This is a genomic window from Parahaemophilus parainfluenzae (genome assembly GCF_001053575.1).
GTDB classification, from domain to species: domain Bacteria; phylum Pseudomonadota; class Gammaproteobacteria; order Enterobacterales; family Pasteurellaceae; genus Haemophilus_D; species Haemophilus_D parainfluenzae_S.
The window spans coordinates 57,672-152,993 of the sequence record NZ_JVSL01000032.1; the positions used below are offsets into that span (position 1 = coordinate 57,672).

A 95,322-nucleotide genomic window follows, 5' to 3' on the forward strand; every position below is an offset into this window, starting at 1 on the left:
TCAGAGTGTCAGCGAAGGGCAAACTTCATCTTTGTTTATTCGGCGAAGAAGGCATTGAATTACGTGATTTATTGCAATCCCATGAACAGCAAGATATTTTGCAAGCACGTATTTTTTCTGCATTGCAAGGTAAGCGTGAACATCATTATTTGCATATCGGTGATAGTGGCGTAAGAAATCATTTAGCCTCTATCGGTGGCTAAAAGAAAATAAGTGACTTTTACTGTTCACTTATTTTGCTTTTGTCACACATGTAAAACATTCAATATTTTAACCGCACTTTATTTTATTATGACTACATTTACGCATATCAATTCTCAAGGCGAAGCCAATATGGTGGATGTTTCTGCAAAAGCAGAGACCGTTCGTGAAGCTCGTGCTGAAGCCATTGTGACCATGTCAAAAGAAACCTTTGCTATGATCGTGGAAGGTAAACATCACAAAGGCGATGTATTTGCTACTGCTCGTATTGCAGGGATTCAAGCGGCAAAACGTACTTGGGAACTTATCCCGCTTTGCCATCCCTTATTACTTTCTAAAGTGGAAGTGAATTTAGAACCGTTACTTGAAACAAACCAAGTTCGTATTCAATCTCTTTGCAAATTAACCGGAAAAACCGGCGTAGAAATGGAAGCATTAACGGCAGCAAGTGTGGCAGCTTTAACTATTTACGATATGTGTAAAGCCGTACAAAAAGACATGGTGATTGAATATGTTCGCCTGTTAGAAAAGAGCGGTGGAAAATCAGGCCATTTTATTGCGGAGGAAAAATAAGGTGTTAAATGTTTTATTTTTTGCTCAAACTCGTGAATTAATTGGCGTCGATTCTATTCAGCTTGAAGGCGATTTTGCGACAGCGGAAGCGGTGCGTGAACATCTTGCTCAAAAAGGTGATAGATGGGCGTTAGCGTTAGAAAAAGGGAAGCTTTTAGTCGCTATCAATCAAACCTTGATGCCATTAGAAAGTGCGGTCAAAAATGGGGATGAAATTGCATTTTTCCCACCTGTAACAGGGGGCTAAATGACGGATATTCAAATTTCAGTACAAGAACAACCTTTTGATCAAAATGTTGTTTACCAATGGCTTTCTGAGCAACATTCAGTTGGCGCAACGGTTATTTTCGTGGGTAAAGTTCGCGATCTTAATTTAGGTGATGAAGTGTCCAGCTTATACTTAGAACATTATCCCGCCATGACAGAAAAAGCCTTACGTGAAATTGTAGAACAGGCGAAAGCCCGTTGGGATATTCAGCGAGTATCTGTAATTCATCGTGTGGGACTTTTACATACTGGCGATGAAATTGTTTTGGTTGGAATTAGTTCTGCTCACCGAGGTGATGCCTACCACGCTAATGAATTTATTATGGACTTCTTAAAATCTAAAGCCCCGTTCTGGAAAAAAGAACAAACCAATCAAGGTGAACGTTGGATTGAAGCAAGAGAAAGCGATAAAGAAGCGTTAAATAAGTGGTAATTCAATATAAAAAATGGTCATTTTTATGGCCTTTTTTTACTTTTATCAGCAGAATAAGTATATAATTATATATATGTTTTAAGTTATTAATTTATCTTTAATTTATCTTTAATTTATCTTTACATTACATTTAACTTCTCCATAAAAAACTATTCTTTGTTAACTTTTTGTAAAATCTTGTAAATTATCTGTTAATTGCTGACTATGTATTATACTTATTCGGAATCAAGATTTTGTTTGTCTTGATTAGTTATTTTTAGATTATAGGAAACTTTAATATGAATCATGTTTTTAAAATTATTTGGAATAAAGTAAATCAATGCTGGGTTGCTGTTTCAGAACTAAGCAAATCTGTGGGTAAATCATCTCAAACAGACAAACGTAAAGCATTAAATGTAATCATTGGCGCTGCAGTTTTAGCAGGTGCAACTACAAGCGCGATGGCTGAAACCAATGTGGTATCAAATGATCAAGGAAATATTGTTGGTGGTATTGGTGCGACAGCGCTTGCAGGAACCGGTACAACAGGGAATTCTGTTGTTTTAGGTAATAAAGCTAAATCTGAAACAACTGAGAGCGTAGTAATTGGTGGTAATACTACAAATACAGGACGTTGGTCAGTAACTTTGGGTGATAAAGCTGATGGTAATTCTCAATACGGCGTGACGATTGGTGATCGTGCATCAACAGGTAAAGGCGGAAACGCAATTGCTATCGGTTTAATGGCAAAAACCTCAAATGAGAAAGCCGGTGGAAATAGCCAAACTGCTGTAGGGGCGGCATCTTATGCTGATGGTGAAGCAGCTTCAGCCTTTGGTGCAAATGCAAATGCAACTGGCTCAACTGCGACTGCTATTGGTAGAGCAGCGAAAGCTCTCGCACAAAGTGCATCAGCATTGGGAGATAGTGCATCAGCTTCAGCATGGGGTGCAACTGCATTAGGCACTGGAGCATCTGCTAGAGCGAATAACTCTATTGCAGTGGGCTCAGCAGCAGTAACCGAAGGACAAGAATCCACTGCGCTAGGTCGCCGCTCTTATGCTGGTGCTCAAAGTGCCACAGCTTTAGGTACTTTAGCAAATGCAAGTGCAGTCGTTTCGACCGCTGTAGGTAATGGGGCTAAAGCGAGTGCTTTAGGAGCTTCATCATTAGGTAACGGTGCAGATGCTAGCGGTAGAGGTTCAATGGCTTTAGGTTATGCATCTAAAGCTTCAGGTGTGGATGCATTGTCATCTGGCTCTAATGCTAATGCTTCATCAATGAATGCCGTTGCGGTTGGTAAAGATAGTAATTCTTCTGCTGTTAATGCTATTGCTCTTGGTACATCTAGTAACGTCTCTGCGGTTAGTGCTGTTGTGATTGGTACTCAAGCAAAAGGTACGCATGAAAACTCTGTGACATTAGGTTCTTATTCAAGTAGTGCAGCCAATGATTTTAATCAGACAGCAAAAGCTTTATCTTATTTTGGTGATAAGAGCAGCGTGACAGTTAAGTACAATGGTACTTCTTCAACTCAAAAAGGTGCAGTATCTGTTGGTGATGGAAAACTTGTTCGCCAGATCCAAAATGTGGGTGCGGGTCGAATTACTGCTGAATCAAACGATGCCGTAAATGGTAGCCAGTTGTATCAAGCGTATTACAATGCAGGCTTTAATATTCAAAACAATGATACTGACACATCACGTATTAATACCAATGGCAAAGTAAATTTTGTGAATGGTAAAAATACAGAAGTGGTTGTTGAAGATGGTGAAAATGCTGCTAATATTACAGTGAATTTAAAAGATGATATTAATGTTAAGAGTGTTAAAGCTAATAATATTACCGTAGGACCTGTTACTATTAATGATAAAGATGGTATTAATGCAGGAAATACAAAAATCACGAATGTATCAAATGGTACAATTTCAGCAGATAGTAAAGAAGCTGTGAATGGTAGCCAATTATATGCAGCGAAGAACGAGCTTAATACCAATATTACTAAAGCCGCAGCGTCAGCTAAAACAGAAGTAAAAGCTGGAACGAATGTAGAGGTTACTTCTGAAACTGGTGCGAATAATCAAACTATTTACACCGTTAATGCAAAAGACACTTCAGCATCAGTTGAAGCAGGTTCTGATGCAATTACTGTAACAGTAGGTGGAGAAACAACTAAAAAAGATGGTCTTTCTGTTACCACAGTAACCAATTACAAAGTGGATCTTTCACAAAAAACTAAAGATGAAATCAAAAATGCATCAGGTCGTGGATTTAACGTGACTGCAAGTGCATCTGAAGGTACTGTTGTAAATGAAGTGACAGAAGAAACGGTTCAATCTACAGCAACCAAAATGGATAAGTTAACACTTGATGCGGGTAAAAATATTAAATTAACCCATAAAAAAGGCAAAGTGTTAAGTGTTGCAGTATCTGACACACCGACATTTAAAAATGTGACAACAACGGGTGATCTTAACGTTGGCGGTACTGTCCATGCACACGGTGGCTTAGATGTTCATAATAATCGTATTGTGAATGTGGCCGATCCTAAAGACCCAACTGATGCAGTAAATAAACGTTATGTTGATAATGCAGTGAAAAACATTAATAACAACATCAATCGTTTAGACAACAAAATTGATCACGTTGATCGTCGTTTACGTGCAGGTATTGCAGGTGCGACAGCGATTTCTTTCTTACAACGTCCAAATGAAGCAGGTAAAAGCTTAGTTTCTGTTGGTGTTGGTGGTTATCGCAATGAAAATGCATTAGCGGTTGGTTATGGTCGAAATTCTGATAACAACAAAATTTCGATTAAAGTTGGTGCAAGTATCAATACCCGCAGTGATGTAAACTGGGGCGGAAGCGTAGGTTACCAATGGTAATTGTTTGATAAAAAGGCAGAGTAAAATCTGCCTTTTCTTTTGATATGTTGAGATAAAAAAGAGAGGTCAAATTTAACCGCACTTTCTATTTTTATTGATTAAAGCACTTTAACGATGCTTTCACATAAATAATGAATATTATCTTCAGTGATACCAGCCACATTGATACGACCAGAACGAACAGCGTAAATCGCAAATTCATCTTTTAAGCGAGCAACTTGTTCAGGCGATAAGCCGCTGAAAGAGAACATACCGTTTTGTTCCATGATAAAGCTGAAATCTTGTTCTGCACCGTATTCTTTTAATAACTGAACGAATAAATGACGCATTTTTTTGATACGCTCACGCATTTCAGTTAATTCATTTTCCCATTCTTGACGAAGTTTCGGGTCATTTAACACCGTTGCTACGGTCGCCCCGCCGTGAGATGCAGGGTTAGAGTAGATGGTACGAATAATTGATTTCACCTGTGTTAAGGCAGTTGAAGCAATTTCTGCATTTTCAGCTACAAGGGTAAAGGCACCGACACGCTCATTGTATAAACCAAAGTTTTTTGAGAATGAACTCGCCACTAATAATTCTTTATGATTTGCAGCAAAAGCACGTAAACCATAAGCATCTTGGTCTAAGCCATTGGCTAAACCTTGATAAGCAAAGTCAAAGAGTGGTAACCAGCCATTTTTTGCTGAAAGCGCAGCTAATTCTTGCCATTGTTCAGGGGTTGGGTCAATACCGGTTGGGTTGTGGCAGCAACCGTGTAACAGCACCACATCGCCTTCGCTTGCTTGACTTAAATCTTCAAGTAAATGTTCCCAGTCAAGGGCTTTGCGTTCAGCATCATAATAACGATATTCACGAATCGTCATGCCCACCGCATTGAAAATGGCATTGTGGTTTGGCCATGTAGGCGTGCTAATCCACACATTTTGAGCTTTGGTTTGGCGTTTGATGAACTCCGCAGCAATACGTAATGCACCTGTACCGCCTAAACTTTGTACCGTTCTTGCACGATTCGCTTTAATGACTTCTGAATCTTTACCGAAAAGGAGTTCTTTTGTGCGTTCGTTATAATCGGCAATACCATCGATAGTCAGATAGTTTTTCGTTTTTTCGTTATCAAATAAGCGTTTTTCGGCTTCTTTTACTGCACGCATAATCGGTGTTGTACCTTGTGCATCTTTATAAACGCCAATACCTAAATTGATTTTATTTTCACGGGTTTCAGATTTGAATGCTTCGCCTAAGCCTAAGATAGGATCGGCCGGAGCCGCTTTGATATGTTCAAACATAGCTTTTCCTTATGTATGTGTTGTGAGATGAGTAATTTTATACTTCAGTCGATGGATTTTATCAAGAAGAACCTAATAAAAATCAACCGCACTTTGATGTTTTTAGATATTCATCAAAAAGTGCGGTTGTTTTTTCGATTATTTTAATTTATCAATCGCCCAATTTAAACCGGATTGATAGTCTTCAGGGAGTTCATGGCGAAGTTTTTCGAGCTGTTGAATAATGATCGTTTTATCAGGATGCGTAATATTGATATGACCTAATTTTCTACCTGGACGAACTTCCTTACCATACCAATGTAACTGAGAGAAAGGGGTGTTCAACCATTGTGGATTATGTTTTGTACCAATCAAGTTGACCATGACACTTGGTGCAATGGGTTGTAATGACGGTGTAGGTAAATCTAATAAAGCACGTAGATGCAATTCAAATTGACTAATGGCACAACCTAGTTGGGTCCAATGTCCACTGTTATGCACACGAGGGGCAAGTTCATTAATTAATAATTTATCTCCCACCACAAAGCATTCCATTGCCATCACACCCACATATTCAAGCTTATCCATAATTTTTCCGAGCATAGATTCAGCCTGAAGTTGTTGGCTTTGTTGTTGAGGGAATGAAATATCTGTCACACTGTAACGTAAAATGCCATTTTGCTGTAGGTTATGTGTCACTGGGTAGAAGCGTTTTTCACCGTTTTTAAATCTTGCACCTACAATAGAGACTTCATAATCAAAAGGAATGAATTTTTCTGCGATAACTTCACCGAATAAATCGTCCGTAATATCATGTTGATTATTTTCAGTGATAATCCATTGGCCGCGACCGTCATAACCACCGGTACGACGTTTTACCACGACTTTTTCGCCTACGTTTTTAAATACTTCAGGCCATTGCGTTTTATCTTTTAATAAACACCATGGCGAGGTAGAGAGATTGAGTTCATCCAGTAAAGACTTTTGGGTAAAACGATCAGCCAATAAGCCAAAAATATTCTGATTAACGAAATTTTTATGATGACCTAATAATTCGGTCAAAGGTGTTTTTTCCCAACGTTCAATTTCTGCAGTAATAATGGCATCTTTAGGTAAATCAAATACAGGTGCATTAAACTCAAGCGGTTGAACATGAATGTCTAATGGTGCACCGGCGTAACGTAACATTCTGCCAAGTTGACCATTACCGAGTACATAAACAGTAGGATATAGGGTAGAGTTTTGCATAAAATTTCTCATCAAATCTAGCTAAAAAAACAACCGCACTTTGAAAAGTGCGGTCAAATTTTAAGGTATTTTATATACGTGGATCAGGATTATCCAATACCATATTGGTTTGATTTTCGCGGAATACTTGTAGGCGAGCGAATAACGCATTATCCCAACCTGCAAGAATTTGTGCAGCGAGTAATCCTGCATTCGCTGCACCAGCAGGGCCAATTGCTAAGGTACCGACAGGAATGCCTTTAGGCATTTGCACGATAGAATAGAGGCTATCAACACCGCTTAAGATAGAACTTTTAACAGGTACCCCAAGTACTGGCACAAGCGTTTTGGCCGCAATCATACCAGGTAAATGTGCTGCACCACCTGCACCTGCAATAATCACTTTGTAACCATTTTTTTGTGCATTTTCGGCAAATTCAAACAGTTTGTCGGGGGTTCGATGTGCGGAAACGACTTCAACATGATATGCCACATTGAGTTCATCTAAAATTTGAGTTGCTTCTTGCATGGTTGCCCAATCGCTTTTTGAGCCCATAACAATAGCAATTTGTGCGGTATTTGACATATTTTTAAAAAATTATCTGATAAAAAACGATGCGTAGAATAGCACATTTACTCACTTTTAAGCAAACGTTTGCTATGCGGTAAAGACTGAAAATTCCATTGCAAGTTTTGTCATAAAATTTTATCCTAATAGGAGTTTTTTTCTTAGAAATAGAGCAGATTATGTTAGCTAAAGCGAAATATAGAAAAGATTACAAACAACCTGATTTTACAGTTACGGATATTTTCCTTGATTTTCAATTAGATCCTAACCATACCGTTGTCACTGCAAAAACAACCTTCCAACGTTTAAACGACGAAGCAACACACCTACGATTAGATGGTCATGGTTTCCAATTTGCTTCCATTAAATTCAATGGCGAAGATTTCAAACATTATCATCAAGACAATGAAAGCTTAACATTAGATTTAACCAATCAAACTGCAGGCAATTTTGAACTTGAAATTGTGACAAATCTTGAGCCAGCACAAAACACTTCTTTACAAGGGCTTTATCAATCTGGCGAGGGCATTTGTACACAATGTGAAGCAGAAGGTTTCCGTCAAATCACCTATATGCTTGACCGTCCAGATGTATTGGCGCGCTATACAACCAAAATTACTGCAGATAAGACTAAATATCCTTACTTGCTTTCTAATGGTAACCGCATTGCAAGTGGTGAGTTAGAGGATGGTCGTCATTGGGTTGAATGGAATGACCCATTTCCGAAACCAAGCTATTTATTCGCTTTAGTGGCTGGTGATTTTGATTTATTACAAGATACCTTTACGACAAAAAGTGGTCGTGAAGTAGCTTTAGAGCTTTATGTTGACCGTGGCAATCTTGATCGTGCTTCTTGGGCTATGGAAAGTCTGAAAAAAGCGATGAAATGGGATGAAGACCGTTTCAATTTAGAATACGACTTAGATATTTACATGATTGTTGCCGTGGATTTCTTCAATATGGGTGCCATGGAAAATAAAGGGTTGAATATTTTTAACTCCAAATTTGTGTTGGCAAATCCACAAACCGCAACCGATGATGATTATCTCGCCATTGAAAGCGTGATTGCACACGAATATTTCCATAACTGGACAGGAAACCGTGTAACTTGCCGTGATTGGTTCCAATTAAGTTTGAAAGAAGGTTTAACAGTTTTCCGTGATCAAGAATTTTCATCTGATACGGGCTCTCGTGCCGTTAATCGCATTAATAACGTGAAATTCTTACGTACGGTACAATTTGCCGAAGATGCAAGCCCAATGTCACACCCAATTCGCCCTGAAAAAGTCATTGAAATGAATAACTTCTATACCGTGACCGTATATGAAAAAGGGGCAGAAGTGATTCGTATGTTGCACACCTTATTAGGTGAACAAGGTTTCCAAAAAGGGATGCAACTTTATATTGCAGAAAATGACGGTAAAGCGGCAACCTGTGAAGATTTTGTTTCCGCAATGGAACGTGCGAATGATGTTGATTTAGCACAATTCCGCCGTTGGTATAGCCAATCAGGTACGCCAGAACTATTGATTAGCGATGCTTATGATGAACAAACTCATACTTATCGTTTAACCGTTTCGCAATCTACGCCGCCAACTGCGGACCAAATGGAAAAAGTAAACTTACATATTCCATTGAAGATTGCACTTTATGATGCCAAAGGCACCAAACAAATGTTACAGCATAACGGTGAGTTGCTAAGCGATGTGCTAAATGTGACAGAAAAAGACCAAGTGTTTGAGTTCCATGGTATTTATGGTCGCCCAATTCCTGCGTTATTATGTGATTTCTCTGCACCGGTGAAACTCGATTATGATTACACCACAGAGCAGTTATTAGGTTTACTTAAATTTGCGGATAACCAATTTGCTCGTTGGGATGCGGCACAAATGCTGTTTACTCAAGAATTGCGTCGTAACGTGGCTCATTTCCAACAAGGTGAAGCCTTTGACATTTCACCTGATGTTTTAACCGTACTTGCACATGTATTGGAAAATTACGAACAGGATATCGAATTAGCTACATTAATTCTAACCTTGCCAAAAGACATTGAGTTTGCAGAAAGCTTTAAAACGATTGATCCAGATGGCATTGCAGCCGCAAGAGAATTTATGTTGGTGCAAATTGCAGAATACTTGAAAGAAGATTTATTGCGTATTTACACCCATATTCGTCTTGAAGATTATCGAGTAACACAAGAAGATATTGCCTTACGAGCAATGCGTAATCTGTGTTTAAGTTATTTGGCTTACACTAATCTTGGCAACAATATCGTTCAAAAACATTACAATAATGCCAATAATATGACTGATACGTTGGCTGCATTAAATATGGCTACTAAAGCGGCATTACCTTGTCGTGATGCCTTGTTAGCAGATTTTGAACAAAAATGGCAATATGACGGCTTAGTCATGGATAAATGGTTTGCTTTACAAGCAACTCGCCCTGATGAAAATGTATTGGAAATTGTACAAGTACTAATGGATCATCCAAGTTTTAACTTCAACAATCCAAACCGTTTACGTTCATTAGTGGGTAGCTTTGCAAATCACAACTTAAAAGCATTCCATCATATTAGTGGTTCTGGCTATCGTTTCTTAACAGATGTTTTAATTCGTTTAAATGAAACAAATCCACAAGTGGCTGCGCGTTTAATTGAGCCATTAATTCGTTTCTCTCGTTTTGATGCTCAACGCCAAACCTTAATGAAACGCGCTTTAGAACGATTAAGTGCTGTTGAAGATCTTTCAAAAGATTTATTTGAGAAGATTGAAAAAGCCTTGCAATAAAACAAAAAGTGCGGTTAATTTTGACCGCACTTTCCATTTACAGTGAACTATCCTGAGAGATAAACGAGTATGTATTCTTTGATCCGTAAAGCCATCTTTTCCCTTGATCCTGAAACTGCCCATGATTTAGTGATTAAATCATTGCATTTAGCGGGTAAATCGCCTTTTCAATTTTTATTGAAGCAACTTTTGGCCTGTCCACAAGGTACGCCTAAGCAAGTGATGGGCATTACCTTTAAAAATCCTATTGGGTTAGCAGCGGGGGCAGATAAAAATGCCGAAGCCATTGATGGATTTGGTGCGATGGGATTTGGTTTTATTGAAGTCGGTACAGTTACGCCTTTAGCGCAAGAGGGAAATGCGAAACCTCGTCAATTCCGTTTAGTGGAAGGGGAAGGGATTATTAACCGTAATGGATTCAATAATTATGGCATTGATTATGCGATTGAGAATGTTAAAAAGGCAAAATTTGATGGCGTAGTTGGGATTAATATTGGCAAAAATAAAGTCACACCGCTTGAAAAGGGGAAAGATGATTACTTATTTTGCTTAAATAAAGCCTATAACTATGCGGATTATATTACGGTAAATATTTCATCACCGAACACTCCGGATTTACGCCAATTACAGTATGGTGATTACTTTGATGATTTATTGCAAAGTATAAAACAGCGTCAAAAAGTATTAGCTGAGCAATATAACAAATATGTACCGATTGCAGTAAAAATCGCACCTGATTTATCCGAGAGCGAACTCGTTCAAATTGCAGATACGTTACTTCGTCATCAAATGGATGGGGTAATTGCGACTAACACGACCATTTCACGCGACAACGTCACAGGTTTGAAAAATGCGGAACAACAAGGCGGCTTAAGTGGAAAACCGTTACAGCAGAAAAGTACAGAAATTATTCGAAGATTGCATCAAGAACTGAAAGGGCAAATCCCGATTATTGGGAGTGGTGGTATTGATGGTGTACAAAATGCACAAGAGAAAATTGAAGCGGGAGCAGAATTGTTACAAGTTTATTCGGGCTTGATTTATCACGGTCCAAGCTTAGTTAAAGGCTTGGTTCAGGCGATTAAGTAAGAGAGAAATAATATGAAAACATTATTTCTAGCCTCTTATTTTGCAGGCGTAGAAAATCTTTTCAGACAATTTTTAAAACAGCATTTTTTATTACATAAAGTGCTATTTATTCCTACTGCTGGTAATGTTGAAAGCTATGTTGAATACATCAATGAGGCAAAAGATATTTTTCATAAATTAGGTTTTGAAGTCGATGTTTTGGATATCGCCCAAGAAACAGAAGAGATCATTAAAGAGAAATTAAATTATACGCCGAGCCTTTATGTTTCCGGTGGTAATACTTTTTATCTATTACAAGAGTTGAAAAGAAAGCATTTATTACCACATATAAAAAAACGAATTGATGAGGGTATGCTTTACCTTGGTGAATCTGCCGGTGCTATTATTACCGCCAGTGACATCGAGTATAATCAAATTATGGATGACAAAAATATAGCTATCGATTTGACCAATTATTCAGCTTTAAATTTAGTCGATTTTGCAATTGTTCCACATTATGGTGAGTTTCCTTTTGAAGAGAGTTCAAAGAAAACTGTTCAGATCTATCAACCCAAATTGAATTTACTCCCTTTAACAAATAGCCAAGCTGTAATTGTTGATGAAGATAATTACACTATTCAAACTAATTTATAGGAAAGCCGATGATCAAATATGATTTACATTGCCACAGTACAGCTTCAGATGGTGTTTTAACGCCTACGGAGCTTGTGCAACGAGCTCATGAGCAAGGTGTCAATGTGCTTGCTTTATGTGATCATGACACCGTGATGGGCATTGATGAAGCCAAACTCGAAGCAGATAAATTAGGTATTGAGCTAATCAATGGCGTGGAAATTTCAACGAATTGGGAAGGCCGTGGCATCCATATTGTCGGATTAAATTTTGATAAAACGCATCCCAAAATGACCGCACTTTTAGCTGAACAAAAATCATTGAGAGAAAAAAGAGCGGTTGAAATTGGCCATAAATTAGAAAAAGCAGGCGTCCCCAATGCCTATGAAGGCGCAAAAGCGTTAGCAAACGGGGAAGTAACTCGTGCGCATTATGCGCGTTATTTGGTACAAATTGGAAAGGTTTCAAATGATGGGCAAGCCTTTAAGCGTTATCTAGGCAGTGGAAAATCGTGTTTTGTCAAAGCTGAATGGGTAGATATTCCAACAGCAATTGATACGATTCATGCAGCAGGCGGTGTCGCAGTCATTGCCCATCCTATGCGTTATAACATGACAGGAAAATGGATTCGTCGACTAATTATTAATTTCAAACAATGGGGCGGTGATGGCATGGAAGTCGCGGATAGTGGTCAAACTAAAGATCAACGTCAATATCTTGCGCGTTTAGCCAATGAATATGACTTAGCCGCCTCTTTAGGCTCGGATTTTCATTTTCCTTGTGGATGGATTGAATTAGGAAAGAATTTGTTTTTACCTGAAGAGGTTAAACCAATTTGGACATTATTTGAATAATAAAGGGCGATCAATCCGCCCTTGTTTTTTATATTTGACTGTTCTCACACAAACCGAGGCTCGCTAGAAATTCAATAAATGCACGAACTTTTGCAGGTAAATGACGACGGTTTGGGTAAACCACATAAATATCTAAAGGTTTTTGTTTATATTCAGACAAAATTTCAACTAACTCACCAGAAGCAAGCGCATCTTTGACAAAGAAGCTAGGTGAATTACTGATGCCCAATCCCGCTTTTGTCATTTCTAACAATGCCATACCATTATTGGAAACCACTTTAGATTGAATTTTATAACGCTGAATTTGATTTGTTTTTGTTGATTGCCAATGCACTTGATTTAATGATGATTTATAAAGTAAACCTTGGTGATATTCTAAATCATCAGGTGTAAGCGGGATACCGCGAGCCTCTAAATAACTTGGAGAAGCAACAAAATGCATAGGGGAGCTACTAATTTTACGTGCAACAAGTGAGCTGTCTTGCATATAGCCGATACGTAATGCTAAGTCATAGCCCTCAGCAACGAGATCAACACGTTTGTCTTCAAATTCAATTTCTACGTGTAAATTAGGATGAAGTTCAATAAATTTAGGCAAGTTAGGCGAGATATAAAGCAAGCCAAAATCACGCGGCACGGAGATTAATAAATTACCTTGTAAGCTTGTTGCCATATTACTAATGCTAGAATCAGCCTCGCTTAAATCTAATAAAATAGCTTGGCAACGTTGATAATAAAGCATACCGGCTTCGGTTGGCACAATTTTTCGTGTTGTACGTTGTAATAATCGTGTTTTTAAATGTTCTTCTAATTGTGAAACTAGTTTACTCGCCATCGCCACAGAAATATTCTGTTGGTTTGCGGCTTGTGTAAAACTTTGCGTTTCGATTACTTTACAGAAAACCGAAATTGCATTGAGTTTATCCATTTATAAATCCTTTTTGAAAAAAAGCTTGATTTTATCGGCGTAAGTTTGCAGTATATCGCCAATTTTACAGAATTCTAGTTATATTTTAGGTAAGCAAATGAGCAAATCTTTAGTGATTGTGGAGTCGCCGGCCAAAGCGAAAACCATCAATAAATATTTAGGTAGCCAGTATGTGGTGAAATCCAGCGTAGGGCATATTTGTGATTTGCCTACAGCAGGGAGTAGCACAGGCGAGAAAGCTAAACCAGTTTCCACTAAAGGATTAAGTGCGGAAGAAAAAAACAAAATTAAAGCAGAAAAAGACCGTGCGGCCTTAGTGAAACGTATGGGAATTGACCCTTATCACGATTGGAAAGCCAATTATCAAATTCTACCAGGCAAAGAAAAAGTGGTAGCCGAATTAAAATCCCTTGCTAAAAAATCCGATCATATTTATCTCGCAACCGACTTGGATAGAGAAGGAGAGGCTATCGCGTGGCATTTACGCGAAGTGATCGGCGGTGATGATAGTCGTTTTAGTCGCGTTGTATTTAATGAGATTACGAAGAAAGCGATAGAAAAAGCATTCCAGCATCCTGCTCACATTAATATGGACCAGGTTAATGCTCAGCAAACCCGTCGTTTCTTAGACCGCGTGGTAGGCTTTATGGTGTCGCCATTATTATGGAAGAAAGTGGCGCGCGGTTTATCTGCAGGGCGAGTACAATCTGTTGCCGTGAAATTGGTGGTAGAGCGTGAACGTGAAATCAAAGCATTCCAACCGGAAGAGTTTTGGGAAATTGAAGCGCTAACCCAAACGAGCAAGAAAGAAGACTTGCGTTTGGATGTGGTGCAATATAAAGGCAAGAAATTTGAGCCGAAAAATGAAAAAGAAGCACAAACTGCGGTCGATTTCTTAAATAAATCACATTACGTTGTCACAGATTTAGAAACAAAACCAACAGGTTCTAAACCAAGAGCACCATTTATTACTTCAACCTTACAACAAACTGCAAGTACGCGTTTAGGTTTTGGGGTGAAGAAAACCATGATGTTGGCACAACGTTTATACGAAGCTGGTTACATCACTTATATGCGTACTGACTCTACTAACTTGAGCCAAGATGCATTAAATATGGCTCGCTCTTATATTGAAAGTCATTTTGGCAAAGATTATTTGCCCGCTAAACCGAATTTCTACTCGAGCAAAGAAAATGCACAAGAAGCGCACGAAGCGATTCGTCCTTCTGATGTAAAAACGCTCGCAGATCATTTAAGTGGTATGGATAAAGATGCCGTGCGCTTGTATGATTTAATCTGGCGTCAATTTGTAGCCTGCCAAATGCCAGCAGCACAATATGACAGTACAACGGTTACCGTAATGGCTGGCGATTATGAATTGAAAGCCAAAGGCCGTATTTTACGTTTTGATGGTTGGACAAAAGTCTTGCCACAATTAGGCAAGAATCCAGAAGACCAAATTTTACCGGCTGTGAGTTTAAACGAAACATTAGCTCTAAAAACGGTTTCGCCAAGCCAACACTTTACCAAACCGCCAGCTCGTTTTACCGAAGCAGCCTTGGTTAAAGAATTGGAGAAACGTGGTATTGGTCGTCCTTCGACTTATGCGGCAATTATTTCGACTATTCAAGAACGTGGTTATGTGCGCATTGAAAATCGCCGTTTCTATGCAGAGAAAATGGGCGAAATCGTTACTGATCGCTTAAATCAATCTTTTACTGATTTGATGAGCTACGATTTCACTGCCAACATGGAAAACGTACTAGACCAAATTGCGTCCGGTGAGAAAAATTGGAAGGCTGAGTTAAATCAATTCTTCAAAGATTTTTCTACTCAACTTTCTACGGCTGAATTAGATGAGCTAGAAGGTGGAATGAAGCCGAATAGCCTTGTACTCACCGATATTGATTGTCCAACTTGTAGCCGAAAAATGGCCATTCGTACAGCAAGTACTGGGGTATTCTTAGGTTGTTCTGGTTATGCTTTACCACCGAAAGAGCGTTGTAAAACAACGATTAATCTCATTCCTGAAGCAGAGTTACTCAATGTATTGGATGAGGCCTCTGAAACCAAAGCCTTAATGGATCGTAAACGTTGCCCGATATGCGGCACGGCGATGGACAGCTACATTATTGACCCTCATCGTAAATTGCATATTTGTGGTAATAATCCAAATTGTAATGGTTATTTGATTGAACAAGGCCAATTCAAAATTAAAGGTTATGACGGTCCGATTGTAGAATGCGACAAGTGTGGTGCGGATATGCACTTGAAACTTGGTCGTTTTGGGAAATATATGGGCTGTACCAACTGTGATAACACCCGTAAGATTTTGAAAAACGGCGAGGTTGCGCCACCAAAAGAAGAGCCGGTTCATTTCCCTGAATTGAAATGTGAAAAATCTGATGCGTATTTTGTATTGCGTGATGGTGCAAGTGGTGTGTTTATGTCAGCCCATAACTTCCCGAAATCACGTGAAACACGACCGGCAAAAGTGGCGGAATTAGCGCTTTATCGTGATCGTTTACCAGAAAAATTACGTTATTTAGCCGATGCGCCACAAAAAGACCCTGAGGGCAATGAAGCGATCATCCGTTTCAGCCGTAAAGAAAAACATCAATATGTGACATCTGAAAAGAATGGCAAAGCCACAAAATGGATTGTGGATTATATTGATGGGAAATGGGTGGAACGGAAAAAGTAGGATGAACGTCACGGTTTATTGCGGTGCGAGTTTAGGTAATGATTCTGCCTATCAGGCTGCCGCAGAAAAATTAGGAAAATGGATTGCAGATGGCCAACATACTTTAGTTTATGGTGGCGGAAAATTGGGATTAATGGGCGTGGTTGCAGATACTGTACTTGCTCATCAAGGCAAGGTAATTGGTATTATTCCTCAATTTTTACAAGACAGAGAAGTTGCACATCCTAATTTGACCAAGACCGTGGTTGTTGAAAGCATGTCTGAGCGAAAAAATAAAATGGTTGAGCTTAGCGATGCTTATATTGCTTTACCTGGCGGGCCAGGCACTTTAGAAGAGATTGCTGAAGTGATTTCTTGGGCGAGAATAGGGAAAAATAATAATCCTTGTATTCTATTTAATGAAAAGGGGTATTTCGATTCATTAAAGTCCTTTTTTAGCCATATGGTGAAAGAAGGCTTTTTTACTCAAGGTGATTTTGAGAAAATTTTATTCTCGAATGATCTTCAAGAAATAGAAAGCTTTATTGAACATTATAAACCTCCAGCATTAAGAACATATTAAAAAAGTGCGGTTAAATTTGACCGCACTTTTTTTATGATTAATGGTGATGATGTTCTGGTTTTGGGGGCAGTTTAGCACGCGCTTTACCAACAGGTAGAATTAACGTTGCGTAATTTGCCGATTGTTGACACACCTTTTGATCTTCAAATGGTTCTTTATGAATCACTTTAAGTTTCCAAACACCTTCAATTAATGGGATAAAGTTAACTTTACCTTCACTGTCTGTTTTACCTGAAAACGCTTGTGGTTCACGGTGAGAGGTTGCCGCTTCCATATCTTTCACAACAAAGGTATCAGACGTTGCGATAATCGTTTCACCCGCAAGCGGTTGGTCTTTATAGAAAATTTGAAGAGGGAAAGCTTCGCCCGCTTTAATTGTTTTTGGATCTTTGAGTGGCACAATTTCAAGTGGTAAACCGATGCGTGTCATCGCCATATCCGCATTCAACGGTTTCTTACCAACAACGGTAAAGGCTTTACCAAACATTTGAGTTTGTTCGCAATAGAATGCATTTGGTGTGCCTTGTAAGTTATCCATTTTCCAACCTTCATTATTTTGTGACCAGAAAGTTGGTTTATAAGTTGCCGTTACCCAATATGAACCGTCTTTTAACGTTTTTTCTGATTGATATTGGTAGTTTTCACCTTTTTGTACTAATGTTTGCATTTCACCATTTTGATTGATGAGTTCCATCGGGGGAAAAATAGCAAGACGTTTTTCAGGAATTTTTTCAACGTAAGGGTAGTCACCATAAGCTAAATCAGCTTTTAAAACAGAATTGGAAGCAACTAGTGCCGGTGTTGCAACCCAAACTTCATGAGCTTGTGCGAGCGCAGAGAAACCAAGTAGTGCTGCAATTAATGTTTTTTTCATTGTCTTTCCTTTTTAATCAATAAATCAATTTATAGAAAGTCTTCGATAGGGCGGACGAGTATAACGAAAAAGAAATGATGAGACGAATGGAAAAAGTTGATTTTGTGAGGAACTTCACATTTTTTTAACAAAAAAGTGCGGTCATTAAAATGATTGTTTTTTTGGACCGCACTTAATTTTAAATTAAAGGCTAAATTGGCTTATTTTTTAGAAGGTTTAATAGCTAATAGGTTACAGCTTAATTTACTAATCACATGTTCCGCTGTATTACCTAATAACGCTGCAGATAAACCCGTTCTTCCCACTGTACCTAAAATCACTAATTCAGCTTCAATTTCTTTCGCCACTTCAGGAATCACTTCTTCAGGGAAACCTTCGCGTACGTGGGTATGATCTTCATCAATACCAAATTTTTGACGTAAGGCTTTCATATTGATGAGATGTTGGCCACGAATGCCATTTTCATAACCTGAGGTATTAAATTCAGGTAAATCAATCGCCATATTAATTGGCGCAACAGGGTAGGCCGCCACTAAATGTACGTTACCACGATTTAAGTTCTCCGCTAAACTCATCCCTGTAGAAACTAACTCTTGGTTGAATTCATCTTGATATTCTTGTTCACCCGATACATTCACTGCGATTAAAATGCGGCGTTGATGTTTCCAGTCACCATCACGCACCATTAATACTGGAATTGGACATTTACGTAGTAATTGCCAATCTACTGGTGTGAAAATCAATGAAGTAAAACTTTCTTCATCTTTAGTGTATTTTACCACGAGGTCGTATTGATTCTTTTCAACCTCTTCACGAATTGCATCCGCTTCATTGCTGCTCCATACAATGTGAGATTCAAATTCAATTTCCGGATCGGCATATTTATCTAAATAAAATTGCACAGCTTGACGTTGTTGTTCAACGGCTGTTTCATGCATTTGGCTACGTTCTTCCGAAGAAAGAAGTGCAGACATTTCATAAGATAAGTCATAGACACTCAACAAGGTGGTGATTTTTACTTTTGTTTCATTTTGTTGTTCTTTAACAAGACGAACGGCACGAGCGAGCGCATATTGTTTTTCGTTATCAGGGTTAAGTACAACAAGAATATTATTAAATTTCATAAAGCCTCCAAGATATGAGATATCAATAGGATAGAAAAGATTTTAAGTGATGACAAGAACCTATTATAAAAAAAGTGATTTTGTACAAGTTTTTTATCTCAAATACTAAAAAAGCGTGAAAACTCACGCTTTTTATCTATTCCACTAACTGGATTTTGGTTTTATGTACACCAGTTAAATCAATCAAGGCATTAATATCATTAATGGTAATATATTTACCTTGAACAGAGAGTACACCTAATTTTTGGAAACGACCAAGCAGACGACTGATCGTCTCAACTGTTAGGCCGAGGTAATTACCAATATCGCTGCGAGTCATGGTTAAACGGAATTCTTTTGCAGAGAAACCACGAGCAGAATAGCGTTTAGATAGGTTATGGATAAATGCGGCTAAACGTTCTTCAGCATTCATTTTAGACAGTAATAAAATCATTTCTTGATCGCTTTTGATTTCACTACTCATTAAACGCATAATTTGTTGACGAAGCTTAGGCATTTTGCCGGATAGGTCATCTAAGATATCAAAGGGAATTTCACATACCATTGCCGTTTCCAATGCTTGTGCAAAACTCGGATGTTGCATATTCGTGATCGCATCGAAACCGACTAAATCGCCTGGTAAGTGGAAAGAGGTAATTTGTTCTTCACCGGCTTCGCTAATGGTATAAGTTTTAATGGTACCGGAACGAATCGCATAAATAGAATTGAGCGTGTCGCCCGCTTTAAAAAGGACTTGAGATTTTTGTATAGGCTTTTTACGCTCGATGATGTTATCAAGCTGATCGAGCTCATGTTCGTTCAATGTGAAAGGAATACAAAGTTGACTAATGCTGCAATCCTGGCAGTGAATCGCACAACCACCAGATTGAACTCTGCGCCCTGATTTGGTTTCTGAAACGAAATTCTTCATTAGTTCCTCAAATCGATAAATATAGTGTAAAATTGATCTAACGCAATTATTCTACCACTAAATAGTCAATTTAAGAAGTTATCTACGAGTAAATAGGTATGGCAGCAGAAAAATTAACCAAAAAACGTTTAATACAAATTATTATCATGTTGATTATTTTGGTCAGTGCATTTGTTTGGCGATATATATTGCAATAAGTGTGGTCAAATTTTTCATTATTTTAGAGTATAAAAAAGAGCCACGATTTTGTGGCTCTTTGTTTTAAAGTTTAAGTCAGATTACCATTCGTAACCGACACCTGCACCCACAGTAAATTGACCGCGAGTATCTGCAGCACCGTTTACGTTGGTTGACCAATGACCGTTATCAGAGTTACGAGATGCTTTAATTGCAATTGCACTTTCACCGCGGTGATGAGCAACCCCAGTTGACACCATGCTCTTGCCATCTTTACGTGCAGATGGAGCAGAAGCGATTGCAGCAACACCAGCAATACCAGCACGAGTTTTGCGATCAACTTTGTTCACTTTATTATCAACATAACGTTTGTTTGCTGCATCAGTTGGGGCTTTTGGATCCGCAACGTTAGTGATGTTTTTATCACCTGCATTAATGCCATTCTGATTGATTTGAACGCTTGAATTATTGACAGTGTAAGAATCCGCTTTGATGTCTTTTGCTGTGCTAACAGTATAAGTTTTCACTTGGTTAGCATCATCATAAGCTTCTTGTACATTAATATTGTCACCCGCTTTTACTTTTACGTCAGACGTACGCACACGAATATTATCAATACGCGCTTTGTTTTTGCCTACTTGGTCTGCAACCATATAGAGTTGAGAACCGTTGATAGCGTCGGTAGAAGTAGCAGAAATTTCACCTGCACCTACGTTAATAATTTGGCGTGTATGTGGCGTAATGGTTACTGTACGGCCTGGGGTTGAGTGATCTGGCGGCGTGTAAGTTTCAGTTTTGTCTGAACCAACAGAAACAACAGCCACAGGCGTGTTGCCTGCAAAACCACTATATGTAATACCGTTAACTGTTGCAGTCGTTTCTTGTGTTGCTGAACGTGTAATTGTGCCAGAGCCTAAAGCAACAGAGTTATCATCTTTTGCATAAGAGTCTTTGGATAAGGCTACACTTTTTTCGCCTTTAGCATTAGCTGAATCGCCTAGTGCAGTAGACCATTTACCTGTAGATGTTGCTGAGGCACCAATAGCAACAGCTGAATCACCTGTGACGGTTGAATCGTTACCAATCGCTACAGCTGAATCGCCAGAAGCAACAGAACCTGTACCTACAGCTAATGAACTTTCTCCCTCAGCTTTTGCTTTTGAACCAAAGGCATTGGCATTTTGTTTTGATGCTTTAGCTGATTCCCCAATAGCTACTGTTTCAGCTGCTTCAGATTTAGCACTTGTACCAATTGCAATTAAATTTGCAGGTTTATTAGAATTTGCTGCTGCAGGATTTGTGACTTGTGCTTTAGCTCCTGTACCAATTGCAAGTGTATTTATGCCATCAGCAGTAGATTGAGTACCAATAGCTGTAGAGTTTTCACCATTTACATTATTGTTATTACCTAGAGCTAGAACTTCTTTTCCTAAAACGACATTATTTAAACCAAATACGCTTGCTTTACTTGTGTTTTTATCTACAACAACATCTTTTTCTGGTGTACCTGTTACACGTTGAGCACCAACTTTATTGTGAGCACCAAATCCAAGAGAATGATCGGCATAAACTTTGTTATCATCACCAACACTTTGGGTAAAATGACCATATGCATCATTCCCATCACCAATCGCATTTGCTTGTTCACCTTTCACCACATTTTGATTACCGATGGCAGAACTTGAACCTTGGCTTTCTTCAGCTTCAGCAGCTGGAATAGAATAGATTTGGTTTTGCTGACCAATAGCTGTATGTCCAGGACCTTTAACGTTAGTCGCTTCTATTGTTTTGTTTGCATTAACAGCGTCTTGTGTCGTGATATTCAGAATGTTTCCATCAGCAGCATTCGCTACAGCAACATTCACCCCCATAATTAATGCCGTGATAGCATTAAATTTAAAATTTTTCATAATGTCCTCGCTTGAGTTTCTTCTTTAATTACATAAATGTGATAAAGAATTTCATTAGAGTAGTGTAAATATACATAAATACTATAATAGGACGCATTGAAGAATGGATTAACTATATGATTTGTAATGTCTTATTAGAGATTGCAAATGTCATTTTCTCTATTCAGTAAACGATTGCGTACCCAGACAACGATTATAGATAGGTTTTTTTGTATAGAAAAGTAAATGAGTATGGTTATTTTGTAAAGGATTGTAAATTTTGTTTGAATATTGTTCGATTATTAGAAAATATATTTCCTTATTTTAGTTAAGGATATTTTAAATTTAAAAAGTGCGGTCAATTTGCAAGAAGATTTTCAAGATTGACAAAAAATCCTGTATAATCTCAAAAATTTTTTGTTCAATTTTAAGCTTTTGTAACCGAATGATCGAAACCTCACAAACTATTCCTGAACTCGTCTCATGGGCGAAAGAGCGGGAATTTTCGTTAAATCTGCCGACAGAGCGCTTGGTGTTTTTGCTGGCAATCGCCATCTATAACAACGAACGTTTGGACGGTGAGATGCTAGAAGCCGATTTAGTGGATATTTTCCGCCATACAGCCAATGCTTTTGACCAATCAACGGATGCGATTGCCACCCGTGCCAATAATGCTATCAATGAATTGGTGAAACAGCGTTTTCTTAACCGTTTCAGCAGTGAATTTACTGAAGGCCTTTCCATTTATCGTCTCACCCCACTAGGTGTTGGCGTATCAGATTATTATATTCGTCAGCGTGAATTTTCTGCATTGCGTCTTTCTGTACAGCTCTCTATTGTGGCTGATGAAATTCAGCGTGCATCCGATGCTGCAGAAGAAGGTGCAGCAAAAGGGGAGAATGAGCACTTTTGGCGTCGTAATGTATTTGCACCATTAAAATACTCAGTAGCAGAGATTTTCGATAGTATTGATTTATCACAACGTGTGATGGATGAAAATCAGCAAAGTATTAAAGAAGAAATTGCGAATTTACTTACCAAAGATTGGCAGGCAGCAATTTCTAGTTGTGAACGTTTATTAGATGAAACTTCAGGCAATTTACGTGAGTTACAAGACACCTTAAATGCAGCAGGTGATAAATTACAGGCACAATTATTACGTATTCAAGATTGTGTAATTGGCCATGATGAGCTGTATTTTATTGAACAATTAATCACCGATTTACAATCCAAACTTGACCGCATTATTAGCTGGGGGCAACAAGCCATCGATTTATGGATTGGTTATGACCGTCACGTGCATAAATTTATCCGTACCGCCATTGATATGGATAAAAACCGCGTATTCTCACAACGTTTACGTAACTCTATTCACAGTTATTTCGATCATCCTTGGTTCTTGTGGACTGCTCAAGCGGAACGTTTGGTCGATCTGCGTGATGAAGAAATGGTATTACGTGAAGATGATGCATTGGGTGAATTACCTGAAGAGTTGCAATATGAATCTTTAGCTGATCTACATGATCAAATCGTCGAACATATGCAAGGCTTATTAATTCAATACCGTGAAAATAATCGTCCAATTGATTTAAGTTTAGTCTTAAAAGAACAATTAGAGGCTTATCCGCTTTCACGTCATTTCGATGTGGCACGTATTATTGTGGATCAAGCTGTGCGTTTAGGTATGGCAAATGATGATTTAGCCGGTATTTATCCGCAATGGCAGGAAATTAACGATTACGGCGCAGAAGTACAAGCGCATGTGATTGATAAATATTAATTTCGTGGCTTATCCAAAAACGAATTCATAAAATGAGAAATTAACCATGACAGATATTCAAGATGTAATTTCCCCGAAATTGGCAAATGCCATTGCTAACCCTATTTTCCCGACAGTGGACAGCTTATTACGTTCAGGTCGCCATATCAGTACCGACCAATTGGATAATCATGCTTTTTTGATGGATTTCCAAAATGAATTGGACGGCTTTTATCGTCGTTACAATGTGGAATTGATTCGTGCTCCAGAAGGCTTTTTCTATTTACGTCCGAAAGCCACGACTTTAATTGCCCGTTCAGTGCTTTCTGAATTAGAAATGTTGGTTGGGAAAGTGCTTTGTTATTTGTATCTAAGCCCAGAACGTTTGGCACAGCAAGGTATCTTCAGTACGCAAGAAGTCTATGACGAATTACTCAACTTAGCGGACGAAGGTAAATTATTAAAAGCCGTCAATCAACGTTCCAGTGGCTCGGATTTGGATAAACAAAAATTAGCTGAAAAAGTGCGTGCAGCGATCGGTCGTTTACGCCGTTTAGGCATGATTCATACCGTGGGTGAACAACACAGCGGTAAATTTACTATTTCTGAATCAGTTTTCCGTTTTGGAGCTGAAGTACGTTCCGGTGATGATCCACTAGAAGCGCAAGCACGTTTAATTCGAGATGGGGAAGCTGCAACACCGCAATCTCTCGAATTGGAAAAACAAGCAAAAGCGGCAAGTCATGCTGATGATATCGATGATGAAGAAAGTGCGGTCGAAATTGATGAAGAATTTGATGATGCAGGAGAACAAGAATAATGTCTGATGTATTAGAACTTGAAAACGAAATCTATCAAGACGAACCTGAGCAATCAACCGAACAGGTTGAAGAAGAATTTATTGCTCCTGTATTAAACCAACATAATGGGGTAGAACGTGGTAAATTCCGTTCACTAACCTTAATTAACTGGAATGGTTTCTTTGCACGTACCTTTGATTTAGATGAATTGGTGACCACACTTTCCGGTGGTAACGGTGCCGGTAAATCAACAACCATGGCAGGTTTTGTCACAGCATTAATTCCAGACTTAACCTTATTGCATTTCCGTAATACCACAGAAGCAGGCTCTACAGGCGGTTCGCGTGATAAAGGGTTACACGGTAAATTGCGTCCAGGTGTGTGTTATGCGGTATTAGATACCATCAATTCTCGTCACCAACGAATTCTCGTGGGGGTGCGTCTGCAACAAATTGCTGGTCGTGATAAGAAAGTGGATTTAAAAACGTTCTCAATTCAAGGTGTAGAATTATCCTTAAATCCGACCGCACTTTTCACTGAAACAGTCGGTGAACGTCAAGCGCGCGTACTCAATTTAAATGAATTAAAAGACAAAATTGAAAATCTTGGTGCGCAATTTAAACAATATCATTCCATCACCGATTATCACGGCATGATGTTTGATTTAGGTATTATTCCAAAACGCTTACGTAGTGCCTCAGACCGTAGCAAATTCTATAAATTAATTGAAGCTTCTTTATACGGTGGTATTTCTAGCGCTATTACCCGTTCTTTACGTGATTACCTATTGCCAGAAAACCTTGGTGTGCGTAAAGCATTCCAAGATATGGAAAGTGCATTACGCGAAAATCGTATGACCCTTGAGGCAATTAAAGTTACGCAATCTGATCGTGATTTATTTAAACATTTAATCACCGAAACCACTAATTATGTGGCATCAGATTATATGCGTAATGCCAATGAACGTCGTGGCAATATTGAAGCGGCTTTAGGTTTCCGTCGTGATTGGTATAAAGCAAAAGCAGAGCAAGAGTTATCACAACATCGCTTAATTGACTTAAGCCGTGAAGCAGCTGAATTAGCAGAAAATGAACGCACTTTAGAGGTTGATCACCAAAGTGCGGCTGATCATCTGAACTTGGTATTAAATGCATTACGTCATCAAGAAAAAGTATCGCGTTATCAAGAAGATGTGGCTGAGCTTACAGAAAAATTAGAAGAACAAAAAATGGTTGTGGAAACCGCAACCGAACAGCTTGAAGAAAGCCAAGCACAATTTGAGCAAACTGAACTTGAAATAGACCAAGTACGTGCACAACTTGCGGATTATCAACAAGCATTAGATGCACAACAAACCCGTGCATTGCAATATCAACAAGCGATTGCCGCACTTGAAAAAGCGAAAACCTTATGTGGTTTAGCGGATTTAAGCGTGAAAAATGCGGAAGATTATCAAGCGGAATTTGCAGCCCATGCAGAAAGTCTAACCGAGCAAGTGCTTGAGTTAGAGCATAAGATGTCAATTTCTGAAGCAGCTAAATCTCAATTTGATAAAGCCTATCAGTTGGTGTGTAAAATTGCTGGAGATATGCCACGTTCAAGTGCTTGGGAAAGCGCTAAAGAATTATTGCGTGAATATCCAACACAAAAAATTCAGGCACAACAAACACCTCAATTACGTGCAAAATTACATGAGTTAGAGCAGCGTTATGCTCAACAACAAAGTGCGGTTAAATTATTGGCTGATTTTAATCAGCGCGCTGATTTATCTTTAGAAACCGCTGATGAACTCGAAGCATACCACGCTGAACAAGAAGAACTCATTGAAAGTTTGAATGAAGAACTTTCAGAGCAAGTGGAAAACCGTTCAACCTTACGTCAAAAACGTGAAAGTTTAACAGCACTTTACGAAGAAAATGCTCGTAAAGCACCAGCTTGGTTAACTGCTCAAGCCGCTTTAGAACGTTTACAAGAGCAAAGTGGTGAAACCTTCGAGCATAGCCAAGATGTGATGCATTTTATGCAATCACAATTGGTGAAGGAACGTGAACTGACTATTCAACGTGACAATTTAGAAAAACAGCGTCAACAATTAGATGAGCAAATTTCTCGTTTAAGCCAACCAGATGGTTCAGAAGATGCCCGTCTGAACGTGCTTGCAGAACGTTTTGGTGGGGTATTGCTTTCTGAATTATATGATGATGTACCAATTGAAGATGCACCTTATTTCTCGGCACTTTATGGTCCTGCCCGTCATGCTATTGTTGTGCGTGATCTCAACACGGTACGCGAACAATTAGCTAATTTAGAAGATTGTCCAGACGATTTATATTTAATCGAAGGTGACCCAAATGCCTTTGATGACAGCGTACTTTCAGCTCAAGAGCTTGAAATGGGTGTTGTGGTGCAAGTGTCTGATCGTGAATTGCGTTATTCAAAATTCCCGCAAATTCCATTATTCGGCCGTGCTGCACGTGAAAAACATTTAGAAGAATTACAAGCTAAACGTGATGAGATTGCGGAAGAATATGCACAAATTGCCTTTGATGTACAAAAATGTCAACGTTTACACGAACACTTTAGTCAATTTGTTGGCTTACATCTAGCGCTTGCGTTCCAACCAAACCCAGAAGAGGTGATGGCGGAAATCAATCAAGAACGCAATGAAATTGATCGTGAGCTCAATCAATTCTCAAGCACAGAACAACAAATTCGCATTAAATTGGATAGTGCTAAAGAAAAAATGCAATTGTTGAATAAGTTAATGCCGCAGCTTAACTTACTTGCTGATGAAGAATTACTTGATCGCATTGAAGAATGTCGTGAACAATTAGACATTGCTGAGCAAGATGAAAGCTTTATTCGTCAACATGGCGTTGCATTGTCACAATTAGAGCCGATTGCAAATACTTTACAAAGCGATCCAGAAAACTATGAACGCTTAAAAGCTGATTTAACCCAAGCGGTTGAACGTCAAAAACAAGTACAACAACGTGTATTTGCTTTAGCGGATGTAGTGCAACGTAAGAACCACTTCAGTTATGAAGATGCGGGTCAAGCGGAAACCTCAGAGCTTAATGAGCAACTTCGTCAACGTTTGGAACAATTGCAGTCACAACGTGATGCTCAACGTGAACAATTACGTCAAAAACAAAGCCAATTTGCACAATACAATCAAGTATTTATTCAATTGCAAAGTTCTTACGACAGTAAAAATCAATTGTTGAAAGAATTAATTGCTGAGATTAGTGAATTGGGCGTACGTGCTGATGAAGGAGCAGAGGAACGTGCAAGAAATTGCCGTGATGAGTTGTATCAACAACTTTCAACTATCCGTCAACGTCGTTCTTATGTCGAAAAACAATTAACACTCATTGAAAGTGAAGCGGATAACTTAAATAAACGTATTCGTAAAGCAGAACGTGATTATAAAACTCAACGTGAATTGGTTGTAGCTGCGAAAGTCAGCTGGTGTGTGGTTCTGCGTTTATCTCGCAATTCTGATGTGGAAAAACGACTCAATCGCCGTGAGTTAGCTTATTTATCTGCTGATGAATTACGTTCAATGTCGGATAAAGCCTTAGGTGCGTTACGTACTGCGGTGGCTGATAATGAATATCTCCGCGATGCATTGCGTATTTCTGAAGACAGCGGTAAACCGGAAAACAAAGTTCGCTTCTTCATTGCGGTATATCAACATCTTCGTGAACGTATTCGTCAGGATATTATTAAAACGGATGATCCGATTGATGCAATTGAGCAAATGGAAATTGAGCTTAATCGCTTAACAGAAGAATTGACTGGCCGTGAGAAAAAATTGGCGATCAGTTCTGAAAGTGTGGCGAATATTATGCGTAAAACCATTCAACGTGAGCAAAACCGTATTCGTATGTTGAACCAAGGTCTACAAAACATTGCCTTCGGTCAGGTAAAATCGGTACGTTTAGTGGTCAATATTCGCGATACACATGCGATGTTACTTGATGCGCTATCAGGTAAACAGGAAGAATATCAAGATTTATTCAGTGATAATCGTATTACCTTCTCTGAAGCCATTGCGAAACTTTATCAACGCATTAACCCGCATATTGATATGGGACAACGCACAGCACAAACTATCGGTGAGGAATTATTGGATTACCGTAATTATCTCGAGCTAGAAGTTGAAGTATTCCGTGGTGCGGATGGCTGGTTACGTGCTGAAAGTGGCGCATTATCGACAGGTGAAGCGATCGGTACGGGTATGTCCATCCTATTAATGGTTGTACAAAGCTGGGAAGAGGAAGGCCGCCGTATTCGCGGTAAAGACATCGTGCCATGTCGTTTACTATTCTTGGATGAAGCTGCGCGTTTGGATGGTAAATCCATTTCCACCTTGTTCGAACTTTGCGAACGTTTAGATATGCAATTACTCATTGCTGCGCCAGAGAATATCAGCCCTGAAAAAGGGACAACCTATAAACTGGTGCGTAAAATTGCCGGCAACCAAGAACAAGTTCATGTGGTTGGTTTGCGTGGCTTTGGCGCAACAGAGTAGTTTTTTAAAGCGGTCAAAGCAATTGGCCGCTTTTTTCATGGTTATTTTTATGAGAATTTAGGACGAATTATGCACAACCTTATTTTTGCCATTCTATGTAGTGTTGCCGTATCAGTATTACTCAAAGTTGCTCGCAAGAAAAATATTATTATTGAACAAGCAATTGCGTTTAACTATATTGTCGCCATTTCATTAAGCTATTTCTTGCTCAAACCTGATTTTAAAGGATTAGAATTTACCGAATATTTAGCACAAAGTGATAGCACACCTATTTTCCTGGCATTAGGTATTTTATTACCAACCGTATTTATTATTATGTCTAAAGCGGTTGAATTCGCTGGCATCGTACGTTCAGATGCAGCACAACGCTTATCGCTATTTCTACCGATTGTTGCGTCTTTTATTATCTTCCATGAAACATTAAGTCAGCCCAAAATCGTTGGCATTATTTTAGCATTCATTGGTTTATTCTGTATCTTGAATAAATCGAATGAACAAAGTGCGGTCACTTTTAAAGGTATTTTAGGCTTAATCGGTGTTTGGTTTGGCTATGGCACCATTGATATTTTATTTAAACAAGTGGCAAAAAGCGGGGGAGCATTCCCAACTACATTATTCATCACTTTCTCATTAGCCGCTTGTGTCATGTTCCTGTATTTATTCCTAAAACGCACTCAATGGACTGTGCCAAGCTTTATTGGTGGAATCATTTTAGGTGTATTGAATTTCTTCAATATCCTGTTTTACATTAAAGCGCACCAAAGTTTCGGACAAAATCCAACCTTAGTTTTTGCGGGAATGAACATTGGTGTTATTTGTTTAGGCACCATCACCGGCGCATTTTTCTTTAAAGAAAAAATCAGCCAAATAAACTGGTTTGGCGTATTTATCAGTCTTTCAGCAATTTTCTGTTTATATTATTTAGATAAAATTTTGGCTTAATTATGGCAAACGATTTTAGTTTTTTTATCTACGATTACGAAAGTTTTGGTATCAATCCGGCAAGTGATCGTCCAGCTCAATTTGCTGGTATTCGTACCGATGCAGATTTTAATATTATTGGTGAGCCTATTATGTTGTATTGCAAGCAAACCAATGATTATTTACCCGCCCCGGAAGCCGTAATGGTCACAGGAATCACGCCACAAGAATGTAATGAAAAGGGGATTCCTGAACCTGAATTTGCCGCAAAAATTCTAGCTGAGTTTTCACAACCGAATACTTGTGTGATGGGTTATAACAACATTCGTTATGACGATGAAATGACTCGTTATACCTTTTACCGCAATTTTATTGATCCCTATGAATATAGCTGGAAAAATGGCAATTCTCGTTGGGATTTACTGGATTTGGTCCGAGCTTGCTATGCACTACGTCCAGAAGGGATAAATTGGGCTTATGACGATGATGGTATGCCAAGCTTTCGCTTAGAAAAACTAACCAAAGCAAATGGTATTGAGCATGAAAATGCTCATGATGCGATGGCGGATGTATATGCAACCATTGCCATGGCTAAATTAATCAAAGAAAAGCAGCCTAAATTATTTCAATTCTTCTTTGAGCATAGAGGTAAAAAGGAAATTGAGAAACTGATCGACACCGCGGAAATGACACCATTAGTGCATGTTTCAGGTATGCTAGGGAATTATCGCGGCAATTGTGCTTGGGTAGCACCATTAGCATGGCATCCAACTAATCAAAATGCCGTAATCGTCTGTGATTTATCAGGTAATATTGATAATTTACTCAGTAAAAGTGCGGTTGATTTGCGACAAGATTTATATACCAAGAAAAGTGAGCTAGAAGAAAGGGGAGTTTCATCAGTCCCATTGAAATTGGTTCATATTAATAAATGCCCAATTTTGGCGCCTGCAAAAACATTGCTGCCGGAAAATGCGGCTCGTTTAGGGATAGATAGACAACATTGCTTAGATAATTTAGCAAAATTGCGTCAATCCTTAGATATACGCGAGAAAGTTATTGAAATCTTCTCAGAAGAGCGCGAATTTGAGCCGAGTGATAATGTAGAAACTGAGCTTTATAACGGTTTCTTTAGCAATGCGGATAAAAACAATATGGCTATTTTACGCGATTTACCGCCTGAAAAATTAGCTGAGCATGGTTTAGCATTTGAAGATAAACGAATTCCTGAATTATTATTCCATTATCGTGCAAGACATTTCTACAAAACTCTAAATCGTGCAGAACAAATCAAATGGCAAAAATATCGCCAACGTAAATTAGAACAAAGTGCGGTTAAATTTGAAGAAAGTTTACAACGGTTAGCAGAGGAATATTCGGATAATCCAACCAAACTGAATTTACTACAACAGGTTTATGAATACGGTGCAAAACTGTTATCTTAACCTTATACATATCGTGACATAGTCACACAAATGCCAATCATCAAAAACGTAAATCTTAATCCCTGAGATTTACGTTTTTCTTTTTTAAATCTAATGATATTCACCTCATAAAATAACGCAGAATTCACGTAGCGTTGCCATTATTTTGACACATATAAAGCTCTTTATTTTATCCTTACATAACAACTTTAGAGTGTATAAATCATTATTTAATCTTGTTACAAGGTATTACCAATCCAGATTTCACATTGCTTGAGCAGTATTCGTGACCTGTGCATAACTTTGTGATTTTATTAATACGTAGCTTTCACTAACCTTGTAATTGATTTCGTATAATGTATATTATGTTAAATTAAATATATGAGTATGTCACAAATCAAAACGGATAACTATCCTACTTTTATGCACTGGTTAAAATAAGGTGATTTTGGGTTATGGATATAAAAGAAATAAATAAGATATCTTTGAAATGGAATAATTAGAATTAGTCTGAAATTTTGAGATAACGCTACGTAAATTTTGAATACAATTACGTACATCAATTCACCAGATTTCATCATTCTTGATCTGATAATGAGAATTCATTTTACGAAAACCATATAAATGAGAATAATTAACATTGATTTTTATTTTATTATTAGTGAGTTATAAAAAATATTTTAAAAAAATACTTGATTATTCTCATTTGTGAGATTAGAATGCACACCGATGACAAGTTAAGCAGTCTTGTTTTTATTTTTAATCTCTACTTAATAAGGAAAGGAGTTGGTTTATGCTTAATAAAGCAATCGCAGATAAGTTAAATGAACAAATCAATTTAGAGTTCTACTCTTCTAATGTTTATTTACAAATGAGTTCTTGGTGTAGCAAGCACGGTTACGAAGGTGCTGCAGCATTCTTACTTCGTCATGCTGATGAAGAATTAGAACATATGCAAAAATTATTCAAATATGTGAGTGAAACAAGTGGTATGCCACTTTTAGGTAAAATTGATGCACCTAAAAATGACTACAAATCACTTAAGGAAGTGTTTGAAACCACACTTGAACACGAAAAATTCATTACTTCTAAAATTAATGAATTAGTTGAAGTGACTTTTGCAAACAAAGACTATTCTACTTTTAACTTCTTACAATGGTACGTTGCAGAACAACACGAAGAAGAAAAATTATTCAATAGCATTATTGATAAATTTAACTTGGTGGGTGAAGACGGTCGTTCGCTTTACTTTATCGATCGTGATTTAGCAACATTATAATTTTAAAAGGAGAATACAAAATGTTATCATCAAACGTAATCAAATTATTAAATGATCAAATGAACCTTGAGTTCTACTCTTCAAACCTTTACTTACAAATGAGCGCATGGTGCGAACAAAATGGTTTTGAAGGTGCAGCTAAATTCTTATCAGCTCACGCTGCAGAAGAAATGCAACACATGCGTAAATTATTCACTTATTTAAATGAAACTGGTGCATTAGCGGTAATCACTGCAATTGAAGCGCCTGCGCATGAGTACAAATCATTAAAAGAAATCATTGAATTAACTTATGAACACGAAAAATTGATCACAAGTAAAATCAATGAATTAGTGGGTAAAACTTTTGAAGAAAAAGACTACTCTGCGTTCAATTTCTTACAATGGTATGTTGCAGAACAACACGAAGAAGAGAAATTATTCAGCGGTATTTTAGACAAATTAAATCTTCTTGGCGAAGATGGCAAAGGCTTATTCTTAATTGATAAAGATTTAGGTAACCTTGCAGGTCAAACCGCTTAATTATATAATCATAAAGCTTAGTAGAAATACTAAGCTTTTATTTTACCTATAATTTGTGACAACGTATCAAATTATTTTAAACTTACCTTTCATCTTTGAATACAAGTTGATGAAATTTAAAACAACCACACGTTTTTAATGAAATTTTACTTGCAACGAAGTAAGATAAACGTATAATTCAGAACAACCCAAATGCCTGGGTGGCGAAATTGGTAGACGCAGCGGATTCAAAATCCGCCGGTGAATAACCGTGTCGGTTCGAGTCCGACCCTAGGCACCACAGAATTTATAAGCTCTGAAGTTGATTCAGGGCTTTTTTATTAGCTATAAGTTAATCAATATGACAGAACAAAACCAAGATAAAAAACAGACTTATAATTTCAATAAATTGCAAAAACGTCTTCGCCGTAATGTTGGCAATGCAATTGCTGATTTTGGCATGATTGAAGATGGTGATAAAGTGATGGTTTGTCTTTCTGGTGGTAAAGACAGCTATACGCTTCTCGATATTTTGTTGAATTTACAACAAAGTGCACCAATTAAATTTGATATCGTTGCCGTCAATTTAGACCAAAAACAGCCTGGTTTTCCTGAGCATGTTTTACCTGAATATCTGCAAAGTATCGGTGTGGATTATAAAATCGTTGAAGAAAATACTTACGGCATCGTAAAAGAGAAAATCCCAGAAGGTAAAACAACGTGTTCTCTCTGCTCTCGCCTACGCCGTGGTATTTTATACCGTACAGCAACAGAACTTGGTGCAACAAAAATTGCACTTGGACACCATCGCGATGATATGCTGGCTACCCTGTTCCTGAATATGTTCTACGGTGGAAAATTAAAATCGATGCCTCCGAAATTAATTTCAGATGACGGTAAACAAATTGTGATTCGTCCATTGGCTTATTGTAAAGAAAAAGATATTGAAAAATATGCTGTAGCGAAAGAATTCCCAATTATCCCTTGTAATTTATGTGGTTCTCAACCTAATTTACAACGTCAAGTAGTGAAAGAAATGCTGAATACTTGGGACCGTCAATATCCCGGACGCTTAGAAACCATGTTTAGTGCGATGCAAAACATTACGTTGTCACACTTATGTGACCCAAAACTCTTCGATTTCAAAGGTATTAAGCACGGTCAAGCACTTGATGGTATTGAAGGAGATACCGCATTTGATGAAGAACGTATCGAACCAATGAAATTTGATGATGAAGATACGTCTGACTATTCCGATAATGAAATGATCAGCTTTAAAGAAGTGAATTAATATGATTACCGTACAAGGAAAACAAATCGAAACCGATGCCTCTGGCTATTTACTTAATATTGCCGATTGGAATGAAGAGGTGGCAAAACACATCGCTCAGTTAGAAGATGTAGAGTTGACCGACGCTCACTGGGAAGTGATTTATTTTGTGCGTGATTTCTATCAAGAATATAACACTTCCCCTGCGATTCGGATGCTAGTAAAAGCGATGTCAGAAAAGTTAGGTGAAGATAAAGGTAATAGCCGCTATTTGCAACGACTCTTCCCTGACGGACCAGCTAAACAAGCAACGAAACTGGCTGGCCTACCAAAACCAGCTAAATGCTTATAGAATAATGTAACCGCGCGATAAAGTGCGGTTATTTTTTTACTCAAATTTCGCTATATACAAAAAAAATACAATCACTATATACTTATAAAAATAACGAAATTTAAGTATATGAACAAATCCATCCTTACCTTTCCCCTTTTACTTTGCCTACTTATTGGACTCATTTTATGCTCGCTCTCTTGGGGGCGCTTTGCGATTCCACTTGAGAATGTTGTACAAAGTTTTATTGGTAATAATGTCAATAATGTGCAAAACAACATCATTTTTAATCTACGTTTACCACGTATACTCGCCGCAATTTTGGTCGGTGCCTCCCTGGCTATTGCCGGTGTGGTATATCAAGGTATTTTTCGCAATCCATTGGTTTCACCGGATATTTTAGGCGTGTCTAATGGTGCTTGTGTCGGTGCTGCATTGGCGATTTTAATCGGTTCGGGGATGCTAGGCATTCAAGCCTTTGCCTTTGTCGGTGGTTTGATTGCCGTCTTGCTCACCATGAATTTACCGCGTCTAATTCAGCGCGACTCCACCATTGTTTTAGTGCTTTCTGGCATTATTTTTCGGGCTTTATGATGGCGACATTAGGCCTATTGAAATATCTTGCTAATCCTGAAACTCAGCTGGCTGATATCGTTTACTGGCAATTAGGTAGCCTAACCAAATCTAACTACGACAACTTGCTTATCCTTTCTCCTATCATTTTGCTCACTACCCTTGGCTTATTTCTAATGCGTTGGCGTATCAATGTGCTTTCATTAGGTGATCGTGAGGCTAAATTAATCGGAGCCAATATCCGATTAGAACGAGGTTTAATGGTCGTTTTTGCTACGTTGCTGACTGCTTCATCGGTTTGCTTAAGCGGGACAATTGGTTGGCTTGGTTTAGTGATTCCGCATTTAGCGCGGCTTTTCATTGGTGATAACAATGTCAAAAGTTTACCGCTAGCCGGACTTATCGGTGCGATTTTCTTGCTCGTTATCGACACACTCGCCCGCAATTTATACATTCAAGAAATTCCACTAGGCATTCTCACCGGTTTTATCGGTGCGCCATTCTTTGCTTGGGTTCTGATTAAACAAAAGGTAGTGGACTAATGCTGAAAATTGACAATCTTTATTATTGGCATAATGTTGAACATTCGCTACTCAATGGTATTGATCTAACCTTACAAAAAGGCGAATTGCTGACTATTCTTGGGGCAAATGGGCGTGGTAAATCAACGTTATTAAACTGTATCGCGGGGCTTTTGAAACCAAAGAGCGGTCAGATTTTGCTGGATAATTGCAAATTAAGCGAAATGAGCAGTAAGCAAATTGCTCAGAAAATTGCTTATGTCTCGCAACACAGCCCACAAACCTATCAATATCGCGTGCGTGATTATGTAGTACTCGGTCGTGCTGCACATCTAGGTGTTTTTGATAAGCCAAGTGAAGCTGATTTTGCATTAGTTGACGAAGCCTTAAAGAAACTCGGCATTAGCCATTTTGCTGACCGAATTTATATGCAAATGAGTGGCGGCGAAAAGCAGTTGGTCAATCTTGCGCGTATTTTGGTGCAACAGCCTCAACTGATTTTGTTTGATGAACCCACTTCGGCATTAGATTACGGTAATGTGTTTAAAACCTTAAGCCTAATAAAAGAGCTCTCACTACAAGGCTTTACCATTATCATGACAACACATAATCCCGATCATCCTATATTGTTACATAGCGCACTGCCCCACAGCCGAGTAAGCATCTTAAACGAGCATGGCAAGTTACAAACAGGTTTGACACCGGAAATCATTACCGAAGCCAACTTGAAAGCACTTTATCAAACAGATTTGCGTCTGGTCGATGTGCCTGCACTACAACGACAAATCTGTGCGATTACCCATTTATAAACCCACTATAGGACATTCATATGTTGAAACACTCTCTGAAAAAAGGCCTAATTGCCCTCTCCCTAGCAGCTTGTTTTGCTCTACCTTTGCAAGCAAAAATCGTAACTGATGTAGAAGGAAACAAAATCGAATTACCCGACAACGTTCAACGCGTCGCTGATCTTTGGCATGCCAATAACCAAATCGTCTTGTTATTAGGCGGTGCCAATAAACTGGTCGGCACGACCACATCTATCGCTGCCAATCCTTGGTATAGCGAAGTATATCCAAATATCAAAAACGTACCGGTATTAACCAACGGTGAAACCATTCAAACGGAAGAACTGTTAAGTCATAAACCAGATGCAGTATTGCTCTCGAAAAAATCCATGCTAACTGAAGTGGAACAAGCGGGCTTAAAAGGCGTGCGTGTGAGTTTCCAAGATTTTGATGGTTTGAAGAAAACCGTGCGTATTACCGCCGATGTTTTAGGTGATAAAGCCCCTGAAATCGCAGAAAGCTATATCAAAGAATTAGAAGACAATATTCAATTTGTGGAAGATCGTCTTAAAGGTCTCAAAGATGAACAACGCCCAACGGTGTTACATATCACTAAAGGCTCTGATTTGTTGATGATTGATGGTGGAAAATCCATGATCGGCGAATGGATTAAATTAGCAGGCAGTAAAAGCGTGTTACCCGATGAAGCCAATATGGTGACCGTCACCGTAGAAAGCATTATTCAAGCGAATCCAGATGTCATTATTATCGGCAGCAGCGGAAATAAAGCACAAGAAGCAATCGAAAAAATTAAAGCTGACCCAGCATGGCAATCAATAAGTGCGGTCAAAAATAATCGTATTTATGCCAACCCAACCGGCACGTTCCCATGGGATCGCTATAGCGCAGAAGAAGCTTTACAAATTCTTTGGGCGGCTCAGCTCTTCCATCCTGAACAATTTAAAGATTTAAACATGGTAGAGAAAACACAAGCTTTCTATAAAAAATATTATGGTTATGCTTTAAGCAAAGAAAATGCTGAGCAAATATTAAAAGGCCAATCCCCTATTAAGTAGTATTTTCAACTTATATATTTACCTATATAATACTTACTCTTTTTAACTCAAACATAAGGAAATGCTAAATGAAAATTAGTGCAAGAAACCAACTTAAAGGTACTGTAAAATCAATCGAAACTGGTTCTGTGAACGCAATCGTACACATTGATATCGGTAACGGTAACGTAATTTCTTCTACCATCTCTATCGATGCAGTAAAAGAATTAGGTTTAGCAGTTGGTAAAGAAGCATATGCGATTATCAAAGCAACTTCTGTAATGGTTGGTGTTGAATAATCTCAACTGAACTGTTCAGAATCCTATATAACCGCGCTTTAAAGTGCGGTTATTTTTTTGTCTTTTTTCTCTCTAATCTCTTTATTCCCCTCCTAATAAAATGCATTTTATTCTTAACTAAAATGAAATGATCTTTGCTCTATCTTGTCATTGTTGACTTTTAATTAATTATATTGTATAATTTCCACATATTGTCAATTCTTAGTTAATAATCTAATTTAGAATTATTCTGTTAAATTTAGGAGAGCAAATGACAAACCAACGTTTTATTACCATTTTAGGCTATGTCGCAACATTTACTTCTGTTTGCATGTATGTCTCTTATTTACAACAAATCGGTCTAAATCTATCAGGTCAAAAAGGTGGCTGGCTACAACCTTTTGCCACGACTATCAACTGTAGTTTATGGGTGGCTTACGGCTTACTAAAAGAAAAACGCGATCTGCCTATTTCATTAGCAAATGCGCCTGGTGTCATACTTGGTTTGATTACTTTCGTTACCGCCTTATAACACTATAAAATCTCATATAAAAAAGACCGCACTTTTTAAAAATCTTAAAGTGCGGCCTTTTTATTTATTAATTTAATTCATTTAAAACCTGAAAATTATGATATTGTCTAATTATAAATTCTATTGCATTCTATATATGAACAGACGTTTAGACGTCTAAACCAAATAAAAACAATAGAAGGATTCATTATGACAACATTTCATTTAGCAGGATTTCCGCGCGTAGGCGCAAAGCGTGAACTTAAATTTGCTCAAGAGCGTTATTGGCGTGGCGAAATTGCAGAAGCGGATTTATTAGATATCGCCAAAAGATTACGTGAACTAAACTGGCAACACCAAGCCAAGGCAAATGCTGATTTTGTCGCGGTGGCTGATTTCACACTTTACGATCATATTTTAGATTTACAAGTGGCAACAGGTGCGATTCCAGCTCGCTTTGGTTTCTATAGTCAAAACTTAACGCTCGATCAATATTTCCAGTTGGCTCGTGGGAATAAAACACAATTTGCGATTGAAATGACAAAATGGTTCGATACCAACTACCATTATCTTGTACCAGAATTCCATAAAGAGGCACAATTTAAAGCCAATCCCGCACATTATGTGACACAAATCCGCGAAGCTAAAGCGCTTGGGTATCAAGTTAAACCAACAATCGTTGGTCCACTCACCTTCCTTTGGTTAGGTAAAGAAAAAGGCGCTGCATTTAATCGCTTTGATTTATTAGCAAAACTCGTGCCAGTTTATGTTGAAATTTTAAATGCGTTAGCTGCAGAAGGTGTGGAATACATTCAAATTGATGAACCCGCTCTCACCTTAGATTTACCGGCAGAGTGGATTGCCGCTTATAAAACGGTTTACGCCACTTTTGCTGAACAAGTGAAAGCGAAATTATTGCTTGCGACTTATTTTGGTTCTGTGGCAGAACATGCTGATTTGTTAAAAGCCTTACCTGTTGCAGGTTTACATATTGATTTAGTACGTGCACCTGAACAACTTTCTGCCTTTGCGGATTATGACAAAATCTTATCTGTGGGCATCATTGATGGTCGTAATATTTGGCGTGCAAACTTAAATCAAGTGTTAGATGTGGTTGAGCCATTAAAAGCGAAATTAGGCGATCGTTTATGGATTGCGCCAAGCTGCTCTCTCCTTCATACACCTTATGATTTAGAAGTCGAAACACAGCTACAAGCCAATAAGCCTGAGCTTTATCAATGGTTGGCTTTCACGTTACAAAAAATTCAAGAATTACGCATTATTAAGACTGCGCTAGAGCAAGGCCGTGAAGCGGTTCAAGCTGAATTAGCAGCTTCTCAAGCTGCTGCGGATGCACGCAAAAACTCGCGTGAAATTCACCGCACTTGTGTCGCAGAACGATTAGCAAATCTACCAAAAAATGCTGACCAACGTAAATCGCCATTTGCGGAACGCATTAAATTACAAAATGCGTGGTTAAATTTACCACTTCTACCAACCACAAATATTGGTTCTTTCCCACAAACGACCGCTATTCGTCATGCCCGTGCCGCCTTCAAAAAAGGCGAACTCAGCCTAGCTGATTACGAAGCTGCAATGAAAAAAGAAATTGAATTTGTTGTACGTGAGCAAGAAAAATTAGACTTAGATGTATTGGTACACGGCGAAGCTGAACGTAATGACATGGTGGAATACTTCGGCGAACTACTTGATGGTTTTGCTTTCACCAAATTTGGTTGGGTACAAAGTTATGGTTCACGTTGTGTGAAACCACCTGTGATTTACGGTGATGTTACTCGTCCAGAACCAATGACGGTACGTTGGTCGCAATATGCCCAAAGCCTTACCAATAAAGTGATTAAAGGCATGCTGACTGGTCCGGTGACGATCTTACAATGGTCTTTCGTGCGTAACGATATTTCTCGTGAAACGGTCTGTAAACAAATTGCGGTAGCGCTTTCTGATGAAGTATTAGATTTAGAAAAGGCAGGCATCAAAGTGATTCAAATTGATGAGCCAGCTATTCGTGAAGGTTTACCGTTAAAACGTGCAGATTGGGATGCTTATTTAAAATGGGCAGGCGAAGCCTTCCGTTTGAGCTCAATGGGTTGCCAAGATGATACTCAAATTCATACACACATGTGTTATTCCGAATTTAACGATATTCTACCGGCTATTGCCGCCTTAGATGCCGATGTCATTACTATCGAAACCTCGCGTTCTGACATGGAATTACTCACCGCATTTGGTGATTTCAAATACCCGAATGATATTGGCCCAGGTGTATATGATATTCACAGTCCACGCGTGCCTGCAGCAGAAGAAATTGAACATCTTCTTCGTAAAGCATTACAAGTGGTGCCGAAAGAACGTTTATGGGTAAACCCAGACTGTGGTTTGAAAACACGCGGTTGGCCAGAAACGATTGCAGCATTAAAAGTGATGGTTGATGTCACGAAAAAATTACGTGCTGAATTAGCATAAAATCAGTAAAAAGAAAGGCGAACATGAGAGATTATCTCTGTTCGCCTTTTTCTTTTACTTCAAAAACACATTCATTTTTAACCTCACTTACAGGCTAATATATTCCATTTTCACCTTGCAGAGGCTCTTCAATAACTGCTCTGCCATCTTGCGATGACTTAGACGCAACGGTTTCTCTGCAAATACTACACGCTCAATTTTTGATACATCTAATTGATTTAAATAAGCAAAATTAATGGCGGTTTGCATAGCCGGTAGGCTTGGGTTAAATGCCGCATTTTCTGCATATCGACCACAAATCATTTCTCCATTTTTAAATAAAATGCCTACACCATGAGGGCTTTTAGAATAAGGTGAATGAGCTCGGTTTGCCCCTAAAATGGCTTTATTTGCCACTTCATCTTCTGTTGTTAATGTAAAACCTTGTTCTTCTTTGTTTAATAGAAGCAAATCAACCCCTAAATCTTTTGGGCCAAAGCTATCGGGTAAATATTGGGGAAGTGGATTATTTTGGCTATGTGGCAAATGGATTTTCAAATCTTTCGCTTGATAAAGCTCATTCATAAATTGACGACAGTGACCACAAGGCGTGTAATTCACCACGATATCCGTGATGCGAGGTTCATTGCGTAACCATGCATGGCTAATCGCACTTTGTTCAGCATGGATGGTTTGAGCCATGCTACTACCCTGAAATTCTTGGTTCGCACCAAAGTAAAAATCACCACTTTCACCAATCGCAATCGCTCCAACATGAAATTCTGAAATGGGTGTATGGCTATAACAAGCCGCTACGGGCAAAAGCGTCAAACCTAATTGAACAGGCGTAAGCTTAAATTCATCACAAATTGACCGCACTTTTTCAGCTGGTAAAAAACCTTTCCATTCTTGTTCTTCTAATGCAGAAAGAATTGCATTTGAAAGTGGTGAATCGGCTAATGCTTGTTGAATTTTTTGTTGCATATTAAATCTCCTTATTTTTATATGCCCATTCTACGCTATTTGAGAAAAAACCTAAACGCTAAAAGCATTTCGGAATATGTTTCCAATCATTTATCAACATTAAAAATAAACAAAAAAATAACCGCACTTTTACAGTGCGGTCATAAATTAAGATGTTTTATTCACTTGTTTTATAACAACGATGGTGCAACACCAAGTAATTTTCGGGTGTAATCCACTGTTGGGTGGTTGAAAATATCTTCAGTGCTACCTGTTTCCAAAATTTGACCGCCGTACATCACGACAATGCGATCAGATACTTGGCGTACGGTTTGGATATCGTGAGAGATAAACACCATGGCAAGATTGAGTTCTTTTTTCAAATCCGCCAATAAGTTTAGCACTTGAGCACGAACAGATACGTCTAATGCAGAAGTCGGTTCATCCGCAACAATCAGTTTTGGATTCAGCGCTAAAGCACGTGCAATCGCCACACGTTGTTTTTGCCCGCCCGATAAACGAGTTGGCTCAACTTGTGCCGCAGAACGAGGTAAACCGACGCGAGAAAGTAAGTCATATACACGTTTTTCCCGTTCGTGTGGTTGTAACACATTGTGAATATCCATTGGGTCACGCAAAATATCCAACACTTTCATACGAGGATTCAGTGCGGTTGCAGGGTCTTGGAAAATGACCGACACTTGGCGACCGAATTGTTTTCTCGCTTCTGAGCTGCCATATTGCATTTGTAAACCGTTGAATTTCACTAAACCTGATGTCGGTTTAAGCAGTCCAATAATCACGTTGGCTAAGGTAGATTTCCCACAGCCAGACTCCCCAACTAACCCAATGGTTTCCCCTGCTTTAATACCAAGACTCACATTGTTCACCGCAGTGAATTTTTTACGACCAAACAATGAACCGTCGCGAGAAGGAAATTGCACCACGATATTTTCTAAATCGATGATGTTTTGTTCTTTAATGACTTTAATACTACTGCTCATATTATGCTCCTTTCACTTCCGTTACAGGCTTAGCTAGATGAGAAGCCCACAAGTGAGACGGCTCGCCTTCCACGGCGGTTAATATCAATTTTTGGTCCGGATTTGCATCTGGTCGTAATGAACGACTTGCGAAACGGTCACCCACAGCAAAATCGTAAGGTGATGGTACGCTGCCCGGAATTTGATATAAACGTTTCGCACGGACTTCAGTTGAAAGTACAGAGCCCAATAAGCCACGGGTATATTCATGAGTTGGATTAGCAAGCAATAAGGATGTTGGTGCCATTTCAACCACTTGTCCTGCATACATTACCGTAATGTGGTGAGCTAACTGTGCAACCAATGCTAAATCGTGGCTGACAAACACCATCGCAAACCCAAGCTTTTCACGTAGTTCATTCAATAATTTCACCACTTCTGCTTGAACTGTTACGTCTAATGCGGTTGTTGGTTCATCGGCGATTAATAATTTCGGCTCACGAGTTAATGCCATTGCAATCACCACACGTTGACGTTGACCACCAGAAAGTTCATGCGGATAACGGTTCAATACTTTTTCAGGATCAAGGTGTACCCATTCTAACAATTTTTCTGCGGTATGGTGACTGCCACGTTTAATGAGCTGTGCCATTTGATCTTTGATACGCATTGAAGGGTTTAATGCACTTAAAGAGTCTTGGTAAATCATCGCAATTTCAGAACCACGCAATTCACTTAAATTGTTAGAATTAAGTAAGCTGTGTTGTTTACCACTGCGGTCGGTGAAAAGCACTTCCCCAGTGATTTTGGCTGTTTTTGGTAACAAGCCCATGATAGAGAATGCCGTAATAGATTTACCACAACCAGACTCACCTACTAACCCCATGGTTTCCCCTTCATTTACGGTGAAGCTGATATTATCGACCAATGGAATGTCACCATAACGATTTGGGAAACGAATAGATAAGTTTTTCACTTGTAAAATCGGTTTTGCATTAGGATCTAATTGCATACGATTTGTACGCGTGATTTCTTTTTCATGTAATTTGAGTAAGTAACGTTTTAATGCAAGGCCTTCAGAAAGTGCTTCTTGTACGTCGGTAGAGAGACGTTCATCTGATTTGCCTTCTGGTTTTTTACCGCCTTTCAAACGAGGGTTAACCAAGGCATCAGTAAGACCTTCCGCCAAAATATTTAAGGCTAATACAGTTAAAAGAATCATCACACCGGCAAAGGTTGTTGCCCACCATGCACCGTTTAATACGATGTTACGCCCTTCAGAAAGAATGTTACCCCATGAAGGATGTGGTGGTTGTACACCTGCGCCTAAGAAAGAAAGCGAGGCTTCGAATACAATGGCATCTGCTACCATTACGGTTGCAAATACTAAAACCGGTGCGGCAGTATTGCGCACAATGTGTTTGAGAAGAATATAAGTACGGCTACCACCAATAACGCGTTCAGCACGCACATAGTCTTCATCCCATTGTGATACCACATTCGCACGCACCACACGAGCAAGTTGCGGGGTATATACTACGGCAATGGTGATGATAATGACCGGCACAGAGTTACCAAAGGTTGCTAATAACACTGCCGCTAATGCGATACCTGGGAAGGCCATTAAAATATCCATTAAGCGCATGATAATTTCATTGCCCCATTTCTCGGATGTGGCTGCAGTTGCACCTAAAACACTACCGAAAATAATGGCACAAGCTACAGCACCTAAACCGATAAATAAGGATGTTTGGGCACCGTAAACAATACGAGAGAAAATATCACGACCAAGTCGATCAGTCCCAAACCAATATTCTGCACTTGGAGCACGCATACGTGCGATCACTTCTAATGGATCATGTGTTGCTACCCAAGGGGCAAACACCGCCACTAAGGCAACGAAAACTAAGAATAATAATGAAATTTTTGATGCGGTGGAAAGTGCTCGGAATCTCGCACCGCTTGCAGCTAATCGATCTGCTAAACCTTGACGAAACATCATAGACTCCGAATTTTAGGGTTAATCAACACATAGAGAATATCAACGATAATATTCACTAAAACGAAGGTAAAAGCGATTGTCAGAACCACACCTTGTACCAAGTGTAAGTCGTGATTGACGATACCGTTAAAAATTAATTTACCCATGCCTGGTAAGTCAAAGATTTGTTCGATAACTACCGCACCACCAAGTAAGTAACCTACACGTAAACCTAATACAGTGACTGGCGTGATTAACGCATTGCGTAATACGTTGTGACGAATAACAGTTGCATAAGGCACACCGTTACCAATCGCGGTTCTCACATAATCTTTATCCATTTCTTCTACCATGGTTGTACGCACAACACGAATTAATGACGCACATACTGGCACGGCAAGTGCAAGAGATGGCAAAATCATGGAATTGATATACCCCATTGGGCTTTCGCTAAATGGCACAAAACCACCAGAAGGCAACCAATCCAATTCCAAAGAGAACCATTGAATAAGTAAGATACCTAACCAGAATGATGGTGTCGCAACCGCCGCAACAGAGATTAAACGAATCACTTGGTCTACCCAGCTATCACGATAAAGCGCGGCTAGTACACCTAATGAGAAAGAGACTACTGCCGCAAACACCACACCAATTAAGGTAAGTTGTAAAGTGATTGGGAAAGATTTCGCTAACATACTACTGATCGGTAATTCTGGTGGCATAGTCACACCAAAATCCAATACAAGTAAATTACCTAAGAAACGAAAATATTGAACAAAGAGTGGATCATTTAAGCCGTGTGATTCGCGGTAAAGTTGTTTTGCCGCTTCACTAGCACTTTCGCCCAATGCCACCGTAGCGGGATCACCTGGTGTGAATTGAAGCACCACAAAAACGAGTGCTGTTACACCTAGAATCATGACTGGCAAAGCCATCAATCGGCGTAACAATAACCGAAGTATCATTTCCATCTGACTTCTCCTATTCTAGCTTGAGAAATTCGTTAGCTTCAAAAATGAAGCGAAACAATCAAATTCAAAAACAAAATGAATTACAGTAATCATAATGTTCAGCCTAAGCCCTGTCAATCCAAGTACATAGAGCAAAATTCAAATCTGTGATCGGCTTCACAAAGATTTTTTTGAAATGAAATTGATAGAAAAAATGATTGAAAAATAGAGAGAAAAATGACCGCACTTTGGTGTTAAAAAGAAAGAAAAAAGGCTGTTGATTACTCAACAGCCAAAACATTAAATTAAAAAGTGCTTTTATTTACGGCCCACACCGAGGAAAGATAAACCGGTTGTTGCCAATGGTTGATAGCCTTCAAGGCTACTATCATCCCATGCAGAAGGAAGTTTACGATGAACAATCGGATAAAGTGGTACTTCAGCCGCAATGATATTAATCGCTTCTTCCCATGATTTTTTCGCTTCAGCGTGATCTTTTGCTCTCACAGCTGCATTGAGTAATTCAGTCACTTTCGCAAATTCAGGGGTGTTGCTCCAGCGGAAACGACGTTTCGGCCATACATCACCACGATACCACCAGCTTAAAAGCAAGTCTAAGTCATCACCGAACACTGATGGGTCACCTGGAGCGATTGCCACTTCATACACACCTGGATCCACGTTGTTGCTGTATAACGCACCTGATTGTAAGTGTTGTAAAGTCACTTTCACACCTGGAATCTTGTTCCAAGACTCTAAAATTAACGGTGCAGATTCTTTCACCCAGTCATGGTCGGTTGCGAGCAATTCAAATTTAAGCTCAGTCACACCAGCTTCTTTTAGTAATGCTGCTGCTTTTTCCGGATCATAAGGATATTGAGTTGATGCCTTAATATAATCTGGGTGAGTGGTTTGTAAGTATGATGTTGCAGCTTCTGCATTACCATCAAATACAATATCAACAAGTTTGTCAGTGTTTAAACCATAGTGTAACGCTTGACGTACTTTTGGATTGTTAAACGGAGCTTTCTCACAGTTAAACATTAAGAATAACAAGCCGAAAGATTGAACGGATTGCACTTGTTGTTTTTTGTTTTTCAAGCGACTAATGTCTAAATAAGGCACGCTTTCCATTGCTTGAGTACGTTTAGACTCTTGTGCAGTTACACGAGCTGCGGCATCAGAAAGTAATAACCAAGACATTTTTTCAACTTGTGCTGGATATTTACCATTGTAAGGTTCATAAGCTTCAAAGACGATTTTGTCATCTTTCACTGCTGAAACAAATTTGAATGGACCAGAACCAATTGGGTGCGCATCAAATGCAGATTGACCCACTTTTTCAATCACGTGTTTCGGTACAATTTTCACGCAAGTTAAACGGTTAGCAAATAAAGCAAATGGATATTTCAATTTAAATTCCACCACTTTATCGTCCACAGCTTTCACACTTTCAATGAAATCAATAAACATCACAAATAATGATTTATTAGCTGGATCCATAATACGATTGAAAGAATACACAACGTCTTCAGTGGTGACCGGTGCACCATCATGGAAGGTTGCGCCTTCACGTAAAGTAATGCGCCATGTTGTTTCATCAACTTGTTCTGGCTCTTTTCCTGCTAAAGCAAGATAAGGTTCACGAGTTGCAGGATGCAAATCCACCAAACCTTCAAAAATGTGCAAGTTTGCTGCATAAGGTGATGCACCACTTGATGTCATTGGGTCAAAACCGGTAGAAAGCGGATAAGCAATCCCCGCTTCAATGGTTTTACCTTTAATTTCTGCAGCAAAGGCTTTTGGTGCAAATGTGCCTAAAGTTCCACTAAATGCAAGACCTGCCCCCACGCCAGCCATAAGTTTCATAAAATGACGACGAGATTCATTAGTTTCAAAGGAAAAATGCTTTGTCATACTAAACTCCTGATGAGTAATAAAATCATATTTTTGGTTTTTAAACCTAGCCAAACATTTCATTCGAAAATGAAGTAAAGCAATCAAATCTTAGAATAAAATGATTTGCATCAATCATAATCATCTTCGCTTCATTCTGTCAAAGGGGAAATATTGAATGTGTGATCTACTTCACAGAGTTTTTTTCGCAACTCAAAATAAAAGTTTTTAACTATGTATAATTTATTATAGATAGATTTCAACTATTGAATCACTAGATAATATGAAATAGCTATCATAAAAAATGATGCTTATAATGACCGCACTTCCCAAGCAAGGGAACAACATTTTAATCAACAATAAAGAGGAAAATACTATGTCAAAAACATCAATCGGTTTAGATAAAAAAGCATCTGAAAAATTAGCAGTAAAATTAAATGAATTATTAGCAACCTATCAAGTATTCTACACCAACGTTCGCGGTTACCACTGGAACATCAAAGGTGTGAACTTCTTTGAATTACACGCAAAATTTGAAGAAATCTACACTGATTTAGTAGTAAAAGTAGATGAAGTGGCAGAACGTATCTTAACTTTAGGTTACACACCGCATAACGGTTATTCACAATACTTCCAACACTCACGTATTAAAGAAGAGTTAGGGGTAAGTGATGCGCAATCTTGCTTAAAAGGCACATTAGAAGGATTAAAAGTATTACTTGAACAACAACGCGAAATCCTTGAATTAGCGGGTGAGTCTGATGATGAAGGTACCGCTTCTCAAATGAGCGACTACATCAAAGAACAAGAAAAACTTGTTTGGATGTTCCAAGCCGCTTGCCAAACTTGCCATGCTTAATTTGGCATTCATATAAAAGAAAACCTGCTGAAAAGCAGGTTTTTATTTTGTTTTTTATATGTATATCTATAGCTTTTACTGATTCTCTTTCTGCATTTTTTTAAACATCTCTAAACTTTTTTCTTGTAGCTTATCTAATTCTTTAAGCATTTCTTCCGTATAGCCAGCCTTTTTAATCCAATACTCTGCTTCTTTAGCATCCATATTGCCTTGCCCACTCAATGCCATAGAGGCTAACTCATCAATCGCCTCTTGGTTCTCTAATTCTGCGGCCTTTTTAAGGAAGAATAGCGCTTTATCATCATCTTGCTCAACACTGATACCTTCATCATAGATATAGCTTAACGCAAGTGCAGCATCCGCATGATTAAGCTCGGCAGCGCGTTGAAAGTAGTTAATTGCTTTCGCTAAATCAGCCTCACCCCCTTCTTCATAATACACGCCTAATTGATAAAGTGCTTCTGGTTCATCATTGCTCGCAGCCCTTTCTAACCAATGTAATACCTCTTTGTTATTTTCAGAATAAAGATCAAAAAAATTCATTGCGAGTAAATACTGTGCATAGCCATATTCTTTTTCTGCGGCTTTAACTAATAAAGGCTTCGCTTTTTTCAATTTATCTTCTTGAATATAAAGATCTGCAAGATTCGTCATCCCTAGCACATTATTTTGTTTTGCTGCCATTTCATAGTATTTCATCGCCTCTTTGATATTCAAAGGAGTGCCTATTCCAAATTCATAAGCATAGCCTAAAGAATTCGCATAATGTATATCGCCAGAATCTACTTTCTTTTTAAGTGCATTGAAACCTTCTTTCATCAATTTTTCATCTTCTTGAATTTCACCTAATTTAATTTTGGCGACTTCATTCCCCAACTCAAGCGATCTTTTCGCTGCTTGGGTGGCTTCCTTTAAATTGTCATTATTTTGTTGATGAATAGATAGGAAAAATAAAGCATCCGCATTCTCTAACTTTCCAGCTTCAAGAAAATACTCTACCGCTTTCGCACGATTCATGGGACGCGTAATGCCGTAGAAATCATCATAACCTTCTTCATAAAGTTTTTTTGCTTTTTCAACACGCTGAGCTTGGGTCATGGGTATCTGTTCAATCATAACCAAGTTTGTTAGAGCCTCATTTGATTTCACAGGGATAAGATGAGTTTGTAGATTTAATACGGTTGCTGCAATTAATGCGACGATATTTGTCATTTGGATTCCTTTTGTTAGAGGACTGTTCTGTTTCCATTTAAGAATAACAAGCGGTTAAATTTCTTCCTTGTTTTGCAAAAACACGATGAAATTCAACCGCTCTTTCATTATTTTTTCTTACTTAATTTTGCTTCTAATGCTTTAATTTTTGCTTTAATTTTTTTGTTATCCCGTTTGGTTTCTTTTTTTTCAATTTCATACCCTTGTTTATAAGCGTCTAATGCCGCTGCATCATCTTTGGCAAATTCTTCATAACGCTCTGCCAATTGATAATATACATTATATGAAGCTGTTTCTTTCTCGCTTAAACTTTCATCCAATGAAATTATGTTATTAAATAACGCTTCTGCCAATTCATAATTTCGTTCAACACCTCGGCCTTCTAAATAACGAATAGAAAGCTCATTCATGGCTTCTAAATTTTGTAATCGAAACGCTTCTTCTAATAGCTCAACGGCTTTCTTATCATCCTTTTCTACACCTTCACCGTTTTCATATAAATAACTTAATTCAAGCATAGCCTGAGAATCATTTAATTCAGCACCTTTTTGATAATAATAAATCGCTTTTTTTATATCCTGATTATGATAATAACTCGCTAAATACATGATGGCTTGGAGGTTATTATTTTCAGACGCTTTATTGAGCCAATACAGTGATTCTTCTGAGCCTGCTTCATAAATGCTATAACCTAAATTGTATTGTGCCACATCATTATTTTTTTCAGCCGCTTTCAGCATAAGCGGTTTAGCCTTTTCAATTTTATCCTGTTCAAGATAAAGTTCACTTAAATGCCCTAATGACATCGCATTACCTTGCTCAGCCGAAGGGGTAAAAACTTTAATTGCCTGTTTAATATTCTCTTCAGTGCCGATACCGAAACGGTAAGCATAGCCAAGTACATTAGAATAATGTAAATCGCCTTGTTCAACCTTCTCTTTTAATGCCTTAAAGCCAGCCTTATATAATTCTTCAGAATCCCCCAAATATTCCTGTTCGGAAATTTCCGCCAATATATATTTTCCTGCCATGTTTCCTAAAGCAATAGCAGAATCAGCATATGCTCTGGCTTGTTCAAGATCGCCACTTTCTACCGCATTCATCCCTAAGAAAAAGAGAGCATCAGCGTGACCTAAATCGGCAGCTTCTTTTAAAAATTTATCCGCTAAAGTACGATCAACGGTTTTTGTGATCCCATATTCATAATCAAAACCTTTCTCATAAAGCGCTTTTGCTTTTTCAAGACGTTGTTCAGGAGTCATTGGGGCTGGTGCACTGATTGTTGATTTTAGTGCAGAAGAGGTTGCCGCTGCTGAAGTATGAGAAAGAGGAGAGTCAATTACAGCCGTAGCAATTAATAATGCGATGATATCAATCATTTTTATTCCTTCTATTTTAAAAGCAGTTAAATTTCTACTCTTTTATAAAAACATCGTGAAATCTAACCGCTCTTTATTTGAAATTAATCTTGTGATAATTTTTGAATGCCTTTAACAGGTAACATTAAGGTATCACCCACGAAACATATAATAGGGAGTGAATAATATAGTTATTTACTCAACTATTCAAGAAAAATACCCGCAAAATTTAGAGATTAAAAGAATAGATGGGTTAATGATTCAATTACAAAAAATAAGGGCGTATTACACACGCCCTTAATTTAAACTTATTAAAGTTATAATCAAAATACTTCTTTTCTATACAACTGGTTTTTGTCGATAGAACAATAGCCCTGGTAAGGCTAAGCCCAAAACAAGCGCACCTAAAATAAAGCTGGTATTGATAAAAGAGCTGATCATTTGCTCAAATAATGTATCGGAAAAGCCATAATGATGAATTTGTACGATAGCAATCATGGCTTTATAAGCATGAACACCTGGAATCATTGGAATAATTGCCGCAACGGTAAAGACTTTTGGATGGGCTAAATAGCGATGAGATAAATGCACGCCAATAAAACCAATCACACAAGTGGCGAAAAAAGTGGCAAAAACAATCGGGACCCCAAAGTGTAATAATAACGTTCTCGTGACATGCCCAAGCGCGCCTAAAATAGCACAATACTTTAAGGCTTTAGTCGGAACATTAAATACTAAGGCAAATCCTACTGCTGGAATGGCTGCAAAAAGCATATCGTCGAGTAAATTCAGTAAAAACATTCTATTACCCCACCCACGAAACAATATTTAAAAGATCTAATGCAAAAACGATACCTAAACAAGCACCAAAGGTGAGAACCGTAGCAATGGTCCATCGTCCTATTCCCATATTGACATACCCTTTTAAAATATCTGCAAGTGAATTAATTAATGGGAATCCTGGGACAAGTAATAAAACGCTAGAAGCCAATGCGATATGAGGATCATTGCCTAAACTATATTTCAAACTGACACCGGAAATCAGTGAGGCAACAAAAGCGGTAATGGCAAAAACGATGAGTGGATTGTAATGACGTTTAGAAATTTCTTGTCGAACAAACATGGCAATGGCAGAAGCAATAAAGGTGATTGCACAAATTGTGATATCTCCGCCAGAAAGGTGAGCAAAAGAGGCACAAGATAAACCAATCATAAACACCACCAAATAACGGTTATATTTTAGTGGTTTTAATTTATCCAGTTTCTTTTGAGCCATGGACAAATCATACAAGTGATGCTCTACGGCAACCACAATGTGCTGAACATCCGTAACAATTTGCATATTGATGCCTTTATCGACATTCTTCCGCACGGTGGTAATACAATGTTGCTTAGAAAGTGTGGTCAATAAGACGGCATTCGCTGTTAAAGCACACTCTACGCTTTCAATGCCTAAAGCTACACCTAATCGCTGTGCCATTTGTACGACGACAGCACTTTCTGCGCCATGCTGTAACAATAACAAAGCGGTTTCCACACAAATACGGGTAACCGCTCGTTGGTATTCCTGATCCATATCTCTGCGCTCTTATTAAAGTAAACCTTAGAGATTATAGATCGATGAATAAAAAATACTGAAAAAATGACCGCACCTATGATCCAAGTCAAAACTTCAGTATTTCCAAGCCCTATGAATCAGCTGTGGTTAAATAGCTTTATCAAAATACAATGGCACATCGCTTAACTTAGCCATATTCGTGATATAGGCTAAAACCACTGGTGGGAATTTGATTCCTTTCACACAAGTAAGATTTCGTAATACTGGAAAAACGATAATATCTTCAAGAGAAAGTTGGCCGTTTAAGGCATTTTCAGATTGAATTAATACCGCTAATTTCTCTAAATCGCCTTTTAAGCGAGCGAGATAGGTTTCAGTCTTCGCAATATTTTCAGCAAAATCACCAATAAATTCCGTTTTCTTTTTAGTGAAATAATCAACCGCACTTTGGGTTTCAAATTCTGCTAAACCTATTTGTGTAAAGCGTGCAGTCGTAAGATGACCATAATAACTGCCAACTTCTTTTAACCATGCTTCAATTTCAGGACGAACGTGTTCAGATAAGATTTTTTCACCAAAATGTTCATCTACATAATGCACGATATCCAAACTTTCCGGCATCGCAGTACCATCTTCTTTGACAAGAATTGGCACAACCTTTTTGCCCACTAAACCAATCGGTGTTGCTTCATCATCATTTGCCAGCACCACAAGTTCTACCGGCAGATTTTTTAAACCGAAAATCATGCGGGCTCGCACACAAAACGGGCAATGATCGTAAACATATAATTTCATTTTTTACTCCTCTTTTTCCTGTAATAACTTTCCTAATCCACTTTGTCTTTTTACCGTATTTCTGACCGCACTTTGCCAGATTTTTTCATTGGCAAATACGGAAAGTTGATTTTTCGCACGAGTAACACCGGTAAATACCAGCTCTCGTGAAAGCACTGGATTAGGTTCTGTTGGCAATACCATTACCGTATGATCAAACTCCGAACCTTGGGATTTATGAATCGTCATCATAAATGCAGGCTCGTGAGCGGGAATACGACTGGTAGAAACTTCTCGATTGCCAAACCACACTTTGCCTTTAGCTAAACACAAGCCAATATCACCGTTATACAGTTTCACATTATGATCATTTTCCGTAATCATAATTGGTTTACCAATATACCAATCGTCCTCTTGACGGAACCAAAGTAATTTCTCAGCACGCAATGCCAAAGCAATTTCTCGATTTAACTCTTCTACACCTAATGGCGAAGCGCGAAGTGCGGTCAAAAATCTCACCGAATTAAAGCGATCTAAAATCGCTTCCGCATAAGTTTTCTCGTTGCCCTTTTCATCTATAAATTTTGTATTGAGATCTTTCTTCTGAGCAAAATAAGTTTGAAGCTGGGTTAAATAAACACGGTAATTTTCGACCGCACTTTTCACCACTTGGCGAAGCGATTCTTTAATATCTTGTTCTTCATCAAAATGATGGAAATGCAATTCTTCTGGGTATTCTGCAAAAGTCGCCACACTGCCCTCACCTTTTCCTTGTTGAATTTGCTCAGCAAGTTGTTTAATACCCGAATCATCTCGGAAACGACGACTAAAGCTTAAATGGCAAATGGCATCACGCAACGGACTATGTTCATCTGAAGTTGGAACGGTATAGCCTGTTGTTGCATGAATATAATCAGCTTGAGCAGGGCTATAATCTTGCGTTAAAAACTGTGCTATTTCCCCTAATACCGCTCCCGCTTCCACTGAAGCTAATTGAGCTTGGTCACCCAATAAAATCAAACGCGTTTCGGGTTTCAACGCTTGCACCAGTTTCGCCATCATCGGCAAATCAATCATCGAGGTTTCATCCACTACTAGCACATCGATTTGCAGTGGATTATGCGCATGATATTTCACGCTATCGGTAAAAGGTCGAACGCCTAGTAAACGATGCAACGTTTCTGCTGTTTTAGGAATGGATGCGCGTAACTCATCTGAAATCGGCATTTGCGCCAAGGCATTTTCGATAGATTCCGTTAAACGAGCTGCCGCTTTCCCTGTTGGAGCAACCAATTTAATGTGAAGTTTGCCACCAAATAATTCTTGTAATACGCATAACAAACGAGTGACTGTCGTGGTTTTCCCTGTTCCCGGTCCACCTGTAATCACAGAAAATGGACTTTTCACTGCTGTTGCGACTGCTACTTTTTGCCAATCAATTTGTGCCTGTTGTTGAGGGAAATAACGATCTAATAATGCCCGAATTTGTTGCGGTTCTACCGATAAAGTGCGGTCATTTTTCAATGCGTTTTTAATATATTGCGCCACGCGGAATTCATCTTGCCAAGCTCGATAGAAATAAATTGCCCCAAATTGAAATGCGAGAGGCGCAATCTGATTTTCAGGATCTTGTGTAAAAGCAATATGCCCCGCTAAGGCTGATTGCCATTTTGATATAGGAAGCGAACCAATCTTTTCATTGATAAGCGACAAAAAATCCGTTTCAGTATGGCGATAAGCCAAACCGAATAAATTACGTTCTAAAAAGCGATCTAACACACAACAAGTATTGCCTTGCGTATAGCTCCAGTTACAAAGTGCAGCTAATAAAATCGCTAAATTTTGTACGGACTCGGCATAGCCTTTATCTTTTTGTTTATCCGCAATTAATTGAGCAAAATAATAATCGCCTTGAGTAATTACACCTTGTTCTTGCAAGGATTTTAATAGGCTTAACATTAAAATAATTCCTCTAATTGTTGGATTAATTGCCAATCTGGTTTATCAAAAAAGATGCCCGATTGTGGCGAACCATTCATTCCTCGTAAAAAGGCATAGACCACACCACCAAAATCTCGGTTGTAATCATAGTGAGGCAAACGTGTTTTTAAATAACGGTGTAATGCCACCACATACAACAAATATTGCCAATCATAATGATGTTCTAACATGGCTTTTTTCAATGCGGTGTGATCGTAATCCTTTAATGTTTCTCCCAAGAAATTCGATTTGTAATCAAGCAAATAATATTTATCTTGATGACTAAAAACTAAGTCCATTGTACCTCGCACCATACCTTGAATATCATCAAACTGTAACGGTTCTGACGGCAAATGATGTAAGGTTGATAACGCTCGGTTAAAACCAGTGACATCAAAATTGTTTGTGATATTGAGATAAAACGCCAACTCTTTTAAGCATTGTTTTTCGTTAATCTGAGCAAGAGTAAGATCATTATTTGGCAAAATTGGTGTGCTGAGTATTTGTGCAAACCACTGTTGAACAGCTGTAAATTGCTCTTCGGCAAGATTCAAATCCTGACATAATTTTTCAATGTTTTCTTTCTCAGCCAGTTGAGCAAAAGGCACCTTTTCAAAATAACGATGTAACAAAGTACCGATTTGTGTTCCCCGAGGGAAATCTAAAACCATTTCATCATTATCATGAGCAAGTGCGGTAAGATTTTCAGGGATATTTTCTGTTGAAATCAACGCATCATAATCTTTCGCATCATCAAAAATAAGCGATTTTTTCACCGCACTTTCATTCAAATAAGCTTTGCGTTGATGAGTTTGTTCAATACCACTAAAGCTCGTCACTCGCCAATCTTGTTCAATTTCACCTTGGAAAATTTCCGCACTTAAATTTTCTTGAGAAACATTTAAGGTAAGTGGTTCACTGGCTTGTAACACACCGGTTAATTCAATCGCTACATCATTTGGTAAAAGCTGCTTAAATTTTTCCAATAACGGTTGAGTATCCCAAGTATTTGGCAAATTGAGTTTTCGCCCAATTTCACCTTGCGTTAAAACATACAATAAAGCATTCCATTTTTTATCAAAGGCTTTCGGTAACACAAAGGCCATTTGGTATTTTGCTCGGGTTAATGCCACATAAAGCAAACGCAATTCTTCCGCAAAAACTTCTTCTGTTAAATCATCCAAGTGTTGATCTTGCATGTCCCACAAAGTTTTGTTTTGTTTCTTATCGTAATATAAATTAAATAGTTTCTTTTTAGTTGGGTCTTTCGCCGTATTTCCTAAAAATGGCAACCAAACTAAATCATATTCCAAACCTTTGGATTTGTGGATAGTCACAATCTTCACTAACTGACGTTCGCTTTCTAAACGAATTTGTGCTTCTTGACGACCTTCATCTTGAATTTGCTTTTCAAACCAACGCAATAATGCCGCTTCACTTTCATTTAATGCAGCTGCTTGTTGTAAAATTTCAGCTAAATGTAATAAATCTGTCAGTTTACGTTCACCATCAGGCCGAGATAAGAGTTTTTCTGTGATATTTTCAGCTAAAAGTAAATGGTGCAACATCGGCAATACGCCTTGGCGTTGCCAAATTTGTTGATACTCTGCGAATTTTTCAGCCCAACGTTGCCACTGAATTTCATCATGATGAATTTGGTGAATTTCAGCTGCATTTAAGCTGAAAAGTTCGGTCGCAATTGCATTTAAAATTGGGCGTTCTGTCACGCTCAAACAGGCTTGCAAAATCAAGGCCAGTTCTTTTGCTGTGTTACTCTCAAAGACATTTCCTCTATCCGAAAGGTAAACCGACGCGATGCCCAATGCTTGCAATTCTTTTTTCACCAGCTCTGCTTCGGTATAACCACGCACCAAAACAGCAATATTTTCTGCTCGTAATGTTTGATTTTCCGCTTTGCTTTCATTTGGAAAAACAACCGGATTTTCAGCCGCACTTTTTAACCATTGCTGAATCGATGTCGCGCAAGCTTTCGCATAATCTTGCTGGGTGGATTTGTCTTTATCATTAATGTAAAAACGGAAGGCGGGCTCAGGTTGATTATTCAACTGAAAAACAAGATTCTTCTTGGCTGCGCCAACGCTTAAAAACTCTATGTTTTCATAAATAAAAGGCGCATTTTTAAAATCAAATAATCGATTTACCCCTTCCACTAAAGGTTGAGAGGAACGATAGTTTGTACCTAAGTTAAAACGCTCGTTCGCTTCGTCTGCTGCTTTTAAATAAGTGAAAATATCGGCACCACGGAAACGATAAATCGCCTGTTTGGGGTCGCCAATCATCATAAAGCCAACATTACCAGACGCGGTTTCATTGTGATAAATTTTCGAGAAAATTTGATACTGCAACGTATCCGTATCTTGGAACTCGTCAATCATGGCAAAAGGATATTGAAAACGGATTAATTCTGCTAACTGTTCTCCGCCCTCACCATATAATGCTTCTTTCAATAAGCGTAATAAATCATCAAAGGATTTTTCAGGATGATTCGCTTTGTATTCAAGAAGTTTCTTTTGAATACCTTGACGATAGTGATAGAGAATGATTTTTTTAAATAAATCACTTGGTTGAATTTCTTCAATTAAAGCTTCAATCTCTTCAAAGGCAGGATGTGTTATTCTCACCCCTTTTTTCTTAAAATCTGCTTTGACGGCGTTATCTAAAGCCGATTGCGTAAATTTTTTTACTAATGTTTCATTTAAGGTGATATCTGCTCTATTTTTTGCCCATGAGGTGACTTCATCCACAGAAGATAAAATTGTTTTACTTGAATATATTTTACCATTTAAACAAGATTTCTCTTTTTTGACGACTTCTTCATCAAAAAGATCTCGGATTTTAACCGCACTTTCTAACCAAGTATCTTTAATCTTTTCAATAATTTCTGCATTTTTAGCAATATCTTTTTGCAAAAATTCTTTTAATGGCAGTTCTAACAGTTCTGGTTCATCAAGTTGCACAGAAAAATCTTTCCCAATATTTGAACCTAAATCATTCAATACCTCTTCTGGCGACTTTAATTCTTTTGAGATAAATGCAGCCAAATGGAAAGGCAAATCATAAAAATGCTCCCGCCAAAATTCATTTGCAAATTGTTTGAGTAAATCAGACTGATCTTTGAGAAGTTTTAAATTGAAATGCACACCTGAATTAAAGGCATGTTGCATCAGCATTCGGCGACAAAAACCGTGAATGGTATAAATAGAGGCTAAATCTAAATTTTGTTCGGCCAGCTTTAAGCGACGAAGTGCGGTCGGAATATCCTCTAAATAAGGCAACAATTCCGCTAAAAATTGATGTTCCCCAGTAAAAATCGCCTTATCTTTTGTCTCATAATATTCAGAAAAAACCGAAATCGCTGCAGTTAAACGTTCCCGAATTTTACGTTTTAAATCTTCCGTCGCCATTTCAGTAAAGGTTACCACCAAAATTTCTTCCACATTTAATGGTCGAGAAAAACAATTTTCGCCTGCTTGTAAAAGTAAACGAAGATAGATAGAACCAATGGTATAGGTTTTCCCAGTACCTGCAGAGGCTTCAATTAAATTAACTTGATTTAAGGGTAATGAAATGGCATTAAGTGCGGTTGATTTTTGGCTCATTTTTTATTTTTTGTGGAAACATTAGTGAGCTTCTATTGTAGGGATTTAGTGGGGGGATTTCCATAAAAAATGCGGTGAAATTTCACCGCACTTTATTCTTTATCTTATTATTTTAGAACGTTAAAACTTTATCCGCCCATAATGTCCACTCGGATACATCATCTAAAGTACCAAGGGTCACGCCGTCAATTAATTTAGCATCTAATAAACCACGTGCTTTTACGCAGCTGGTGCATAATTTAATTTCAGCACCTTGTGCCGCTAAAATATCGATAAGTTGTTGTATATTGAAACCTTCATTTGGATTTTGCCCAGCAATACCGCATAAAATCGCATCAGAAAAGCAGAATAATTTAATATTCACATCCTTGCTGTGTTCTTCCTTCATATTGATGGCGAAACGAACGGCGTTGAACGTTTTTTCTCCGCTATATGTGGAATCATTGACGATAAAAAGAATATTTTGCATAACTCACTCCTTGTTGTAATGCTATAAAAACGAAGGCGTAATAAATTACGCCTTTATGAAATCAGCCAACCCAAACGAACTTGGCCACAAATAATAAAGACACCACCCACACAGGGGCATTGACCTCGCGTATTCTACCTGTACAGGCCTTCATGACGCAATAGCTAATAAAACCAAATGCAATACCTTCAGTTATTGAATAGGTAAATGGCATCATGGCGGCGGTGATAAAAGCAGGCGTAGCCTCGGTTAAATCATCCCAGTGCACACGGATAAGACTGGATGCCATTAAAATCCCTACATAGACTAATGCTCCCGCCGTTGCATAAGCAGGCACCACACTCGCTAACGGTGAAAAGAAAATGGTAAGTAAGAATAAAACACCGACTGTTACTGCTGTTAAACCTGTTCTACCACCGACTGAAACCCCTGCGCCACTTTCAATATAGGTACTGATTGCGGATGTTCCAATATAAGAACCAACAACGGCACTCACGCTATCCACATAAAGAGCTTGTTTCATTTTTGGAAAACGACCTTTTTCATCGCTGAAACCTGCTTTATCAGTCACACCTAATAACGTGCCTGATGAGTCAAATAGATTCACTAAAAGGAAAGAGAAAATGATGCCGAGCAAAGCCGTGTCTAAAGCACCCGCAATATCTACTTTACCCACAACTGCACCTAAACTTGGTGGCATAGAAACAATGTCATGGAAGGTAACTTGGTCATCAATTAAAAGCGCTAATCCAGTCACTACCGCGATAGAAATTAAGACGCCAGAGAAAATATTACGTGCAGCTAAAACTACGATAATAAAGAAACCTAATACACCTAGCAGAATTTTCGGGTCATGTAAATTGCCTAATGCCACTAAAGTCGCGGGATTCGCTACAACCAACCCCATATTTTTAAAGCCAATTAAGGCAATAAAGAAACCGATACCCGCACCGATTCCCACGCGCAGCGAAAGCGGAATCGAAGCCATTAACCAATAACGGATTTGGAATAAGGTGAGAACAAATAAACCAATCGAGCCCCAGAAAATGGTGCCCATGCCCACTTCCCAAGAATAACCGAGCTTGCCAACGACTACATAAGCAAAGAACGCATTGAGTCCCATAGCAGGCGCAAGGGCGATAGGTAAATTACTGAATAACCCCATCGCAATGGTACCGAGAGCGGCGATTAAACAAGTGGTCACGAAAACAACTTGTTTATCCATTCCCGCATCACCCAATACGGATGGGTTCACAAACACAATGTACACCATAGTAAAGAAGGTGGTGATACCCGCGATAATTTCGGTTTTGGTGGTGCTGCCCTTTTCTTTAATCGAAAAAAGGCGTTCAAGTAAAGATTGTTGCATTGTCTTTCCCTTAAATTAATAACCTTGGTGATAAATCGACTCAAGTAATTTCACGCCTAATAAGGCGATATTGAAACGTTGCTCGTCAGCAACCGTCCAAAATTCGATACCGTTTTCAACCGCACTTTGTTGGCTAATATGCAATTTTACGCTTTCTTCACCGTTTTCGTTTTCGCCATTAATCACAGGCGTAATAAGGCTATCGTGTAATTCAATCAACTCACTTTGTTGTGGTTGGAAATCAAATTCATAATCTGAAAGTGCAGTCACTTTTTGTGCCATGCCGTAGAATACAGGCACTTGAATTTGATGGAAAATGACACAGTCTAACTGTGGGAAGATTTTTTGCAATTGCAGATTTAAATTAGCGGCTTGTTGTGGAAATACATCAAAAGCAAAACGGGTTTCACCTTCTTCCAATGGCATACCATTCAGTAAACGAGCAGTTTGACCCGCAAGTTTATTTACGGTTTCACCATCTGTATAAGAAGCGGGTAAAAGTGACGTTGCAAAGACTTGAGTTAAATTCGTTTGTTGAATGATTGGTAGTAGAGATAAGGCTAATTGACTCACTTGCGGATCGGGTAAACTCACAATGTTACGTTGTCTTAATTCAGTCAGATTTTCTTCATTAATTGTAGGGACCACAACAGGAACATCAGACAATGCTGAGCAAATTCCTTTTAAATCAATCACGACACAGCCACTTTCTGCGGCTTGTGCTAATAAAGGAGCTTGGTCAATTTGGCCTGCGAAGAAAAGATAATTAACGCTATCCCACTCAATCTCATCAGTGGCTAATTGAGCAACGGCTTTATTGCGAAAACGCACCGCTTGCTCTTCTTCAAAAGGATAAATTTCTATGATAGAAACCTTGCCTACATCTAGCTCACTTTGTTCAAGGGCTTCGGCAATTTTTTCACATAGATCAAATTCTGCTGCAATAGCAATATTTAGGCTTGCGTCCATTTTTCTCTCCGCTGTAAAATGTTCTGAACCGATTCATTCTACAGAAAAAAGATGCATAAATACATAAGGAAATCAGATGACACCGGCAATTGATTTATTGAAGAAAAATAAAATTCCTTTTACTCTCCATACTTATGATCATGACCCAAACTATACGCATTTTGGCGATGAAGCAGCTGAAAAACTTGGGCTTGATCCACACCAATCCTTTAAAACACTTTTAGTCGCTGAAAATGGTGATCAGAAAAAATTGGCTTGTTTTGTGCTTTCCACGGCAAATATGTTGAGTTTGAAGAAGGCGGCAAAATCAATTGGTGTGAAAAAGGTTGAAATGGCCGATAAAGATGCGGCACAAAAAAGCACAGGATATTTAGTCGGTGGCATTAGTCCATTAGGTCAAAAGAAACGGGTAAAAACAGTGATAAATTCGACCGCACTTGAGTTTGATACAATTTTTGTTTCAGGCGGGAAACGTGGATTAAGCGTCGAATTAGCGCCTCAAGATTTAGCTAAATTACTGAACGCCGAATTTGTCGATATTATTGACGAAGAATAGAAAAAGAAAAGCCCGAATGAATCGGGCTATTATTTTTATATGATGTTGTGTTTATTTGAATTAGAAACTTGATGTATCTTGGAATAAGCCAACTTTTAAATCGGTTGCAGTATAGATAACTCGACCATCTACTTCCACTTCACCATCAGCCATTCCCATTACTAATTTGCGATTAATTACGCGTTTCATATTGATACGGTAAACCACTTTTTTCGCAGTTGGTAAGATTTGTCCAGTAAATTTCACTTCACCTACGCCTAATGCACGGCCTTTACCTTTACCGCCTACCCAGCCAAGGAAGAAACCCACTAATTGCCACATCGCATCTAAACCTAAGCAGCCTGGCATAACTGGGTCACCAATAAAGTGACAACCAAAAAACGGTAAATCTGGATGAATATCTAATTCCGCTTCAATATACCCTTTACCAAACGCACCGCCATCTTCGGTCATTTTTACAATGCGATCCATCATCAACATGGTTGGTGCTGGAAGTTGCGGGCCTTCTTTACCAAATAATTCACCACGACCAGAAGCTAATAAATCTTCATAAGTGTAGCTGCTTTTGATGTTGGGTGTACAGGTGTTTTCCATTTTTTATTTCCTTGTATATGTAGTTTTGCTTGGTTACAAACAATAAGTGCAGATTCTATGGGGATTTATAAGAAATGTAAACAGCGAACACTTGTTAGCTAAACTTGTCGGATCAGTCAGTAAAATTCATATAAAAGAAAAGCGAACTCAAGGTTCGCTTTAAAGAAATTAAGATTTAAAGAAATCTAACCAGTTTTTTTTCGGCGTTTCCGAACGGAAAGCAATTCGATTTTGAATTAAACGTGCAATAGGCTCTTTGCCCTTCGCATATTCTTCTTTCTCTTCCAATAAATCGCGGTCAAATAGAATTTTGGCTGTTTGATAAATATCCTCGACTTGATAGATAAAGAACTGCTCATTTTTCACCGCTTCAATCACTTCATCAGATAAGCTTAGTTGTTGAATCGTCGTCGCAGGAATAATCACTCCTTGTTTACCCGTCAAACCGCGACGTTGGCAAATGGTGAAAAAGCCTTCAATTTTATCATTCACTCCACCTACCGCATGCACCAAACCAAATTGGTCAATGGTACCGGTAATGGCAATATTTTGTGGCAATGGCAAATCGGATAACGCGCTGACTAATACGGAGAAAATAGCTAAAGACGCACTGTCACCATCAATTTCACCATAAGATTGCTCAAACACTAAAGACGCAGAAAATGGTAACTGTGATGGCAACTCTAAGATACTTGCCAAGCAAGCTTCAGAAATCATCATACCTTTTCCGTGAAGGTTACCCGCTAATTCGTTTTTACGTTCCACATCCACAACTTCACCATCACCAAACTGCACTAAACAGCTGATACGAGAAGGTTCACCGAAACAAACGGGAGTGCCCGGATATTCAATCACAGACAAGCCATTAATTTGCCCAACAATTTCACCGTTGGTTTCTACATAAATTTGTTCGTTCAGGATATCCGCATAAGTACGTTCACGTAAAAAACCGTGCTGTTCGTTCTTTTGTTTAAAAGCTTGCTCAAAATCAACCGCACTTAAGGTTTGTTTTTGTGACAACGTCGCAGCATTGAGTAGCATTTCTGTTGTTTTTAACGGTGAAATGTTAATTAAAAAGCGCTCTTCACTCTCACGCACCAGTAACTGATAGAGTTTATTTAATGCAGTTAAGTCTAAATCGAGCTCATATTTTGAGGCTAATGCCAACACATAATTAGCCCAATTTTCTTGTGCTTTTGGTTGTGCAACAGAATAATAGCTTTCAATTTCAGCATAATCAGCCAAGCTGTAAAGATCTTCTTCTAACTCACCTAAGGTCGCAATTTCAGTGCGGTTGCCTAAAATCACTACTTTTAAATTAAGTGGATAACTTGGAATATCGCAAGGCAAGGTTTTAAATGGATGAGCTGAATACCAATCAAAAGTTTGCGTTTGTAAAATATGCTTTAAGCGTTGCCATAAATCAAATTGGCTCAGCATTGTTGCTGCGCTTAAAATCAACACACCACCATTGGCTTGATGCACTAAACCTGGTGTAAGCAAAATATCTTGCGAACTAGGATGAACACGCACACTACCAAAAAGGGTAAATTGATCAGCATGCAATGCCTTCAGCACATCACCTTGTGCGGCAAAATTATCTGTGAGAGATTGAGCTGGCTCAGTATAAATACGAGGAAAAGAAAAAGAATCCCCCTGCTCAACTACATAATTCACCCCAAAAACAGACCGCTCTTTTGGTTGTTCTTGACGAATAAGTTCAGTTAATAAATCGGCATATTCTGCTTGGTCATCGGCTTTTAAAACCAACAAAGAACGACGAGGTTGTTTTAAGAATAACGAAATCGCTTTTGTGGCGTGTTTTTGTAATGACCAAAAATCAGCCTTTTCAGCTGAAAGTTCAGTAATCGATAATTCTGGTTGTAAGGCTTGCCAATTTAAGGCTTGTTCCGAAGATGTTGAAGTCACGACATATCTCGCTTTAATTAAATTAGCGGTATTATCGCACACTTCACCCTGAGTGAAAATCCGTTATAAAAATCTACTGGAAAAATTTATTTAAACAGCGTATATTTATGAGGTTACCACGTCACTAAAAAGTATAATAAAACGATGAAATACCAAAAATTAGAAAACCAAGAAGCAAACTGGAAATGGATTTATCTCATTCGCAAACATCGCGAAGGGGAAAAAATTACCCGTTATGAAGAAAAAAGCTTAGAAGAAAGCAAAGTTCAAGAATTAATAGAATGTCAGAATTATCCTGAAAAAATCGAGGAATGGATTAAAAATCACCTTTCTCTTGATTTACCTATTAAGCTTGATCAGGCTATTCGTGCAAGACGTAAACGCTTTTTTAATGCAGAAAAACAATCAACGAAGAAGAAGTCTATTGATTTAGAATATGGTGTTTGGCTTCGTTTGTCTAAATATTCAAGAAAAATGAAAATGACACTTTCTGAAACCATCACTTATATGATTGATGAACGTGAAAGCAAAGCATTATATGAAAGCCAAATGACGGCAATGAAAGCCGGTTTGAAAAACTTGCTCAATAAATAAGATGAAAAAAGCCAAGGCCTAAACCTTGGCTTTTGATTATGCTAAATAGAGAAAATTTTGAAACGTTTTAGCGTTTCGCTTATTCCGCAATCGGAATTATTTTTGTGGCGTGAGATCCTTTGTCGCCGTGAATCACTTCAAATTGCACGCGTTGTCCCGCTTTCAATGAACGGTAACCATCCATTTCAATTGCTGAATAATGTGCAAAGATGTCTGTATCCACGCCTTCTGCAGAAATAAATCCAAATCCTTTTGCGTTATTAAACCATTTTACTACACCAATTTCCATAGTAGACCTCTATAGGCTTCGCCCTTAATACTTAAAAACAATAAGACTCATGCCTTATCACCTCAATTGGAAATATATTCAAACATTTTATTTTTTTATGCAACAAGGAAACTTTAAAAATGATACATTGATCACAAAAATTTTTATTTATTTACTGTCAGAAGCTTCTTTCTCACCTTTTTGATGAATTTCACGCAATGCTTTTGCCACAATTTGAATGGCTTCACCGCTGCTAATTCCTTGTGCCATTAATTCCTGAATTTGTTCTACTGCTTTTTGTTGCTGTTCGTGGGTTAAATTAATATCTAACATGATTTCTTCTCGTTAAATAGACCAATTAAATAATTCCATCACTTTCATCCATTGCTCATCTAAATTAGCTTTAATTTCTATCTTTTTTGAATCAATAGGATGCTCAAAAATAAGTGAATCTGCGTGTAAAAATAAACGCTGACAGCCTGAATGTTCCGTCAATGCACGATTTTGATGTAAATCACCATATTGTGTATCCCCTAAAATAGGATGAAAGATATGTTTCATGTGACGTCGTAACTGATGTTTTCTGCCTGTTTGAGGAATGAGCTTCACCAAGGAATATCTAGTGGTTTGATAACGCCCTACCGCATAAGGCATTTCCACAATGTTTAAGCCCTCATAATCTGTTACCGCCTCTTGAGGGGCTTTATCTTCTTGTGCAAACTTATCTGCAATCTTATCTAATTGGATTTTAAGGGGATAATCAATCTGTCCTTTGCCTTGCAAATACCCTCGTACAATCGCCAAATAAGATTTTTGCACCGTTTTCTGTTCAAATTGCTGACACATTAAATTTGCGATTTCACTATTTAAAGCAAACAGCAAAACACCTGAGGTGGGGCGATCTAATCGATGAATAGGAAAAACATGTTGCCCGATTTGATCGCGCAAGGTTTGCATCACAAATTGCGTTTCATGAGTATCAAGCCAGCTGCGATGTACCAACATACCTGCAGGCTTATTAACGGCGACAAGATATTCGTCTTGATATAAGATCTCTAACATTTATTGATTTTGTAATAAGGCTTCTAATTCACGTAACGGCGTTAATAATTCAACTAAAAAATCTTCTTCTGCTTCTTTAAACGCTTCCTCTAAATAAGGCGACACCGCAATTTTTGAGGGTAACTCAGCGCCACTTTCAAGTAAGGCAAACATTCTTGGAATAAAAATCCATTGCAACCATTCTTCTGGTGACATGGTATCAATAGCAAAAGGCTCTTCACTTAAAAAAGCATCTTGTGAAGGTGGAACCGCTTGCCATAAATCAAGTTTTTGCATAGCAAGTTGTAATTGTTGAAGATGAAGTTTTGTTTGATTACGCATGATTTCCCCTATTTATAAACAAGCGGCGTATTCTACGAGCATCAATTCACACTGTAAAGTGCGGTCAGTTTTAGCGATGAATAATCGAAAAGTCAGAATACCGTTTATCTTCAATATAATCGACTAAGACCCGTTCAACAGTTGCAGTTCTTGGCCCGACTTTTAACCAATCATAAAAGTATTGCAGTTGGTCATCATTGCCTTCCGCAATGATTTCGACACTTCCGTCTGTACAATTTCTTACCGTGCCTTTAATACCAATTTTCTCTGCTTCTTTCCACGTAAAATAACGAAACCCGACACCTTGTACTCGCCCATATACGACAAATCGTTTTGCCATAATTTGCTCCTTTGTTACAAAAACTTTTTAAAAATTAACCGCACTTTCCTATTCCCATTTTTTAAAATTTAGCATAGCATTACAACCATCTAATTTCATTCAAAAAATAAAAGGAGTAATTATGAAATTATGTAAGTTTGCTTTAGGTGTTGTTGCCCTTGCAGTCAGTGCGAGCAGCTTAGCCGGCATGGTCACCACCTCATCGAACCTTGAGTTTCTTGCTATCAATGGCCAAAAAGCCAGCAAATCCCTTCTAAAAGAAAAAAAATCATTCAATGCTGAAGCTGACCAAACACAACAGGTTGTGGTACGTTTAGGTGAGATCGTCGGTACCGGTTCTAGCCAAGGACTTTTTGAGTCTAACCCTGTTATTGTGACTTTCAAAGGTACGGCTGATGATGTTGTGGTATCTGCAGAAAAAATTCGTTCTCAAGAAGATGGCGAAAAATTTAATGCACAACCACAAATTACCGTTAAAACTAAATCAGGTAATGTGATTGATGCTAAAGTGGATACCTTAAAACAAGAAGGTTTATTCCCATCAGCGAATATTGTTAACGACCTTGCTGAGTATAATGCATCTAATGCACCAGCAGCGGTTTCAGCTTTAGCGGCACCTGCAGTAGGTATGATGCCTGCAGCATCAGGAAAAGCAGCGAAAGGTAAAGTCGTTGTACAAGGTGAAAACGTTGCTGAACAACAATTACAATACTGGTTCCAACAAGCAGATAAAGAAACCCAAACTCGTTTCTTAAACTGGGCAAAAAAACAAAAATAATCGTTTTTTAACCGCACTTTGATAAAGAAGTGAGCCTTCCCGCTCACTTTTTTATCATCCATTTTTTAGTCATAAAATAATAAGCAAGGATATCAACATGAATCAATGGCTTAATGCAAAAGTAATCGCTTCAATACCTATTTTTATTGCAGTGAATATCGCAGCGTTTGGCGTCTGGTTTTTTGATATTTCTACGCAATCTATGCCCTTAATTTTAGGGATTATTGCAGGCGGTTTAGTGGATTTAGATAATCGTCTTACCGGACGATTAAAAAATATTTTTTACACATTAATTGCCTTTTCCATTTCAACCTTTATCGTCCAACTCAATATTGGTAAACCCATTCAGTACGTATTGCTGATGACCATCATCACCTTTTTATTTACGATGGTTGGTGCCGTGGGTGAACGTTATCGCACCATTGCATTTGGTACGCTGGTGGTAGCCATTTATACCACCCTCACTTATACACCGGATAATTCTGCGAGTTGGTTTATCAATCCGGTGATGATTTTATTAGGCACTTTGCTTTACAGTATTGTGACTATCATCGTCTATCTCTTTTTCCCAAATCGTCCTGTACAAGAAAGTGTGGCAAAAGCGTTTTGTGCTTTAGGTAATTATCTGGATGCGAAATCAGAGTTTTTTGATCCTGATGAAATTGATGAAATCGAGAAAAAACACCTTAATTTTGCGATGAAAAATACCAATGTGGTGGAGGCATTTAACCAAGCAAGAACAGCGCTTTTCTATCGTATTCGTGGGCAACATCGCCATGCTCGTACACAACGCATGATCCGCTATTATTTTGCTGCGCAAGACATTCATGAGCGTGCAAATTCGACACATTTTGATTATCGACAAATTGCGGAACAACTCAAAAATACAGATTTAATTTTCCGTATTCAGCGCTTGCTCGAATTACAAGCGCAAGCCTGTCACGATATTACGGCTTGCCTGCGTCAAAATACGCCTTATCACTATAATATTCGCGTAGAAAAAGCATTAATGGGCACAATTCAATCTCTTGAGCTTTATAGCAAAGAACACGCTGAACAAAACAATGTGTTACTCGCTCTTCAAACGCTTATTGATAACCTGAAAAGTATTAACTGGCAGTTACGTCAGCTTGAGCAAGAAACCAGTGAAAATGAGCAAACGGCACAAATTCATACCGAACAAATTACAGGATTAAAAAATATTCTTTCTGTTATTGGAAGTAATTTCACTTTTGAGTCACCACTTTTCCGTCATGCCGTGCGTTTGTCTATCGTGGTGTTTTTGTGTTGCGCTATTGTTGAATTTTTCCAATTTAATTTGGGTTACTGGATTTTGCTTACTGCGGTCTTTGTATGTCAGCCGAACTATTCAGCGACAAAAGTGCGGTTACGCCAGCGTATTATTGGTACGATTTTAGGGGTAATTATTGGTTCCTTATTGCCATATCTCAACCCAACATTAGAGATGAAACTTGGCTTAATGGTGGTGACCAGTACGCTCTTTTTCTTTTTCCGTAGTAATAATTACAGTTTCTCCACGTTCTTTATTACCTTGCAAGTATTGATCAGTTTTGATGTGATGGGATTTGACACACAATCAGCGCTCTTCCCTCGCCTGATTGATACCGTATTAGGTTCAGCCATTGCATGGTTTGCCGTTTCTTATTTATGGCCGGATTGGAAATATCTGCAACTCGATAAAGTGAGCCGTCAAGCGATTCAAAGTGATGCACAATATTTCTTGCATATTATTAGCCAACTGCAATTTGGTAAAAGCGATAATTTAAAATACCGGATTGCACGCCGTAATGCCCATCAATATGCGGCAGCATTAAGCACAACACTGTCCAATATGAACAACGAACCGAAGAAATATCAAGCTTATTTGCAAGAGGGCTTTGATTTATTAAAAATGAATTATTCCCTATTGAGCTATATTTCTGCTTTAGGGGCCTATCGCAATAAAATGGCGCAATTACAACAAACTACCGAGTTTTTGTCAGATTTTTATCCTATTGCAAAAAAGGTTTTATATACACTGGAAAATATCGAAAAACTTCGTCCAGAAATCTTTGAAAAGCTCCAAAATAGTATTGAACAGAGCCTAAAAAAAATTCAATGGGATGAAACACAAACCAAAAACAATGCAGTCTTTGCGTTGCCATACCAGCAACTTAACTTGATTTCTCAATTGCTACCTCAGTTATATCGCTATTTCCAACATAGTCAGAAAGAACTGATTGCAAAATAAAAAACAAAGGAAAAACTGACCGCACTACCCCGAATTTTTTATTGTTCTCAAGGCGATAAACAGGGATAATACGCCACTTATATAAAATAAATTTAGACGCAATGACACATTACATTCTACTCATTATCAGTACCGCATTAATCAATAACTTCGTTTTGGTCAAATTCTTAGGGCTTTGTCCATTTATGGGCGTATCCAAAAAGATTGAAACGGCAATTGGTATGGGGCTTGCTACGACGTTCGTATTAACCGTAGCGTCACTGTGTTCTTATTTAGTCGATAATTATATTTTAATGCCGCTAAACGCCACATTCTTGCGCACTTTAGTTTTTATTTTAGTGATTGCCTTCGTAGTTCAATTTACTGAAATGGTAATCAATAAAACAAGCCCATCACTTTATCGATTATTAGGGATTTTCTTACCACTGATTACCACAAACTGCGCGGTACTCGGTGTGGCATTATTAAACGTCAATTTGGCACACAATTTAACTGAATCCGTCATTTATGGTTTTGGCGCCTCTTTAGGTTTTGCACTAGTTTTAGTTTTATTTGCAGCCTTACGTGAACGTCTTGTTGCTGCAGATGTACCCATTACGTTTCGTGGCTCGTCTATTGCGTTAATTACGGCCGGTTTAATGTCTCTTGCCTTTATGGGCTTCGCCGGGTTAGTAAAATGATTTATCTCTTGATGTTTATTACTGTAACAGTGATTTTTCTCGGCTTATTTTGGAATAACACTAAAAAATAATGTTTATCTTAATTTCAGTAACCGTTCTCGCTTTAATTTTTGGTGCGATTTTAGGTGTTGCTTCGATTAAATTAAAAGTTGAAGCCGATCCTATCGTCGAAAAAATTGATGCCATCTTACCGCAAAGCCAATGTGGGCAATGCGGCTATCCTGGTTGCAAGCCTTATGCCGAAGCAATTGCCAATGGTGACGTTATCACAAAATGTGTGCCTGGTGGTCGTCCAACGGTGGTAAAAATTGCCGAAATCATGGGTGTTGATGTACCCGCAATGGATGATGTGGCGGAACCAGAAGAAATGGTTGCCTTCATTAATGAAAATATGTGTATTGGCTGTACTAAATGTATTCAAGCCTGCCCTGTTGATGCCATTATCGGTACAAACAAAGCCATGCATACAATTATTCCCGATCTCTGTACTGGCTGTGAACTTTGCGTCGCACCTTGTCCGACAGATTGTATTTCCATGATTAAAGTGAAAAAAGATATTGATAATTGGGACTGGAAGTTTGATCCTAAATTAGTCATTCCAGTCGTAAATACCACAGAAATTGAGAAAAAATTAGTGGTTGGGGAGTCGGAGTCACATGGCTGATGTATTAACAAGATTTAACTCCGGCAAAATTTGGGATTTTAAAGGTGGTATTCATCCACCTGAAATGAAATCTCAATCAAACCAATCCCCTATTCAGCAATCAGAACTTGCTCATGATTTTTATGTGCCGATTAAACAACATGCCGGCACTGCAGGAAATGTATTAGTTAAAGAAGGCGATTATGTCCTAAAAGGCCAACCTTTGACACAATGTGATGGCTTAAGAATCTTGCCTGTTCATGCACCGACTTCTGGTACGGTAAAATTTATCGGAAAACATGTTGCGCCTCATCCTTCTGGTTTAACCGAGGATATGATTCATATTCAAGCGGATGGTTTGGATAAATGGCGTGAGCAATTTCCACTTGAAGAATTTTTCACACAACCTGTCGAACAACTCATTGATCGCATTTACCAAGCGGGGGTTGCTGGCTTAGGTGGTGCAGTATTCCCGACTGCCGCCAAAATCCAATCGGCTGAAAAGAAAGTTAAACTCTTAATTATTAACGGTGCGGAATGCGAACCTTATATTACCTGTGATGACCGCTTAATGCGTGATTACACCGATGAAATGATCGAAGGGATTCGCATCTTACGTTATATCTTACGCCCTGAAAAAGTGGTGATTGCGGTTGAAGACAATAAACCTGAGGCGATTCAGGCTATTCAACAATCACTACATGGTGCAAATGACATTGAATTGCGCGTTATTCCGACTAAATATCCATCCGGTGCAGCCAAACAGCTGATTTATTTGCTTACCGGCATGGAAGTACCAAGTGGCGGACGTTCTTACGATATTGGCGTATTAATGCACAATGTCGGTACGGCTTTTGCGATAAAAAGAGCGGTCATTAATGACGAACCGTTAATTGAGCGTGTCGTCACGCTGACTGGTGATAAAATTTCTGAGAAAGGCAACTACTGGGTTCGCTTAGGTACACCAGTTGACCACTTATTGGCACAAGTTGGCTATCAATATGACGAACGTTTCCCTGTTTTCGCAGGCGGACCGATGATGGGATTGCAACTTTCCGATCTCAATGCGCCTGTCACGAAATTAATTAACTGTCTATTAGCACCTGATCATTTTGAATATGGTGAGCCGGAACCAGAGCAATCTTGTATCCGCTGCTCTGCTTGCTCTGATGCTTGCCCTGTCAATTTAATGCCACAGCAACTTTATTGGTATGCTCGCAGTGAGGATCACCAAAAATCAGAAGAATATTGCTTAAAAGATTGTATTGAATGTGGCGTGTGTGCTTATGTTTGTCCAAGCCATATTCCGCTTATTCAATATTTCCGACAAGAAAAAGCCAAGATTTGGGAAATTAAAGAAAAAGCGAAAAAAGCCGAAGAAGCCAAACTCCGTTTTGAAGCAAAACAAGCTCGAATGGAACGTGAAGAGCAAGAACGTAAAGCGCGTTCACAACGTGCGGCAGAAGCTCGTCGAGAAGAACTTGCAAAACAAAAAGGTGAAGACCCCGTTAAAGCAGCGTTAGAACGCTTGAAAGCAAAACAAGCGGGTTCAGCAGCAAATAAAGAAACGAAAACTATCGTATCTGAGAAAGGTGAAATCTTACCGGATAACCATGACCTTATGGAGCAACGTAAAGCTCGCCGTCTTGCTAAACAACAAGCGCAAGCAGATACAAGCACTGCGTCGGATGCAACACCGTCACAAACTGATGAAAAAGATACGAAGAAAGCCGCTGTTGCAGCTGCTCTAGCAAGAGCAAAAGCCAAGAAAGCTGCTGCTCAAGGTGAAACAACAGTTGCGACAAATGCAACTGAAAGCGCGGTCGAAAAAGCAGATGAAAATCCAACCGCACTTGATCCGAAAAAAGCGGCTGTAGCCGCTGCCATTGCAAGAGCCAAAGCCAAGAAAGCTGCTGCTCAAACTGAAACGGTTGCCACAAATGCAACTGAAAGTGCGGTCGAAAAAACGGATGAAAACCCGACCGTACTTGACCCGAAAAAAGCGGCAATTGCAGCTGCAATTGCCAAAGCTAAAGCAAAAAAAGCCGCCGCTGAAGCAGCCAAAGAAACAGAATAACGCAGGAAAAGATTATGTTTAAGAAAATGGTGAGTTCGCCTCATACCCATTCAGGCAAATTAACCGCCCGCATTATGTTGTGGGTGATAGCAGCCATGCTGCCTGCCCTGCTCACACAGATTTATTATTTTGGAATGGGTGTTTTGGTGCAATCTGCTTTGGCTATTTCTTTCGCATTATTGCTTGAGTTTATTGTGACCAAATTACGCAATAAGCCAAACCTAGTCTATATTTCAGATTTTAGTGTGGTGCTTACTGCCTTAATTTTAGCGATGGCGATTCCGCCTTATGCGCCTTATTGGGTGATTTTAATTGGTACGCTTTCCGCTGTTATTCTAGGTAAACATGTTTATGGTGGTTTGGGGCAAAACCCATTTAATCCAGCTATGGTGGGTTATGTGGTGCTATTAATTTCTTTCCCACTACAAATGACAAGTTGGATGCCGCCTATTTCATTATTGAATGAACCTCCAACATTTGCAGACTCCATTTCTTTAGTTTTCACTGGCTTAACCACTGACGGTTTTAGCTTAAGTCAACTTGTCCATTCCATTGATGGCATTACACAAGCGACACCATTAGACAGTGCCAAAATCTTCTATAACTTGCATCAAGGCGATGAAAGCGTATTCCATGATTTTGTAAAATTACCGATTTTATTACAAAACGGGACTGACTTTGCTGAAGGTTGGTGGCAAGTCAATCTGGCATTCATGCTTGGTGGAATTATATTAATCTTAAAGAAAAAAATTCACTGGCAAATTCCCGTTTCAATGCTCGTGACCTTTGTGACCTTAGCAACAATCACTGCGATGTCAGGCCATCATCATTTAAGTATGATTAGCCAACTCTTTAGCGGCGCGATGATGTTTGGCGCGTTCTTTATTGCGACTGACCCTGTCACAGCGTCTATTACACCTCGCGGCAAGCTTGTATTTGGTTCCTTGGTCGGATTATTGGTTTACCTCATTCGTTACTTTGGAAACTACCCTGACGGCGTGGCATTTGCGATTTTATTAAGTAATATTTGTGTGCCACTTATCGACTACTACACCCGTCCTCGCGTAGCGGGACACTTTGCAAAAGGGAGAAAATAATGGGTATTTTTAAAGTCACCTCCCGTTTTGGTTTGTTATTAGGTTTTATTGCACTTGTATGTACCGCTGTTTCTGCAGGCATTTATATGCTGACAAAAGATAAAATTGACGAAGCCATGGCTGAACAACAAAAAGCTTTATTACTCCAAGTCATCCCACAAAATTATTTTAATAATAACTTGCTTGAAAGCGTAGAAACACCTGAGCAAGATAAACTCAAAGGTATTCAAAAAGTCTATTTTGCGATCAAAGATCATGAGCCAACAGCCTATGCTTATGAAACGACAGCACCAGATGGTTATTCAGGGAATATCCGTTTATTAGTGGGTATCACTCCAAAAGGTGAAGTTTTAGGTGTGCGTGTCATCGAACATCATGAAACCCCTGGATTAGGCGATAAAATCGAACTTCGCATTTCTGACTGGATTTTAAGTTTTACAAACCAAGTTATCGTACCTGAAAGCCTAAAAGACTGGGCGGTAAAAAAAGATGGCGGTAAATTCGACCAATTTTCTGGCGCAACGATTACGCCACGTGCGATTGTAAATCAAGTAAAACGCTCTGCTCTCGTGATGCTTGAAAATGAGGAATTACTCAGCGAGATGGCAAAAAAATACGCGCAATAGGATATTTATTATGACTGATTTAACCGAAAAAACGACCGCACTTGATGAGCAAAGTGCGGTTGAAAATTCAGAAGAAATAACGCCAACGCCTTCTGTTTGGAAAGAAATCTTTATTCAAGGCGTATGGAAAAATAACTCAACTCTCGTACAATTATTGGGGCTTTGTCCGCTCTTAGCTGTATCGAGTACTGCGACGAATGCATTGGGTTTGGGCCTTGCAACTATGTTGGTTTTAACCTGTACAAACACCGTTGTTTCGCTCTTTCGTAAGCAAATTCCTCATGAGATCCGCATTCCGATTTATGTGATGATTATTGCCACCACCGTAACTGTGGTGCAATTATTGATGAATGCTTATACCTATATACTCTATCAAGCACTTGGGATTTTTATTCCTTTAATCGTGACTAACTGTATCGTCATCGGTCGAGCCGAAGCCTTTGCCTCTAAAAATAGCGTAGCACATGCTGCCTGGGATGGTTTTTCAATGGGATTAGGTATGGCATTAAGTATCACCGTATTAGGTGCGCTACGTGAAATCCTAGGCCAAGGTACCCTTTTTGAAGGCATTGAAAACCTATTTGGTCAAGGCGCCAAATTCCTGACATTACATATTTATCACGCTGACAGCAGCTTTTTACTCTTTATTCTTCCGCCAGGTGCGTTTATTGGATTAGGCATTCTACTGGCGATTAAAAACCGAATTGATATGAAAAAATGAACCAAGCTAAACGAATTGAAATTCTCACTCGACTTCGGGAGCAAAACCCGCATCCCACTACGGAATTAGAGTATAATTCGCCTTTCGAACTACTCATCGCGGTGATCTTATCGGCTCAAGCGACCGATAAAGGCGTGAATAAAGCGACGGCAAAATTATTCCCTGTGGCAAATACCCCACAAGCTATTTTAGATCTCGGCTTAGAGGGGTTAAAAGAATACATTAAAACCATCGGGCTTTATAACAGCAAAGCAGAAAATATCATTAAAACCTGCCGTGATTTAGTTGAAAAACATAATGGTGAAGTACCTGATAATCGAGAAGCCTTAGAAGCTCTTGCAGGTGTAGGTAGAAAAACAGCGAATGTCGTGTTGAATACTGCTTTCGGTCATCCGACTATTGCAGTAGATACGCATATTTTTCGCGTATGCAACCGCACCAATTTTGCCCCCGGCAAAGATGTGGTAAAAGTGGAAGAAAAACTACTCAAAGTTGTGCCAAAAGAATTTAAAGTGGATGTACATCACTGGCTTATTTTGCACGGGCGCTATACTTGTACCGCGCGCAAACCTCGCTGCGGTGCTTGCATTATTGAAGATCTCTGCGAATACAAAGAAAAAACAGAATATTAAACGAATAAAATCAAACGGAATAGATTATGACAACAAACAATCAATCTCGCCAAACGTGGTCTAGCCGACTAACTTATGTGCTCACCGTTGCGGGTGCGACAGTTGGCTTTGGGGCAACGTGGCGCTTCCCTTATTTAGTGGGTGAAAATGGCGGTGGTGCCTACGTACTCCTTTTTTGTATCGCGATGATTGTCATTGGTATCCCGATGATTTTAGTAGAAAACGTTATTGGTCGCCGTTTGCGTGTGAATTCCATTGATGCCTTTGGCGACAAAATCCAGGATAAAGGTAAAAACATCTCCAAATATTGGAAGATTCTTGGTTACATGGGGCTTCTTGGCGCATTTGGTATCATGGCTTATTACATGGTATTAGGTGGTTGGGTGATGTCTTATATCATTAGTCTGATGAATAACACCCTTGATATTAGCGCCCCAATTACAAAAGAAGTCGCCAAAGATTTCTACGATTTACACATCAGCAACAGCCCATGGGAAATCATGCTCTATACCTTCCTGTTCGTGGCGGTGAATTACATTATTTTGGCAAAAGGTATCATCGGCGGAATTGAACGTTCCGTGAAATACTTAATGCCATTACTCTTTATCTTCCTAATTGGTATGGTAATTCGTAACCTCACCTTACCGGGTGCAATGGAAGGGGTAACTTTCTACTTAAAACCTGATTTCAGCAAAATTACACCTAAATTATTTATCTTCGTATTAGGCCAAGTATTCTTCGCATTAAGCCTTGGTTTCGGTGTATTGATTACCCTCTCCAGCTATTTAAACAAGGAAGAAAACCTTATTCACACAGCCGTTATTACGGGTTTCACCAATACCATTATCGCTGTGTTATGTGGTTTTATGATCTTCCCATCATTATTCACTTTTGGCATTGAACCTAACGCAGGCCCAACCTTGGTTTTCCAAAGTTTACCAATTGTATTCTCACATTTATGGGCGGGTAAATTCTTTGCTATCGTATTCTTCGGCTTATTGCTTATTGCGGCATTAACCACATCAATTACGATTTATGAGGTCATCATCACCGCATTACAAGAAAAACTCAGAATGCGCCGTGGTAAAGCGATTTTTGTTACCTTGATGGGGATTTTCTTATTAGGTAATGTGCCCTCTATTTTAGGTGACAACCTTTGGAAAGATTTCACTATCTTCGGTAAAAGCATTTTCGATGCCTTCGATTTCGTCAGCGGCAATATTCTCTTTATGTTGACCGCACTTGGTTGTGCTATTTTCGTTGGTTTTGTGTTAAAAGACGATGCAAAAAAAGAGCTATCACCAACGCCAAATTCACTTTTCACCACAATCTGGTTTAACTATGTCAAATTTGTGGTTCCTGTGATTATTTTGGTGATTTTTATTAGTAATATGTAATAAAAAAACCGAGCTATTTAGCTCGGTTTCTTTTTTATCAATGCCCTATTTTGCTTCAGCTTGGGTCTTTTTCTCTTCAAGCTCTTCCCAACGAAGGAATGCTGTTTCAAGTTCCGCTTCCGTATCCGCTAATTCTTTTAGCTTCGCATCCGTTACATCATGAGCTTGTTGGAAAAAGTGAGGGTCACCAATTTCAGCTTGAAGTGCAGTGATTTTCTCTTCCAATTCTTCCAATAATTGTGGTAGCTGTTCTAACTCGCGTTGTTCTTTGTAAGAAAGTTTAACAGATTTTGGCTTTTGAGAAATAACGTCATTTTTAACCGCACTTTCCTGTGCTTTTGGTGCTTCTTTTTTGATTTTTTTAGCTTCTTGCTCTGCTTTCATGGCAAAGTAATTGGCTTGTTGTCCTTTTGCATCAAAGAAACCGCCCACGTATTTATTTAATACGCCGTCGCCTTCAAAGAAATAACACTCAGTCGCGACGTTATCAATAAACTGACGATCATGGCTGACAATCAATAAGGTGCCTTGATAATCCGTGAGGATTTCTTCCAATAATTCTAAGGTTTCTACATCCAAGTCATTAGTTGGTTCATCGAGAATCAGTAGATTATTCGGTTTCAGTAATAATTTAGCCAATAACAAGCGATTACGTTCACCACCAGAAAGGGCTTTGACAGGTGTCATGGCGCGTTTTGGTGGAAATAAGAAATCCTGCAAATAGCCTAATACATGACGTTTTATGCCGTTAACTTCAATATCCTGTTTACCATCGGCTACGTTATCCATTACCGTTTTTTCCGGATCAAGATCAGCACGATATTGGTCAAAATAAGCAATCTCTAATTTTGTACCGCAATGAATGCGACCGCTGATCGGCTTGATTTCACCTAATAAAAGTTTAATAAAGGTAGTTTTTCCGCAGCCATTTGGGCCAACCAATGCAATTTTATCGCCACGTAAAATGGTCGTGCTGAAATCTTTGAGCAGCTGTTTGCCTTCAATCTCATAGCTTACATCTTCCATTTCAAATACGATTTTGCCTGAACGACTTGAGTTATCTAATTGTAACTTAGCAGTCCCCATCACTTCACGACGTTGGCGACGTTCTTCACGCATGGCTTTTAAAGCGCGCACCCGGCCTTCATTACGCGTACGACGCGCTTTAATACCTTGACGAATCCAAACTTCTTCTTGCGCTAATCGCTTATCGAAAAGCTCGTTCTGTAATGCTTCGACACGTAAGTTTTCTTCTTTCGTGGTGAGATATAAATCATAATCACCAGGATAAGACACTAATTTACCGCGATCTAAATCCACAATACGAGTCGCCATTTTACGGATAAAAGAACGGTCATGAGAAATAAACACAATACTTCCAGTGAATTCTAATAAGAAGTTTTCTAACCATTCTATTGCATCCACATCCAAGTGGTTGGTCGGTTCATCTAATAACAAGACATCAGGATTACACACCAGCGCACGAGCAAGGGCCGCTTTACGCAGCCAACCACCAGATAAATCTGCTAATTTAGTATCGGGATTTAACTCGAGCTTTTGCAGAACTTCATTGATTTTATTTTCAAACTGCCAGCCATTGGCATGCTCTAATTTAGCTTGCACTTGTGCCAGTTGATTAAGAATTTGTTCGCTGTAATTTTGTGTCAACTCTTGTGAAATATGGTGATATTCCTTTAACAAATCCGCTAAATGCTCAATCCCTTCAGCCACATAATCAAATACATTCCCTTCAGCATGGCGCGGCGGGTCTTGTTCTAAACGAGAAACTACTAAATCTTTTTCATACTGCACTTTGCCGTCATCCATGGTGACTTGCTGTGCAATTATTTTTAATAACGTTGATTTACCTGCCCCGTTACGCCCCACCAAACATACGCGCTCATTCGGTTCAATATGCAGTTCAGCGTGATCAAGTAAGGGGTGATCACTAAAAGAAAGATAAGCGTTAGTTAAACTAATTAATGCCACAAAATTGTCCTATAAATTCAAAATATCAATAAAAATAATCGCACTTTAGAGCTGGTGATAAACCTTTAAGGCATAGGCATCTGACATGCCCGCGATATAGTCACAAATAATACGTTTTTTACCCTGCTCCGGTGCGTTTCTCCAACGATTAGCGGTATTCGTTGGCAATAAACGTTCTGGGTCAGACTCAAAAATCTGGAACATTTCCGTGAGAATACGTTGGCCTTTATATTCAATACGTTGCGTTTCTACATGACGAATCACGTATTTCCACACAAACTTTTTAAATACATTTAATGCCGCAATTACATCTTGCGGTAGTTCCGCGTTATAACGTAACAATGGCTCATCAAAATTGCCGGTAACTTTCCAACGCACATGGGTAATAAAGAAATTCACTAATGCACCAATGGCATTTTTACGCTCGAAATGATGGTTGGAGAACAATCGTTGGCTAACTTGCTCTATATTTTTTGCCAACCAATCTGAAGGAATCATTTTAAGTTCAGCCAATGCTTCTTGCCATTGATGTTGATTTACCACACCGGTCACAATCGCATCTTCTAAATCATGCACGCCATACGCAATATCATCTGCCAACTCCATAATACTGCAATCTAAAGATTTAAATTGTGTTTTTAAAAACTCGGCAGGATTTGACCGCACTTTTTGAAATGAACCAAACAAAGTGCGGTCATTTTCAGAAAGGTTTTGCAACAGCCAATTAAACATTGTGACGTCATCACGGAATAAGCCTTTTCCTGGTTTCCAATCACTAATCTTGACATAACGCGGATCAGCATTTTCAGCATGCGGCAACTGGGCATATTGCGGGGAAGATAAGTCTAAAATATTCGGATATTTCACCACACCTAAAATAGCACGACGCGTTAAATTCATCCCTGCTGTTTCAGTATAAGGTTCCAGTTTAGTAATAATACGAAATGTCTGCGCATTACCTTCAAAACCACCGTGGTCACGCATCATATAATTGAGTGCCACTTCCCCACCATGACCAAACGGTGGATGACCAATATCATGCGCAAAGCACAAACTTTCAATTAAATCATTGCTTGGTAATAAAGGTTTGAGCTGTTTCTGTAATTCACTTTTTTCGATATGAAGCATGTCTGAAATAGCAACATAACTTTCCGCAAATTTTAATTGGGAAACCAGGCTGCTACCGATTTGTGCTACTTCAAGGGAATGAGTTAAACGAGTTCGATAAAAATCATTTTCGCCCACGGCGTGAATTTGTGTTTTTGCTTGTAAACAACGGAAAGCTGCAGAATGTAAAATCCGCCCGCGATCACGACGAAATGGCGGTCTGTGATCTTTTTCGCGAGGCGGATCAGGGAGGAAACGTTCAGTCCAAAAATCAGCTAATTGGGTTCTCATAAAAATAGACGAATAACATGGAATACTAAGGGCGCTAAAATTGAGCTCATAATACCGCAAAGTACCAAAGAAATCGAACTATAACTCCCCGCTTTCGGATCGGCTTCCATACAGCTTACCGTGCCTAATGCGTGAGAAACGGCACCAACAGATAAACCTACGGCTTCTTGTTGTTTAATACCGAGTTTTTTCAAGATGAGATAACCAAAAACCGAACCTTGCAAACCTGCAACAATCACCCCTACAGCTGTAACGGCAGGAATACCGCCTAAATGTGAAGACACTTCCATCGCAATTGGCGTAGTAATGGATTTCGGTAATACGGTTGCTACCATTTCAGGACTCGCCCCTAAAATAATCGCAAAAATGGCACCGGTAAACATGGAAAACAGAGAAGCTAATATCACCACAGAAAGAATAATTTTCCACTGTTTCGCAATTTGACGAAGTTGTTCATACAACGGTAACGCCAGAGCAACAATACTCACCCCTAATAAATTATTAATCGGCGCATTGCCCGCCATATAATCATCATAAGGAATATCGCCCACCACTAAAATCAGCACAAGGATTGATACTGTGAGCACAAAAGTATTGAAAATCATGGATTTCCAGCGTTTACTAATTTGCAACGCAAGCCAAAATCCGAAAATCGTTAAAATGGTATAAAGATAAATTGCATACTGCATAATAAAACCTTAGTCAGCTTGAAGATTGCGTCTTTCTAATACTTTTTTACGCTTATGGGTAAAGGATTGTTTATAAAATAAATAGTTTCCTATAAATGCAATAACCAAAAGTGTCAGCATGGTACTGAGAATGTTTGGAATAAGTAAAACTTTCCACTGGGCCACGAGTAAATCATAATATTTGATAATGCCCACGCTCACTGGCACAAACAGCACTGCCATGTAACGAATCAACAAGCTAGAACCGAAATAAATCCACTCTAAGTGAATCACATGAGTCGTTAAACCTAAAAAAAGTAATAACAAGCCCCAAATGCTGCCTGGAATCCCCACGGGGATATAGTGAGAAATCAAATTGCCGAGTAATAACATAATGTATAAAATGATGAGCGAACGAGCGAGTTGAACGCCTTTTTGGAGTAACATATTTCCTCTATCAACTTTTTTAATAACAATTAAAATTTATTTTACGCTTTTTTGTTAAAATTACCCATTCATTTTAGCTAAATTTTGCGATGTAGATCAAAGAAATTCCAAATGATTAAAAAACTCTTCTTATTTTTAACCATAATTTTGACCCCACTTTGGACGCAATTTTCACTCGCTACTGAGCGCCAAATGGCGTGTTGGGTCGTTGGTGTAAGTGATGGCGATACCTTAACTTGCCTCTTACCCACTAAAAAACAATTCAAAGTACGATTACAAGAAATTGATGCGCCAGAAAAAGGCCAACCATTTGGAAAGAAAGCCAAAGAATATCTTTCACAGCTTGTTTTCAAACAAAATGTGACGTTGTCAGTTTCTGGTTATGATCGCTACCAACGTATTTTGGCAACGGTTTATCTACAAGAACAAAATATCAACTTAGAAATGGTGAAAAACGGCATGGCTTGGGTTTATCCGCAATATGCTAAAAATCCAATCTACTTCCAGGCACAAGATTTTGCCCAACAACAAAAAATCGGCTTATGGCGAGATCCCACCCCTATTGCCCCTTATGAATGGCGTAAACAGAAAAAAACACTCAAACACGGAGATAACCATGGCTTTTGATTACCAATCATTTAAAAATGAATTCCCTTATTTTAAATCGCCAAATGCCGTGGTTTATTTGGATAATGCAGCGACGGCATTAAAACCTCAAGCACTAATTGATGCGACGAGTACTTTTTATCAATCGGCGGGCTCCGTACATCGTAGTCAGTATGAAGCGGCACAAACAGCACAATATGAAAATGCTCGTCACTTAGTTAAAACCTTAATTAATGCGGAAGATGAAAAAGCCGTAATTTGGACGTCTGGGACGACTCATAGCATTAATTTGGTTGCCAACGGTTTACTTCCCTCTTTACATGCGGGAGATGAAATCTTAATTAGCCAAGCAGACCATCATGCTAATTATGTTACTTGGCATGAAACAGCGAAAAAATGCGGAGCGAAAATTCAAGTGCTGCCTATTTTGGATAATTGGTTAATTGATGAAAATGCCTTGATTGCAGCCTTAAATGAGAAAACCAAATTAGTCGCACTCAATTTTGTTTCCAACGTAACGGGAACGGAACAACATATCCAGCATTTAATTCGAGTAATCCGTCAACATAGCAATGCGCTCATTTTAGTAGATTCCGCCCAAGCTATTAGCCATATACAAATTGATTTACAGGCATTAGATGCGGATTTTATCGCCTTTTCTGCACACAAAATTTATGGACCAAACGGCATTGGCGTATTAAGCGGAAAATTAAGCTCGCTTTCCCTGCTACAACCACTTTTTTACGGTGGAAAAATGATTGAGCGCGTATCCCATGAATGTATTACCTTTGCCAATTTACCTTATCGATTAGAAGCCGGTACACCAAATATTGCGGGCGTGATTGGCTTTGGTGTAGTGCTAGATTGGCTCAAAAAATGGGATTTTCAGGCTGCCGAGGCGCATGCCGTTGAGCTTGCCGAGCAAAGTAAAGTGCGGTTAAAAAACTATCCGAATTGTCGCTTATTCAATTCGCCGCAGCCAAGTTCAGTGGTTTGTTTTATTTTTGATGGTATTGCGACATCCGATCTTGCTACGCTCCTGAGCGAACAAAAAATTGCGTTGCGTGTTGGCGAACATTGTGCCCAACCTTACTTAGCCCGTCTTGGTGAGCGTACTACATTAAGACTTTCTTTTGCGCCTTACAATAGCCCACAAGATGTGGATGCTTTTTTTGCGGCATTAGATAAATCCTTAGAGTTATTAGCATGCTAGAAAACATTAAACAGGCAAAAAATTGGGAAGATCGTTACCGTTTCATTATTCAAGCCGGTAAGCATCTTCCTCAACCCTCTCCAGATGAATTAGCTCAAATGCAATCGATTCAAGGCTGCGAAGCAAGGCTTTGGTTTAAGACCATTCCACAAAATGACAGCACGTTTCAGTTTCAAGCTTACAGCGAAGCGCGCATTATGAATGGTTTGTTATGGTTGTTGTTGCAAAACATCAACGGCCAAACCCGAGACCAATTACAACAATTTAATATTCGTCAATTTTTTGATGAACTTGGTATAGCCTCTCGCTTAAGTGAAACTCGCTTGAACGGTTTAAAGCAAATTCAAGAAATCTTGCACAATCTGTAATTATGTATCTGATCGAACCCTTTTTTAAATTGACCGCCTTAGAAAACGACATTGCCCTACAAAGCCGTTTGCTCAATGCCGTCATCGACCAATGGCGTTATAACGGACAAATTATCGGCCGTGAAATCCCGCTTTATTTGATGGAGGAAGACAGCGAACAAGGTTTTGCAATGCGCGTTATTTGCCCTGAGCAAGATAGCCTTTTACCCGAGAATAATAACCAAACTGTAAATCTGGCGATGGAAAATACTGAAAAGTGCGGTCTAAATTTTCAGGGTTTTCAAATTATTGCCGATGATTTAAATGCAGACAGCACCGCAGAATGCAGCCATCCTGCATGGCAGATGCTTTATACCACACATTTGCAATCTTGCTCGCCATTGCATAGCGGAGATGATTTCTCCCCAATTCCACTTTATAAACAGCTAAAAAATCAACCGCACTTAAGCCAAGATTTGATTAAATGGCAGGAAAATTGGCAGGCTTGCGATCAGTTGCAAATGAATGGTTCAGCTTTAGAAAAAGAAGCATTAAACGAAATCTCCGAGATTAATAGCACGCTCTGTAAACATGGACGCTACCTTGCTACTGAAATCGAAAAAGAAAGTGGCATACCGACCTATTATTATTTATACCGTGTCGGTGGACATTCTTTAGAATCGGAACAACAACGCTGTTGCCCGCAATGTGGTGGCGATTGGACATTAGACGCACCACTATTTGATGTAATTTACTTTAAATGCGACCAATGTCGATTAGTCTCGAATGTGTCGTGGAATTTTTTATAACGCTTTCGTCATTCAGGAAAACAAATGAACTATCAAGATAAAAGCCTTCAATCTTTAAAACTCGGTCAAGCAACAGAATATGCTGCGAATTATGACCGCACTTTGTTACAACCCGTGCCTCGAAAACTCAATCGTGATGGCTTAGGCATAACTGAACAACAGCCATTTTCCGAAGGGGCGGATATTTGGACAGCCTACGAAATTTCTTGGTTAAATCCAAAAGGTTTGCCACAAGTAGCCGTTGCTGATGTGGAAATTGATTATCGCAGTGAAAATTTAATTGAATCGAAAAGCTTTAAACTCTACTTAAATAGCTTTAACCAAAGTAAATTTGCTGATTTTGCTAGCGTAGAACGCACTATGCGTGAAGATCTAAGTGCTTGTGCTCAAGGCGAGGTCAAAGTACGTTTGCATCCTTTATCCCATTATCAAGGACAAAGTATTGATACTTTACCGGGCGATTGCATTGATGATCAGGATATCGAAATCCACAGCTACGAATTTGATGCAGACATTTTGCAAGATTGTACGTCCAATAACGTGGTGGAAGAAACCTTAGTAAGTCATTTATTAAAATCTAACTGTCTTATCACCAGTCAGCCCGATTGGGGAACCGTGCAAATTCATTATGTGGGTAAACAAATCGATCGCGAAAAACTTCTCCGCTACATCGTGTCTTTCCGTCAACATAATGAGTTTCACGAGCAGTGTGTCGAGCGTATTTTCTGTGACTTGATGCATTACGCCAAACCAGAAAAACTCACCGTCTATGCGCGTTATACGCGGCGTGGTGGATTGGACATTAATCCATTCCGTTCTAACTTTGAGGAAATTCCGCAAAATTTACGCTTGGCAAGACAATAAAAATTTGAATAGAAAAACTTACGTAAACAGCAAGGAAGATGATACGTTATAAATACTCTTATTAGTTTTTTTCATAATTTAATTTTTAGTGTTCTACAATTATTAGAATATATCTCTATTGACATTATTTTTTAACACTCTAGAATTTAGTAAAAAAAACATAAACTTAAACATAACTAACTCGAGGTTCCAAATGGCTTATCGTACAGATTCTGATTTAGAATTTTTATCCCAATGTTCTGATGAAGATTTAAATGATCTAGTTTACTGCTTAACTCATGATAAAGATGGTAGTAGTAGATTTACTGAAGAATTAACTAAGACTAAAGCATATAAAAAATATAACCCAAGCCATAGTATGTACTGGAAAGAAATTGCAGCTGAAATTCAATGTTTTGGTGCAAACTCTCTCTTCACACTAATTAGTGGTGGAAAAGGCGCACTATATAAAAAAGTACTTTGCGATGTATGCGACAAAATGAAAGTTAATTATAATAAAAATTCTAATGTAGAACGAATTGAGAATGCACTTTTATCAAAAGTATTAGAAGATGCACTAGAAAAAATGTCTTCTAATGAAATAAAACAGCTTGCCACAGAAATTGGGATTAAAAACACTCAAAATATTACAAAACAAGCTTTACTTGCTTCATTTCAAACAATTTTTAAAATGGGCGGATTCAAATCTTACCAATTAACCTTAATTGTTGTTAATGCAATATTAAAAGCATTAATTGGAAGAGGATTATCCCTTGCTGGTAATGCTGCATTAACAAGAACAGTTGCTGTACTGAGTGGCCCTATCGGATGGGTAATTACTGGATTATGGACGGCTATTGATATTGCTGGCCCTGCATATCGAGTTACCATTCCTGCAGTTATCCAAGTGGCCGCTTTACGACAAAAAGTATTATATGCTAATACTGCTAATGAAATCTCTTTTTCATAAGCTTAAAAGTGCGGTTATTTTTAACCGCACTTTTATTTTACACATGTCGTAAATCGTGAGCTTGTTGCAATAACTGACGACTCTCTTGTAAGAATTGATCAGAATATTCTCCAAACCATTCTCTCACTTGATGGAAAGCATCAATAAACCCTTGGCGATCGCCTTTTTCAAAGAATTGCAATGCTTCTTCATACGTTTGTTTCAGGCTTTCAATCACATCTAAATTTTCTGGCTTATCCATAATAATATCGGCATAAAGTGCCGCATCTTGGGCAAATAGACGACCAATCATGGCTAATTCCAAACGATAAATCGGGGAAGATAATGCCAATAAATTACTTAAATTGACTGGTTGTTTGGAAAGATGCAGACCATTCGCGAATGTGGAAAAGTGACGTAATGCTTGAATGTACGTCATATTGTGATCATGCTCCGCTGCATCAATTTGATAAATTTTTGCACCCCAGATTTGAATTTGCTCTAACAACCATTCATAACGCTCACTAAAACGCCCATCACAACGTACAACCACTTGTTTTGCCATGCTAGCAATATCGGGACCAAACATTGGATGCAGCCCAACCACTGCCCCTTTATGCACGTCTAACATTTTAGCTAATGGAATACGTTTCACGGAGGTAAGATCCGCCAGTAGCATATTTTCGGTTAAATGTGGCTTTAGACGTTCAATTGTTTCTAACGTGTGATCAATCGGCACTGAGACTATAACAACATCCGCATTCGTTAAAATGCGTTCTGCCACATCCCAATCATCTCGGTCTAAAATAGAAATAGGATAACCAGAGGCACGTAAATAACGTGCAAATAATTGCCCCATTTTTCCGTAACCACCGACGATAACAATTTTGTTAATGGCTGAATTCAGGGTTTTAAAACCAAATTGATTTTCATTGGAATAAGATTCACGCATGAAACGACGTAGCACATCTTCAATAAGCTGAGGGGAAATCCCCGCTTTAGCCGCCTCTTCTCGGCGTGCTTGTAACATGGCTAACTCACGTTCTGGCGCATAAATCGGCAAGCCTTTTTCGTGCTTTACTTCGCCTACTTGGCTTACTAATTCGAGACGTTTAGCAAAAAGTTGAATCAGTTCACGATCGAGCGCATCAATTTCCTGACGTAAATGGTTAAGGGCATCCATAATTCACCTGTAATATCTTATTTACATGATTGCAATTAAAAGGTTACAGGTGAGATTACTGGAATTAAAAAAGAAAGGCAAATAGTTAGAGAGATTGCGTAATCAAGCGTTGTGGACGAATCACATTGTTATCATCGACAAGTGCTACGCCTAAAAAGATATTCTCGTCAGAAAATAACCGCACTTGACCATGTAATTTTGCTTCATTAGCAAATTTAACTCGTTGTCCAAAGCCGATACCTTTACTTTGCTCGGCATTTAGCTGTAATGCGGGTAATTTACTGACCGCTGTATCTGTCGGTAAAAGATGTTGATCAAGTTGTTCAAGATCACCTTGCTCTGCAAGCACCTGCAAAGCATCCCATGTCATCATCTTTTCTGTTGGATAATCCGCAACCGCAGTTCGACGTAACACTGTCACATGAGCGCCACAACCTAACACTTCACCTAAATCATCCACTAATGTACGGATATAGGTTCCTTTCGAACAATGCACTTCTAAAGTTAGAAAAGGTGCTTGATACTCGATAAAGTTTAGCTCAAAAATCGTGATAGGACGGGCTTCACGTTCTACTGTAATGCCTGCACGAGCATACTCATACAACGGTTTCCCATTGTGCTTTAATGCAGAAAACATGGTCGGTACTTGTAAAATATCACCACGAAATTGTTCAAGTGCGGTCAAAATTTGTGATATTTCTACATTGACAGGGCGCGTTTCTACCACTTGTCCTTCAGCATCAGAGGTATCCGTACGTTCACCTAATTTTGCTGTGACTACATAGCGTTTATCCGCATCTAACAAAAATTGTGAAAACTTTGTGGCTTCACCTAAACAAATGGGCAGCATACCGGTTGCTAATGGATCAAGCGCACCAGTATGTCCTGCTTTATTCGCTTGGAATAAGCGTTTCACCTTTTGCATAATGTCATTAGATGACATACCTTGTGGCTTATCTAATAAAAATACGCCATCAATATCACGTCCACGCTTACGAGGTCTCGACATTAGTCATTTTCCTCAACGTGTTTTTTCTCGTCTTCACGAATCACGTTTGTCACTAAATTAGACATACGCATCCCTTCAACTAAGGACTGATCGTAGAAGAAACGAATTTCCGGCACAATGCGTAAGCGCATCGCTTTACCCACTAATGAACGGATATAAGGTGCTGCTTTTTCCAAACCTTTCATGCCCTGTGCAATAGCCACTTCATCATGATCAAACAAAAATGTGACAAACACTTTTGCATACGCTAAATCGCTTGATACTTCCACATCTGACACAGTTACCATGCCAATACGGGGATCTTTTACTTCACGCTGTAAAATGATGGCGATTTCTTTTTGCAATTCTTGTGCAACGCGATCGCTGCGTTTAAATTCTCTTGCCATAATATTTCTCTTACTAAGTAAGTTTTACCTACATTTATAGGTTACAAATTATTTCTCTGATTTGGTTTTATTTCGGCGAAGGATAAAACCGATCACTACGCCAATGAGACCTGCGATGACATTCACGATGACATCCATCACAACAACTAGACTCCAGTCTGCCCCACGTTCTTCATAGGATAACTGGGCATGATAAATGCTGGCTATCCAAAAACAAAGTTTTACAGCAATGGGGATAATTAGAAATTTCCATTTCTTCTGCCCAAACCCATAAGCAATTAAAATAGCATTGATCGCCGCCCAACCAAACATTGATTCCATTTTTAGCTCCAATGACAAAAGCGGTCAAAAATACGTTGAATTTTGACCGCTCTTTTTATCGATTAGATTGAACGTTTAACTTCAACGACTTCAAACACCTCGATTTGGTCGCCGACTTTCACGTCATTGTAGTTTTTAACGCCGATACCACATTCCATACCATTACGGACTTCAGAAACGTCATCTTTAAAGCGACGGAGAGATTCCAATTCACCTTCAAAAATTACCACGTTATCACGTAATACACGGATTGGGTTGTTGCGTTTTACTACACCTTCGGTCACCATACAACCGGCGATTGCACCAAATTTCGGATGTTTAAACACATCACGCACTTCAGCCAAGCCGATGATTTCTTGTTTGAATTCAGGTTGTAACATACCGCTCATCGCGGCTTTCACATCATTTAATAGTTCATAAATGATGGAGTAATAACGAAGGTCAATGTTTTCTGCTTCGATAATACGACGAGCAGAAGCATCCGCACGAACGTTAAAGCCGACCATAATCGCATTAGAGGCTGCCGCTAAGGTTGCATCAGTTTCAGAAATACCACCTACGCCTGAGCCCACTACTTTCACTTTCACTTCATCAGTAGAAAGATCTTGTAACGATTGAATAATCGCCTCCACAGAACCCTGTACGTCCGCTTTCACAATAACATTAAGCTCAGCCACATCACCTTCAGTCATATTGCTAAACATATTTTCAAGTTTCGCTTTTTGCTGACGAGCGAGTTTCACTTCACGGAACTTACCTTGACGGTGTAACGCCACTTCACGTGCTTTTTTCTCATCACGTACTACAGTTGCTTCATCACCCGCTGCTGGTACACCAGAAAGACCTAACACCTCAACAGGGATAGATGGGCCTGCTTCATCGATTTCTTTACCGTTTTCATCGCGCATTGCACGAACACGACCGTATTCAAAACCGCAAAGTACGATATCACCTTTACGTAAAGTACCAGATTGAACAAGAATTGTCGCAACCGGACCACGACCTTTATCAAGGTAAGATTCAATCACCACACCACTTGCCATGCCATCTTTTACAGCCGTTAATTCAAGTACTTCTGATTGAAGCAAGATGGCATCTAATAAGTCATCAACACCGGTACCTTTCTTCGCAGAAACAGGAACGAATTGTACATCACCACCGAATTTTTCAGAAATCACTTCGTGTTGAAGTAATTCTTGTTCTACGCGATCTGGATTTGCTTCTGGTTTATCAATTTTGTTCACCGCAACCACTAAAGGCGCACCTGCTGCTTTCGCGTGTTGAATCGCTTCAATGGTTTGAGGCATCACACCATCATCTGCAGCAACAACAAGAACGACGATATCCGTTGCTTTTGCACCACGTGCACGCATTGAGGTAAATGCAGCGTGTCCCGGTGTATCTAAGAAGGTGATCATTTTGCCATCATCCATTTCTACGTGGTACGCACCGATGTGCTGCGTAATACCACCCGCCTCACCGGCTGCAACTTTCGCTTTACGAATATAGTCAAGCAATGAAGTTTTACCATGGTCAACGTGACCCATGATCGTTACAACTGGTGCACGAGTCACTTTTTCTGCGTTAACATCACGATCGCCTAATACTTCTTCTTCAAGTTCATTTTCATTACGAAGAATCACTTTGTGACCTAATTCTTCAGCCACTAACTGTGCTGTTTCTTGGTCAAGCACTTGGTTAATGGTTACCATTTCGCCCATCTTCATCATCGCTTTGATGATTTCAGTCGCTTTGGTTGCCATTTTATTTGCTAATTCCGCAACGGTAATGGTTTCACCAATAACAACATCCTGTTTCACAACCTGAACAGGTTTTGTGAAGGCTTGTTGTAATGCTGCACCTTTCTTACCATTTTTACCTTTACCGAATTTACCGTCTTTTTGATTTTTACGGTTAGATTCGCGCTCATTTTTATTGCCGCCTTTCACGTCATCGCGTTCTTTTTTCGCCTTAGCGACTTTATTTTTACCGCGACCGCGATTTTCATTACGGCGTTCTTCTTCGTCTTCTGCTTCTAAAGCATAACGAGAGCTTAAATTGTAATCTGTATAATCTTCTGATGCGCTTTCATTGCTTGACGTATCCGCTTCAGCATAACGTTTAGCATCTTCAGCTGCTTTACGCGCTTGCTCTTCTGCTTTTTGGCGAGCTAGCTCTTCCGCTTTGCGACGAAGTTCTGCTTCTTCCGCTTTACGTTTTTCTTTTTCTGGATCAACAGATTTAGGTTTATTTTCAACCGCACTTTGTGCTAGTTTCGCTGCCTTTTCTGCTTCAACCTTAGCTTTTTCAGCTTTCGCTTTTTCTGCTGCAGCTTTTTCAGCAGCTAAACGTGCTTTTTCTTCTGCCACTTTTTTCTCTGCTTCTTGCTGTGCTTTTAATTTTTCTGCCTCAGCAGCTTTTCGGGCAGCATCTGTTGGCACAGTGCGTTTTTTACGAACTTCAACTTGTACCGCTTTTGCTTTACCGCCAGCTGTTGTACTGCTTACGGTTGTTTTTGTTCTGCGTTGAATACTTAGTTTTTTCGGTGCATTCGCATCCGCATTTTTTACATCTTCAGTCATTATTAAACTCCTTACTCTTCGCTAAACCAGCAAATATTACGCGCAGCCATAATAAAGTCAGCGGCTTGCTCTGCGGTTAATTCTTCGATATCAGCTAAATCATCTACACCTTGCTCAGCAAGTTCTTCAAGCGTAGTAATTTGTTTTTCAGCTAATTTAAAGGCAATGTGACGATTCATCCCTTCAAGATTTAATAAACGATCTTCAATATTCGCTTTTTTCAAGGCTTCTTCTTCAGCTGCTGCTGCTGCAGTAATGGCATCTTTTGCGCGACCTTGTAACTCTTCGATAAGATCTTCATCTTCTAAACCATCAATTGCAGTTAGCTCGCTTACTGGAACATAAGCCACTTCTTCTAATGAAGTAAAGCCTTCATCCACTAAGATTTGAGCAAACTCTTCATCAAGGCCTAATTTATCCATGAATAAATTTAATACTTTGGTATCTTCTGCTTGATGTTTTTCATTTAATTGTTCAGTAGTCATGACATTTAATGTCCAACCGGTTAATTGTGTCGCTAAACGTACATTTTGACCATTACGACCAATTGCTTGTGCTAAGTTGTCAGCATTAACCGCAATGTCCATTGAGTGATTATCTTCATCTACGATAATTGAAGTCACATCAGCTGGTGCCATTGCATTAATCACATATTGTGCCGGATTATCATCCCAAAGTACGATATCCACACGTTCACCACCTAATTCATTGGTAATCGCTTGAACGCGAGCACCGCGCATACCCACACACGCACCAACTGGGTCGATACGTTTGTCATTTGATTTCACCGCAATTTTCGCACGAGAACCTGGATCACGAGCTGCACCACGGATTTCAAGCATTTCTTCGCCGATTTCTGGTACTTCAATACGGAATAACTCGATTAACATTTCAGGTTTCGCACGAGTCACAAATAGTTGTGCAGTTTTGCTTTCTGGATTCACTTTATAAAGCACACCACGAACACGATCGCCAGGGCGGAAATTTTCACGTGGAAGCATATCTTCACGCATAATCACGGCTTCAGCTTTATTGCCTAAATCTAAAATGATGCTTTCACGATTTACTTTTTTCACCGTCCCCGTAACAATTTTGCCTTCTTCAGAACGGAATTGCTCAACTACTTTCGCACGCTCTGCTTCACGAATTTTTGTACTGATCACTTGGCGAGCAGTTTGCATCGCAATACGGTCAAATGCGATAGACTCAATTTGGTCTTCAACATAATCACCAAGTTGAACATTCGGATCTTCAAATTGTGCCGCTTCTAAAGTCATTTCTTTTGTTGGCACTTTAACTTCATCAACCACCAACCAACGACGGAATGTATCAAACTCACCCGTTTTAGGGTTGATAGATACGCGAATATCGGTTTCATAGTCATATTTTTTCTTTGTTGAAAGTGCAATCGCACTCTCTAACGCTTCAAAAATCTTTTCGCGTGGTAATAACTTCTCGTTAGATACTGCTTCAGCAGCTAACAAAATCTCTTTACTCATTTTCCTTTTTCTCCTTTAAAATTTTGCGATTACATTGGCTTTTTGAATGTTGCCAAAAATAAGAACTTGTTTCTGACCATCAACAATAAGTGTCAACATGTCATTTTCAATTTTTTCCAATTTACCTTGCCATTTACGACGATCTAAAACAGGAATACGTAAATGCACAGCGATATCCTCGCCCACATAACGTTGGAATTGTTCAAGCGTAAATAGTGGACGATCCAGACCTGGTGATGACACTTCGAGGTTATATTTATCCGCAATAGGATCTTCCACGTCTAAAATCGCGCTCACTTGACGACTTACATCAGCACAATCATCAACGCCTACGCCACCTTCTTTATCAATGAATAAACGGACGGTCATAAAACGCCCTGCACGTTGGCATTCAATCCCCCAAAGCTCGCAGCCTAAGTCTTCTACTGCACCTTGAAGCATCTCTTGCAATTTTTGTTCTAATGTTGCCAATTTTTGCTCCTAATCTTAAAATTCAGACATAAAAAAAGGGTTAGGTTCGTCAATGAACCTAAGCCCAGTTTCTAAATTTCTCGTACAAAAAAACCCCAAATTTGGGGTTCTTTTTACTGAACTTGTTATTGGTTGCGGGGGCCGGATTTGAACCGACGGCCTTCGGGTTATG

The 95,322-nt window shown here is 38.9% G+C and carries 85 protein-coding genes, 1 tRNA gene and 1 pseudogene (1 of these 87 cut by a window edge); 46 read left to right on the plus strand and 41 right to left on the minus strand.

Annotated elements, in window-relative coordinates:
• From moaA to AC979_RS06475, 5 genes are all read left to right on the plus strand, one after another.
• On the plus strand, positions 1–203 hold the 3' portion of the coding sequence (gene moaA / locus AC979_RS06455; protein ID WP_049373424.1) for a GTP 3',8-cyclase MoaA. 811 nt of this gene lie to the left of the window's left edge; the window shows 203 of its 1,014 coding nt (coding positions 812–1,014); its start codon lies off the left edge, out of view; the stop codon is at positions 201–203.
• Positions 204–291: 88 nt separating this feature from the next.
• Positions 292–774 (plus strand): cyclic pyranopterin monophosphate synthase MoaC, encoded by a 483-nt coding sequence (gene moaC / locus AC979_RS06460; protein ID WP_049373491.1) that lies wholly within the window; start codon positions 292–294, stop codon positions 772–774.
• Between the two features lies 1 nt (position 775).
• Complete coding sequence (gene moaD / locus AC979_RS06465) at positions 776–1,021, plus strand: molybdopterin synthase sulfur carrier subunit (protein ID WP_009499890.1); 246 nt, start codon at positions 776–778, stop codon at positions 1,019–1,021.
• The gene (gene moaE, locus AC979_RS06470; RefSeq protein WP_049373425.1) at positions 1,022–1,474 is read left to right on the plus strand and encodes a molybdopterin synthase catalytic subunit MoaE; all 453 of its coding nucleotides are present in this window, start codon (positions 1,022–1,024) and stop codon (positions 1,472–1,474) included.
• Between the two features lie 278 nt (positions 1,475–1,752).
• Complete coding sequence (locus AC979_RS06475; protein WP_049373426.1) at positions 1,753–4,338, plus strand: YadA-like family protein; 2,586 nt, start codon at positions 1,753–1,755, stop codon at positions 4,336–4,338.
• A gap of 98 nt (positions 4,339–4,436) precedes the next feature.
• Here AC979_RS06475 and AC979_RS06480 read toward each other — a convergent pair whose 3' ends face one another.
• From AC979_RS06480 to purE, 3 genes are all read right to left on the minus strand, one after another.
• The gene (locus tag AC979_RS06480) at positions 4,437–5,627 is read right to left on the minus strand and encodes an amino acid aminotransferase (RefSeq protein WP_049373427.1); all 1,191 of its coding nucleotides are present in this window, start codon (positions 5,625–5,627) and stop codon (positions 4,437–4,439) included.
• A gap of 138 nt (positions 5,628–5,765) precedes the next feature.
• Positions 5,766–6,854, minus strand: coding sequence for a 5-(carboxyamino)imidazole ribonucleotide synthase (gene purK, locus AC979_RS06485; protein WP_049373428.1), 1,089 nt, complete (start codon positions 6,852–6,854; stop codon positions 5,766–5,768).
• Between the two features lie 70 nt (positions 6,855–6,924).
• Positions 6,925–7,419 carry a 5-(carboxyamino)imidazole ribonucleotide mutase gene (purE, locus tag AC979_RS06490; RefSeq protein WP_049373429.1) on the minus strand — a complete coding sequence of 165 codons (495 nt, stop codon included), beginning with the start codon at positions 7,417–7,419 and terminating at the stop codon, positions 6,925–6,927.
• A gap of 161 nt (positions 7,420–7,580) precedes the next feature.
• Between purE and pepN the strand changes: the two genes are divergently transcribed.
• From pepN to rnm, 4 genes are all read left to right on the plus strand, one after another.
• Positions 7,581–10,190, plus strand: a complete 2,610-nt coding sequence (gene pepN, locus AC979_RS06495) for an aminopeptidase N (protein ID WP_049373430.1) — start codon at positions 7,581–7,583, stop codon at positions 10,188–10,190.
• 69 nt (positions 10,191–10,259) lie between these two features.
• Complete coding sequence (gene pyrD / locus AC979_RS06500) at positions 10,260–11,279, plus strand: quinone-dependent dihydroorotate dehydrogenase (protein WP_049373431.1); 1,020 nt, start codon at positions 10,260–10,262, stop codon at positions 11,277–11,279.
• Positions 11,280–11,291: 12 nt separating this feature from the next.
• Positions 11,292–11,912: a Type 1 glutamine amidotransferase-like domain-containing protein gene (locus tag AC979_RS06505; RefSeq protein ID WP_049373432.1), complete on the plus strand. Its 621-nt coding sequence runs from the start codon at positions 11,292–11,294 to the stop codon at positions 11,910–11,912.
• Between the two features lie 8 nt (positions 11,913–11,920).
• Positions 11,921–12,745 carry an RNase RNM gene (gene rnm / locus AC979_RS06510; RefSeq protein ID WP_049373433.1) on the plus strand — a complete coding sequence of 275 codons (825 nt, stop codon included), beginning with the start codon at positions 11,921–11,923 and terminating at the stop codon, positions 12,743–12,745.
• 28 nt (positions 12,746–12,773) lie between these two features.
• On the opposite strand, the gene AC979_RS06515 is transcribed toward rnm, so the two are convergent.
• The gene (locus AC979_RS06515; RefSeq protein WP_049373434.1) at positions 12,774–13,673 is read right to left on the minus strand and encodes a LysR family transcriptional regulator; all 900 of its coding nucleotides are present in this window, start codon (positions 13,671–13,673) and stop codon (positions 12,774–12,776) included.
• 97 nt (positions 13,674–13,770) lie between these two features.
• On the opposite strand from AC979_RS06515, the gene topA reads away from it, so the two are divergent.
• Both topA and AC979_RS06525 read left to right on the plus strand, forming a co-directional pair.
• Positions 13,771–16,377 (plus strand): type I DNA topoisomerase, encoded by a 2,607-nt coding sequence (gene topA, locus AC979_RS06520; RefSeq protein WP_049373435.1) that lies wholly within the window; start codon positions 13,771–13,773, stop codon positions 16,375–16,377.
• A gap of 1 nt (position 16,378) precedes the next feature.
• Positions 16,379–16,939, plus strand: coding sequence for a TIGR00730 family Rossman fold protein (locus tag AC979_RS06525; protein ID WP_049373436.1), 561 nt, complete (start codon positions 16,379–16,381; stop codon positions 16,937–16,939).
• Positions 16,940–16,976: 37 nt separating this feature from the next.
• Here the strand turns inward: AC979_RS06525 and AC979_RS06530 are convergent, their stop codons facing one another.
• The 4 genes from AC979_RS06530 to AC979_RS06545 form a co-directional block, all read right to left on the minus strand.
• Complete coding sequence (locus AC979_RS06530) at positions 16,977–17,813, minus strand: DUF4198 domain-containing protein (RefSeq protein WP_049373437.1); 837 nt, start codon at positions 17,811–17,813, stop codon at positions 16,977–16,979.
• Between the two features lie 200 nt (positions 17,814–18,013).
• The gene (uspE, locus tag AC979_RS06535; RefSeq protein ID WP_049373438.1) at positions 18,014–18,937 is read right to left on the minus strand and encodes a universal stress protein UspE; all 924 of its coding nucleotides are present in this window, start codon (positions 18,935–18,937) and stop codon (positions 18,014–18,016) included.
• Between the two features lie 136 nt (positions 18,938–19,073).
• Entirely contained in the window at positions 19,074–19,847 is a 774-nt protein-coding gene (locus tag AC979_RS06540; protein ID WP_049365484.1) for an FNR family transcription factor, read from the minus strand.
• A 278-nt stretch (positions 19,848–20,125) separates the two neighbouring features.
• Complete coding sequence (locus AC979_RS06545) at positions 20,126–21,934, minus strand: YadA-like family protein (RefSeq protein ID WP_049373439.1); 1,809 nt, start codon at positions 21,932–21,934, stop codon at positions 20,126–20,128.
• A 424-nt stretch (positions 21,935–22,358) separates the two neighbouring features.
• Between AC979_RS06545 and mukF the strand changes: the two genes are divergently transcribed.
• The 16 genes and pseudogenes from mukF (at position 22,359) to metE (ending at position 40,944) form a co-directional block, all read left to right on the plus strand.
• A complete protein-coding gene (mukF, locus tag AC979_RS06550) occupies positions 22,359–23,693 on the plus strand; it encodes a chromosome partition protein MukF (RefSeq protein WP_049366584.1) in 1,335 nt (444 codons plus the stop codon).
• A gap of 46 nt (positions 23,694–23,739) precedes the next feature.
• Complete coding sequence (gene mukE, locus AC979_RS06555) at positions 23,740–24,492, plus strand: chromosome partition protein MukE (protein WP_049373440.1); 753 nt, start codon at positions 23,740–23,742, stop codon at positions 24,490–24,492.
• Entirely contained in the window at positions 24,492–29,009 is a 4,518-nt protein-coding gene (mukB, locus tag AC979_RS06560) for a chromosome partition protein MukB (protein ID WP_049373441.1), read from the plus strand. Before mukE ends, mukB begins: the two co-directional genes overlap by 1 nt.
• A gap of 69 nt (positions 29,010–29,078) precedes the next feature.
• Positions 29,079–29,951, plus strand: coding sequence for a DMT family transporter (locus tag AC979_RS06565; RefSeq protein ID WP_049373442.1), 873 nt, complete (start codon positions 29,079–29,081; stop codon positions 29,949–29,951).
• Between the two features lie 2 nt (positions 29,952–29,953).
• Positions 29,954–31,375, plus strand: coding sequence for an exodeoxyribonuclease I (sbcB, locus tag AC979_RS06570; RefSeq protein WP_049373443.1), 1,422 nt, complete (start codon positions 29,954–29,956; stop codon positions 31,373–31,375).
• 772 nt (positions 31,376–32,147) lie between these two features.
• Entirely contained in the window at positions 32,148–32,633 is a 486-nt protein-coding gene (ftnA, locus tag AC979_RS06575; protein WP_049366579.1) for a non-heme ferritin, read from the plus strand.
• Between the two features lie 20 nt (positions 32,634–32,653).
• Entirely contained in the window at positions 32,654–33,154 is a 501-nt protein-coding gene (gene ftnA, locus AC979_RS06580; protein ID WP_005696114.1) for a non-heme ferritin, read from the plus strand.
• 194 nt (positions 33,155–33,348) lie between these two features.
• Positions 33,349–33,434: transfer RNA gene (locus AC979_RS06585), tRNA-Leu, on the plus strand.
• A gap of 60 nt (positions 33,435–33,494) precedes the next feature.
• Positions 33,495–34,424 carry a tRNA 2-thiocytidine(32) synthetase TtcA gene (ttcA, locus tag AC979_RS06590; protein ID WP_049373444.1) on the plus strand — a complete coding sequence of 310 codons (930 nt, stop codon included), beginning with the start codon at positions 33,495–33,497 and terminating at the stop codon, positions 34,422–34,424.
• A gap of 1 nt (position 34,425) precedes the next feature.
• Positions 34,426–34,755, plus strand: a complete 330-nt coding sequence (locus tag AC979_RS06595; RefSeq protein ID WP_049373445.1) for a TusE/DsrC/DsvC family sulfur relay protein — start codon at positions 34,426–34,428, stop codon at positions 34,753–34,755.
• A gap of 108 nt (positions 34,756–34,863) precedes the next feature.
• Positions 34,864–35,849, plus strand: a pseudogene (locus AC979_RS06600) (FecCD family ABC transporter permease).
• Positions 35,849–36,637: an ABC transporter ATP-binding protein gene (locus AC979_RS06605; RefSeq protein ID WP_049373446.1), complete on the plus strand. Its 789-nt coding sequence runs from the start codon at positions 35,849–35,851 to the stop codon at positions 36,635–36,637. The pseudogene AC979_RS06600 and the gene AC979_RS06605 overlap by 1 nt, the downstream one beginning before the upstream one ends.
• 20 nt (positions 36,638–36,657) lie before the next feature.
• Positions 36,658–37,692: an ABC transporter substrate-binding protein gene (locus AC979_RS06610; protein WP_049373447.1), complete on the plus strand. Its 1,035-nt coding sequence runs from the start codon at positions 36,658–36,660 to the stop codon at positions 37,690–37,692.
• A gap of 68 nt (positions 37,693–37,760) precedes the next feature.
• Complete coding sequence (locus AC979_RS06615) at positions 37,761–37,970, plus strand: TOBE domain-containing protein (RefSeq protein ID WP_007525241.1); 210 nt, start codon at positions 37,761–37,763, stop codon at positions 37,968–37,970.
• Positions 37,971–38,220: 250 nt separating this feature from the next.
• Entirely contained in the window at positions 38,221–38,481 is a 261-nt protein-coding gene (locus AC979_RS06620) for a SemiSWEET family transporter (protein WP_049373448.1), read from the plus strand.
• A 189-nt stretch (positions 38,482–38,670) separates the two neighbouring features.
• Complete coding sequence (gene metE / locus AC979_RS06625) at positions 38,671–40,944, plus strand: 5-methyltetrahydropteroyltriglutamate--homocysteine S-methyltransferase (protein ID WP_049373449.1); 2,274 nt, start codon at positions 38,671–38,673, stop codon at positions 40,942–40,944.
• A gap of 87 nt (positions 40,945–41,031) precedes the next feature.
• On the opposite strand, the gene cdd is transcribed toward metE, so the two are convergent.
• The 5 genes from cdd to AC979_RS06650 form a co-directional block, all read right to left on the minus strand.
• The gene (gene cdd / locus AC979_RS06630) at positions 41,032–41,907 is read right to left on the minus strand and encodes a cytidine deaminase (protein WP_049373450.1); all 876 of its coding nucleotides are present in this window, start codon (positions 41,905–41,907) and stop codon (positions 41,032–41,034) included.
• Between the two features lie 170 nt (positions 41,908–42,077).
• Positions 42,078–42,890, minus strand: coding sequence for an ABC transporter ATP-binding protein (locus AC979_RS06635; RefSeq protein WP_005696082.1), 813 nt, complete (start codon positions 42,888–42,890; stop codon positions 42,078–42,080).
• Position 42,891: 1 nt separating this feature from the next.
• Positions 42,892–44,868, minus strand: a complete 1,977-nt coding sequence (locus AC979_RS06640; RefSeq protein ID WP_049373451.1) for a dipeptide/oligopeptide/nickel ABC transporter permease/ATP-binding protein — start codon at positions 44,866–44,868, stop codon at positions 42,892–42,894.
• Positions 44,868–45,821: an ABC transporter permease gene (locus AC979_RS06645; RefSeq protein ID WP_014065363.1), complete on the minus strand. Its 954-nt coding sequence runs from the start codon at positions 45,819–45,821 to the stop codon at positions 44,868–44,870. The genes AC979_RS06640 and AC979_RS06645 overlap by 1 nt, the downstream gene beginning before the upstream one ends.
• Positions 45,822–46,118: 297 nt before the next feature.
• Positions 46,119–47,717, minus strand: coding sequence for an ABC transporter substrate-binding protein (locus AC979_RS06650; protein ID WP_049373452.1), 1,599 nt, complete (start codon positions 47,715–47,717; stop codon positions 46,119–46,121).
• A 355-nt stretch (positions 47,718–48,072) separates the two neighbouring features.
• Between AC979_RS06650 and AC979_RS06655 the strand changes: the two genes are divergently transcribed.
• Complete coding sequence (locus AC979_RS06655; protein ID WP_049373453.1) at positions 48,073–48,555, plus strand: Dps family protein; 483 nt, start codon at positions 48,073–48,075, stop codon at positions 48,553–48,555.
• Positions 48,556–48,630: 75 nt separating this feature from the next.
• Here the strand turns inward: AC979_RS06655 and AC979_RS06660 are convergent, their stop codons facing one another.
• The 10 genes from AC979_RS06660 to AC979_RS06705 all read right to left on the minus strand — a co-directional run bounded on the left by AC979_RS06660 (position 48,631) and on the right by AC979_RS06705 (position 61,864).
• Positions 48,631–49,767, minus strand: coding sequence for a tetratricopeptide repeat protein (locus AC979_RS06660; RefSeq protein ID WP_049373454.1), 1,137 nt, complete (start codon positions 49,765–49,767; stop codon positions 48,631–48,633).
• A gap of 107 nt (positions 49,768–49,874) precedes the next feature.
• Positions 49,875–51,146, minus strand: coding sequence for a tetratricopeptide repeat protein (locus tag AC979_RS06665; protein ID WP_049373455.1), 1,272 nt, complete (start codon positions 51,144–51,146; stop codon positions 49,875–49,877).
• 318 nt (positions 51,147–51,464) lie between these two features.
• The gene (locus AC979_RS06670) at positions 51,465–51,926 is read right to left on the minus strand and encodes a threonine/serine exporter family protein (protein WP_049373456.1); all 462 of its coding nucleotides are present in this window, start codon (positions 51,924–51,926) and stop codon (positions 51,465–51,467) included.
• A 4-nt stretch (positions 51,927–51,930) separates the two neighbouring features.
• Entirely contained in the window at positions 51,931–52,701 is a 771-nt protein-coding gene (locus AC979_RS06675) for a threonine/serine ThrE exporter family protein (RefSeq protein ID WP_014065357.1), read from the minus strand.
• A 129-nt stretch (positions 52,702–52,830) separates the two neighbouring features.
• Positions 52,831–53,478, minus strand: coding sequence for a glutaredoxin 2 (grxB, locus tag AC979_RS06680; protein ID WP_049373457.1), 648 nt, complete (start codon positions 53,476–53,478; stop codon positions 52,831–52,833).
• Between the two features lie 3 nt (positions 53,479–53,481).
• Entirely contained in the window at positions 53,482–55,416 is a 1,935-nt protein-coding gene (gene recD, locus AC979_RS06685; RefSeq protein ID WP_049373458.1) for an exodeoxyribonuclease V subunit alpha, read from the minus strand.
• Complete coding sequence (gene recB / locus AC979_RS06690) at positions 55,416–59,057, minus strand: exodeoxyribonuclease V subunit beta (RefSeq protein ID WP_049373459.1); 3,642 nt, start codon at positions 59,055–59,057, stop codon at positions 55,416–55,418. The genes recD and recB overlap by 1 nt, the downstream gene beginning before the upstream one ends.
• 112 nt (positions 59,058–59,169) lie before the next feature.
• Positions 59,170–59,526, minus strand: a complete 357-nt coding sequence (locus AC979_RS06695; RefSeq protein ID WP_005696059.1) for a DsrE/DsrF/TusD sulfur relay family protein — start codon at positions 59,524–59,526, stop codon at positions 59,170–59,172.
• 61 nt (positions 59,527–59,587) lie between these two features.
• On the minus strand, positions 59,588–60,895 hold the full coding sequence (locus AC979_RS06700) for an NCS2 family permease (RefSeq protein WP_049373460.1): 1,308 nt from the start codon (positions 60,893–60,895) through the stop codon (positions 59,588–59,590).
• 15 nt (positions 60,896–60,910) lie between these two features.
• On the minus strand, positions 60,911–61,864 hold the full coding sequence (locus AC979_RS06705; RefSeq protein ID WP_049373461.1) for an oxidoreductase: 954 nt from the start codon (positions 61,862–61,864) through the stop codon (positions 60,911–60,913).
• A gap of 76 nt (positions 61,865–61,940) precedes the next feature.
• On the opposite strand from AC979_RS06705, the gene ybaK reads away from it, so the two are divergent.
• Entirely contained in the window at positions 61,941–62,420 is a 480-nt protein-coding gene (ybaK, locus tag AC979_RS06710) for a Cys-tRNA(Pro) deacylase (protein WP_049373462.1), read from the plus strand.
• A gap of 60 nt (positions 62,421–62,480) precedes the next feature.
• Here ybaK and fabA read toward each other — a convergent pair whose 3' ends face one another.
• Entirely contained in the window at positions 62,481–63,014 is a 534-nt protein-coding gene (gene fabA, locus AC979_RS06715) for a bifunctional 3-hydroxydecanoyl-ACP dehydratase/trans-2-decenoyl-ACP isomerase (protein WP_005698958.1), read from the minus strand.
• Positions 63,015–63,182: 168 nt separating this feature from the next.
• The gene (locus tag AC979_RS06720; RefSeq protein ID WP_049373463.1) at positions 63,183–64,985 is read right to left on the minus strand and encodes an AAA family ATPase; all 1,803 of its coding nucleotides are present in this window, start codon (positions 64,983–64,985) and stop codon (positions 63,183–63,185) included.
• 102 nt (positions 64,986–65,087) lie between these two features.
• On the opposite strand from AC979_RS06720, the gene matP reads away from it, so the two are divergent.
• Positions 65,088–65,537, plus strand: coding sequence for a macrodomain Ter protein MatP (gene matP, locus AC979_RS06725; RefSeq protein ID WP_005696051.1), 450 nt, complete (start codon positions 65,088–65,090; stop codon positions 65,535–65,537).
• A gap of 79 nt (positions 65,538–65,616) precedes the next feature.
• Here matP and cspD read toward each other — a convergent pair whose 3' ends face one another.
• The 5 genes from cspD to AC979_RS06745 form a co-directional block, all read right to left on the minus strand.
• Positions 65,617–65,826, minus strand: coding sequence for a cold shock domain-containing protein CspD (gene cspD / locus AC979_RS06730; protein WP_005696050.1), 210 nt, complete (start codon positions 65,824–65,826; stop codon positions 65,617–65,619).
• 147 nt (positions 65,827–65,973) lie between these two features.
• Positions 65,974–66,138, minus strand: a complete 165-nt coding sequence (locus AC979_RS10500; protein WP_065243253.1) for a YoaH family protein — start codon at positions 66,136–66,138, stop codon at positions 65,974–65,976.
• A gap of 12 nt (positions 66,139–66,150) precedes the next feature.
• Positions 66,151–66,867, minus strand: a complete 717-nt coding sequence (gene truC, locus AC979_RS06735) for a tRNA pseudouridine(65) synthase TruC (protein ID WP_049373464.1) — start codon at positions 66,865–66,867, stop codon at positions 66,151–66,153.
• The gene (locus tag AC979_RS10570) at positions 66,868–67,188 is read right to left on the minus strand and encodes a YqcC family protein (RefSeq protein WP_005696046.1); all 321 of its coding nucleotides are present in this window, start codon (positions 67,186–67,188) and stop codon (positions 66,868–66,870) included. It abuts the gene before it with no gap.
• Positions 67,189–67,258: 70 nt separating this feature from the next.
• Positions 67,259–67,528 (minus strand): acylphosphatase, encoded by a 270-nt coding sequence (locus AC979_RS06745; RefSeq protein WP_080351264.1) that lies wholly within the window; start codon positions 67,526–67,528, stop codon positions 67,259–67,261.
• A gap of 121 nt (positions 67,529–67,649) precedes the next feature.
• Here AC979_RS06745 and AC979_RS06750 point away from each other — a divergent pair, with 121 nt between their 5' ends.
• The 10 genes from AC979_RS06750 (at position 67,650) to AC979_RS06795 (ending at position 78,430) form a co-directional block, all read left to right on the plus strand.
• Entirely contained in the window at positions 67,650–68,306 is a 657-nt protein-coding gene (locus AC979_RS06750) for a curli polymerization inhibitor CsgI-related protein (protein ID WP_049373465.1), read from the plus strand.
• Positions 68,307–68,403: 97 nt separating this feature from the next.
• Entirely contained in the window at positions 68,404–70,557 is a 2,154-nt protein-coding gene (gene yccS / locus AC979_RS06755; RefSeq protein ID WP_049373466.1) for a YccS family putative transporter, read from the plus strand.
• 101 nt (positions 70,558–70,658) lie between these two features.
• Entirely contained in the window at positions 70,659–71,237 is a 579-nt protein-coding gene (gene rsxA, locus AC979_RS06760; protein ID WP_049373467.1) for an electron transport complex subunit RsxA, read from the plus strand.
• 70 nt (positions 71,238–71,307) lie between these two features.
• Complete coding sequence (rsxB, locus tag AC979_RS06765) at positions 71,308–71,901, plus strand: electron transport complex subunit RsxB (RefSeq protein WP_049373468.1); 594 nt, start codon at positions 71,308–71,310, stop codon at positions 71,899–71,901.
• Positions 71,894–73,957, plus strand: coding sequence for an electron transport complex subunit RsxC (gene rsxC / locus AC979_RS06770; RefSeq protein WP_049373469.1), 2,064 nt, complete (start codon positions 71,894–71,896; stop codon positions 73,955–73,957). Before rsxB ends, rsxC begins: the two co-directional genes overlap by 8 nt.
• Positions 73,958–73,971: 14 nt before the next feature.
• Positions 73,972–75,054, plus strand: coding sequence for an electron transport complex subunit RsxD (rsxD, locus tag AC979_RS06775; RefSeq protein ID WP_049365525.1), 1,083 nt, complete (start codon positions 73,972–73,974; stop codon positions 75,052–75,054).
• Complete coding sequence (gene rsxG / locus AC979_RS06780; RefSeq protein WP_049373470.1) at positions 75,054–75,680, plus strand: electron transport complex subunit RsxG; 627 nt, start codon at positions 75,054–75,056, stop codon at positions 75,678–75,680. The genes rsxD and rsxG overlap by 1 nt, the downstream gene beginning before the upstream one ends.
• Positions 75,681–75,690: 10 nt before the next feature.
• Positions 75,691–76,401, plus strand: coding sequence for an electron transport complex subunit E (locus tag AC979_RS06785; protein ID WP_049373471.1), 711 nt, complete (start codon positions 75,691–75,693; stop codon positions 76,399–76,401).
• Positions 76,398–77,033 (plus strand): endonuclease III, encoded by a 636-nt coding sequence (gene nth, locus AC979_RS06790; protein ID WP_049373472.1) that lies wholly within the window; start codon positions 76,398–76,400, stop codon positions 77,031–77,033. The genes AC979_RS06785 and nth overlap by 4 nt, the downstream gene beginning before the upstream one ends.
• A 26-nt stretch (positions 77,034–77,059) precedes the next feature.
• Positions 77,060–78,430, plus strand: coding sequence for a sodium-dependent transporter (locus tag AC979_RS06795; RefSeq protein WP_049373473.1), 1,371 nt, complete (start codon positions 77,060–77,062; stop codon positions 78,428–78,430).
• Between the two features lie 45 nt (positions 78,431–78,475).
• Here AC979_RS06795 and AC979_RS06800 read toward each other — a convergent pair whose 3' ends face one another.
• The 4 genes from AC979_RS06800 to AC979_RS06815 are packed head-to-tail and all read right to left on the minus strand — an operon-like array spanning position 78,476 to position 82,932.
• Positions 78,476–80,419, minus strand: coding sequence for an ABC transporter ATP-binding protein (locus tag AC979_RS06800; protein WP_049373474.1), 1,944 nt, complete (start codon positions 80,417–80,419; stop codon positions 78,476–78,478).
• A gap of 45 nt (positions 80,420–80,464) precedes the next feature.
• On the minus strand, positions 80,465–81,817 hold the full coding sequence (locus AC979_RS06805) for an anti-phage deoxyguanosine triphosphatase (RefSeq protein WP_049373475.1): 1,353 nt from the start codon (positions 81,815–81,817) through the stop codon (positions 80,465–80,467).
• Positions 81,814–82,509 (minus strand): CidB/LrgB family autolysis modulator, encoded by a 696-nt coding sequence (locus AC979_RS06810; RefSeq protein WP_049373476.1) that lies wholly within the window; start codon positions 82,507–82,509, stop codon positions 81,814–81,816. The genes AC979_RS06805 and AC979_RS06810 overlap by 4 nt, the downstream gene beginning before the upstream one ends.
• A gap of 6 nt (positions 82,510–82,515) precedes the next feature.
• The gene (locus AC979_RS06815; protein ID WP_049373477.1) at positions 82,516–82,932 is read right to left on the minus strand and encodes a CidA/LrgA family protein; all 417 of its coding nucleotides are present in this window, start codon (positions 82,930–82,932) and stop codon (positions 82,516–82,518) included.
• Between the two features lie 111 nt (positions 82,933–83,043).
• Here AC979_RS06815 and AC979_RS06820 point away from each other — a divergent pair, with 111 nt between their 5' ends.
• The 6 genes from AC979_RS06820 to AC979_RS06845 all read left to right on the plus strand — a co-directional run bounded on the left by AC979_RS06820 (position 83,044) and on the right by AC979_RS06845 (position 87,720).
• Positions 83,044–83,559 carry a thermonuclease family protein gene (locus AC979_RS06820; protein ID WP_049373478.1) on the plus strand — a complete coding sequence of 172 codons (516 nt, stop codon included), beginning with the start codon at positions 83,044–83,046 and terminating at the stop codon, positions 83,557–83,559.
• Positions 83,549–84,751 (plus strand): cysteine desulfurase, encoded by a 1,203-nt coding sequence (locus AC979_RS06825; protein ID WP_049373479.1) that lies wholly within the window; start codon positions 83,549–83,551, stop codon positions 84,749–84,751. Before AC979_RS06820 ends, AC979_RS06825 begins: the two co-directional genes overlap by 11 nt.
• On the plus strand, positions 84,745–85,119 hold the full coding sequence (locus AC979_RS06830; RefSeq protein WP_049373480.1) for a SufE family protein: 375 nt from the start codon (positions 84,745–84,747) through the stop codon (positions 85,117–85,119). Before AC979_RS06825 ends, AC979_RS06830 begins: the two co-directional genes overlap by 7 nt.
• 2 nt (positions 85,120–85,121) lie before the next feature.
• The gene (locus AC979_RS06835) at positions 85,122–85,907 is read left to right on the plus strand and encodes a Zn-ribbon-containing protein (protein WP_049373481.1); all 786 of its coding nucleotides are present in this window, start codon (positions 85,122–85,124) and stop codon (positions 85,905–85,907) included.
• Between the two features lie 24 nt (positions 85,908–85,931).
• On the plus strand, positions 85,932–86,771 hold the full coding sequence (queF, locus tag AC979_RS06840; protein ID WP_049373482.1) for an NADPH-dependent 7-cyano-7-deazaguanine reductase QueF: 840 nt from the start codon (positions 85,932–85,934) through the stop codon (positions 86,769–86,771).
• Positions 86,772–86,964: 193 nt separating this feature from the next.
• Entirely contained in the window at positions 86,965–87,720 is a 756-nt protein-coding gene (locus AC979_RS06845) for a DUF3944 domain-containing protein (RefSeq protein ID WP_049373483.1), read from the plus strand.
• 37 nt (positions 87,721–87,757) lie between these two features.
• Here the strand turns inward: AC979_RS06845 and tyrA are convergent, their stop codons facing one another.
• The 7 genes from tyrA to rimP form a co-directional block, all read right to left on the minus strand.
• Positions 87,758–88,882, minus strand: a complete 1,125-nt coding sequence (gene tyrA / locus AC979_RS06850) for a bifunctional chorismate mutase/prephenate dehydrogenase (protein ID WP_049373484.1) — start codon at positions 88,880–88,882, stop codon at positions 87,758–87,760.
• Between the two features lie 85 nt (positions 88,883–88,967).
• Positions 88,968–89,891 carry a tRNA pseudouridine(55) synthase TruB gene (gene truB, locus AC979_RS06855; protein WP_049373485.1) on the minus strand — a complete coding sequence of 308 codons (924 nt, stop codon included), beginning with the start codon at positions 89,889–89,891 and terminating at the stop codon, positions 88,968–88,970.
• Positions 89,891–90,277 carry a 30S ribosome-binding factor RbfA gene (gene rbfA, locus AC979_RS06860; RefSeq protein WP_005699364.1) on the minus strand — a complete coding sequence of 129 codons (387 nt, stop codon included), beginning with the start codon at positions 90,275–90,277 and terminating at the stop codon, positions 89,891–89,893. Before rbfA ends, truB begins: the two co-directional genes overlap by 1 nt.
• Before the next feature lie 48 nt (positions 90,278–90,325).
• A complete protein-coding gene (locus AC979_RS06865) occupies positions 90,326–90,598 on the minus strand; it encodes a hypothetical protein (protein ID WP_049373486.1) in 273 nt (90 codons plus the stop codon).
• A 62-nt stretch (positions 90,599–90,660) separates the two neighbouring features.
• Complete coding sequence (gene infB, locus AC979_RS06870) at positions 90,661–93,180, minus strand: translation initiation factor IF-2 (RefSeq protein ID WP_049373487.1); 2,520 nt, start codon at positions 93,178–93,180, stop codon at positions 90,661–90,663.
• Between the two features lie 11 nt (positions 93,181–93,191).
• Positions 93,192–94,679 (minus strand): transcription termination factor NusA, encoded by a 1,488-nt coding sequence (nusA, locus tag AC979_RS06875; RefSeq protein ID WP_049373488.1) that lies wholly within the window; start codon positions 94,677–94,679, stop codon positions 93,192–93,194.
• Positions 94,680–94,694: 15 nt separating this feature from the next.
• Positions 94,695–95,150, minus strand: coding sequence for a ribosome maturation factor RimP (gene rimP / locus AC979_RS10400; RefSeq protein ID WP_049373489.1), 456 nt, complete (start codon positions 95,148–95,150; stop codon positions 94,695–94,697).
• Positions 95,151–95,322: the final 172 nt, after the last annotated feature.

Coding starts and splice junctions, on each gene's coding strand:
- moaC (WP_049373491.1), top strand. CDS start 292: ATGACTACATTTACGCATATCAATTCTCAAGGCGAAGCCAATATGGTG.
- moaE (WP_049373425.1), top strand. CDS start 1,022: ATGACGGATATTCAAATTTCAGTACAAGAACAACCTTTTGATCAAAAT.
- AC979_RS06475 (WP_049373426.1), top strand. CDS start 1,753: ATGAATCATGTTTTTAAAATTATTTGGAATAAAGTAAATCAATGCTGG.
- AC979_RS06480 (WP_049373427.1), bottom strand. CDS start 5,627: ATGTTTGAACATATCAAAGCGGCTCCGGCCGATCCTATCTTAGGCTTA.
- purK (WP_049373428.1), bottom strand. CDS start 6,854: ATGCAAAACTCTACCCTATATCCTACTGTTTATGTACTCGGTAATGGT.
- purE (WP_049373429.1), bottom strand. CDS start 7,419: ATGTCAAATACCGCACAAATTGCTATTGTTATGGGCTCAAAAAGCGAT.
- pepN (WP_049373430.1), top strand. CDS start 7,581: ATGTTAGCTAAAGCGAAATATAGAAAAGATTACAAACAACCTGATTTT.
- pyrD (WP_049373431.1), top strand. CDS start 10,260: ATGTATTCTTTGATCCGTAAAGCCATCTTTTCCCTTGATCCTGAAACT.
- AC979_RS06505 (WP_049373432.1), top strand. CDS start 11,292: ATGAAAACATTATTTCTAGCCTCTTATTTTGCAGGCGTAGAAAATCTT.
- rnm (WP_049373433.1), top strand. CDS start 11,921: ATGATCAAATATGATTTACATTGCCACAGTACAGCTTCAGATGGTGTT.
- AC979_RS06515 (WP_049373434.1), bottom strand. CDS start 13,673: ATGGATAAACTCAATGCAATTTCGGTTTTCTGTAAAGTAATCGAAACG.
- topA (WP_049373435.1), top strand. CDS start 13,771: ATGAGCAAATCTTTAGTGATTGTGGAGTCGCCGGCCAAAGCGAAAACC.
- AC979_RS06525 (WP_049373436.1), top strand. CDS start 16,379: ATGAACGTCACGGTTTATTGCGGTGCGAGTTTAGGTAATGATTCTGCC.
- AC979_RS06530 (WP_049373437.1), bottom strand. CDS start 17,813: ATGAAAAAAACATTAATTGCAGCACTACTTGGTTTCTCTGCGCTCGCA.
- uspE (WP_049373438.1), bottom strand. CDS start 18,937: ATGAAATTTAATAATATTCTTGTTGTACTTAACCCTGATAACGAAAAA.
- AC979_RS06540 (WP_049365484.1), bottom strand. CDS start 19,847: ATGAAGAATTTCGTTTCAGAAACCAAATCAGGGCGCAGAGTTCAATCT.
- AC979_RS06545 (WP_049373439.1), bottom strand. CDS start 21,934: ATGAAAAATTTTAAATTTAATGCTATCACGGCATTAATTATGGGGGTG.
- mukF (WP_049366584.1), top strand. CDS start 22,359: ATGATCGAAACCTCACAAACTATTCCTGAACTCGTCTCATGGGCGAAA.
- mukE (WP_049373440.1), top strand. CDS start 23,740: ATGACAGATATTCAAGATGTAATTTCCCCGAAATTGGCAAATGCCATT.
- mukB (WP_049373441.1), top strand. CDS start 24,492: ATGTCTGATGTATTAGAACTTGAAAACGAAATCTATCAAGACGAACCT.
- AC979_RS06565 (WP_049373442.1), top strand. CDS start 29,079: ATGCACAACCTTATTTTTGCCATTCTATGTAGTGTTGCCGTATCAGTA.
- sbcB (WP_049373443.1), top strand. CDS start 29,954: ATGGCAAACGATTTTAGTTTTTTTATCTACGATTACGAAAGTTTTGGT.
- ftnA (WP_049366579.1), top strand. CDS start 32,148: ATGCTTAATAAAGCAATCGCAGATAAGTTAAATGAACAAATCAATTTA.
- ftnA (WP_005696114.1), top strand. CDS start 32,654: ATGTTATCATCAAACGTAATCAAATTATTAAATGATCAAATGAACCTT.
- ttcA (WP_049373444.1), top strand. CDS start 33,495: ATGACAGAACAAAACCAAGATAAAAAACAGACTTATAATTTCAATAAA.
- AC979_RS06595 (WP_049373445.1), top strand. CDS start 34,426: ATGATTACCGTACAAGGAAAACAAATCGAAACCGATGCCTCTGGCTAT.
- AC979_RS06605 (WP_049373446.1), top strand. CDS start 35,849: ATGCTGAAAATTGACAATCTTTATTATTGGCATAATGTTGAACATTCG.
- AC979_RS06610 (WP_049373447.1), top strand. CDS start 36,658: ATGTTGAAACACTCTCTGAAAAAAGGCCTAATTGCCCTCTCCCTAGCA.
- AC979_RS06615 (WP_007525241.1), top strand. CDS start 37,761: ATGAAAATTAGTGCAAGAAACCAACTTAAAGGTACTGTAAAATCAATC.
- AC979_RS06620 (WP_049373448.1), top strand. CDS start 38,221: ATGACAAACCAACGTTTTATTACCATTTTAGGCTATGTCGCAACATTT.
- metE (WP_049373449.1), top strand. CDS start 38,671: ATGACAACATTTCATTTAGCAGGATTTCCGCGCGTAGGCGCAAAGCGT.
- cdd (WP_049373450.1), bottom strand. CDS start 41,907: ATGCAACAAAAAATTCAACAAGCATTAGCCGATTCACCACTTTCAAAT.
- AC979_RS06635 (WP_005696082.1), bottom strand. CDS start 42,890: ATGAGCAGTAGTATTAAAGTCATTAAAGAACAAAACATCATCGATTTA.
- AC979_RS06640 (WP_049373451.1), bottom strand. CDS start 44,868: ATGTTTCGTCAAGGTTTAGCAGATCGATTAGCTGCAAGCGGTGCGAGA.
- AC979_RS06645 (WP_014065363.1), bottom strand. CDS start 45,821: ATGGAAATGATACTTCGGTTATTGTTACGCCGATTGATGGCTTTGCCA.
- AC979_RS06650 (WP_049373452.1), bottom strand. CDS start 47,717: ATGACAAAGCATTTTTCCTTTGAAACTAATGAATCTCGTCGTCATTTT.
- AC979_RS06655 (WP_049373453.1), top strand. CDS start 48,073: ATGTCAAAAACATCAATCGGTTTAGATAAAAAAGCATCTGAAAAATTA.
- AC979_RS06660 (WP_049373454.1), bottom strand. CDS start 49,767: ATGACAAATATCGTCGCATTAATTGCAGCAACCGTATTAAATCTACAA.
- AC979_RS06665 (WP_049373455.1), bottom strand. CDS start 51,146: ATGATTGATATCATCGCATTATTAATTGCTACGGCTGTAATTGACTCT.
- AC979_RS06670 (WP_049373456.1), bottom strand. CDS start 51,926: ATGTTTTTACTGAATTTACTCGACGATATGCTTTTTGCAGCCATTCCA.
- AC979_RS06675 (WP_014065357.1), bottom strand. CDS start 52,701: ATGGATCAGGAATACCAACGAGCGGTTACCCGTATTTGTGTGGAAACC.
- grxB (WP_049373457.1), bottom strand. CDS start 53,478: ATGAAATTATATGTTTACGATCATTGCCCGTTTTGTGTGCGAGCCCGC.
- recD (WP_049373458.1), bottom strand. CDS start 55,416: ATGTTAAGCCTATTAAAATCCTTGCAAGAACAAGGTGTAATTACTCAA.
- recB (WP_049373459.1), bottom strand. CDS start 59,057: ATGAGCCAAAAATCAACCGCACTTAATGCCATTTCATTACCCTTAAAT.
- AC979_RS06695 (WP_005696059.1), bottom strand. CDS start 59,526: ATGCAAAATATTCTTTTTATCGTCAATGATTCCACATATAGCGGAGAA.
- AC979_RS06700 (WP_049373460.1), bottom strand. CDS start 60,895: ATGCAACAATCTTTACTTGAACGCCTTTTTTCGATTAAAGAAAAGGGC.
- AC979_RS06705 (WP_049373461.1), bottom strand. CDS start 61,864: ATGGACGCAAGCCTAAATATTGCTATTGCAGCAGAATTTGATCTATGT.
- ybaK (WP_049373462.1), top strand. CDS start 61,941: ATGACACCGGCAATTGATTTATTGAAGAAAAATAAAATTCCTTTTACT.
- fabA (WP_005698958.1), bottom strand. CDS start 63,014: ATGGAAAACACCTGTACACCCAACATCAAAAGCAGCTACACTTATGAA.
- matP (WP_005696051.1), top strand. CDS start 65,088: ATGAAATACCAAAAATTAGAAAACCAAGAAGCAAACTGGAAATGGATT.
- cspD (WP_005696050.1), bottom strand. CDS start 65,826: ATGGAAATTGGTGTAGTAAAATGGTTTAATAACGCAAAAGGATTTGGA.
- AC979_RS10500 (WP_065243253.1), bottom strand. CDS start 66,138: ATGTTAGATATTAATTTAACCCACGAACAGCAACAAAAAGCAGTAGAA.
- truC (WP_049373464.1), bottom strand. CDS start 66,867: ATGTTAGAGATCTTATATCAAGACGAATATCTTGTCGCCGTTAATAAG.
- AC979_RS10570 (WP_005696046.1), bottom strand. CDS start 67,188: ATGCGTAATCAAACAAAACTTCATCTTCAACAATTACAACTTGCTATG.
- AC979_RS06745 (WP_080351264.1), bottom strand. CDS start 67,528: ATGGCAAAACGATTTGTCGTATATGGGCGAGTACAAGGTGTCGGGTTT.
- AC979_RS06750 (WP_049373465.1), top strand. CDS start 67,650: ATGAAATTATGTAAGTTTGCTTTAGGTGTTGTTGCCCTTGCAGTCAGT.
- yccS (WP_049373466.1), top strand. CDS start 68,404: ATGAATCAATGGCTTAATGCAAAAGTAATCGCTTCAATACCTATTTTT.
- rsxA (WP_049373467.1), top strand. CDS start 70,659: ATGACACATTACATTCTACTCATTATCAGTACCGCATTAATCAATAAC.
- rsxB (WP_049373468.1), top strand. CDS start 71,308: ATGTTTATCTTAATTTCAGTAACCGTTCTCGCTTTAATTTTTGGTGCG.
- rsxC (WP_049373469.1), top strand. CDS start 71,894: ATGGCTGATGTATTAACAAGATTTAACTCCGGCAAAATTTGGGATTTT.
- rsxD (WP_049365525.1), top strand. CDS start 73,972: ATGTTTAAGAAAATGGTGAGTTCGCCTCATACCCATTCAGGCAAATTA.
- rsxG (WP_049373470.1), top strand. CDS start 75,054: ATGGGTATTTTTAAAGTCACCTCCCGTTTTGGTTTGTTATTAGGTTTT.
- AC979_RS06785 (WP_049373471.1), top strand. CDS start 75,691: ATGACTGATTTAACCGAAAAAACGACCGCACTTGATGAGCAAAGTGCG.
- nth (WP_049373472.1), top strand. CDS start 76,398: ATGAACCAAGCTAAACGAATTGAAATTCTCACTCGACTTCGGGAGCAA.
- AC979_RS06795 (WP_049373473.1), top strand. CDS start 77,060: ATGACAACAAACAATCAATCTCGCCAAACGTGGTCTAGCCGACTAACT.
- AC979_RS06805 (WP_049373475.1), bottom strand. CDS start 81,817: ATGAGAACCCAATTAGCTGATTTTTGGACTGAACGTTTCCTCCCTGAT.
- AC979_RS06815 (WP_049373477.1), bottom strand. CDS start 82,932: ATGTTACTCCAAAAAGGCGTTCAACTCGCTCGTTCGCTCATCATTTTA.
- AC979_RS06820 (WP_049373478.1), top strand. CDS start 83,044: ATGATTAAAAAACTCTTCTTATTTTTAACCATAATTTTGACCCCACTT.
- AC979_RS06825 (WP_049373479.1), top strand. CDS start 83,549: ATGGCTTTTGATTACCAATCATTTAAAAATGAATTCCCTTATTTTAAA.
- AC979_RS06830 (WP_049373480.1), top strand. CDS start 84,745: ATGCTAGAAAACATTAAACAGGCAAAAAATTGGGAAGATCGTTACCGT.
- AC979_RS06835 (WP_049373481.1), top strand. CDS start 85,122: ATGTATCTGATCGAACCCTTTTTTAAATTGACCGCCTTAGAAAACGAC.
- queF (WP_049373482.1), top strand. CDS start 85,932: ATGAACTATCAAGATAAAAGCCTTCAATCTTTAAAACTCGGTCAAGCA.
- AC979_RS06845 (WP_049373483.1), top strand. CDS start 86,965: ATGGCTTATCGTACAGATTCTGATTTAGAATTTTTATCCCAATGTTCT.
- tyrA (WP_049373484.1), bottom strand. CDS start 88,882: ATGGATGCCCTTAACCATTTACGTCAGGAAATTGATGCGCTCGATCGT.
- truB (WP_049373485.1), bottom strand. CDS start 89,891: ATGTCGAGACCTCGTAAGCGTGGACGTGATATTGATGGCGTATTTTTA.
- rbfA (WP_005699364.1), bottom strand. CDS start 90,277: ATGGCAAGAGAATTTAAACGCAGCGATCGCGTTGCACAAGAATTGCAA.
- AC979_RS06865 (WP_049373486.1), bottom strand. CDS start 90,598: ATGGAATCAATGTTTGGTTGGGCGGCGATCAATGCTATTTTAATTGCT.
- infB (WP_049373487.1), bottom strand. CDS start 93,180: ATGACTGAAGATGTAAAAAATGCGGATGCGAATGCACCGAAAAAACTA.
- nusA (WP_049373488.1), bottom strand. CDS start 94,679: ATGAGTAAAGAGATTTTGTTAGCTGCTGAAGCAGTATCTAACGAGAAG.